Source organism: Parabacteroides timonensis, assembly GCF_900128505.1.
In the GTDB taxonomy this organism is placed as follows: Bacteria; Bacteroidota; Bacteroidia; order Bacteroidales; family Tannerellaceae; genus Parabacteroides; species Parabacteroides timonensis.
Window position 1 is genome coordinate 3,381,930 of the sequence record NZ_LT669941.1, and the last position, 115,343, is coordinate 3,497,272.

Annotated in this window: 82 protein-coding genes and 2 pseudogenes (2 of these 84 cut by a window edge); 36 read left to right on the top strand and 48 right to left on the bottom strand. The window is 43.0% G+C overall.

Going from position 1 to position 115,343, the window contains the following annotated elements:
- From BQ7394_RS21260 to pyrH, 3 genes and pseudogenes are all read right to left on the bottom strand, one after another.
- On the bottom strand, positions 1-2,278 hold the 5' portion of the coding sequence (locus tag BQ7394_RS21260; RefSeq protein ID WP_075559243.1) for a substrate-binding domain-containing protein. 434 nt of this gene lie to the left of the window's left edge; only the first 2,278 of its 2,712 coding nucleotides appear in the window; the start codon lies at positions 2,276-2,278; the stop codon falls past the left edge of the window.
- A gap of 43 nt (positions 2,279-2,321) precedes the next feature.
- A pseudogene (locus tag BQ7394_RS21265) lies at positions 2,322-3,940 on the bottom strand (glycoside hydrolase family 172 protein).
- 186 nt (positions 3,941-4,126) lie between these two features.
- The gene (pyrH, locus tag BQ7394_RS21275) at positions 4,127-4,837 is read right to left on the bottom strand and encodes a UMP kinase (RefSeq protein ID WP_075559245.1); all 711 of its coding nucleotides are present in this window, start codon (positions 4,835-4,837) and stop codon (positions 4,127-4,129) included.
- 378 nt (positions 4,838-5,215) lie between these two features.
- Between pyrH and BQ7394_RS21280 the strand changes: the two genes are divergently transcribed.
- Entirely contained in the window at positions 5,216-5,440 is a 225-nt protein-coding gene (locus BQ7394_RS21280) for a hypothetical protein (RefSeq protein WP_075559246.1), read from the top strand.
- Between the two features lie 232 nt (positions 5,441-5,672).
- On the opposite strand, the gene BQ7394_RS21285 is transcribed toward BQ7394_RS21280, so the two are convergent.
- From BQ7394_RS21285 to BQ7394_RS21305, 5 genes are all read right to left on the bottom strand, one after another.
- Entirely contained in the window at positions 5,673-9,686 is a 4,014-nt protein-coding gene (locus tag BQ7394_RS21285) for a DUF6383 domain-containing protein (RefSeq protein ID WP_075559247.1), read from the bottom strand.
- Between the two features lie 911 nt (positions 9,687-10,597).
- Positions 10,598-11,458 carry an endonuclease/exonuclease/phosphatase family protein gene (locus tag BQ7394_RS21290; RefSeq protein ID WP_075560153.1) on the bottom strand — a complete coding sequence of 287 codons (861 nt, stop codon included), beginning with the start codon at positions 11,456-11,458 and terminating at the stop codon, positions 10,598-10,600.
- An 11-nt stretch (positions 11,459-11,469) separates the two neighbouring features.
- Positions 11,470-12,231 (bottom strand): biotin--[acetyl-CoA-carboxylase] ligase, encoded by a 762-nt coding sequence (locus tag BQ7394_RS21295; protein WP_075559248.1) that lies wholly within the window; start codon positions 12,229-12,231, stop codon positions 11,470-11,472.
- Positions 12,224-12,577: an MmcQ/YjbR family DNA-binding protein gene (locus BQ7394_RS21300; protein WP_075559249.1), complete on the bottom strand. Its 354-nt coding sequence runs from the start codon at positions 12,575-12,577 to the stop codon at positions 12,224-12,226. Before BQ7394_RS21300 ends, BQ7394_RS21295 begins: the two co-directional genes overlap by 8 nt.
- 16 nt (positions 12,578-12,593) lie before the next feature.
- Entirely contained in the window at positions 12,594-12,959 is a 366-nt protein-coding gene (locus tag BQ7394_RS21305; RefSeq protein WP_075559250.1) for a YraN family protein, read from the bottom strand.
- A 68-nt stretch (positions 12,960-13,027) separates the two neighbouring features.
- On the opposite strand from BQ7394_RS21305, the gene BQ7394_RS21310 reads away from it, so the two are divergent.
- A complete protein-coding gene (locus tag BQ7394_RS21310; protein WP_075559251.1) occupies positions 13,028-13,255 on the top strand; it encodes a hypothetical protein in 228 nt (75 codons plus the stop codon).
- The gene (locus BQ7394_RS21315; RefSeq protein ID WP_075559252.1) at positions 13,252-13,692 is read left to right on the top strand and encodes a nucleoside deaminase; all 441 of its coding nucleotides are present in this window, start codon (positions 13,252-13,254) and stop codon (positions 13,690-13,692) included. The genes BQ7394_RS21310 and BQ7394_RS21315 overlap by 4 nt, the downstream gene beginning before the upstream one ends.
- Before the next feature lie 46 nt (positions 13,693-13,738).
- On the opposite strand, the gene BQ7394_RS21320 is transcribed toward BQ7394_RS21315, so the two are convergent.
- The 5 genes from BQ7394_RS21320 to BQ7394_RS21340 all read right to left on the bottom strand — a co-directional run bounded on the left by BQ7394_RS21320 (position 13,739) and on the right by BQ7394_RS21340 (position 19,484).
- Positions 13,739-14,005 (bottom strand): DUF4834 family protein, encoded by a 267-nt coding sequence (locus BQ7394_RS21320; RefSeq protein WP_075559253.1) that lies wholly within the window; start codon positions 14,003-14,005, stop codon positions 13,739-13,741.
- A 54-nt stretch (positions 14,006-14,059) separates the two neighbouring features.
- Entirely contained in the window at positions 14,060-14,755 is a 696-nt protein-coding gene (gene pssA / locus BQ7394_RS21325; RefSeq protein WP_075559254.1) for a CDP-diacylglycerol--serine O-phosphatidyltransferase, read from the bottom strand.
- Between the two features lie 22 nt (positions 14,756-14,777).
- Positions 14,778-15,452 (bottom strand): phosphatidylserine decarboxylase family protein, encoded by a 675-nt coding sequence (locus BQ7394_RS21330; RefSeq protein WP_075559255.1) that lies wholly within the window; start codon positions 15,450-15,452, stop codon positions 14,778-14,780.
- Between the two features lie 398 nt (positions 15,453-15,850).
- Positions 15,851-19,114 carry a UvrD-helicase domain-containing protein gene (locus BQ7394_RS21335; RefSeq protein ID WP_075559256.1) on the bottom strand — a complete coding sequence of 1,088 codons (3,264 nt, stop codon included), beginning with the start codon at positions 19,112-19,114 and terminating at the stop codon, positions 15,851-15,853.
- Between the two features lie 25 nt (positions 19,115-19,139).
- On the bottom strand, positions 19,140-19,484 hold the full coding sequence (locus BQ7394_RS21340; protein ID WP_075559257.1) for a translation initiation factor: 345 nt from the start codon (positions 19,482-19,484) through the stop codon (positions 19,140-19,142).
- 130 nt (positions 19,485-19,614) lie between these two features.
- Here BQ7394_RS21340 and BQ7394_RS21345 point away from each other — a divergent pair, with 130 nt between their 5' ends.
- Positions 19,615-21,525, top strand: coding sequence for a sensor histidine kinase (locus BQ7394_RS21345; RefSeq protein WP_075559258.1), 1,911 nt, complete (start codon positions 19,615-19,617; stop codon positions 21,523-21,525).
- Here the strand turns inward: BQ7394_RS21345 and ispF are convergent.
- From ispF to BQ7394_RS21410, 13 genes are all read right to left on the bottom strand, one after another.
- The gene (gene ispF / locus BQ7394_RS21350) at positions 21,503-21,979 is read right to left on the bottom strand and encodes a 2-C-methyl-D-erythritol 2,4-cyclodiphosphate synthase (RefSeq protein WP_075559259.1); all 477 of its coding nucleotides are present in this window, start codon (positions 21,977-21,979) and stop codon (positions 21,503-21,505) included. The two genes, BQ7394_RS21345 and ispF, sit on opposite strands and share 23 nt — an antisense overlap.
- Before the next feature lie 6 nt (positions 21,980-21,985).
- The gene (gene porV / locus BQ7394_RS21355; RefSeq protein WP_075559260.1) at positions 21,986-23,191 is read right to left on the bottom strand and encodes a type IX secretion system outer membrane channel protein PorV; all 1,206 of its coding nucleotides are present in this window, start codon (positions 23,189-23,191) and stop codon (positions 21,986-21,988) included.
- 72 nt (positions 23,192-23,263) lie between these two features.
- Positions 23,264-26,650, bottom strand: a complete 3,387-nt coding sequence (gene porU, locus BQ7394_RS21360; protein WP_075559261.1) for a type IX secretion system sortase PorU — start codon at positions 26,648-26,650, stop codon at positions 23,264-23,266.
- A gap of 69 nt (positions 26,651-26,719) precedes the next feature.
- Entirely contained in the window at positions 26,720-27,334 is a 615-nt protein-coding gene (locus tag BQ7394_RS21365) for a fumarylacetoacetate hydrolase family protein (protein WP_075559262.1), read from the bottom strand.
- 1 nt (position 27,335) lies between these two features.
- Positions 27,336-27,986 carry a redox-sensing transcriptional repressor Rex gene (locus BQ7394_RS21370; RefSeq protein ID WP_075559263.1) on the bottom strand — a complete coding sequence of 217 codons (651 nt, stop codon included), beginning with the start codon at positions 27,984-27,986 and terminating at the stop codon, positions 27,336-27,338.
- 252 nt (positions 27,987-28,238) lie between these two features.
- Entirely contained in the window at positions 28,239-29,234 is a 996-nt protein-coding gene (locus tag BQ7394_RS21375; RefSeq protein ID WP_235848792.1) for a glycoside hydrolase family 43 protein, read from the bottom strand.
- A 33-nt stretch (positions 29,235-29,267) separates the two neighbouring features.
- A complete protein-coding gene (locus tag BQ7394_RS21380) occupies positions 29,268-30,329 on the bottom strand; it encodes a family 43 glycosylhydrolase (RefSeq protein WP_075560155.1) in 1,062 nt (353 codons plus the stop codon).
- Between the two features lie 168 nt (positions 30,330-30,497).
- Positions 30,498-32,339: a RagB/SusD family nutrient uptake outer membrane protein gene (locus BQ7394_RS21385; RefSeq protein ID WP_075559264.1), complete on the bottom strand. Its 1,842-nt coding sequence runs from the start codon at positions 32,337-32,339 to the stop codon at positions 30,498-30,500.
- An 18-nt stretch (positions 32,340-32,357) separates the two neighbouring features.
- Entirely contained in the window at positions 32,358-35,927 is a 3,570-nt protein-coding gene (locus tag BQ7394_RS21390; protein ID WP_210436538.1) for a SusC/RagA family TonB-linked outer membrane protein, read from the bottom strand.
- A 167-nt stretch (positions 35,928-36,094) separates the two neighbouring features.
- Complete coding sequence (locus BQ7394_RS21395; protein ID WP_075559265.1) at positions 36,095-37,120, bottom strand: FecR family protein; 1,026 nt, start codon at positions 37,118-37,120, stop codon at positions 36,095-36,097.
- A gap of 184 nt (positions 37,121-37,304) precedes the next feature.
- On the bottom strand, positions 37,305-37,886 hold the full coding sequence (locus BQ7394_RS21400) for an RNA polymerase sigma-70 factor (protein ID WP_075559266.1): 582 nt from the start codon (positions 37,884-37,886) through the stop codon (positions 37,305-37,307).
- A gap of 241 nt (positions 37,887-38,127) precedes the next feature.
- Positions 38,128-39,582, bottom strand: coding sequence for an aminoacyl-histidine dipeptidase (locus tag BQ7394_RS21405; RefSeq protein ID WP_075559267.1), 1,455 nt, complete (start codon positions 39,580-39,582; stop codon positions 38,128-38,130).
- 144 nt (positions 39,583-39,726) lie between these two features.
- Positions 39,727-40,740 (bottom strand): lysylphosphatidylglycerol synthase transmembrane domain-containing protein, encoded by a 1,014-nt coding sequence (locus BQ7394_RS21410; protein WP_075559268.1) that lies wholly within the window; start codon positions 40,738-40,740, stop codon positions 39,727-39,729.
- Between the two features lie 95 nt (positions 40,741-40,835).
- Between BQ7394_RS21410 and rsmA the strand changes: the two genes are divergently transcribed.
- From rsmA to BQ7394_RS21455, 9 genes are all read left to right on the top strand, one after another.
- The gene (gene rsmA / locus BQ7394_RS21415) at positions 40,836-41,639 is read left to right on the top strand and encodes a 16S rRNA (adenine(1518)-N(6)/adenine(1519)-N(6))-dimethyltransferase RsmA (protein ID WP_075559269.1); all 804 of its coding nucleotides are present in this window, start codon (positions 40,836-40,838) and stop codon (positions 41,637-41,639) included.
- A 21-nt stretch (positions 41,640-41,660) separates the two neighbouring features.
- Positions 41,661-43,367: a phosphoethanolamine transferase gene (locus BQ7394_RS21420; RefSeq protein WP_075559270.1), complete on the top strand. Its 1,707-nt coding sequence runs from the start codon at positions 41,661-41,663 to the stop codon at positions 43,365-43,367.
- Positions 43,364-44,710, top strand: coding sequence for a magnesium transporter (mgtE, locus tag BQ7394_RS21425; RefSeq protein ID WP_075559271.1), 1,347 nt, complete (start codon positions 43,364-43,366; stop codon positions 44,708-44,710). Before BQ7394_RS21420 ends, mgtE begins: the two co-directional genes overlap by 4 nt.
- A 120-nt stretch (positions 44,711-44,830) precedes the next feature.
- A complete protein-coding gene (locus tag BQ7394_RS21430; protein ID WP_075559272.1) occupies positions 44,831-45,181 on the top strand; it encodes a CidA/LrgA family protein in 351 nt (116 codons plus the stop codon).
- On the top strand, positions 45,174-45,872 hold the full coding sequence (locus tag BQ7394_RS21435; protein WP_075559273.1) for an LrgB family protein: 699 nt from the start codon (positions 45,174-45,176) through the stop codon (positions 45,870-45,872). Before BQ7394_RS21430 ends, BQ7394_RS21435 begins: the two co-directional genes overlap by 8 nt.
- A gap of 169 nt (positions 45,873-46,041) precedes the next feature.
- The gene (gene efp, locus BQ7394_RS21440) at positions 46,042-46,608 is read left to right on the top strand and encodes an elongation factor P (protein ID WP_075559274.1); all 567 of its coding nucleotides are present in this window, start codon (positions 46,042-46,044) and stop codon (positions 46,606-46,608) included.
- A 68-nt stretch (positions 46,609-46,676) separates the two neighbouring features.
- On the top strand, positions 46,677-47,363 hold the full coding sequence (gene radC, locus BQ7394_RS21445) for a RadC family protein (protein ID WP_075559275.1): 687 nt from the start codon (positions 46,677-46,679) through the stop codon (positions 47,361-47,363).
- A gap of 71 nt (positions 47,364-47,434) precedes the next feature.
- Positions 47,435-47,752: an SUF system Fe-S cluster assembly protein gene (locus BQ7394_RS21450; protein ID WP_075559276.1), complete on the top strand. Its 318-nt coding sequence runs from the start codon at positions 47,435-47,437 to the stop codon at positions 47,750-47,752.
- Complete coding sequence (locus BQ7394_RS21455; protein ID WP_075559277.1) at positions 47,749-48,525, top strand: UDP-2,3-diacylglucosamine diphosphatase; 777 nt, start codon at positions 47,749-47,751, stop codon at positions 48,523-48,525. The genes BQ7394_RS21450 and BQ7394_RS21455 overlap by 4 nt, the downstream gene beginning before the upstream one ends.
- A gap of 99 nt (positions 48,526-48,624) precedes the next feature.
- On the opposite strand, the gene BQ7394_RS21460 is transcribed toward BQ7394_RS21455, so the two are convergent.
- The 4 genes from BQ7394_RS21460 to folP all read right to left on the bottom strand — a co-directional run bounded on the left by BQ7394_RS21460 (position 48,625) and on the right by folP (position 52,644).
- Complete coding sequence (locus BQ7394_RS21460) at positions 48,625-49,824, bottom strand: acetate/propionate family kinase (protein ID WP_075559278.1); 1,200 nt, start codon at positions 49,822-49,824, stop codon at positions 48,625-48,627.
- Positions 49,825-49,848: 24 nt separating this feature from the next.
- On the bottom strand, positions 49,849-50,865 hold the full coding sequence (gene pta / locus BQ7394_RS21465) for a phosphate acetyltransferase (protein ID WP_075559279.1): 1,017 nt from the start codon (positions 50,863-50,865) through the stop codon (positions 49,849-49,851).
- A gap of 128 nt (positions 50,866-50,993) precedes the next feature.
- A complete protein-coding gene (cdaA, locus tag BQ7394_RS21470; protein WP_075559280.1) occupies positions 50,994-51,779 on the bottom strand; it encodes a diadenylate cyclase CdaA in 786 nt (261 codons plus the stop codon).
- 4 nt (positions 51,780-51,783) lie between these two features.
- Positions 51,784-52,644 (bottom strand): dihydropteroate synthase, encoded by an 861-nt coding sequence (gene folP / locus BQ7394_RS21475; RefSeq protein WP_075560157.1) that lies wholly within the window; start codon positions 52,642-52,644, stop codon positions 51,784-51,786.
- A 118-nt stretch (positions 52,645-52,762) separates the two neighbouring features.
- Here folP and BQ7394_RS21480 point away from each other — a divergent pair, with 118 nt between their 5' ends.
- Positions 52,763-54,046: a UDP-N-acetylmuramoyl-tripeptide--D-alanyl-D-alanine ligase gene (locus BQ7394_RS21480; protein WP_075559281.1), complete on the top strand. Its 1,284-nt coding sequence runs from the start codon at positions 52,763-52,765 to the stop codon at positions 54,044-54,046.
- Positions 54,047-54,172: 126 nt separating this feature from the next.
- On the opposite strand, the gene BQ7394_RS21485 is transcribed toward BQ7394_RS21480, so the two are convergent.
- The 4 genes from BQ7394_RS21485 to BQ7394_RS21500 form a co-directional block, all read right to left on the bottom strand.
- A complete protein-coding gene (locus tag BQ7394_RS21485; RefSeq protein ID WP_075559282.1) occupies positions 54,173-54,640 on the bottom strand; it encodes a hypothetical protein in 468 nt (155 codons plus the stop codon).
- 224 nt (positions 54,641-54,864) lie between these two features.
- Positions 54,865-58,920 (bottom strand): DUF6383 domain-containing protein, encoded by a 4,056-nt coding sequence (locus BQ7394_RS21490; RefSeq protein WP_075559283.1) that lies wholly within the window; start codon positions 58,918-58,920, stop codon positions 54,865-54,867.
- Between the two features lie 726 nt (positions 58,921-59,646).
- A complete protein-coding gene (locus tag BQ7394_RS21495; protein WP_075559284.1) occupies positions 59,647-61,959 on the bottom strand; it encodes a DUF2339 domain-containing protein in 2,313 nt (770 codons plus the stop codon).
- A 45-nt stretch (positions 61,960-62,004) separates the two neighbouring features.
- The gene (locus BQ7394_RS21500) at positions 62,005-62,970 is read right to left on the bottom strand and encodes a hypothetical protein (RefSeq protein WP_075559285.1); all 966 of its coding nucleotides are present in this window, start codon (positions 62,968-62,970) and stop codon (positions 62,005-62,007) included.
- Positions 62,971-63,080: 110 nt separating this feature from the next.
- Between BQ7394_RS21500 and BQ7394_RS21505 the strand changes: the two genes are divergently transcribed.
- Entirely contained in the window at positions 63,081-63,980 is a 900-nt protein-coding gene (locus tag BQ7394_RS21505) for a PfkB family carbohydrate kinase (RefSeq protein ID WP_075559286.1), read from the top strand.
- Positions 63,981-64,335: 355 nt separating this feature from the next.
- On the opposite strand, the gene BQ7394_RS21510 is transcribed toward BQ7394_RS21505, so the two are convergent.
- Complete coding sequence (locus BQ7394_RS21510; protein WP_075560158.1) at positions 64,336-65,550, bottom strand: MFS transporter; 1,215 nt, start codon at positions 65,548-65,550, stop codon at positions 64,336-64,338.
- Between the two features lie 201 nt (positions 65,551-65,751).
- Here BQ7394_RS21510 and BQ7394_RS21515 point away from each other — a divergent pair, with 201 nt between their 5' ends.
- The 6 genes from BQ7394_RS21515 (at position 65,752) to BQ7394_RS21540 (ending at position 74,441) form a co-directional block, all read left to right on the top strand.
- On the top strand, positions 65,752-66,321 hold the full coding sequence (locus BQ7394_RS21515) for an RNA polymerase sigma-70 factor (protein WP_075559287.1): 570 nt from the start codon (positions 65,752-65,754) through the stop codon (positions 66,319-66,321).
- 95 nt (positions 66,322-66,416) lie between these two features.
- Positions 66,417-67,358 (top strand): FecR family protein, encoded by a 942-nt coding sequence (locus BQ7394_RS21520; RefSeq protein ID WP_075560159.1) that lies wholly within the window; start codon positions 66,417-66,419, stop codon positions 67,356-67,358.
- Positions 67,359-67,565: 207 nt separating this feature from the next.
- Positions 67,566-70,877 (top strand): TonB-dependent receptor, encoded by a 3,312-nt coding sequence (locus BQ7394_RS21525; protein WP_235848794.1) that lies wholly within the window; start codon positions 67,566-67,568, stop codon positions 70,875-70,877.
- A 13-nt stretch (positions 70,878-70,890) separates the two neighbouring features.
- On the top strand, positions 70,891-72,372 hold the full coding sequence (locus BQ7394_RS21530; RefSeq protein ID WP_075559288.1) for a RagB/SusD family nutrient uptake outer membrane protein: 1,482 nt from the start codon (positions 70,891-70,893) through the stop codon (positions 72,370-72,372).
- A gap of 1 nt (position 72,373) precedes the next feature.
- On the top strand, positions 72,374-73,753 hold the full coding sequence (locus tag BQ7394_RS21535) for an FAD-dependent oxidoreductase (protein ID WP_075560161.1): 1,380 nt from the start codon (positions 72,374-72,376) through the stop codon (positions 73,751-73,753).
- A gap of 136 nt (positions 73,754-73,889) precedes the next feature.
- A complete protein-coding gene (locus BQ7394_RS21540; protein ID WP_075559289.1) occupies positions 73,890-74,441 on the top strand; it encodes a DUF4840 domain-containing protein in 552 nt (183 codons plus the stop codon).
- A 77-nt stretch (positions 74,442-74,518) separates the two neighbouring features.
- On the opposite strand, the gene BQ7394_RS21545 is transcribed toward BQ7394_RS21540, so the two are convergent.
- A complete protein-coding gene (locus BQ7394_RS21545; protein WP_235848795.1) occupies positions 74,519-75,475 on the bottom strand; it encodes a Fic family protein in 957 nt (318 codons plus the stop codon).
- 127 nt (positions 75,476-75,602) lie between these two features.
- Positions 75,603-78,389: an excinuclease ABC subunit UvrA gene (uvrA, locus tag BQ7394_RS21550; protein ID WP_075559291.1), complete on the bottom strand. Its 2,787-nt coding sequence runs from the start codon at positions 78,387-78,389 to the stop codon at positions 75,603-75,605.
- A 101-nt stretch (positions 78,390-78,490) separates the two neighbouring features.
- Between uvrA and BQ7394_RS21555 the strand changes: the two genes are divergently transcribed.
- The 5 genes from BQ7394_RS21555 (at position 78,491) to BQ7394_RS21575 (ending at position 83,955) form a co-directional block, all read left to right on the top strand.
- Positions 78,491-80,020, top strand: a complete 1,530-nt coding sequence (locus tag BQ7394_RS21555; RefSeq protein WP_075559292.1) for a glycoside hydrolase family 10-like protein — start codon at positions 78,491-78,493, stop codon at positions 80,018-80,020.
- Between the two features lie 14 nt (positions 80,021-80,034).
- Positions 80,035-80,892, top strand: coding sequence for an AraC family transcriptional regulator (locus tag BQ7394_RS21560; RefSeq protein WP_075559293.1), 858 nt, complete (start codon positions 80,035-80,037; stop codon positions 80,890-80,892).
- 123 nt (positions 80,893-81,015) lie between these two features.
- The gene (locus tag BQ7394_RS21565; RefSeq protein WP_075559294.1) at positions 81,016-81,930 is read left to right on the top strand and encodes a DUF5119 domain-containing protein; all 915 of its coding nucleotides are present in this window, start codon (positions 81,016-81,018) and stop codon (positions 81,928-81,930) included.
- 47 nt (positions 81,931-81,977) lie between these two features.
- Positions 81,978-82,967 (top strand): fimbrillin family protein, encoded by a 990-nt coding sequence (locus tag BQ7394_RS21570; protein WP_075559295.1) that lies wholly within the window; start codon positions 81,978-81,980, stop codon positions 82,965-82,967.
- Positions 82,968-83,055: 88 nt separating this feature from the next.
- Entirely contained in the window at positions 83,056-83,955 is a 900-nt protein-coding gene (locus tag BQ7394_RS21575) for a fimbrillin family protein (protein WP_075559296.1), read from the top strand.
- Positions 83,956-84,940: 985 nt separating this feature from the next.
- Here BQ7394_RS21575 and BQ7394_RS21580 read toward each other — a convergent pair.
- Positions 84,941-85,465 (bottom strand): DUF3868 domain-containing protein, encoded by a 525-nt coding sequence (locus BQ7394_RS21580; protein WP_075559297.1) that lies wholly within the window; start codon positions 85,463-85,465, stop codon positions 84,941-84,943.
- 7 nt (positions 85,466-85,472) lie between these two features.
- Entirely contained in the window at positions 85,473-86,036 is a 564-nt protein-coding gene (locus BQ7394_RS21585) for a DUF3575 domain-containing protein (protein ID WP_075559298.1), read from the bottom strand.
- A 145-nt stretch (positions 86,037-86,181) separates the two neighbouring features.
- Between BQ7394_RS21585 and BQ7394_RS21590 the strand changes: the two genes are divergently transcribed.
- Positions 86,182-87,315, top strand: a complete 1,134-nt coding sequence (locus tag BQ7394_RS21590; protein ID WP_235848797.1) for a clostripain-related cysteine peptidase — start codon at positions 86,182-86,184, stop codon at positions 87,313-87,315.
- 82 nt (positions 87,316-87,397) lie between these two features.
- On the opposite strand, the gene BQ7394_RS21595 is transcribed toward BQ7394_RS21590, so the two are convergent.
- Positions 87,398-89,839 carry a lamin tail domain-containing protein gene (locus tag BQ7394_RS21595; protein WP_075559299.1) on the bottom strand — a complete coding sequence of 814 codons (2,442 nt, stop codon included), beginning with the start codon at positions 89,837-89,839 and terminating at the stop codon, positions 87,398-87,400.
- Positions 89,840-89,969: 130 nt separating this feature from the next.
- Here BQ7394_RS21595 and BQ7394_RS21600 point away from each other — a divergent pair, with 130 nt between their 5' ends.
- Positions 89,970-90,980, top strand: a complete 1,011-nt coding sequence (locus tag BQ7394_RS21600) for an aspartate-semialdehyde dehydrogenase (RefSeq protein ID WP_075559300.1) — start codon at positions 89,970-89,972, stop codon at positions 90,978-90,980.
- A 453-nt stretch (positions 90,981-91,433) separates the two neighbouring features.
- Here BQ7394_RS21600 and BQ7394_RS25595 read toward each other — a convergent pair whose 3' ends face one another.
- The 5 genes from BQ7394_RS25595 to BQ7394_RS21625 all read right to left on the bottom strand — a co-directional run bounded on the left by BQ7394_RS25595 (position 91,434) and on the right by BQ7394_RS21625 (position 100,938).
- Positions 91,434-95,414, bottom strand: a complete 3,981-nt coding sequence (locus BQ7394_RS25595) for a DUF6383 domain-containing protein (protein WP_075559301.1) — start codon at positions 95,412-95,414, stop codon at positions 91,434-91,436.
- Positions 95,415-96,380: 966 nt separating this feature from the next.
- Complete coding sequence (locus tag BQ7394_RS21610; RefSeq protein ID WP_075559302.1) at positions 96,381-97,568, bottom strand: phosphoribosylaminoimidazolecarboxamide formyltransferase; 1,188 nt, start codon at positions 97,566-97,568, stop codon at positions 96,381-96,383.
- 20 nt (positions 97,569-97,588) lie between these two features.
- Positions 97,589-98,476, bottom strand: coding sequence for an SDR family oxidoreductase (locus BQ7394_RS21615; RefSeq protein ID WP_210436554.1), 888 nt, complete (start codon positions 98,474-98,476; stop codon positions 97,589-97,591).
- Positions 98,473-99,696 carry a DcaP family trimeric outer membrane transporter gene (locus BQ7394_RS21620; RefSeq protein WP_075559304.1) on the bottom strand — a complete coding sequence of 408 codons (1,224 nt, stop codon included), beginning with the start codon at positions 99,694-99,696 and terminating at the stop codon, positions 98,473-98,475. Before BQ7394_RS21620 ends, BQ7394_RS21615 begins: the two co-directional genes overlap by 4 nt.
- A 15-nt stretch (positions 99,697-99,711) precedes the next feature.
- Positions 99,712-100,938 carry a hypothetical protein gene (locus BQ7394_RS21625; protein WP_075559305.1) on the bottom strand — a complete coding sequence of 409 codons (1,227 nt, stop codon included), beginning with the start codon at positions 100,936-100,938 and terminating at the stop codon, positions 99,712-99,714.
- Positions 100,939-101,094: 156 nt separating this feature from the next.
- Between BQ7394_RS21625 and BQ7394_RS21630 the strand changes: the two genes are divergently transcribed.
- Positions 101,095-102,459, top strand: a complete 1,365-nt coding sequence (locus tag BQ7394_RS21630; RefSeq protein WP_075559306.1) for a TrpB-like pyridoxal phosphate-dependent enzyme — start codon at positions 101,095-101,097, stop codon at positions 102,457-102,459.
- A gap of 106 nt (positions 102,460-102,565) precedes the next feature.
- Here the strand turns inward: BQ7394_RS21630 and BQ7394_RS21635 are convergent, their stop codons facing one another.
- Positions 102,566-102,976, bottom strand: a complete 411-nt coding sequence (locus BQ7394_RS21635) for a DUF3836 domain-containing protein (protein ID WP_075560163.1) — start codon at positions 102,974-102,976, stop codon at positions 102,566-102,568.
- Between the two features lie 367 nt (positions 102,977-103,343).
- Between BQ7394_RS21635 and BQ7394_RS21640 the strand changes: the two genes are divergently transcribed.
- The 7 genes and pseudogenes from BQ7394_RS21640 (at position 103,344) to BQ7394_RS21670 (ending at position 114,430) form a co-directional block, all read left to right on the top strand.
- Positions 103,344-104,552, top strand: coding sequence for a hexokinase family protein (locus BQ7394_RS21640; RefSeq protein ID WP_075559307.1), 1,209 nt, complete (start codon positions 103,344-103,346; stop codon positions 104,550-104,552).
- A 171-nt stretch (positions 104,553-104,723) separates the two neighbouring features.
- On the top strand, positions 104,724-105,599 hold the full coding sequence (locus BQ7394_RS21645; protein ID WP_075560164.1) for an AraC family transcriptional regulator: 876 nt from the start codon (positions 104,724-104,726) through the stop codon (positions 105,597-105,599).
- Positions 105,600-105,626: 27 nt separating this feature from the next.
- Positions 105,627-106,013 (top strand): annotated as a pseudogene (locus BQ7394_RS26345) (hypothetical protein); the annotation flags it as partial.
- Between the two features lie 580 nt (positions 106,014-106,593).
- Positions 106,594-109,644 (top strand): SusC/RagA family TonB-linked outer membrane protein, encoded by a 3,051-nt coding sequence (locus BQ7394_RS21655; RefSeq protein WP_075559308.1) that lies wholly within the window; start codon positions 106,594-106,596, stop codon positions 109,642-109,644.
- A 19-nt stretch (positions 109,645-109,663) separates the two neighbouring features.
- Positions 109,664-111,316, top strand: coding sequence for a RagB/SusD family nutrient uptake outer membrane protein (locus tag BQ7394_RS21660; protein ID WP_075559309.1), 1,653 nt, complete (start codon positions 109,664-109,666; stop codon positions 111,314-111,316).
- 71 nt (positions 111,317-111,387) lie between these two features.
- Positions 111,388-113,190 carry an aryl-sulfate sulfotransferase gene (locus BQ7394_RS21665; protein WP_075559310.1) on the top strand — a complete coding sequence of 601 codons (1,803 nt, stop codon included), beginning with the start codon at positions 111,388-111,390 and terminating at the stop codon, positions 113,188-113,190.
- A 61-nt stretch (positions 113,191-113,251) separates the two neighbouring features.
- Positions 113,252-114,430, top strand: coding sequence for a glycoside hydrolase family 130 protein (locus BQ7394_RS21670; RefSeq protein WP_075559311.1), 1,179 nt, complete (start codon positions 113,252-113,254; stop codon positions 114,428-114,430).
- Between the two features lie 67 nt (positions 114,431-114,497).
- On the opposite strand, the gene BQ7394_RS21675 is transcribed toward BQ7394_RS21670, so the two are convergent.
- Entirely contained in the window at positions 114,498-115,169 is a 672-nt protein-coding gene (locus tag BQ7394_RS21675) for a DUF2461 domain-containing protein (protein ID WP_075559312.1), read from the bottom strand.
- A 40-nt stretch (positions 115,170-115,209) separates the two neighbouring features.
- Positions 115,210-115,343 carry the 3' end of a sialate O-acetylesterase gene (locus BQ7394_RS21680; RefSeq protein WP_075559313.1) on the bottom strand. It continues 1,276 nt past the right edge of the window, so only the last 134 of its 1,410 coding nucleotides appear in the window; its start codon lies off the right edge, out of view — the gene reads right to left on this strand; it ends in the stop codon at positions 115,210-115,212.

Here is a 115,343-nt window from a genome sequence, read left to right on the forward strand (position 1 = left end):
TGATACGGAAAGGCTTCTGGATATATTCATCCGCACCTCCTGATAATCCGAAGTTACGTTGACGTTCGTCGGAAAGAGCGGTCAACAAAACAATCGGGATATGGCTGGTCGATAGATTTGTCTTGATATGACGGCACAGATCGAAACCGTTCATTTCAGGCATCATCACATCACTCAATACCAACGATACATCTTCGGTTGCCAAAACTTCCAACGCCTCTTTTCCGTTAGCAGCAAGCAATATATCGAAATTATCCAGCAACTCCTCTTTCAGGTATGTTCTCACCTCTTCATCATCTTCCGTGATCAGGATGGTATATGGATATTTGACTGACAACAATTCTTTTTCGGTAGAGTCATCCAATTGGGAAGCATCATAAGCCAACGGGGAAATAGGCAGTTCAGTAACATAACCATCCGTAAAATGCTCTTTTCCTTTCAACAATGTCAGGGTAAAAACCGTCTTTACTCCCAGAGTGCTCTCTACCGCGATCGTTCCATGATGCATATCGACATATTCTTTCACCAGATGAAGTCCTATTCCGGTTCCGTTGGAAGCATTTTCCGTATAAAAACGGGTAAAAAGATAAGGTATATTCTCAGGAAGAATACCCCGACCACTATCTTCTACCAAGACCTGTATTTTATTATCTACCTCAACCAGGCTTATATGAACCGTCCCATTTTCAGGAGTAAACTTAAATGCGTTGGATAGCAGGTTGACCAGAACCTTCTCCATCATCACCGGATCGAACCACAGCATACATTCCTTCAACTCTGAAGTAAAAGTGAAATTAATATGCCGTACGGTAGCCATACTTTCAAAATAAGATTTGATCTCACGGATGAAAGCAATAAGATCCGTATTACGTATCTTCAACTTCTCCTGCTTATTCTCCACCTTCCGAAAATCAAGTATCTGGTTGATGACACGTAACAGATGATCCGCATTCTTCTGCATCAATTGCAGGTCGCGCAAATACGGGGAATCATGCATCAACTTCAATAACTTATCCAAAGGACCGAGGATCAGAGTCAGCGGAGTACGAACCTCATGCGAAATATTCGTAAAGAATTGTAGCTTTTGTGCTGTCACTTCTTTTATCTCGGCGTTCAACTGGATAAGCTTTTCGCGTTGTTCTTCTTCCTTCCGGTTGATCTCACGCAGTTCGTGATTGGTCTTCTTCAACTTAAAGTTAATCAGGAAGGTATAGATAGAAAGAAGCACAAAACCGATCATCAGGACGGAAATGATCAGGAAAGAGTCTTGCAGAAAATTAAAACGGTTGAGCAACGTATCGAGGTTCGTACGTTGTTGTTCGATCCTTTTCTGGTAATTCAGGAGACGGGCGGATTGTATTAAGAGAGTTCGTGCACTGATCTTATCGATCTCCCCGGTTTGCAAAGGGATATACTTTTGAACCGACTCTCCATTAATGATTTTCATAGCAGTACGTATCACCTGTTCACCACCGGTAGGATAAAGGAAAGAAGCATTGATACGCCCGTCGGCCACAGCTTCAAGTCCGGCTCCTGCCACTGCATCCACTCCGATAATCGGTAGTTTTTCCGCCCATTCCGGAGCCTTTTCTATGAAATACTCGCGGGCGGCAATAGCCATCATATCATTATGGGAATAAACAAAATCTACCTTGAACGGCCATTCTAACCGTTTCAAACGTACTTTTGCCGTATCATACACCCATTCTCCTTCTACTTTACGGAAACTTAAGTCAGACCGTTTCACCAAAGCATCTATAAAACCCTGATGGCGTTCCTGCGCTGGCGACGAACTCGATAAACCCCATATTTCCAAGATAGAAGCCGAAGGAGGAAGATACCTGGCAGCATAACTACCGGCAGCATATCCGATCGTATAATTATCGGCACCGACGAATGTCGTATACAAATCCGTATTGACTTTCCTGTCGGTGATAATAGTTGGAATACCGGCCTTGTACGCCTCTTCGGCAACTTCCGTGATCGGGTTCGATTGAAAAGGGGAGATAATCAATACATCCACCTTGTCGTTTATCAATTCTTTTATCTGACGGATCTGTGTATCGTTATTGCTGTTCGCATCCTTGACGATTATTTCAATATTGTCATAGTTGGAAGCTTCAATCTGCATTTCTTTTACCATCGCCTGCCGCCAGGCATCGTCGAGCATACATTGCGAGACACCGATTATATACTTCTTTTCTTTTTCCAAGGTATTACAACTTATTACCAATAAAGAAAAGAAAGACAATAACAAAAAGCATTTTACATGTCTCATGATACTACGGATAGGTTAAAACTCCAAGACAAAGATAGGAAAATTATTCAGGAAGCACGTAGCCGGTAACCTCTTCCAAACCGGAGGTATTTACAGCCTCGGAATCGTAATTGCCATACCAATATATCGTTGTAGCATAATCAACCTCTCCTTTCACCCAACTCAACATTTCTATATCGAACCTGAAACTTTTCGTAAAAGGAATAGCATCCAGGTTACGGGTCCTGAAGAAAGCATTATATCCGGCAGAACTTTCCTGGTCTGCTCGCGGAGCCCCTCCGAACGGAGTCTGGAAAGGTACGACGGGAGCCCATGAGCTATTGTAATAATCTTCCGTACCGGTACCGAAATGGGAGGGGAACGTATCGTCGTCCACCCAGATCTTTTCGTCGCCTTCCCCATACCAGGCAGGAGAATAATTATACAACGACAACAGATCGCCCCTGTAAACACCTCTGCCTTTTATCGTTGCAAAGTTCCATTCCATACATTGCGAGTCATTATCATATTCATTGCTGATCGGAATACCTTGCTCTTGTCGCCATGAAGCATGGAAGTAGAGCGAACGGTCGTCCCATTTCCAGCTATCGACCTGTGCATTTACAGAAGCATGTATAGCCTCATCCGAGTAGTTGATAAGAGTTATTTTCGCTTCTTTCCGATAAGGCATCGGCCAACGGCTCGTAACGGTTCCCTTCCCATCGGCTGATAAATACCAGCTTTCTACATAAGGAGCACCGACACCACCTGCCGAAAAATCGCTGAGAGGAACCCACACCATCGGTTTATCGTCAAACTCAATTTGGAGAATAATCCGACGCATAACAGCAGCATACGTATCTGCATTCGGAACATCTATCCTAACAGCTAAATTCCTGATAGCCTGGTTACCCTGAGGTAATCCGGTAACAGCCAATGACTGCCCGGAGGACACCTGGCCGGAAGCAGAAATCGTTTGCCCTGCTTTATAAACCGGAGGAGCAAGCAGGGCTCGATCTACCTGAGGATCTTATCCTGAATAGCCTTTGCCTTTTCTGCGGAGAAGGTTTCCACCACCACATCCTGCGGATATTTTCTATAATTTATCTGATAGTATTTGGGAGTCGGCTCCACACCGTCCGGATATTCGAAAGTAACCTTACAGCCTTTTGCATAAGGTATCGGAAGAAACAACGTATTCCCTCCTTTGCCATCAGGCGTGTAACTGGTATGAGGTTGCAGCAATCCTCTACCCAACGGTACATCGATACGCATTAAATCGTAAGCGGGAATCGACCACTGCGCCTCTGTTGCCCCGTCGAAGTAAAAACGCATCGTCCCACTCTTATTTATCGTTGTCAGCCAGATCCGTGTAATAACTCCGGGGCCTTTCTCGTCAAAAAGGACATTTTCTATCCGGTTGTTGATCGTGTCGGTCCTGACAATACCGAAGCCATCATTATTGGCAAACCAGAAGGCAGAGTCCGGATGAACGGAACGTCTGTCGTAACTGCTTACCTGATGAGTCGTATAATAGGGAGACGGCACACGCGCCACTTCTTCGCCCGAGACCATTTCATCCAACAAAGTAGACAATGAAACCGGCTGAATCTCCTGCTTACAGGAAATGGACAGGAATAAAAAACCAAGGCATACCAATGCCAGACAGGATTGTTTTTTCATGTATTATCTTCAGATTTATTTTTACATTGACTTAAAGTACAAAAATAGAATAATATCCTCTGAGAAGGCTATCACAAATGTCATAAACTCGATAACAATTGTACCATACCTCACATCCGCATATAAAAAAACCTCTTTCTCCATAACGAAGAAAGAGGCCAATTGTCTGTTAAACAGAATAAAGAACTAGTTATGTACCAATGTTCCGATATTTTCCCCGCTCATCACCTTTTTCAGGTTACCATTGGTATCCATATCGAAGACAATGATCGGCAGGTTATTTTCTTTACACATGGTAGTTGCCGTCAGATCCATTACCTTCAGGCCACGAGTGTATATTTCATCATAAGTGATATCAGCGAATTTGGTTGCCGTAGGATCTTTCTCCGGATCGGCCGTATAGATACCATCTACGCGGGTACCTTTCAGCATCACATCGGCTTCGATCTCGATCCCTCTCAGGGAAGAACCGGTATCGGTAGTAAAGAACGGATTACCTGTACCGCCGGACATGATTACGACATTGCCTTGTTCCAATAGTTCGATGGCACGCCATTTATTATAAAACTCACCGATCGGTTCCATACGAATGGCAGTCAGCACCTTTGCCTTCACGCCTTGTGCAACCAGCGCAGAACTCAATGCAAGGCTATTGATAACCGTTGCCAGCATTCCCATCTGGTCTCCCTTCACCCGGTCGAATCCTTTGGATGCACCGCTCAGACCACGAAAGATATTACCGCCACCGATCACAATTCCGATCTGTACACCCATTTCGGCAATTTCCTTGATTTGTGTTGCATACTCGTTCAGACGAACTTCGTCGATACCGTATTGTTTCCCTCCCATCAGCGACTCACCGCTTAGTTTCAGAAGAATTCGTTTGTATTGTGCCATCTTGTTGTTTTTTGATTTCTAATTGTTCTTCTGCAAAAATACAGTATTTCAATCAGCAAACAATATCAGTAAGGGATTATTCCGGCATTATTTAATAAAAGCGTATAGCAAATGTAACAGGTTTGTAACACGACCACTCTACTTTTGTTCCTGAAATGAAACACACACTTTATTCCTTATTTTGAAACACTAAGAATATCAACCAAACCTTCTTCCTAACTTTAGCGTTTCCCCTCGTCTTTCAGCGGAAAGAGATGGGGAAACGTTGTTTTTAAGTTCTCTTGCTTCTTTTTTACTATTACATCCGAAACAATCTATCCCGCCGTTCTGTTTCATATACAAAAGAAACCAAGTAGAATCATTTAAAAGTAAAGAGTTATGAAGAATGTATTAATCGGTATTGCAGCCGGTATAGCAATCGGCTATGTGCTTCGCAAAATGGAAGACGACGGCAAATTCAAATGTATTCATGATGACATGAGTGAATTGGCTGACAGAACTAAAAAGAAATTCAAAGATGCAGTCGACAAAGGTATCAATCAGGCCGAATATGTTGCCGACCGCGTGGAGCATCTTGCCGAGAAAGCAAAGCAAAATAAATAAAGAGTCTGCACCAACCAACGAAACCCCGATAGATTATTCTACCGGGGTTTGTTTTTTATCTGTGTTCCCTCTTCACAGAGATACCGACAGATGAACTTTATTTTATTACTTTAGTATTAATACGGCTACTTGTTCGCCCATCGCGGGGTAATTGGTTGAAGTATAGACGCTGCAAGCAACGTCTATACCTGACAACCGCGTAGCGGTAATTTTAGAATTATTTCATTATTTCTTATTTAACGATTGCTTTAACAGCAGCTTCGCCTTCGATAGCAACTACAACTACACCAGCAGGAGCAGCGATTTCTGCATTGTCAGAAGAAAGAACTGTGTTAGCAATAGCCTGACCTAAGATGTTGCTGATTGTAACAGTCTTACCTGCAGCACCCTTGATAGTCACTTTACCGTTACCGGCAACTACAGAAACTTCACCAGCAGTGATAGCATCGTTAGATGTTGCTACTTCTTCAGTCGGTTCGATGTTGAAGATTTCAGTATCGAGGATAGCTTCGTTGTAGTTTGCAGCTTTTGCAATTACAGGAACACCATTCTGGATCTTAATCCAACCACCCTTACCATCTGTAGGAATAGGTTTGTCACCAACTGATTCAATCAGGAAGTCACAAGCAGGTTTATCATCAACCAGACGCAATGCGAATACTGCATTCTTGATACCATATTCGTGAGCAGCATTGATAGAATCACCCTTAGTGTTCTTGCTAGGATCAGCATCCAAAGTCCATGTAGACATATTGTGCTTGTTGTCACCCAGGAAGATAGAGTCTGAAGCAACTGCATATTCAGCCAGGTTCATATCTTTACCGTGACGCATTACGATCAAAGTATCACCGATATGTTTTGCCCATGTGAATGACAGGCGAGTATACTTTTCATTCCAGATATAATCCTTACCGTTAGCAGCCAACTGTACAGAATCCTGTGCATTAACTAAATAACGACCGATCTTATAACCCTGAGAAGGAACTTTGTGACCGCAATCTCCGTGGTTAGCGATATATTCATCTGTATTATGTTCTGGATTATCAGGACACAACATACCAGCAGGAACTTCTGTTACGTCTACAGCAAACATATACTGAGGCATCTTAGTCTCATTACGTACATAAGCAGTATCAACATACAGAGCTGACAGTTTATTGTCACCCTTACCTTCTACGCCCAGGAAGTTGATTCCTTTATCTTTAGAATAAATGCTGTGAGCATCTTCATACAGATATTCTTTAGCTGTGCTGTTTACTCTGTAGATCTTAGCATACTTGTTAACATCCATATCTTTCAGACCATCTTCAGGATTAGAAACACCCAGACGACGATACAGAGGAGTTGTACTTTCTTTCAAAGCGAATGTAGCAACACGTTCTTCGCTGCACTGACCTTCGATAGAGAACTTCATAGATGCATCACGTACACCTACACGAGTCGGATCTTCTTTCTTATTTGCACTAATCAATGCATAATAGCAAGTAGTATCACCTTCTTCTGAGATCAACTGGTTGTTTTCTTTCAGATAGAATTCAGCAGCCTTTGATTTATCAGCAGAGATAGCATATGTATTTTCGTTATTCGGATCTTCAACAACAAACTTGTTATTATTACCCAGTTTAGAGCTATCATATACACGGATACGATATGCTTTCTTATACAACTGAGGTGCAACAGAACCTACATAACCATACTTAACATCATAAAGCGGTTTAACTGTATCCAATTCAACTGTTACTTTTTCACCTTTCAGGTCTACATAAACAGTTGTATCAACAGCTGTTGTATTTACATTTACAAAATTACCAACCTGGATACCATTGAAATAGTCCATATTGAAAGCAATCTTTGACAATGCATCTTCAGTTACAGAAGCATAACCCAGATATTTGTTTGTAAGAATACCAGCAAGCGGTTTCTTAACTTCAGCCTTAACCCAAGCCAAAGTATCTGTAGAAACATAGCCAAACATACCTACCTGCGCAAAGATCTGGCTTGCGTCAGCACCTTTATACAACTGAACATTTTTTACACTCTTTGCAGGGAATTCACGGTTGTAAATGTTTACAGTCTGTTCACCCGGCAAACCAGGGTTCTGTTCAACAACCCACTGCGTACGTGGCATATGGCCGAAGTCCTGAGCCTGTCCATAAAGCTGAGATTGTTCTTCAGAAGCATATTCCAAATTAGTGCCACAGAAGTCTGCAACCAAATATTTACCATTCTGAACTTTCTTCACGTTAGAAGCCAAGTTGAAGAAATAAACACCTGAAGGTAAAGTTGTCTTCGCATATTTAGAAGAACCATTGATAGTAATCTTTGTATTAATAGTAGAAACAGGATTGTTATCTACAGATGTATATTCAGAGCTACCAACTGTTACTTCACGGTGATTATCAGCCAAAACTGCAATTTTGATTAGGTTCTGTTCGAATGGCAAGTTACTTGCAGTAATAGGAACAAGTGTTCCATTGTTGTTTGTTTCTTTTGCAGCTTCATTAGCTCTCCACATGCCAAGATCTGTCGGATTATCTACCGTATTCATCATAGACCAATATGGAGTTTTATCAGCTTTCTTAGCAAAACCCGCAGTACGAATAACAATAGAATCAGATGCTGGATACCATACAAACTGGAAATTGAAACGTCCATTAAGATCCAAACGAGTACGATCTAATGCTTCATTATTTGGATGAACATTCTTGTCTACAAATTTTTTGATAGCAAATGCAAGATGTTTGTCACCGGCTTTACTTGTTAAGAAAGAAGTATCAACAGCTAAATAAGTAGGATCTTCATTCTGTTTATCACTGTTAGCACATAAAGAGACCCAACCCTTAGCATTTGAATTCTTCACAAATGTAGATTTCGCATCAGCTTCTGCTTTATCTAAAACTTCCTTAGTATCAGTTTTTGCTTTGGTATATTCTTTCAATTTATCAGCATAGCCTTCATTGGCTTTTACCATTGCTTCTACTGTTGCAACAGCATGAGCAAAACCTTGCACAGCTTTAGATTTACCATATTCAACACCAGGGAAATTATAAACCAAAGTGTTAACCGCTGCCTGAACACTTGCTAAAACATCAGTCAAGGTTTCGTCATTAACTTTATCAAGTCCCGTTACATTGCCTGTTGTACCAGCTGTTTTAACCTGAGCCAAAGTAGTTTTGTTTACTTTTTCAGCAATTTCATCTTTTGTTGCATTATCAACATTTGTGACTTGACTTCCAATACCTAAATAAGCAGCCCATACAGCAGCATGATAGGTATCATAGTCATCATCCGTATCCATCACAGCTTTTATAGCTGTAGCAAATGCTTCAATTGCAGCTTTTTCCTTATAGTCGAATTCGGCTGTTCCCAAAGTTACATACTTAGTTGTAAGTTCTGCATCTGCGTCCGGATAAGCTGCATATCCAGATTTACCAGCTACTGTATAATTAGCAGGGAAACCTACCGGTTCAACAGCTTTATATTCTTGTTTAGTAAACAAGTTTATTGCAGCAGGATTACCACCTTCAACATCTTTATCGAATGTCAATTTCAATTTTCCAGTTTCTGTATTAGCCCAAAGCATAGAGTTCAGATCATCTACACCTAAAACAATTGCCTGAGGATCAACAGGAACAATTTTTAATTGGCTATTTGACAGGCTTGCCACAGGATTATTCAATGCATATTTCAATGCATATACACTAGAGCTTCCTTTTACCAAAGTAACAACTGAGTCATTCTTCGCCCCAAATACAGAGGTTAATGCAACTTCTTTAGTAGTGAGATTTCCAAAACCTTTTACAGGATCCGGAGCATCATGCCATTTCCACAAAGCCACATCTCCACCAATGTTTGTAGCATCAGCAGAAGTATTTAATGCTTTTAAAGCAGTAGACGGATCAACAGCCAAAGCTGTTCTCGTTCCCAAGTTAACAAATGCATAACGATAACCATCTGTAGCGTTACCCTGTACATCAATAGTCCATAAAGTGAAACGAGCATCCACTACATTGTCTGTAGCCACAGCCTGTAGTTGATAGGCAGCACCATTGTTTATCGGAACCATAGCTATCACTTCTTTAGCAGTAGCAGTCTTCAACTGATAATAAGTACCAGCTTTAATTGCCTGTGCATAAGTAGGTGTTGCTGGAGCAACATACTTAGCATAGCTAGGAGCAGCATTTACAGTTCCAACACTTGTCGCCAGCAGGACGCCGGCTACCAAAGTAGAAAACTTTTTGTTCATAAATCTAAATTTTAATATTAATAATAGTGTTAATGAAATAGTTCTTGTTCAATCATTTACATACTCTAGTCCAATTCGAGTGACTAGAAAAAACGACCGTTTATTCTAGTCATGCTTTTGAGGGGGATGTCTGTTCGTAGTCAAAACATAGAATTTCGTACTTGTTTTGCTATTCTATTGATAAGAAAGGAGATACTAATGATATTTTTCTTTGAAAAAGGATTGTGATTTCAAAAGTTATAAGTACTTTTGTTGACGAGAATAAACGGTCGTTTTTTCTAGTCAGTCATAATAAGACATTCTTCTCTTATTTTTCATAGCATTTAATGCAATAAATCACTCCTAGAAATATAGCTATTATATATATTAATGTACGCGCGTACCTTTTATAAATATAATTTTCTTTCAATTTGGCGTCAAAGGCGCCCTTACACCCATAACAAACTATATATCTACACTTTACAGATGACGCCACCTTTAAATCCAGCGTCACCCACTACTTTTTGGAGCTCTTTTTCAGATCATCGGCATAATTAAAGATTTTCATCAGGAAGACTAAGCCTAAAGTATACGACAATTTATGGGATTTGTCCGCTATTTTAAATATGTAAGGCGGTGGATACAGATATGCAAGGCAAGCCTTTCAAAAAAGCAAGGCTTGCCTTACATATTTGTAAAGTATATATTACTTATTTAAAGTACAGGAGAAAAATATTTAATCATGCTGAATATGAGGTTTAAAGATAGTGATGAAATTGCTTAACTGTAACGCTGATATTTTAAATAGGGTAAAAAAAGAAAGGTGACGCCGTACTGTTGGTACGGCGTCACCTTCATAAGTATTTATATTCAACGGATACAGTCCATATTTACAGCCATTGACGCCATAAATACAAAAAAGAATCTTCCGGCTATTCTTTCGGAATAAACATACTGATGCCAACCGGGTAATGATCGGAAAGGTAATCGTTATCGGGGCCGTTATAGATTTGAGCATCTACACAGTTAGGGCGAAGGCTATCGGTAACAAAGATAAAATCGATCCGTTCCTGCTGACGACGCAAGGCTTCTCCTTTCGGAGAACTGGCCAGGATACGGGTCGGGAATGAATAACGCTGACTATCGGGGGTAAACATATAGCAGATATCATGCAATGATGCAGCCATAAAAGTCGATATAACTGCATAATTCTCCAGATGCTCGTCTGTCCAGGAAGCATCGAAAGGAGAATGGGCATTCATATCACCCATCAACAAGCAACTGGTCAGCTGGTTACTATGTATATAGTTTACAATATTATCCGCTTCCTGTTTACGTTTCAGACGATCGGAAGGATTTAGGTGCGTTACCAGAAAGTCCATGTCGAGCACTTTACAATGTAACAAGCCATGTCCGTATCCATCTATTTTCCGGTCGATTACCTTGATAGGCGTTTTGGAAGTAAGACCGACCGGATAACCGTTCTCCTTCACGATAGCGGCATACGGGTGACCATATCCGGCAGCCAGTTCTTTCAACTTAGCTTCGGTGAAGCCACAAAGTTCGTTCAGTGCCAATACATCGGGCGATTGCTCTTTTACCCAGGCGGTGAAACGGGCGATACGATCCTGATCGGTGCCGTTGCTGAAGCCATCCATAATGTTGTAAGAAATGATCTTTATCTTCTGACGATCGGTACGCCAGTCTCGTTCATAAGTCTGGGCTTCCAATATCGGAGATATAAACATGGATAACAGAAACAAGAGGAATACACTTTTTAATAATCGCTTCATTGCCATAGTATTTAGATTGAATTATTGTCGACTACCGATACTTCCTTAAACGCATACCGCCTCACTTCCCCGTCATTCAGTTCGAGGATCAGATGACCGGTCGGCTCTATGCCCTGGATACGTGCCTGGAAAACTCCCTGCTCATCACGGTACGGATAAAAGCCCTCTCCACGATAAAGGGCAGCCATATAGCTATTCCGTATCTCTTCCTCCTTCTCCAGGATCAGGCCGAGATAACGGTCGTAAAGACGTTTCAGGAAACTGTTCAACAGTTCTTCCCGGTCATATTCCCGACCGGTGATCTGGAACAATGAAACCGGATTGGGAGCATTACTCAGGAACTCCCGCTGGTTTATATTGATACCGATACCGATCACTGAACAATAGAGCGAATGCCCCGTCAGGTCGTTCTCTATCAGCATGCCGCATATCTTCCGGTCTTTCCAGTAGATATCATTCGGCCATTTCACCGTTACATCGTCGATATACTGATCAAGCGTCTCTTTTACGCTGAGCGCAGCTATCTGGGAAATCAGGAACTGACGGTTGGCCGGAAGGAAATCCGGATAAAAGATTACACTGAACATCAAGTTTTTACCCTCTTCCGACTCCCATGAGTTGCCTACCTGTCCACGTCCGGCTGTCTGAAACTCGGTAACAACGACGCTTCCTTCCGGTAGCGATTCTTTACCTACCAGCCCACGGAGATAGTTATTCGTAGAGCTCGTTTCGTTCAGGCGGATAAAGCGCGGCGTTTCGTTTTCTTCATTCATCGTATGTTTCCCTTATCTTTTTTGGCAGTTTGGCTATTACTTCACGATAGGAATGATGAATCCAACGGCAGACCTCTTCGGCCGGCATATCGCGTTCCAGATAAACACCGTTCCAATACTTTTTATGGAAATGATAAGCCGGTTCCACTGCGGTATAACGTTCACGCAGTTCTTCCGTATAATCAGTACTGCATTTCAAAGCGATATATGGTTCTTCCGCATCTAATGCCAGAAGAGCAAACATCTTGTTCTCCACCTTAAAGACCAGAGAGACATCGTCAAACGGAAAACTTTCCGTAACGTTTCTCAACGACAGGCAATATTCGCGGGCTTCTTCTATATTCATACTTTTCTTTGTTTTATTATCTGCAAGGAGCGTAGAAAGCATCATCCAGATGTTCGATCTTATAGCCTTCCCGGCCCTTTATGAGCGTTATAATATCGAAGCGAACCGGATAGTCGAGATCGAAATAACGGACATAAGCATCTGCTGCGGCTACGATCCGCCTTATTTTCTTATCGTCGACAGCCTCTTCGGGCGAGATAAGAAAGTCTTCCGAACGGGTCTTTACCTCGACGACGATTATCTCGCTGTCTTTCAGGGCAACAATATCCAATTCGTAATGATGCCAGTGCCAGTTCGAATGCAGAACCGTATAGCCCTGATGAATCAAAAAGTCGCGTGCTGCAGCTTCCCCGTCTTTTCCTAAGTCGTTTCCTTCAGCCATCTTATTAATTTGCACAAATATACTGTTTTTCTTTTTTATTTGCGCTTTCGCTTGTACATTTGCACATTATGGCACAGAAACGGAAATATTCAGCTCCACAACCCAACCGTCCGCGGGTATATAAGGTTACTTTTATGCTTAATGAAGAAGAGCAGAAGGCTGTCGACCGCTATCTGGCCAGATATAACATAGAAAACAAATCCCGGTGGTATCGGGAAACCATCCTTTCACACATACTCAAGACGCTGGAAGAGGACTATCCTACGCTCTTCAAGGAAAACGAAATGAGACGATGAATCCATTTAACGACGAATATTTTATGAAACAGGCCCTGGTGGAAGCACGTGCTGCCGCGGCCGAAGGGGAAGTGCCCGTAGGGGCGGTAGTTGTATGTAACAACCAGATCATTGCCCGTGCCCATAACCAGACGGAACGGTTGAACGATCCGACGGCTCATGCGGAAATGCTTGCAATTACTGCTGCCGTAGGTGTATTGGGAGCGAAATACCTGACCGGTTGCAGCTTGTATGTGACAGTAGAACCTTGTATCATGTGTGCAGGAGCAATCGGCTGGTCACAACTAAGTACGATTGTATACGGTGCCAGCGACGAAAAGAGAGGATACCAGGAATATGCCCCGAAAGCATTCCATCCGAAGGCCGTTGTAAAAAGGGGAGTGATGGAAAAGGAATGTGCGGAAGAGATGCAGAAATTCTTCCGGCAAAGAAGATAAAAACAAAAATCCCACGTCAAAAGCGCGGGATACTGTTTGCATATAACTATTTTACCTCTTCGAAGTCGACATACTCGCCTTCGTCTTTGGCAAAGATCTTCTTACGGTTTGCAGAAGCATAATCATCCTCAGCAGCATGCGAGTGCTGTTGCCCGCCAGAGTAACTGCTTGTCTGACGACGTTGCTCTCCCTTCTTTCCGCTGCTGCTTCCACTACCGAACAACATATTTTTAAATGTGCGCAGAATAGAGAAGCCCATCAGAAAAACTAACAGGATGAAGAAGAAAAACATTACAAACAAAAACTTAAACATAATATTCGTTACTTAGTTGGTTTATAAGAGAAACACATAGACCAAACCTCTTGTTTAGTGTCTTTTGTTAAAAATAGACAAGAGGATATAGAGAAGAATCGTTCCGGCTATACCAAGCATACCGAAGAAGGCAACGAACAAGACTGCACAAACGACTAAGATATAGCGTCTTTCATTACCTTTCCAGCCAACCGACTTGATCTTTAACGAGAACATGGGAATCTCAGACACAAGCAATAAAGAGGTAGCCAACGCCACCACCAATGTAATCACAATGAACAGGACATTATTAGCCTGGCTCAAAGGAGACAATGAATATCCGACCGAGGCCCAGAACAACGCATGTGCCGGAACCGGCATACCGATAAAGGAAGTTGTCTGCCGTTCGTCGATATTAAATTTGGCCAGACGCAAACCCGAGAAAGCCGGGATCACAAAAGCCAGGTAAGGGATGTAACGTCCTATCTCTCCCAATGGAAGACAGGCCTGGCTCAGCATCCAGAATACGATCATCCCGGGAGCAACACCAAAGCTAACCATATCCGAAAGGGAGTCGAGCTCTTTCCCCATCGGGGAATAAGCTTTCAGCAAACGGGCGGCAAACCCGTCCAGGAAGTCGAACACGGCAGCGATAATGATCCATATAGCTGCCCACAGCAGATTTCCCTGCAACGCCATTACACTGGCTATACAGCCGGAAATAAGACTCAAACAAGTAATTGAGTTAGGAATATGTTTTCTGATATTCATTGTTTCGTATATTTTCAGGACCTTATTCGCACGGGCATTTGCTCAAACGTGCAATCGGAGTCTGATTACCGGTAACCTTCTGATCCATCTCGATCAGAACTTCAGTCCCGACAGGTAAATAGACATCTACACGCGACCCGAATTTGATAAAACCCATTTGTTCATCAACATGACATTTCTCTCCTACCTTCGCATAGGTAACAATGCGTCGTGCAAGTGCACCTGCAATCTGGCGGGCTAATACATCCGTTCCATTCTTGGTAGTGATAACAACAGCAGAACGCTCGTTTTCGGTACTGCTCTTGGGCAGATAGGCAGCCATGAACCGTCCGTTATTATGAGAAACATGTTTCACTGTCCCGTTTACCGGAAACCAGTTGGCATGTACATTGAACACAGACATAAAGATAGATATCTGCAAACACTTCCGGTGAAGGATCTCATTCTCCATCACCTCTTCAATGGCAACGATCGTACCATCGGCAGGGGCAATCACCAGTCCTTCGGAGTCGTAAGGGAACCTACGGAACGGACTACGGAAAAAATTCAGTACCAATAGAAAGAGAATGGTCGATACCGATGCAACAGAATAGAACAACGCCTCCTTGCTGATGGTATGGTATATTGCGACATTCACGATAAACAACACCGTAAATAACGTAAGTAGTAGACCTGTTCCTTCTTTATGTACTTTCATTCTTTTCCTAAAACTGCATTTTTATTACAATCTGCAAAAGTATTCATTTTTGTGGAATAACAAAACAATTCAGTTGACAATTGACAGATGACAGTTGACAGATAAATGAATTGTAACATAATTACGAACAAATATCTGCATTTATCATCTGAAAAAGGTTTCACCTTTTGACAGTTTTGAATGTAGTGTCGTTGGTAGGGGCGGTTCGCGAACCGCCCTTACAGGTGCCGTCATAATGGAACAGGCAGGTTCGACCGTAGGGGCAGGTTCCAAACCTGCCCGTTGTGACAATGATTACATCCTGTTGATATTGGGCGGGTTTGGAACCCACCCCTACGAGGTCGGTTATTTAGGTTCACCTTTTTCTAATTCCGAACGCGAAGCCCAATTGTCAATTATCAATTGTCAATTAACAAAATCCTGCCCTGTTCAACATACCAGAGAAAACCTTCCACTTTTGTGTAGCCCATCTGGCGGATCAGCTTCATATAATTCTTTACCTGGCTATGGTGTCTCTTATCCTGGATATCCCCGAACTTATAGTCGACCACCACCACTTTATCGGCCGTGATCATTACCCGGTCAGGACGTTTCGACAGTCCTTTTCCGAAAAGGATATCCACTTCATTGAGTACACGGGCTGTTCCGTCATACCAGGGAAGGACTTCCGTTGTTTTGAGCAATTCCTCTAAACGGAGAATCAATGTTTCAGCTTCACTTTTATTGATCACTCCGGCCAGACGGTAACTCTCTACGGCCGATCCTATATCTGCACATGTCCGTATCTGACTCAACACTTCATGCATCAACGCGCCATGTTTCCGTTTCTCATTATCAAAGAAAAAGCCTTTTCCATGCAAACGGAGTTGAAGGCGGTCGTCGGGAGAGATGGAGTTGATACGGATCATTTCTACTTCTTCCGGGGATGAGTCGTCCGTCTTTGCAACTGACGGATGCCACCAGCTTCCTAGTTCAAAAAGTCCGGCTTTTGTATCGAAAGAGGGGGACAAAGGTATTAAAGACTCTCCTTGCTTGGTATCCGTTACTTTCCAGTGCAATGCACCCCAAAGCGCATCGGCGACAGACGATATCTTCTCAACCTCTCCAGTCTCTTCTTTTATCTTCTTAGGACGCGGGGCAAAGACGATCAGTTCTTCTTTCGAGCGTGTAAAGGCCACATACAAAGTATTCAGGTTATCGATAAAGGCGTGCAACCGTTCACGGAAATAGTCTTCTGCAAAGATGGTATTCCCCAACGACTGGCTGTAACGCACCGGAACCAAATGTAAGCGATCGAACGGTTTTGTATCCGGCTTGCACCAAAGGATAACGGGTTTCGACGGTTTATGGTCGATCTCCCAATCGCCGAAAGGTATGACAACGACCTTAAAGCCCAACCCTTTCGATTTATGGACGGTAAGGATACGGATCGCATTCTGTGCGTCGGGCGTGGCAATCGTCTTACGATAGCCTGCATCATCCCACCATTTCAGGAAACGGCTCAGGTCGGCACTTTCTTTTTGGGTATATTCGGATACCATATCAAGAAAAGCCTGTACAAAGACTTGTTCATTATCCTGGAAGTGACCGGAGAAAAGCCGGAAGAGTCCTTCCGATATTTCATACAACGACTGGCGGGAAAGCGCTTGCAGTTCGGAAGCGATCTCCGACGGGAAAGCCAGTCCGGTCGTTTCTACGGAACAGATATCCGGACAGTCCGTTGCTGCCGGTTCATCCTTTAATATCCGGTAAGAATACAAGGCTGTTTGTTCGTTGATCTTGTCTTCGGGGTTCTTCAGATAGCGCAACAGGGCGATCATAAACCTTACGGCAGGCGATCCGCTGACAAACAGGGCTTCATCGGAGATAATATCATAATTATAACGGTCGGAAGGGTTTTCTTCTTTGTAGGAAAGTAACTTATCTGCCACCATAGCTCCCTCCATATTGGTCCGCACCAGGATTGCTATATCCTTCAATGCATAACCGTTGTCCTGTAACTGTTCAACGACCTGGGGCAAGCGGTCGAGTGCTTCTTCTTTCCAGTCCTTCTCCTCATCACCCGACAAGAATTCGATTCTGACATGTCCGTCCTTCTGCTGAAAAGGAGGGGGCACCTGTTGGTAACTCTTATCATAAGCAGACATGATCTTGGTAAGGAAAGAGGCGCGTTGCTTTTCACTCAGCGAAGAAGTCAACAGCGTTTCATTATACACTGTCTGCAACAGGGCAGGAATAGAAGTAAAGAAAGTGTTATTGAACTCCACGATATTCCGGCAACTACGCCAGTTCTCCTTCAGTGTTTCTTCCGTTACTTCTTCGGCGGAGAAATCGGTTTGTACCTGTTCGTCCAATAGTTTCCAGTCGGAGTTACGGAAACGGTAGATACTCTGCTTCACGTCACCTACGATCAGGTTGGCCCGGTCGTGTGCCAGGCTTTCTTCTATCAACGGACGGAAATTGTTCCATTGCATGCCGCTGGTATCCTGAAACTCGTCGATCATATAATGATCTACATGCGTACCGGTTTTCTCGTAGATAAACGGGGCATTACTTCCACCGATCACTTTGTTTAGCAATTCGGTGGTATCGGCGATCAGCATGACATTCTTTTCCTCACGGTAAGAGGCTATCTGACGGGAGACATCGGTCAGAATCCCGAGGGTATAGTAATAACGGACTATTTCGCGGGCCGTATTATAGGCCGTCAGGTTGGAGAATAAAGCGACTATATTCTTGATGCAGTCATTCAACCCGTCTTCGAAAGCACATCCGATGATCTGGCGGGCACCCTGCGGAGTGGTCTTGGTGAAACACCCCTCCAGGTTATCGGCCAGGCTGATAAACGTAGCGGAAGGATCTTTCATTTCTCCCCGTTCGAGCCGCTCGAGCAAGGTAAGCGGGGAACGACTGCCTCCTTTAAAGTCAGTCGTACGGAGGGCATATTTATTGAGTATCTGCAAGCCCCTTTCACCCAAACGTTTGGCCTCGGCTTCTACCGAACGGATAATGCCGAACAATTCATTCTTATAGTTCTCCAGTGCTTCCTTATCCTGGATATCTTTGGCGACTTCATCACTGGAAGCCTTATAGCTTTCTTTAAAGACTTCACGACTCAAAGACATGATATCTTTGCGCAGGTTCCATTCGCCTCCGTTCTCGATCTTATCTTCGGCAAAACGGAGCAACCAGCCCAGGAGTTCTTTACTTTCGGGCTTCTCCAGATCGGCCAATAGATTATCGATCGCGGAAGTCAACACCAGTTCCTGATCCATCTCGATACCGTAACCGCCCTGCAAACCGATCTCGCGGGTAAAAGCGCGCATGGTCTGCTGGAAGAACCGGTCGATCGTACTGATATTGAAAGAGGAGTAATCGTGAAGAATATCTCTTAATATCTTGCCTGCCTGTTTACGAACCTGCTCTTCCGTCAGCGAATAAGCAGACTTCAAGGAACCGACATAATCGGACTTCCGGCCGGACGAGAGATTATACAACTCCTCCACGATACGGCCTTTCATCTCATCGGTTGCCTTATTGGTAAATGTCACGGCCAGGATACGGCGATACGCACCCGTACCGGTGAATAACAAATTCAGATATTCACCCGTCAGCTTGTGGGTTTTACCTGCCCCGGCAGAGGCTCTGTAGACAGTCAGCATAGTTTTATTATTTAGATGGCAGGGCTTATATAATCCTACTTTTTGTATAACCTTCTTTTTGAAGTATCTCAAGCACCTTCTGACGAAGATCTCCCTGTACGATGATCTCTCCATCCTTGGCGGAACCACCCACACCGCATTTTACTTTCAGGAACTTGCCTAAAGCCTCCAGGTCGTCTGTCGTTCCACGAAATCCGGTAATCAACGTAACAGCTTTTCCACCCCGGTTGCGTTTATCCAGAGATATACGCAATTGTTGTTTTTCTTTGGGTTGCGTATCTTCTTCCGCCTCGTCTCCCGTATTATATTGAAAGTCCGGGTTTGTCGAATACATGACTCCCAAACGATCTTTCCAGTCATTATTTTTCATAATTCATTCTTTTATCCGGTTCAAAACTACAAATTAACAGCGGGATAAGCAAAATAACGGGACAGAATGCATACCTTTGTCCTACAAGCTCTGAATTTCATAATTACTCGGCTTTAACAATCATGCATATATGAAAAAGACAATCTTCATATTCTTCCTGCTGTTATTTACGAACAGGATCTTGTATGCCCAAATGCAAGACAAGGATAACTACATCCTGATCCTACACTCCATCAACTTTAATGAAACCTGGACACAAGAGACGTATGAAACCATCCGGGATACCTTTTCAAAAGATGGCCTGATGGTAGAAGGGGAAGAATTACAGATACCTGCCATGAGAAATATTACAGAAGTTTACGACAAAATAGCTGAATTAAAAGATAAATATCCACTACCTCCCAAGGCGATCGTATGCATAGGCGATCCTGCATGGCTGATCTGCCGACCTCTGTTCGACAACGAATGGAAAGAGGTTCCGGCTGTTATTTGCTACTCACGTAAATTATCCCCATCGAAGATAGAATACTTACTTCAGAGGGACATCCAGGACACAAAGAATATGGTTCCCACCGAAGAGCTCATTAAGAAATATAATGTAACTACCATAACACAACCGCTTTATACAGAAGAAACCATACAACTCATAAAACAACTTCAGCCCGAATTAAAAAAGATCGTATTTATTCGCGACGAACGTTATATCAGTATCTGTGCAGAGCAAGAGCTTTCCGATACAATGAAAACTCATTTCCCTGATTTACAACTGGGAATACTCTCCAGCCCGTCCATCTTAACCGAAACATTGCTGGAAACACTTTCTATTTATGGCAAAGAAACCGGAATAATCTATTACTCATGGTTCCTTTCAAAGGAAAACGGTGAAAACCAGTATCTAAGGGATAACGTTCAAAAAATAATAAACAGCTTTTCCAATTCCCCGATTTATATACTAACAGACCTGAATCCAGAATCGGGGAATTTTGCCGGCGGACATTATATATCTGTAAAGGATTTCAGCACGTCTGTCGTATCGACCATCAGTCTTATACTGGATGGGAAACCAGCCCGGGATATTCATTCTCATATTGGAGGGTCTCCACAGACATATCTCAATTACCAGCATCTGTTCAGGAATGGTATTCCCCCTGTCCGTTTCCCTCAGAATGCAGTTTACTACCAGCAGCCTCCTACTTTCTTTCAAAAATATCAGATACACTTTATTAGTGCCCTTGCAATCATCGGCCTGCTGAGTATGATCGCAGTACTACGCTTTCGTCTTTATATGCAAAAGTTAAAACAGGATGAAGAGCGCCGGGAAAAAGAAAAAGCAGAAGAGGCCAACCGCCTGAAATCGGCGTTCCTGGCAAATATGAGTCACGAGATCCGTACTCCCTTGAATGCTATTGTCGGTTTCTCCAATCTTATCGCTCACTCCGAAAGCCCGGAAGATGCACTCGAGTTCTGTAAGATCATCGAGACAAACAACGAATTGCTACTGCAACTGATCAACGATATTCTCGACCTGTCAAAGATCGAAGCAGGACAACTAGAGTTCAGCTTTTCAAACATCGATGTATCTTCTCTCTTCTCGATGCTGGCACAGACACACCAGACACGGACAAAAGAAGGGGTTACACTGGAATGCATCCTCCCGGAAAAGCCCTGTTTTATCCATTCGGAAAAGATCCGGTTAACGCAGGTCATGACCAACTTTCTGACCAATGCCTGCAAATTCACCTTCGAAGGTTCTATCCGTATGGGGTACGAGGAAATCGAGGGAGGATTACGCTTTTACGTATCCGATACAGGGAAAGGAATTGCCCGGGAAAACATTCCACATGTATTCGAGCGCTTTGCTAAATTCGACTTGTTTATCCAGGGAACCGGATTAGGATTATCAATCTGTCAGACAATCGTAAATCGCCTGAACGGGGAGATAGGTGTAGAATCGGAAGAAGGGAAAGGCACTACTTTCTGGTTTACCATTCCCTGCGAAGTTCATCATGAGGAATATATCACTTCTGTATCAGAACAGTAGCATAGGCCGCAATACCCTCCTGACGACCTGTAAAGCCGAGTTTTTCTGTCGTTGTTGCTTTTATGGAAATATCCTCCTCGTCCACTTGCATTACTTCGGCCAGTGTCTGCTTCATGGCAGGAATATGAGGGTTCAGCTTCGGACGTTCTGCCGCAATAGTCGCATCGATATTACCCAGTTCGTAACCAGCATCACGCAACAGCTTCATGGTGTCGCGCAATAAGATCTTGCTGTCTATATTCTTATATTCTCCGGCTGTATCCGGAAAATGATAACCGATATCACGCATATTCGCTGCACCCAGCAGTGCATCACAAATAGCATGTATCAACACATCGGCATCACTATGGCCTAACAGACCTAATGTATGTTCAATACGTATGCCTCCCATCCACAGTTCGCGATCGGGAACCAATGCATGCACGTCATACCCAAATCCTACCCGTATCTTCATAGCTGTTTATCTGAACAAGTTTTTGATTCCGTCCATATCGAACGACAAGGTAAAACGCAACGTCTGGTCTAACGGGTTACTCTGAACCGTACTTACCAGGTAAGCTGCATCCAACTGGAATACACTCATACGGAAACCGGCTCCAACAGAGAAATACTGACGATTACCTTTGTTGGCATTCTCATAGAAATAACCTCCACGCAGGAAAAACTGATCGTTATAGCTATATTCAGCACCGATCGAAACCATCACTTCCTGCAATTCGCCTTTGAAACCATCGGGTGAGTCTCCAAAAGATTTGAAGATACCGGAGATACCGGATACATCATTATATTCCAGTTTCTTTTTATCATATTCCGCACGCTCTTCGTCAGTTGCTCCCTCAGTCAGATAAGGTAAACTAGGCACCAAGTACTTACTCAAATCAAGATATAAACCAATCCGGTTAAAATCATCGATCGGATAAAGCAAACCTGTTCCCAAACGAAGAGTTGTAGGTAAAAACTCATTAGTATTACCACCATTATAAGATATTTTGGTACCGATATTAGACACATTAAACCCTAAGCTCCACAAAGCCTCTGCCTGCCCCAGAACCACATACTTTTCCAGGTAACCGGCAATATCGGCTGCGAAAGCATTACCGGGAACGCGATGTTCATCCTGCGCATCCTGTCCCATATCCGAACGAATATAACGCATAGCTACGGCCATAGAATAAGATTCGGACAATTTACGGCTGTAACTGACGTCGAATGCCATTTCATAAGGACTTACCGTATAACCGCCGCTTCCATCCGAACTGGTTTCATTACCAGTATTAATATCACCTAAAGAGAAATAACGCAGGGAAGCACCGATTGCCTGCAAATCACTATCACCGATCTTATAATAACCGGAAAGATTAGCCAAAGCCACGTCATTAACCAATTTGCGCAACCAGGGAGTATATGACAAAGACACACCAGCCTTGCTGTACATAAAAGCATACTTGGCTGGGTTCCAGTATTGTGAGTTTATATCCGGAGTAGTAGACGCTCCATTATCCCCCATCGCACCGGCACGAGCATCGGGAGCAATAGAAAGAGAAGGTACTGCTGTATTGACCGGAGCAAATTTGCTTTTTCCATTATCTTCCGCCCACGTAGTAAATACGGTCAGTAAACTGAATACGACTATAAGTGTTGTACTAATTCTTGAATTCTTTATCATACTATATTCCTGTTAAATACGCGGCAAGTAACAAACCTACCTTACGAACATATAAACTGATTTTGTTTTACTTTATTGTGCGAGGATTATTAATTTCTTTGCTTCCGTCGCCTCCTTAGACCCGCCGGAACTGATCGCTGCACGATATATATAAACGCCGGGACGAAGCCGTCCTCCCCTGTTATTGGTCAGATCCCACGTCACCGTATACGATTTAAAGAGTTCGGACGAACCTGTTTCTTCATGTCTCCACTGCAAGCGCCCAACCATATCGTACACCATAATCCCGACGGTCAACTGACTTTCCGGACGGTTATGGAACAGATGGAATGTCACTTGCTCACGAGCCGGGACCGGAGTTGCCGACAGCTCCAGCAGATAGGGTTTCAAACCTTCCACAACCTCGAATTCAAATTCCTGTGTCGTCGAGTTATTCTGTATATCCCAGACCTTAAACTCCGCCTTATGCATTCCCGGAGTCAATGCCGGGATCAGGAACTTGACAATTCCCTCTCCTTCGCTTCCCGCTACCAGTTCATAGTAACTATTCAGATTATAACTTAGAGCCGGATTACCATCGATGATCAACATCATGTCATGTCCGATACTGCTACCTGTTATATTCACACCACTCTTATCCCAAAGACGGGCTACAAAGAAGGGGGTAGTATTGACCTGTCCGCCACTCACAAAAGTCGAGTCATTCAGATAAAGTGTACGTATTTCCGGACCATCCTTATCGTCATCCGCATTATCGTCCGTTCCCCCGACACGATAATTCAAATAGGCACCCTGGGCTTCTATTTTACTCGTTTCATCCGATGCATAAAGATTCATCTTTCCGAATTCATTCGAATAAGAGATATCCTTCGGAACGGTAAATGTGAAACTAAACTTTCCCGAACGAACGGAGTCGTTACCTATAAAAAGTATGTTCGAGTAATCCGTATATTTGAAAGTTTTACCTGTATTGTTATTGTCCAATGTTTCATAAGAGACACGGCTATCCAGAACTGTCGGATTCAACAGGCCGGAGAAATCGGTTGCCACATTCCCATCCGGGTTCAGTACCTCGCCTTCGACGGTTATTTTTTGCAATGCCTTAAAAGTAACAGGTTCGCTGGTTACAGGTTCCCCGTTTATCGCCGTCACATTCATGCGATATTCCGGATAACACAACTTCATAGCGGGGTCACCGATCAAAGCAAATCCCAATTTATAACGAGTGGAACCCAATGCGCGTTTAGTCGCTTTCATCACTTCCCCCAGGGTCAACCGGCGTCCGTTCTTTTTCTCAAACAAATTACGGATCAAGTTATCGTTAATTGAGAAGTTTGGACTGGAATAAGCTACACGGGTAGTAGTGAACAATCCGATACCGCCACTCACCTTATTCAAGAAAACCTGCTCACCGGCAGAAGTTACCGGAGCATCGAAACGACAAAAATCGCAGGTCGCAGTAATCCAGATCGGCAAACGGGGATAAGTCGATTTGGTAATATCACTTTCCGTCAGCACTTGTTCATCACTCCAGGAAACAGTATTACCATGCCCTGTATAATTGATCAACAACTGACCGCTCTTAAGCAATTTCTGTATATCTGTCTTCACTGCCGGATAAGTACTCAAACCTCCCGAAATATCTTTTTTATAAGAATCGAAATAAATCTTATTCACCATGAACTCCGGATGGCTGGTGTTTATATACTCGCCCAGTTGGTCAGCCTGTTCAGCATGTTGTATCATATAACTATCGGCATTGTTACCGTCGTCAGCGACAAAGCAGACATTATTTTTCCATGATCCGGTCTCATTATTATCCATATAATTGATCACCTTGTTGACCATATTGGTCGCCTCGGTCACAGTCCGGACAGGAAAACGGCCGATACCGATATCGATCTTCGAAGCTATCAGACCTTTTCCATTATTACTATCGTCAAGAAAACCGAAGTAATCGTCTATCACATACGATTTATCATCCAACGATTCATCCGTCTGGTAAGTCAACAGCATATTACTTGTCGTTACATTTTGCCAGCTAGACGTTAAAAAACGATTATCGAACGCACCGTCACCAAAAAGAAGAAGATATTTGGGAGCATCGCTTTCGGAAGTTTGCCGATCGTAAAACATCTTCATGAAACGACGATAAGCCGTAGCATCCGGTGTTCCACTGGAGAATTCGTTGTAGATCACTTCCGGGGTAACTACCTGAACCGTCAGCCCGTCACGGTCGCGGTGAGCTTCCGCCAAACGTTCAGCTTGGCTCGTTAATCCCGGCTGTGCAATAATGATCATATCCGTTTGCGGTAAAGCGTGCAGGTCCTGATTCGTTACATCACCTACAACTTTAGGAGACGGGAGTGACTGATTCCGTTGCACCAAGGCAAACTCCCTCAATGTTCCTCCCGGAATAGAGAAAGATAATTCGCTTCCACTCAGTTCTGTCTCCATCCGTTTCGGATTCACGGCATCCGTTACATCAAAAACCAATGTATTCGCATTGGCATTCTGAATAACAAAACGAGAAGGATTCCCGACAGAAGCCAGACTACGGAAAAACGTACAGGCACCATAGGGTTGCAACTCCCGTTTCATTTGCAAACGAATATAATCGAGGTAGACATTTTTATGGCCATATTGCCCGTATCTTACATTGACTTTGACATTCGCACTTTTATCACCTTTCCAGTCGGCCACTTCATACGCCAGGTTCGCTTTGGTATATTCATCGCTGGAAGAACTGTAACTAATCGTCCTCGAGATCAGTTCACTGCCATTCACACTCAGGGTTACATTTCCGGTACCGCTGATAGGCTTTGCGATAAAGCGGAGAGTTACTTTACCGTCGTCGTTGGTGATTCCTGTTATGTTGTTAAATGAAAAATCCCTCGACAGGGTCATATCCATTGCTTCTCCGAACAACTCACGTCCGGAGTTATTAACAGAGACCAGATCTTTTTCATGCAACCGGTAATCATCAAAAGTCGTCACTTTCAAAGAAGCACCCGCAGCCGAAGCGACAGATTCCATTTCTTTTGTAGCGGTAGCATCCGTCAGAAAATAATACCCATACTGAGAGTAAGGATTATTGACATGGACAAAACACTGGTTAACGGTATCATAACTCCATTTCACCACGCCACGTCCGTAGAACAAAAGATAATCATCGCCACGCCAGGTGGCTACCGCCGGAACATCATCGATATAAGGATTAGAGAAATCTTCATCCAGTATCCAGCCTCCATATCCATGTACGGAAACTTTTGTCGGATCGGAAAATCCCATCGAACGTAAATCGGCATAGGAGAGTTTATAGATACCGTCTTCTTCCACCTGTATTTTCACCCATTTACCGGATGACAAAACGGACTTGGCAGCATAAATACTTCCATCGGCCCGGACAGAAGAAAGAAAACAGATACTTATTATTAATGTATATAGTATTCGTAACATAATCCTTTTTTAGTTGACAGTGATAGTTGACACGTGACAGTTAAAGTCATCCACAACTGCTTCTGCCAACTATTTTACGTAAAAATCAAGCAACTTACGTTCGCCGATATATCCCTGCAAATGGTCATCGATCTTCACAGGTCCCACTCCCGCCGGAGTTCCTGTAAATATCAGATCTCCTATCTTGAGGGTAAAAAAACGACTAACATAAGCGATAACCTTGTCTACCGGGAAAAGCATATCCGAAGTATTTCCCTCCTGCACCTTCTGTCCGTTTATATCCAGATGAAACGGGATACGGTTCACATCCCCCAGTTTATCCAATGGCACAAACGTCCCGATCACAGCCGAATTATCAAATGCTTTACTGATCTCCCAAGGTAATCCCTTCGCACGCAGTTCTTTTTGCAGGTCACGGGCGGTAAAATCGATGCCGACTGTAACTTCATTATAATAACGATGTGCAAAACGTTCGGCGATATTCTTACCCAGCCGGTCTATCTTTACAACAATCTCGGTTTCGTAATGTATCTCCGACGAAAAATCAGGGATAAAGAACGGCTTCCCGTCTTTCAACAGGGAGGAATCGGACTTCATAAAGATAGTAGGTTCCGATAATTCTAACGAATGATGCAGCTCTTTATTGTGTTCTGCATAATTCATTCCTACTGCTATGATCTTCATTTCAGTGATTTATTGAGTTCAAACGATTAAACATGACAGCCAGATGGGCATACATGGAAGTATTCTGTACGACAATGTGTTCCGGCACACGGATACGGAACGGGGTAAAGTTCCACAGGGCTTTGATCCCTCCGGCAATGATCTGCTCGGTAACCTCCTGTGCCTTATCTACCGGAACCGTGATCACACCGATCGTTGCACCGTATTCTTTTTGTTTGGTAGGGAAATCATCCAGGTGAAAAACCGGGATCCCATTGATCACGGAACCTGCCAGTTCCCGGCGTACATCGAAACCGGCTACAATCTCGAGTCCATACTGGTTCAATCCTGAGTCTTGCAGCAGGGCAGCTCCCAAACTACCTACACCAAATAAAAAAGCCTTATGCTGTGCAGTAAAACCTAAAAAGTCTTCCAACACATCCACAAGGGTACAAATCTCATAACCAACCCTGGTCTTTCCGGAAATATTTACAAAAGAGAGATCTTTTGCCACCTGACTGGGGTCTACATTAATCTCTTTTGCGATCTGGGTAGATGATACAAACGTCTCTCCCTTACCTTTCAAGAGCTTTAGGAAGGCAAGATACCAGGGCAGTCTCCGGAGGGTAGGCTCCGGTATTTTCCAGGCTTGTTTCATTTCATCGTTGGCCATTATCTTTATACTTATTAATGCAGCACACAAAAGTACAATTTTGTTCCTAAACATAGGCAAAAGCTATCATTTTTTGTTCCAAAACATGAATTAAACTCTTATCGGCTATTTTCAATAAACAAAAAGCTCCGGTAATATACATTACCAGAGCTTACTTTGCCTGTCTTCATTCTTCACAAAGCTCGAACAGAAAACTTTATCAGATTATTTCCATTTACCTTTTTAACATGTAATATTTTTGATCATCCTCTCTTATTTTTCTGCTGGCAGTTTATCGACGACCATAGGCCGGATAAGATTTCCTCCTAACGAAACGACTCCGTTTTTGAGAGACATATCAACAACATACGAATTACGGGGATGTATTTCCGTCTCGCTCTTATGAGCATGGAAGACATAACGCATTTTGCCGTCTTTATCAATGAAAGGAGCACCATGACCAACACCAACCAACCCTTCATAATTATGCAAAATAGGGTTTCCTTCATATTTCTTCCATGGACCGAACGGAGAATCAGAGATAGCAAAACCTACTGCGTAATCCTGGCTCGTATAGCCATTCGCCGAATACACTAAATAATAAACACCGTTTTGCTTAAAGACAGAAGGGCCTTCCACCACTTTTGGCAGAATCAATTCCCACGGTTCCTCGGCTTTGAAACATTGCGTCAATGTCTCTTCTTTTATCTCTTTCAAGTTTTCTTTCAACTCTGCACACCAAATAACATTACCATCATTGAAACGAACAAAATAGAGATAGGCTTTACCGTCTTCATCGAAAAAGACCGAAGTATCGATACCCTTTTCTTCACGAATCGGCTTATATTCGTCTTGTTTAAACGGGCCTAAAGGAGAATCAGACGTAGCAACACAGATATGTTCTTCAGAAGAATAAAACATATAGAACTTTTTCTCTTTTTCCACATAATAAACTTCCGGGGCCCAAAACATAGACTCACCATAAGAGTTCGTATTACTGAGAGACAAAGCGGAAGCACGTTCCCAAAACTCGAGATCCTTGGAATAATACACATCGAATCCGGTTCCAACATTTGTCCCGTATATATAATAAAGACCGTCATGAACCAGAATATACGGGTCTGCCAAAGGAACCGTCGTCGAAAGGACGGTTATCGGATTTTCTTCCTCCGGCGGTATCTGATTCTTTTTATCCCCCTCCCCATCATTGCAATTCATACATACGAAAAGAGGAAGCGATAACAACAATAAAATCCATTTCTTTTTCATCGACTAAATATATAATAAGGTTAAACACTCACATTATTCAATTACCGGACGGAATGCTCCGTTAGAAGGTTCTTGCTTCTCTACATAAGGCCATCCCTCCTCATCCCACAAAACACGATCCAGTAACACCTGTCGCTGTGCATCCAGCCGTTCCAGCTCGAAAGCATGATAGAGCATCCAGGTGTTCTTTTCATCGTCTTCCAGGAGAATGGAATTATGTCCGGTCCCAACAAAACGATCATTTTTCCGGAGCACGACTTCATGCTTATTATCCAACATCTTCTCTCCTTGCCTATTGACATACGGACCGGACAGTTCTTTCGAACGAGCAACAACCGTAGTGTAGGTACTGTTCTTACCCTCACAACAAGAGCCTATAGAGCCGAACAGATAATAATATCCGTCGCGCTTCCAAAGATTAATACCCTCATAGGCACTTCCGGCAATCTGTCGCTTGGTATCGAACTTCGGAGTGATTTGTAAATCGTCCGTCACATCAAGCTCCATTATATAAATGCCGAAAAAGCTACCCCAAAGCATATAATATTTGCCACCTTCCTCATAGAAGAACTGATCGATTGAATTCTCCACATTAACCTCACGACTGTCGAACACTTTCCCCTTCACTTCAAAAGGTCCTTCAGGAGAATCCGAAACAGCATAACCGACCGTGCTGACCCAATGGTTTCCCCATTGTGCCAACGAATAGAACAAGACATATTTGCCTTTGATATAACGGATCTCAGGTGCCCAAATAGCAGCATGCACATTATCCTTATTGTCCTTGTTACCGGCAAGAAAATCCGGACGTGTCTTATCGTTAAAGGCTACACCGACTTCCTCCCACTCGACCATATCTTTTGAGCGGAAAATCGGCAAATTACGAATATCTTCAGTTGCATACAGATAATAAAAACCATCTGCCGTACGGATAGCAGTCGGATCCGGTAGCGATATCTTTATCACCGGATTATGATAGGCAAGCTGCGAATCATCAACTTCCGGAATCGGCTGTTTCTCCGGGTTTTTAGAATTGTCACCTCCACCACAAGCAACCAAAAACAGAAGGCCTGAAAACACTATTGAATCTTTCACTTTCATTACAAAATAATTTTACTCGGTTTTATGGATAACCCGACAGTCCTTTCAAGGATCGTCAGAGACTTCCTCCAACAATTAGTGACTATTGGAGGAATCTACCGCCGACTTCAGATGGAGTCGACGGCACTTCCTATGACACAAAATGTGAATAATAGAACAATATCACTCCCAACCCGTATTCTGTATAATATTCGGATTCATCTGGATTTCATTGTAAGGGATCGGATACAACCAATACTGATCACCACCCCAGGCATAGTGGTAAGTAGCCTGTCCCCAAACCTGGCGCAAACCGTTCACTACCTGCGTACCGCCATCGTCATAAGTAAAGAATTTTCTTTCCTTCCAGATCTTCCAACGAAGTTCATCGAAGTAAATCAAATCTTCACCGAGCAATTCCCAGTAACGTTCATTACGGATACGTTCACGCATATCATCTTGTCCGGTAACAGTTGTTGCAGTGTTAGAATTGAGCAACTGGGCACCGGCACGAGCACGTACTTGATTCACGACTGTAACAGCTTCAGTCGTTTTTCCCTGTTCGTTCAAAGCTTCTGCTAAATTCAGCAGCACATCAGCATAACGAATCTTAGGCATATCGATCCCGGTACCCTTTTGACTTCCTTCACTGGTTCCTTCCGTTACAAATTTACGATTCAGATAATAGAACATTGCCTGTGTATCAGTTTGCAAATCGTTCGGTTCACGTGTAACCGTACCATCCGCATTCGTCGTTTCAATCCAGGTACTACGATACGGATAACGGTTCGTAAAATAATTGTCGGAACCGCCCGTACCTCCCAGATACTTCGCATACGGTGTAATGACACTCATTTCCAGACGCGGGTCACGGTTGTCATAAGCTTTACGGATACGAGCCTCATTACCATTCGGCAGATAGTAGTCCATGTTGGCACCTTGCTCTTTAGCATTAGTAATTTCAACTTCCGTCAAATTATCACGCAAGAAAAAGACACGACGTTCGTTGACCGTCAGTTTGTAATAATCAGGAATCACTTCTTCCCAATCAAATTTGCTTCCGTCAGCAGTTTCATAGGTATCGACGAAATCCGGATTCACCAGATAGTTGTTCCACATAGCCCCATATGTACACCGATTCCCGAAACCACGGTTCTTAGAGTTCCAATATCCATCTTCCTCTATACACTGGACAGAAAAGATCATCTCGTCGCACTGTTCGTTGACTTCTTTAAATAATTTTTTGTAAGCATCAGTACCATCAGTAAATAACTTGTAACCGCAGTCACCGACCTTCTTAAAGTCGGCTTCAGCAGCTGACCAATTTTCCAGCCACAAATAGATCTTGCCCCTAAGCGCATAGGCGGCACCTTTCGTGATGTGACCATAGTCTGAATCACCACTGTTGTATTTGTTAGGTAAATTAGACTCATTAATACAATCCGTCAAATCACCAACCAATTGATTCCAGATTTCAACCATGGACAAACGGCTTCCTTTGGCCTCATCAATATCTTTAATAGGATCAGTATAGTAAGGCACACCACCAAACAACAAGTTCAATTCATAGTACCAATAACACCGGAGGAATTTGGCTTCGGCAACAAGACGTGCTTTTTTTGCTTCAGTAATTCCTTCTACATTCGGTATATTGGCGATCACATCGTTACAGCGGATGATGAATTTATAATTGTCATGCCAAATCCAACTTGGACCGTCGCCTGAAGTAGTCTGATTACCAAACAACATACCGAAATTACGCCAGTTGGCATCGCGATCCATAGTCATGGAGAAACAATCAAACCACATATTATAATTATCATTATATAAATGGTTCAGCCCATTGTAAAGACCGGTAACAGTTTGTTCTGCCATCGTGGCATCAGCCCAAACTTCTCCCTCGCTCGGCTGGTTCTTCGGAGTCAAATCCATATCCACACAACCCGTAAGGAACAAACCTGACAAAACAGAAATAGATAGAAGTTTTGTCGCGTTTCTTATAATCCCAAATTTATTCTTGTTCATAACTTTTCCACAATTTAATTAGAATGTCACATTAACACCAACTGTATACTGGCGAATCGGCAGATAACCGTCACCACTCATACGTTCCGGATCAGATCCTTCGAATTTTGTAATCGTCAGTAAGTTTTCACCAGACAGATAGACACGCGCATTCTGGATAAATGCAACCTTCATCCAATCTTTCGGGAAGGTGTAACCGATCGTTAGGTTTTTCAGCTTCATATAGTTTCCATTCTGCAGATGCCAAGAGCTCGTAGCACTAGCCTGTCCACTATTCTGATACCCCACAAGACGCGGTGTTTGAGAATAGATATTCGTACGTGGATCGCCAGGATTTTCAGGATCGTAGAAATAATGGTCATAAGCTACGTCATAACCAATACCATATCCGTGTGTGATACTAACGCTATTCTGAGTCTGTTTGTAATAATCGATCTTAAATCCTGCTGCACCAGCCCAGTTCATCGAAAGGTCAAAGCCTTTCCATGTCATACTTGCCTGCAAGCCGAAGTAGTATTTCGGAGTACTGGAAACACCCTGAAATTCCCGATCATCATCATTACCGTAGATGCCATCTCCATTATAATCGGCATAGATCATATCACCATACCATATCTTATCTTTACCGATCGACTGGTTCGGATAGAATTTATAACCGGCATCAAACATCGCCTGTAACCAATTCATATCCCCTTCTGTACGAATCATACCATCTTTCGGACCACCGTTGATGTTGACAGATCCATCCGTATTGAAATAAGAGCCGTTACCTTTGTATGGATTCATCATGTAAAATTCATTCATCTGATGTCCTTCCACAATCAACGTAGAAGAACCATTAGCTACCGTTCCTACATTCTGATACCATGTCTTATTGCCATTTTCGTCTGTACGCCATTCACGGATCAGTTCACCTTTATATTTCGTTACCTCATTCTTGTTGTAAGTAAAATTGGCAGAAACCGAGTAGGCGAAATCTCCGACATGATCATTCCAGCCTAACGAGAACTCAATACCCTTGTTGTTTACATCGGCCAAATTCTGAAGCGGAGAGGTAAATTGGTTCAAGGATTCAGGTAGTGTCGGACGATACAAGATTCCGGTCGTATTCTTGTTATAAACTTCGACCGTTCCGTTCAAACGATTATTCAACATACCAAAGTCAAGACCAATATTGGTAACAGCAGTCTCTTCCCATTCCAAACTGTAGTTGGAGAAAGTCGTCATAGCCAAACCATTGGATTTATTATTGTTGAACGCATAGTTATAACCAGATCCATAAAGAGCCTGCCATTCGTAGTTGCCGATAGAGTTGTTTCCTAACTTACCCCAAGATCCACGCAACTTTAAATTACTCAACCAGTCTACATCCTCCATAAATTTCTCTTCAGAGATACGCCAACCGGCAGAAAAAGAAGGGAACAGCCCCCAACGAGAGTCAGGAGAAAAACGGGAAGATCCGTCATAACGCATATTCACTTCAAACAGATAACGGTTATCGAACCCATAATTGACACGGCCGAACCAGGAACGGGAAGAATATTCATAAGAAGAACCTTTGATGTAATACGGATCTGTCATGGCATTAAAATCCGTCAAAGAGATACTTGACATACCTTCCTTGCAAATGTCCACTTCGTCACCCCAATAACGAGCCTCTTCATAACCAGCCAAAGCACTTATATCGTGTTTTCCATAAATATGTCCCCAACTCAGCAACATATTTGTCTTCCAGTTCTTTTCCCGTTTCTGCCAATCATATACTTTATAAGTAGACATATCTGTCGATGTCGGAGGCGTATTCAATGTCATCGAGCGATTGAAACTATATTGTTCTTTATAGTCAGACGGTTGCCATCTATGATGGTTCGTAAACTGATCATAATACAAATTAGCTGTGAATTTGAAATCTTTCAGGAACTTCACTTCCAGATACGGATTGACGAAATATTTATTCTGCTTGTAGTAACCATAAGAGTTACTCATATTCAGCAATGGGTTACCGGCTTGTCCATCTTCCTCATTGGTTTCGATTCCACCATATTTACCATTATAATAAGGATAGACGCCCGGAGTCACCTTCTGCATGTTCAACCCCCACATATCGCTCAAATTATTACGATCCTGATCGGCATTATATCCCCAGGCGCGCATTCCGACAGTCAGAAAGTCAGTCACTTTAGACTCGACATCACTACGCAGATAGTATTTTTTAACACCAGATTCAATAACCAAACCCGGATTATTCAGATAAGTACCGGAAATGGCATAGTTAGTACGCTTTTCTGCACCTGTCAAGCTGATGGTATGTTCCTGCATCCATTTCGGATCATAGATTACATCATACCAATCTGTGCTAGGGTGTGTAACATAATTCGGAATTCCGGCAGCATTCGTTGCATTCGGATTCCTGGCAGCTTCGCGCCATTCATCGATCGTCGACTGTGAGAATTTGACTGCTTGATTCGTATTAGTATAACCTTCGTTGACAAATTCCATATAGTCCGCATAATCAGTCACCTGGCGAATTAATTTGGCCGGAGTCTGATAAGAGAACTTACCGGAATAGGTTACGTTGATTTTACCATCCGTTCCCCGCTTAGTTGTGATCAAGATAACACCATTGGCGCCCCTGTTACCATAAATAGCACAAGACGCAGCGTCCTTCAAGATGGAAATTGAGGCCACATCATTCGGGTTCACCTCATTGAGTCCCATTTCCATACCATCCACCAAAATCAGCGGACCGGCATCATTCATTGTACCTGTACCACGAATCAACACAGAAACACCTTCTGCATTCGGTTGGCTACTGGTGTTCATCACATTCACACCGGCTGCCATACCTGATAAAGAAGCAGCGATCGTGGTAACCGGACGGGCCAACTTTTCATCCGAGAAGTTAAGACTGGCTACAGATCCAGTCAAATTCACCTTCTTCTGGGCGGCATAACCCACAACTACAACCTCTTCAATAGCCTGTGTGTCATCTCTCAAAACTACATCGAAAGAATTTTTATTGCCCATTGTGATCTCCTGAGCAATGTAACCGATATAAGAAATTGAAAGAACTGAATTGGCTGTAACACCATCCAAAACAAACTTTCCGTCCAAATCGGTAATCGTACCGTTAGTCGTCCCCTTCACCGATACATTCGCACCGATAACCGGATCCCCCTTGGTATCTCGCACAATTCCTGTGATAGTTTTTCCCTGCTGGGAAATACCAGCCTCCCTAGCTGTTATAATAATATTTTTATTAGATATCTTAAAACTACAATTCGGTAGAATTGTAGTTAGTATATCAGATATACTAAGATTTTCGGCATTCAAAGTGAGGCGTTTGTCTACATCAATAATATCGTCATTGTAATAGAACGTAAACTCACTACGATTTTCAATTCCTTTCAAAATTTCTTTGATTGTCGAATTTTCCATATTGAGACTAATCCGCACAGTCTGTGAATAAGACTCTTCAGCGGAAAGCCCGCATAACATAACGGTTAACATTATCAAGACTAATTTTATTATCCTGACTTCTTTTTGATAAAAAGAATCCAACAAATCCTTTCGGTTGAAATAACTCATATTTTACTTAGATTTTCAGTTAAACTTTATCGTCGAACATTCAATATAGGACGATAGGTTAATTAATTTTCAACAGATGGACCTAACCAACATACATCTGTTTCCTTTCTTTAGCGATAACATTCTTTTTATATTCCCATAAGCAGTACATTTTAAAAGTTAGACATCTATTTTTTCGGTATTATATATACTTTCTTTCCTCTTATTTCATACTTTATCGGAGCAATGAGACTCATTGCTTCCATGACCTCTTCAATACTCTCGTTCCGGATCGTAAAAGAAAGACGGATAGAAGCAGCGAACTTCTCCGGACATTCGATATCCATATTATAGCGGCCTTCCATACTGATCAAAATATCGGATAGATAATCTTTATCAAATACCAAACGATCTTTAATCCAATCGGCATATAAAGCAGCTTTCGCATCTTCAACAGAAGAGACCCGATCTATTTTTCGGTACTCAAATAACTCGTTCGGTTTCAGATAAACCGGTTCTTCTATAGTCTTTCCCGAAATTTTTACACTACCGTTTAATAATGCGGTTCGCACAAATTCACCGGAAGAGTAGCTATTTACATTAAAGCTAGTACCCAGTACCTCTACATCTATCTCTCCGGCTTGTACGATAAAAGGCTTTTTCGCATCTTTCGCAACTTCGAAATAGGCTTCACCTTCCAAAGTAACCAACCGCCTGTCGCCGGCAAATTGATCCGGATAAGTCAGTCTGGTTTCTGAGTTCAGCCAAACAACCGATCCGTCCGGTAGTGTAAACTGTCCTTTGCTTCCTTCTGCCGTTATCAGTTGATTTTGTACTGTGAAATCATCAGCCGAATGTTTCCTCCAACTGCCAATGCCATAGCCTATCCCCAATAAAAGCAATAATACAGCAACACCTCGTGTCCAACGTAAAACGAGCGATAAAGATTTTCGCTTTGCATGCGATGCTTTTTCTATTTGTTCCTGCGCCTGTAAAATCCGTTTTTTCAATTTCTCTAAAGCGATATCTACCTCCAACTCGTTGCCGGCTGCCACATTACAGGATAACCATAGGTCGCGGATTGCGGTGAAATCATTCCGATTACTATCTGCTTGTTTCAGCCATTGAAGCAGCAATTTCTTCTCTTCCAATTCTGCCGAACCGTCTAAATAGCGTATTATAATTTCGTTTATATCGTTTGTATTTTCTTTCATTATAAATTCTTTATATTAGTAATACAAAAAAGGGAGATTTTACCCTACCCCCCTTCTGAAAAATTTTATCCGGATAAAAGAAAAATCAGCTAGTATACGTAATTCGACAAGCCGTTTTCACCTGTTTCATGCTTATGAAACAGGCACTTTACTATAAAAAAAATTTGTTCCGGTACAAAACTGCTTAACGAGAACACATAAAGGCCAGTATCAATAATGGGAATAAATCTTTACGGACAAGATGCTCTTTTAAACCGTAAAGAGCTTTGCTTATCTGCTTTTCAACGGCTTTTATACTAATACCCAATTGCTCTGCGATCTCACGATTTTTCAATCCATAGCTCCGGCTTAGCATAAATATTTTATGGCATTGAGGGGGAAGAGTGTTTATATAAGACATAATTTCTTCTTCAAGTTCTTTCAATAATAAACTCTGCTCAGAATTTTGCATATAGGAAGATACATACTGATCCAAAATATCCGTTTCCCTTTCTGAGTCCAAAGAACATACATTCTGGTGTTTTTTATTCAGCGCATTCAGGGAGTGTGTATAAACAGCTCTGAAAAGATAGGACTTTACAACGACATCCTCAAAACGGATACTTTCACGTCGTTGCCAAAGTTCAAAAAAGACATCCTGTACGATATCTTCAGACAAGTCCTTGTCATTCACAAAACGGAAAGCATACGCCTGTAACGGCTTATAAAAGCGTTTAAACAAAGTTTCCAACGCCATAAAATCTTGAACATATCCTTCTGACGACATGAATTTACAGCTTTATAGAAGACAAAAATAATGATATTTCTTATTTACCACTGGTAGAAAGATAAGAAATATTAAAATATCTACAAGTGACAAAGATTGTTTGCAGTACAAAATGATATGAATACTATTTTGAGAAAACAAAAGAAGCTGCCTGTAAATAAACCGTATCCCAAAAGTTAGACAAAAAACTTTTGGGATACAACTTAAAAAGGAAACTTCTTTAAGTATTATCTTAATTAGATCAAATTCTTTCCAGCGTAGCAACAATGAAATCCCACACCTTCTGCACAGACGGAATATTCACCCGTTCGTCCGGAGAATGGGGATATTCCAGATCCGGACCGATAGAGATCATATCCATAGTAGGATAAGACTCCTGGATAATACCACATTCCAGACCGGCATGCATCACTTTTACCGACGGTTTTTTACCGAACAACTCTTCATAAGTCTGTGATGCGACCTTTAAAAGTGGTGAATCGATATTCGGCTGCCAACCGCCATAAGCACCGCCATATTCTACTTTCGCTCCTGCCAGAGAGAATACACTTTCCAGGCTGGAACATACGGAAGCCTTACGACTTTCGGAAGAACTGCGTACCAATATCTTTATCTCGATCAGTTCATTGGAAGATCTCACTATTGCCAGGTTAGACGATGATTCTACTGTACCCGGGAAATCAGACAACATACTGATCACGCCATTCTGACACCCTTCTATTGCATTGATCAGATCGTCCTGTATCTCTTCCGGTATCAATGTCGCAGGCAGATCGGTCATATCGGCTACGAAGCTGATGTTATTCTCAATACCTTTATATTCTTCACGGAACATATCCTGATAGTCAGCCACCAGTTCCCACAATGATTCCACATTATCACCGGGAATCGTCACCACGGCAAACGCTTCACGCGGAATCGCATTACGAAGCGAGCCACCTTCGATCGAAGATAAACGGGCACCGTAATCACAAACCGCCTCTTTCAGGAAACGGAACATCAATTTATTGGCATTGGCACGTCCCAGATGAATATCCACCCCGGAATGACCGCCTTTCAAACCTGTCAGGCTCAGCTTAACAGCAACATCGCCTTCAGGAATATACGTATCTTCTTTAAACTGCACGGAGATGTTCAGGTCTGCCCCGCCAGCACAACCGACGAATAGTTCACCTTCTTCCTCCGAGTCACAGTTAATCAATGTTTCACCTTTCAGGAAACCGGGCTTCAATCCGAAAGCACCGTCCATCCCTTCCTCTTCGTCTATGGTGAAAAGGGCTTCGATCGGACCATGCTTGATCGTTGTATCGGAAAGTACAGCCATAGCAAAGGAAGCGCCGATACCGTTATCGGCACCTAGAGTGGTTTCACGGGCTGTCACCCAGTCGCCATCTATGTAAGCATCGATCGGATCAGTAAGGAAATCATGCTTTATGGAAGAATTTTTCTGGGGAACCATATCAAGGTGCGATTGCAGGATAACGGTTTTATGTCCTTCCATCCCTGAGGTTGCAGGTTTACGGATCAGAACGTTTCCAACTTCATCCCGCAAGGTTTCCAATCCCAATCCTTTACCAAAAGCTTCTACATAACGGGTAACTGCTTCCATATGTCCTGTAGGACGAGGGATTTGTGTGAGGTCATAGAAATAACCCCAGACATGCTGCGGAGAAAGATTCTTGATTTCTGCTGACATAGTTTCTTCTAAGTTGACAGTTGACAAGTGACAGTTGACAGATAAATGCCAAGAGAGACATTGACAACCAGATTAATAAATAATATATAGTAACAAACTTATTCCCAAAAGGATTACCGCACGGAGTTTTTTAACTGTCAACTATTATTTGTCAACTGCCAACTCCACCTTATTATCCCTGTTGGTAAGCGGCAATGCCACAATACCGAACAGACCACATATCACCGTCCAGGCAGTCTGAACCGTGTGAACCACAAGGGCGAAAGCAGCAGCATCATTTTCATTGACGCCAAAACATACCAGCGTTGCGATTACCATAAAATGCCATGCGCCGATACCGGCCTGCACAGGGACAGCTACACCGATACTACTCATGGTAAAAGCAATCAGTCCGACAGTTATCCCCAGGTCGCGTGTAAAGTCGAAAGCATAGAATGTGATATAGAAATAACAGAAATAACCACCCCAAATCAACAACGTCTGCAATAGGAAACGTCCTTTCTGCTTGAGTAACCATATACTCTTCATTCCATCCCACACATTCAGTAACAAAGACTTTGCTTTCTGAACCAGCGTAAAGTTACTCATATATTTGAAAACAAACCAAATTCCGCCAACTAAAATTACAGCCCCCACATAAATCCATATAGAATCGAACATGGTACGGAAGCCGTCCAGCAACGCCGGATTCCTGGCGAAGAAGCTGACAAAGAAGTCGAAATTAAAGATAAAGATCAATAAAGTGATCGATCCGACCACGATCGTATCGCTTACGCGGTCTATCAGGAGAGTCCCCAACAGCTTGGTAAAAGGGATCTTATCATATTTGGTAATAATACCGCAACGCCAAACTTCACCTACACGGGGAAGCACCATGTTTACCGCATAGTTTCCTAAAACAGCATAGATTATATTGCTCATTTTAAAACGCTCGCCCAACGACGAAATAAGCAACCCCCAGCGAAGCCCGCGAACCACATTGGCAAACAGACCGAACAATAAAGAGACCAGGATGATATCATATCTCACACCCTCGCGGATTACTCTCCATATCTCGGTAACATCCATATTACTATACAAGAACCAAAGCAGCAAACAGCCAAAAGCTAAGGGTAGAAATATCTTGACAAACGTTTGTAGTATACTTTTAAAATTCATTCTACGTAGGATACTTTAAATTATTTGTTGTATTTTTGTGCACCCGCAAAGATAAGCATTATATTTTAATACGAATACTTTACATCAAAAACCGGATGAGATTAGTTAAACCGAAAAAAGCTTTAGGACAACACTTCCTGAAGGATTTACATATCGCTCAGCGTATAGCCGATACACTTAGCGACTACAAGGATTTACCTGTTTTGGAGATCGGTCCGGGGATGGGCGTACTAACGCAATATCTGCTGGAAGCCGGTCACGACCTGACTGTGGTGGAGCTGGATATGGAATCGGTAGATTACCTCGAACAGAACTTCCCTGCCCTCGAAAGACGTATCCTGGCTGAAGATTTCCTGCGGCTGGATCTTTCAAAGCTATTTCCCGGTCAGTTCTGCGTCATTGGTAATTATCCATATAATATATCCAGCCAGATATTCTTCAAGGTACTCGATTTCAAAGAGCATGTACCTTGTTGCTCCGGCATGATACAAAAAGAAGTGGCCGAACGACTGGCGGCCGGCCCCGGCAGTAAGACATACGGTATATTAAGCGTATTGCTGCAAGCCTGGTACACGGTAGAATATCTTTTCACGGTGAGCGAAACCGTATTCGACCCGCCTCCAAAAGTGAAAAGTGCCGTGATCCGGATGATCAGAAACGACCGAAAAGAGCTCGGTTGTGATGAGAAATTATTCAAGACAGTCGTCAAGACCTCTTTCAACCAACGACGAAAAACGCTCCGCAATTCGATGAAGCCGTTGTTGGGAAAAGATTGTCCGGATTATGCCTTGCCTATTTTCGATAAACGGCCTGAACAATTATCAGTCGAGCAATTCGTTGAATTAACATTAATCACCAACAAGTGGTTGCAACAAACGGGGACAATACAGAAAGAATAAAAACAGCACAAAAAACAACACATGAAACCAATAGGAAAAATAATCCGGGCGCTATTTCCATCTAACAATTACGGATGGATATTCCTGTTGTTTTTCCTGCTTCTTTTGCCAAACTTTGTGGTGATGTTCCGATCGAGCGACCTGGCCGGCGATATAATGAAGCAAATTGCCTATCTGTTTTTTTCCTGCCTGATATTGTTCGTTCCGGCCTTATTGTTCAAAGCAAAAACATATTTCACGTTATCGAGCATATTCCTGTTATTCAGTCCGATCGAGATCGGACATGTTCTACTCAATAAAATGCCGATATCCATCGGATTGATGTCGGCCATCCTGAATACGAACAACCAGGAAGCCTTTGAGCTTATCTACTCATTGAAGGGATATGTCATCCTCTTCCTTCTGATCCTCATCCTCTATTACTGGATATTATTTACTAAGATAGAAAACAAACCGATACTTTCAGGACAGGGAAAGATTCTTGTATTCAGCCTGTTCACCCTTTTCAATATCGCTTTATGGCTGATGATGTGGAAGATGTCGGATTATACCGACGGGGCGATCTACCGCTTGCGTGCCGCCAACTCGAACTTCAGCATGAAATATAAAAAGGTCTACCCCTGCGACCTGATCGCTGCTACTGCCGAAGTAATAGGTATGGAACGTGAAATCGGGGAAATGCAGGAACAGCTGAAAGACTTCTCCTTCGAGGCCGAACGGGAGGATACGATACCGGGTAAAGAGATCTACGTACTGGTGATCGGAGAATCCAGCCGCTACGGCAACTATGCGTTAAACGGATACAACCGACCTACTACCCCGTTGCTCGATAAACAGGAAAACCTGGTGTCTTACAGTAAGGTGCTCACGACATCCAATCTGACCAACATAGCTATCCAGCAAATACTGACCCGGGCAACACCCGACAAGCCGGATATAGCTTACAAAGAAAAAGCACTGCCCGAGGCCTTTATAGAATGTGGTTTCAACACGGCATGGCTGGCCAGCCAGTCGTCGAGCGACCGTTTTGTAAAACGTATTACGGCCGATATGGACTACACGTTCTTCTCCACCACCGATTTTGACTCTGCCGATAATTACGACGGAAAACTATTGCCCCACCTCGACTCAGTGTTGAGCCTGGACAAGCAAAGGCAACTGATCGTCATCCATACATTGGGTAGCCATTTCCGTTATAATGCCCGGTATCCGGAATCTTTTTGCCGTTTCACACCTTCACTGCACGAGAATACTGGGTACGACGTAGTCAGCCCTTCAAACAAGGAAGTACTGGTCAACAGCTACGACAATAGTATCTGTTACACCGACTATGTATTGAACGAGATCATCCGGAAGGTGGACGACCAAAAGGCCGTCAGTGCTGTTGTCTACCTGTCCGACCATGCTGAAAATCTCTACGACGACGCACGCAACCTGGCAGTGCACGGCAATACGGAACCGTCTATTTACGAGTTGCATATTCCGTTATTTATATGGACTTCCACCGCCTACCGGACCGTTCGCCCGGAGAAAGCGGAAGCAATAGAAAATCATAAAGAGAAAAAAGTAAGCACATCCAATCTGTTCCATTCATTCCTCGACATTGCAGGCATACGCTACGACGGCAATAACAAGGAACAAAGCTTTGCTTCGCCGGAATTCAGAGAAGACAGTGTATGGTATATACTAACACCGGACAAACGTCTGATTAAGAAAAGTGACTTATGATTGAACTGACGAAAGACTATATCGAAAATCTGAAAAGTATCATTTCCGAAAAAGATGATGCCAAAGCACAAGCGATGCTCCATGACCTGTATCCGGCTGATATTGCCGAGTTATACCAGGAACTGAATCTGCAGGAAGCAATCTATCTGTATCTGTTGATGGATGGTGACAAAGCGGCTGACGTTTTGATGGAGTTGGACGAAGAAGACCGTCATAAGTTACTGAAAGAACTACCCAACGAGCTGATCGCCAAACGCTTCGTCGACAACATGGAAACCGACGATGCTGTAGACCTGATGCGTGAGCTGGATGAAGATACGCAGGAAGAGATCCTTTCGCATATCGAAGACGTGGAACAGGCGGGTGACATCGTCGACCTGCTGAAATACGACGAAGACACCGCCGGTGGTTTGATGGGTACGGAAATGATCGTGGTCAACGAGAATTGGAGTATGCCCCAGTGTATCGAAGAGATGCGTAAGCAAGCCGAAGACATGGACGAGATCTATTATGTTTATGTAATAGACGACGACGAACGCCTAAAGGGGGTTCTCCCTCTTCAACGGCTGATCACCAACCCTTCCGTTTCCAAGATCAAGCATGTCATGAAGAAAGAACCGATCTCGGTACGTGATAGCGACAGTATCGAAGAAGTAGCCGAAACGATCGAGAAGTACGACCTGGTGGCTTTGCCGGTAGTAGACAGTATCGGACGCCTTGTCGGACGTATCACGATCGACGACGTAATGGATGAAGTTCGCGAACAACATGAACGTGACTACCAGTTGGCATCCGGTATCTCGCAAGACGTGGAAACTTCAGATAACGTATTTACCCAGACGGCCGCCCGCCTTCCTTGGTTATTGATCGGTATGATTGGCGGACTGGCTAACTCGGTGATCCTCGGTGGTTTCGAAGGGAACCTGGCAAGCAATCCGAAGATGGCGTTATTTATCCCATTGATCGGTGGAACAGGAGGAAATGTCGGTATACAATCGTCTGCTATCGTGGTACAAGGCCTGGCCAACAACTCTTTGAAGCAGGATAATATTCTCCCGCAGATATTAAAGGAAGGCATCGTTGCACTTATCAATGCCAGCATTATCAGTCTGGTCGTATTTGTTTACAATTTCTTTATGCTGGGAGACAAAGGTATCACAGCCTCGGTTTCATTGAGTTTGTTTTCCGTCGTCATGTTTGCCAGTATTTTCGGCACTCTGGTCCCGATGACACTCGACCGCCTGAAAATAGATCCGGCATTGGCTACCGGCCCGTTTATCACAATCACCAACGACATCATCGGCATGATGATTTATATGTTTATATCTTCGGCGTTAACATAAAAACGAAGTCTGGTCGAGCACCCAGTTTGTTACACAGATTTATGTTAAATCGATATGTTGTAGAACATATTTGATACAAAGCTGTTATCTTTGCAGAGTCTATTAAAACAGCAAAGAGATATGCTAAAACAAGCATTTTACATTCTGTTCTTCTATTTTACCGGAGAATTCATCAGCTCCTTTATCGATGGCTTCATCCCCGGAAGCGTGATCGGTATGATATTATTATTCCTGGCATTGGCTTTCAAACTGGTAAAACCTGCAAATGTTAAGAAACTGTCGACCATACTGACAGAAAACATGGGATTGTTTTTCCTTCCGGCAGGTGTCGGACTTATGACTTCGCTGGGTGTTATATCGCAATATTGGGCAGTCATTCTTACCGCATCCGTTGTCAGCACCATTTTAGTAATTGCCAGTGTCGCACTTATCCAGCAAAAACTAGGCAAGGAGGGCGGAAGTAATGAATAATCTGGTACAATCGGAAATATTTGCACTCACATTGGTAATCGGTACTTACCTGGCTGCACTGGCCTTATATAAGAAAACCCGTATCAGCCTTTTGCATCCGTTACTGACCTCCATCCTCGTTATTATTGTCGTTCTGAAGACAATGGGTATAGAGTATGAGTCTTTTCAAAAAGGCAGTCATCTGATCCATTTCATGCTGGGTCCGTCGGTTGTTGCATTGGGATTCGTACTCTATGAACAGATGCAGTATCTGAAAGGGAATGTAATCTCTATCCTTACCTCGGTATTCGTCGGGGCAATAGTCGGGATTGTAAGCGTTATCGTGATAGGTGACCTTATGGGAGCCGACCAGGCATTGATCGCCACTCTCCAACCCAAATCCGTAACGACTCCTATTGCTATGGGTATTGCCGAAAAGGCCGGAGGAATACCTTCACTAACGGCTGTCATCGTAGTTGCAGTAGGTATATTCGGCAGTATCGTAGGCCCATTCGTCATGAAAGTGTTAGGAATAGAGAGTCGAATTGCCAAAGGTCTGGCCTTGGGAGCATCCTCGCATGGCGTAGGAACTTCAGTCGCTATACAGATCGGAGCTATTGAAGGAGCGCTGAGCGGATTAGCCATCGGACTGATGGGAATCATGACTGCTATTCTGGTTCCCGTGATCAGTTTTATCATTTCCCTGTTTTAGGAAATTCTTCCTCCGGATACCATTCACGTATCATATCAGACTGATTTGCAACTCTTTTCTAAACAAAAAGAATGCTACATGTTGGTATTTTAAGAGGAAAACACTACTTTTGTACCCGGAAATGACCGAAGACAACTCAAAAAATCATTATAAATAAAAAATATATCGTATGATCAATTCACAAGACATTAAAAACGGAACGTGTATCCGCCTGGACGGGAAATTGTATTTCTGCGTTGAATTTCTTCACGTAAAACCAGGAAAAGGAAACACTTTCATGCGTACCAAACTGAAAGATGTAGTAAAAGGTGGTATCCTTGATCGCCGTTTCAATATCGATGAAAAACTGGAAGACGTACGCGTAGAACGTCGTCCTCATCAATATACATACAGAGAAGGCGAACATTATCATTTCATGAATCAGGAAACTTATGAAGATGTAATCATCGACAAGGCCCTCATCAACGGTGTTGATTATATGAAAGAAGAAGAGATCGTTGATGTAGTTTCTGACGCTTCTACAGATACAGTTCTTTTCGCCGACCTGCCTGCTAAGGTTCAATTGAAAATCACTTACACAGAACCGGGTGTAAAGGGCGATACTGCTACTAATACATTGAAACCTGCTACAGTTGAAACAGGTGCAGAAGTTCGTGTTCCGTTATTCATCAATGAAGGTGAAATTATCGAAGTAAACACAGCGGACGGTTCCTATTGCGGACGTGTTCGTTCATAATATTTGACGTTTATAAGGGATGATACGGTGTATCGTCCCTTATTTTTTTCTTACCAAAATACATCGCTATGAAAATAAAAGAATGGGCAGAGGAAGACCGCCCACGTGAAAAAATGCTACTCAAAGGTGTTACATCCCTCAGTGATGCCGAACTCCTGGCCATCCTCATCGGTTCAGGCAACAGCAGTGAAACGGCTGTCCAACTTTCACAACGTATCCTCAACAGCGTAGACAACAACCTGAATGCATTAGGCAAACAGGCGATCCATGACCTGGTCTCCGGATTCAAGGGAATCGGTGAAGCCAAAGCAATTACCATTTGTGCAGCCCTTGAGATAGGGAAACGGCGTAACCTGTCCGATCCTATACTGCGCAACAGCATCCGGAGCAGTATCGATGCCTACAAACTCTTCCATCCGTTATTATGCGACTTACCATACGAAGAATTATGGGTTGCACTGACCAACCGTGCCGGGAAAGTGATCAGAAAACACAGGATCAGCCAGGGTGGGACGGGAGAAACGTCTGCCGACCTCCGCATCATACTCAAAACAGCGATCAATGCACTGGCCTCGGGGATTATCCTTTGTCATAATCATCCGTCCGGGAACACACATCCCAGTTCGCAGGACGATATCCTGACCAGACGTTTGGAAAAAGCGTCAGACTTGTTGGAGATAAAGCTGACAGACCATATCATCATTGCCGACGGCAGCTACTTCAGCTATGCGGATGAAGGGAGACTGGGGTTGTAAAACATTTTCTCTTTTCTACGGTTTAGTATATAGAAGATATTAATGTATATTTGCATTCAAATTAAAAGAAGATGAACAACGAATTCCTCCAAACAGAAGAAGCGATTGTCGCCATGCTGAAGACTGTATACGACCCGGAGATTCCGGTCAACGTATTTGATCTCGGCCTGATATATAAAGTTGATGTAGACGACGAAAAGAACGTCCGTATAGATATGACCCTGACTGCCCCTAATTGCCCGGCAGCCGATTTCATCCTGGAAGATGTACGCATGAAAGTAGAATCGGTAGACGGTGTGAACAACGTGGAAGTCAACCTCGTGTTCGAACCGGAATGGGATAAAGAAATGATGTCGGAAGAAGCTAAACTGGAACTCGGTTTCTTATGAATCCTTCGCGGAAGAAAATATATTTTGCATCGGACGCCCACCTGGGCGCCCGCTTTCACAAAGACCCGCTGGCAGTCGAGAAAAAACTCGTTCGCTGGCTCGATAGCATCAAGGAAGATGCACTGGCAATCTATTTCCTGGGAGACATATTCGACTACTGGTATGAATATAAATATGTAGTACCCAAAGGTTTTACCCGTTTTCTAGGGAAACTCGCCGAACTGTCGGACAGCGGTGTAGAGATTCATATATTTATCGGCAACCACGATATCTGGATGTTCGATTATCTTCCTAATGAGATAGGAGCAACCATTCACCGGGATGTATTAACTGTCGACATACTAGGTAAACGTTTCTTCCTGGGGCACGGTGACGAAGTAGATTACCGTAGCAAAGCATTCCGTTTTATCCGCGCTCTTTTCCGCAATAAATTCTGTCAATGGTTGTATGCCGGCATTCATCCCCGTTGGACATTCGGTTTTGCTCTCCGCTGGTCGTTGAGCAGTCGCAAAAAAGGGCTGGAGAAGCACAAGACATGTGAATCTCCCGACTATCAAGGGGAAGAGCACGAATATATGGTTCTCTTTGCCAAAGAGTATCTGAAAACACATCCGGATATCAACTTCTTCATTTTCGGCCACCGTCACATCATGCTCGACCTAATGCTCTCACGTACTTCCCGCCTACTGATAGCCGGCGACTGGATGAGACTGTTCTCCTATATCGTATGGGACGGGGAAAACCTGTTCCTTGAACAGTTCGAAGCAGAATAACTTCACATAACGGCATAAAAAAAGACTGCTCCAACCGGTGTCGGAGCAGCCTAAACACTAATCCTGTGTTTTGTAAGCTGTGAGGACTAGTACTATTTATTATTTACCTAATATATCCATTGTATCGGAAGCAATCATATATTCTTCGTCGGTAGGAACAACGATAATTGTTACCTTACTGTCCGGAGTACTGATCACCATTTCTTCACCACGCATGCCTTCGTTCTTCTGAACGTCGATCTTCATACCCATGTATTCCATGTTTTCACATACAACACGACGGGTAGCCCACTGGTTTTCACCTACACCACCGGTCCATACCAGGATATCGCAACCACCCATGGCAGCAGCATAAGCACCAATGTATTTCTTGATACGGTAGTTATAAACATTCAGAGCCAGAATAGCACGTTTATCGCCTTCAGCAACAGCAGCTTCGATCTCACGCATATCGGAAGAGATACCAGAAAGCCCCTGAACACCGCTCTGTTTGTTGATCAGATCGGATAAGCCTTTCGCATCCAGTTTTTCTTTATCCATGATAAATGAAAGTGCACCTGCATCCACATCACCGCAACGGGTTCCCATCAGCAGACCTTCAACCGGAGTCAATCCCATGGAAGTATCTACGCTCTTACCGTTATTAACAGCAGCGATAGAACCACCGTTACCTACGTGAGCTGTGATGATCTTCTGTTCTTCGTAAGGAACACCCAGGATTTCGCAAGCACGTTTTGACACGTAGCGATGGCTTGTTCCGTGGAAACCGTAACGACGGATACCATATTTCTTATACAAGGAATAAGGCAGCCCGTACATATAAGCATAATCCGGCATTGTCTGGTGGAAAGCAGTATCGAATACCCCCACCTGACGAATACCCGGGATCAATGCGCTCATGGCACGGATACCTTTCAGGTTTGGTGGGTTATGCAGCGGTGCCAGGTCGATACACTCAACCATTTTACCAATCACTTCCGGAGTAATTTCCACACTTCCGCTGAATGCTTCACCACCGTGTACTACACGATGACCTACAGCGTCAATTTCGTTAAACGACTTGATACAGCCGTATTTTTCATCTGTCAGTACGCTCAGGATAAACTCAATAGCCGCATTGTGTTCCGGCAATTCTTTATCCAGAATAACCTTCTTACCGTCCGGCTGAGTGAATTTCAGGAAAGAACCCGGCAGACCCAGTTTCTCCACCCCCCCCTGTGCAAGTACTTCATGTGTGTCCATATTGAACAACTTGTACTTTACAGACGAACTTCCGCAATTTAAAACTAATATCTTCATATCTTTTTGTTGTGTCTTTTTTCTTTATTTTTTGGCAGCTTTCAAACCGATCGACTGATTGCTTGCAATAGCAACCATCTTATAGATATCGTCTACTGAGCAACCACGGGAAAGATCGTTCACCGGAGCAGCCATACCCTGAAGGATCGGACCTACGGCCTCTGCATCACCCAGACGCTGAACCAGCTTATAAGCGATATTTCCAACTTCCAATGTAGGGAATACGAGTACGTTAGCCTTACCTGCAACTTCGCTGCCCGGAGCCTTCAATGAAGCAACCGATTCTACCAGAGCTGCATCAGACTGTAACTCACCATCGATCTTCAGTTCCGGTGCCATTTCTTTAGCCAGACGAGTAGCTTCAACTACTTTGTCTACCATTTCGTGAGAAGCACTTCCTTTCGTAGAGAAGCTCAACATAGCCACACGAGGTTCTACACCTACGATATCGCGAGCTGTTGCAGCAGTAGCCACAGCAATACTAGCCAGTTCGGGAGCAGTCGGATTCGGCATCACAGCACAGTCGGCAAATACAAGGAGACCATCTTTTCCATATTCCGGTTTCTTTGTAAACATAAGGAATGCACCCGATACACAACTCATGCCCGGAGCTGTCTTAACGATCTGCAAAGCAGGACGAAGCACATTACCTGTCGTATTCTGTGCACCGGCAATTTCGCCATCGGCATCACCAGCCTTGATCATCAGGCAAGCCAGGAACAAAGGATCTTCAACAAGGACAGCAGCCTTTTCAGGTGTCATACCTTTTTTCTGACGCAATTGGAAAAGCAGATCTGCATAAGCAGCTTTCTTTTCATGATCTTTAGGGTCAACAATAGTAGCCTGTCCGATGTGGTTCAGACCGTAATTAGCTGCCAAAGAGGAAATCTCTGCCGGATTTCCAATCAGAATGATGTCGGCAACTCCATCGGCCAGTAAACGGTCGGCGGCTTTCAATGTTCTTTCTTCTGTTCCTTCGGGAAGAACAATACGCTGCTTGTCAGCTTTAGCGCGTGCAATAATCTCTTGCATTAAGTCCATAGCGGAAGATATTTTTTATAGTATTTAGTAATTGCTACTGTTTGCGGCTACAAAAGTAGACAAAATGCAACATAGAGTTTGCAAAAAGCACAAACTATTTGCAACCAGAGCTGTCACTTTCAGAACATTTAACAGTAATTCACGACTTCTCGCCCTCCGGAAAGGATTTGTTGCAGATCTTCGGCTGAAATATTGATCTCCAGCTTACCATTATGGGCTACAGATATTTTACCACGTTCTTCCGATACAATAATTATCAACGCATCAGTCTCAAGAGACATTCCCAATGCGGAACGGTGCCGCAACCCCAAATCTTTCGGCAGACTGGCATTCTGGGCAACCGGAAGGATACAGCCTGCGGCCTTGATACGCCCATCGGCAATGATCATAGCGCCATCATGCAAAGGGCTGTTCTTAAAGAAAATATTTTCGATCAGGCGGGCATTGACATCAGCGTTGAACATCTCTCCCGTATGCTCATAGACCGAGAGATCGACATCCTGCTGGATCACGATCAGGGCACCGGTCTTTTTACGGGCCATATTCATACAGGCTAATACTACGGGAGCGACAAATTTCCCTTCACGTTCATTGTTCGTATCCCTTTTTGAAAAGAGCTTTCCCAGGAACTTCCATCCCCGATGGGACCCTAACGCCATCAGGAAACGGCGGATCTCATCCTGAAACAGAATAACCAATACTACAAAACCGACACTGATAAACTTATCCAGTATAGCCCCCATCAAACGCATTTCCAACACCTGCGAAACAAGAATCCATACTATAATAAACGAAACTACCCCACTAAAGATGGCCAGCGTACCCGAACTTTTCATCAGTTTGTATGTCTGGTAAAGAAAAAAGGCTACCAGCAGTACATCGATCAGGTCTTTTATTCCGAAATGCATCCACATAATATTAACAGTTGACAGTTGATAGTTGACAGTTGACAGTTTTTAAAACAAGTTTGACGGCTTCGACAGCGGCTTTTACATCATGAACCCGGAGAATATCAGCACCGTTCATCAGTGCCAGCGTGTTCAATACCGTAGTACCGTTCAGGCTATCGGCCGGTGTTCCTCCAAGGAAACGGTAGATCATACTTTTACGGGATATCCCCACCAGGAGAGGAAGTTCGAACAATCCGAATTCCTGCAGATGATTCATCAGAAAGTAGTTCTGATCGACGGTCTTACTGAAGCCAAAGCCGGGATCAAGAATAATATCGTTCACGCCCAGCAAACGCAGTTCACGAACTTTCGTAGCGAAATACAACATGATCTCCTCCATCATATCCGTATAACCGGTATATTGTTGCATTGTTTGGGGAGTCCCCCGCATATGCATCATTATATAAGGTACATTCAGATCGGCTACTGTCGCAAACATGTTTTTATCCAGTTCGCCGCCGGATATATCATTTATGATGGCGACGCCATATTCCTCCACACATTTACGGGCTACATCAGCACGAAAAGTATCCACCGATACCACAGCTTCCGGATAATGCGTATTCAATATCTTCAACGCAAACGCCAGGCGCTCCATTTCTTCTTCCGGGGAAACCTCAGCAGCATCGGGCCGGGAAGAATACCCGCCGATATCGATAATCTCTCCGCCTTCCGAGAGAATTGCCTGTATCCGGTCATTGATAGCTGCTTCATTCTGTTTACGGCTGTCGGCATAGAAAGAGTCGGGGGTTACATTCAAAATACCCATCACGACAGGAGTCGCCAACGACAAGAGTGTACCCTTAATATTGAGCGTTTTATCTAACATTTCGATCCATATTTCCAGCAAAGATACACGATTCTCATTTAAATATTCATTCTTCATTCCTCATTCTTCATTTAATTGTTACTTTTGCTCACCAATAATAAGCAAATGAAAAAAAGCTATGAGTATATCAGAACTGTATGAATTGTTTATACACAATCCGAAAATAACAACAGACAGCCGCAATTGCCCAAGGGGATCTATCTTCTTCGCCCTGAAAGGTGAAAGGTTCGACGGGAACCAATATGCGGAAAAGGCTTTAGCTACCGGTTGCTCCTACGCGGTAATCGATAATCCGGATTATGTCATTGGGGAGCGTACCATTTTGGTCGATAATGTATTGACAACTTTGCAGCAACTGGCTTGTCGTCACCGGAAAATGCTGGGTATTCCTGTTATCGGAATTACCGGAACAAACGGAAAAACCACTACCAAAGAACTATTGGCTGCTGTATTATCGACCAAATTTAACCTGCTTTATACCGAAGGAAACTTCAACAATCATATCGGCGTCCCACTCACCTTGCTTCGCCTGACCCACGACCATGAAATGGCGGTGATAGAAATGGGGGCCAGCCATCCGGGAGATATCAAGGAGCTGGTAGAGATCGCATTACCCAACTACGGGATCATTACAAATGTAGGTCGTGCGCATCTGGAAGGCTTCGGCTCGTTTGAGGGAGTAGTCAAGACCAAAGGAGAGTTATACGACTATATCCGCCGTACCAAAGGCAAGATATTTATTAAGAAAGAGAATAAAGACCTGCAGGAGATTGCCAAAGGAATCGAACAGATCACTTACGGGAACGATGATAGTTCTTTCGCATCAGGCCACATCATCAGTTGTAACCCATACCTTACTTTCGACTGGAAACAGCAGGGCAAGATACATACGGTTGAAACGCATCTGATAGGCGGATATAACCTCGACAATGTATTGACAGCCGTAGCCGTGGGCCGTTATTTCAAGATTCCGGCAGAACGTATCAGCCGGGCTATTGCGGCATACGAACCGACCAACAACCGTTCGCAATTGAAGAAAACAGAACATAATACTTTACTGATCGACGCATACAATGCTAACCCGAGCAGTATGAAGGTGGCTATCGAGAACTTCACTTCCATGCCTGTATCCCCTAAAGCCGTTATTCTGGGAGACATGCGTGAACTGGGCCCGACAAGCGACGAATTGCATGCCGAAGTAATAGCCGAAGTAAAAGCAGGTAAGTTCGATAAGGTATTCCTTTGCGGGGAACATTTCCGGAAAGCGGGCAAAGAGTTTACCACTTATGCAACAACAGAAGAACTGATCGATGCATTAAAAGCCAACCCGTTAAAAGGGTTTCACATCCTGATCAAAGGATCGCATGGGATGGCGTTGGAGAAAACGGTAGAGTTTTTATAACGTAACAAAGATCAGACGTTCTTCTTATACTTTTTATTCGCTCCTGACAGCAGCACAAGGCTACTTGTCAGGAGAACGAACAATATTCTGTATCCTACCACAGCCTACCAACCGGCAACGTTTCGTCTACCGTCCTATTAGCATAGTGAATAATAAAGCAAATACAAAATAGGCAACATAACTACCGGCAGAAACAGCCAATGAAACCAGCAATTGTTTTATAAAAGATTTTTCCCGACGCATATAATTGTAGGTGAATGTAGCTCCCACGATGCCGAATAAAGCACCGAGCAGGCCACCTGTCAATATCAATAAAACAGGAAGACCTCCCACAATATACTCACGGGTGGATAAACGTTCCTCCAGATCTATCTTTTTTCCACGGAAGGTAACTACATGAACGAAATCGAAACCATAGACGATCTTCATCTCTTCTTGTTCACCTTCGGTATTTGTAACATAGTACTTCGGATTAAAAGCTCCCTTCCTTACTATTTCCCTGCCATCCTGAAACAAATGTATTTTAAACATTCCGTACACCAACTTTAGCTCACCTTGTACCCCTTCTATTTTAAAAGTAACTTCCTTTGCCATGTTTTTATTTTATTAGAATTAAGTTTAGAAACACAAATATACAAGAAAGCCCCGGAAATTGGAACTTCCGGGGCCTTTTTTGTGTCTGTTTTTCTCCTTCGCAGGAGTACTGGCAGATGAACTTTATTTTATTACTTTAGTATTAAACTATCACCTTTTCCCCCTCGCGGGATACTTGACCCTAAGATCGCGTGATAGAATTTTATTTCAATTTAAATGTATTCTTATTTTACAATTGCCTTTACAGCAGCTTCACCTTCAACAGCTACAACAACTACACCTTGAGGAGCAGCGATTTCTGCATTGTCGGAAGAAAGAACTGTGTTAGCGATAGTCTGACCAAGGATATTGCTGATAGCAACTGTCTTGCCCTGAGCACCCTTGATAGTTACATAACCTTCGCCGGCAATTACACTTACTGAAGATGCGTTGATATTTTCGTTAGCAACAGGAGCTTCAGTTGTCTTAGAAATATTGAAGATAGCTGCATCAGCAATCTTATCTGTCAATACAGGTACACCATTCAAGATGCGAACGAAAGCACCACCTACAGTTTCCATATAGAAGCTCTTAGTATCCTGATCTTTGATTCTCAGAGCGAATGTAGCCTTGTTAGGAGTGTTATTTTTAACTATCAGTGAATCATTCTTATGTTGTTTTGTACCAACAAACTTAGAGCTGGAGATAATGATAGTATCAGCAATGTGAGTTGCAGGAACAAATGCCAAACGATAAGCGCCGTCGTACAAGCTCGGGTGAGTCTTAACGCCTGCAGGCACAGAGTCTGACAATGATACCAGATAATCAGCTGTGCGGTAAGCATCAGTTGCTTTTCTATGACTCGGGTCAGTACAGTTCGGGTTCTTATCCGGGCAATCAATGATTGTACCGGCTTCCTGATAAGACTGACGCAGACCGATCATATACTGAGGCATATAGTTGTCTTCACGATCAACATAAGCTGTATCAATGAATAGAGCAGCTTCACTCTGTGTTGCAGCAGCATTATAAATACCTAAGAAATTCAAGCTATCTTTAGCAACTTCGTTACCATTGTTAGCTACGATATTTACAGAGTTTTCATACAGGAAGCGGGTCGGCTCATTTTCCATGAAGATCTTAGCAGAATCAACACCGTTCAGCATCAAACCATCGTCAGCCTTTGTTACACCCAGTTCGCGGTAAACATTCAGGTTGGTCTGTTCGATTGTGAAGTAGTCGTTCTTTTCAGAGATCAAAGAAGAAGATTCTACGATCGGCTGTTTCGGCTGTGGGTTAACAGTCATCTTAGCCCAAGTAGCAGCTGTCTTTGTATCAATCATCATATACTGACCTTCAGCAACAGCTTTAAAGTAGAATGCTGCTTTGCTTTCAGCTTCCTTGCTATCAGATCTTGTAATGCTAAATACGTTATCATTAGAATTGTTGTAGATATAGTATTTGTTACCATCAGCATCTGTCATATAAACATGATATTTAGCACGTTTCATATCTTCAAAACCAACAACTTCAAGACCATAAGGCAGTTTGCTGTCTTTTACTGTTTCCAAATACCAAACTACAGCGTCTTCACCTAATACTACTACGCTGTCTTTCTTAGACTGCATATACAGAGCATTCAGATAAGGAGAAGCAGAAGATATCTTGAAAGTACGATTGATCAAACTGTTGTCTTCACCAGCATAGAAGTAACCGTTGTAATCGTAAGCAACTTTATCTTCTGTTTCAAACTTCAAGCCAGAACGATCAACAGCGATCAGTTTCAAGGTATCAGTACCATTTGTATATGTATCAGCGATAGCCTTACCATCTTCGTCTTTTACTACGAATACCGGACCTACATATTCAACAGCAGCTGTTTCACGGTTTACAATCTGATAGTAACCGTCTGTTGCACCCTTAACAATAGCCCACTGAGTTGCAGGGTTGTAAGTGCTTGTATCAGCAGAAGCTACAATAGCCATGCTACCATCCTCATCACTGTAAGAAGCTACATTAAACTTGTCAGTATTCTTCGGATCAACCTCATTCTTAATCTGCCAGAAGTACAGGTTATTAGTTGCGATAACAGCATCACCAGCCATTGTTGCGTACGGCTGCATCAAAGGTAATGTGTAACCGTTGATAGTGCCGTCATCTTCTTTTTTAGTAGGATCTAGTGCACCATCATTAACAACAGTCAGAACCATACCTTTACCAAGTTTACGAAGGACTACCTGACCATTATTAGCAGACTCTGTTGTTAAAGCTGTTGTTCCATTAGTAAAATATTTACCAGCAACTGAAACAGGTTGTTCTATAGCTTCTGCATACTTAACTGCATCAAACGCAACTGCATAATCTGTAACAGCTGCAGCATTTGCTGTATTATTTGTTTTAACAGCTTCAATCAATGCTGAATTTTCATCTACAGTAGTAAAGGTATAATCACTTCCATATACACCACCTAAATTAATAAATTTATTATATGCAGCATCCAAAGCATTTAATGCACCGCGCAAAGTTGTATTTTCCGCAGCTACTGCCAATACAGCATCTTTCAACTCGTCATATCCAACAATAGGGGTTGCTTGACCATCTACTTTTGTTTGAGCAGGACACTCAAAATCAGCAAACAGAACTGTGTAAGCTTGAACATCAGTGTGAGTAGCTGCGTCATCCACTGCTGTAATCAGAGTCTGACCAGTACTAGTTCCACCAGTATTCCAAGTACCATTTGCATCAAACTTTGCAGCAGCAAAAGTAATAGCAGCATCTGTGTTATTTTCAGCAGCCTTAGTCAAGAAAGCCTGATAAGCTGCGTCCAAGTTAGCAATCTCTGTATCGGCACCGTTACCCTGAGCTTTAGTCTTAGCCGCATCATAACCAGCAATAGCAGAAACAGTTCCTGGAGTCACAGTTTGAGCCGATTGCTTTAAATCACTAAAAGCGTCAACATAACTAGTTATTGCAGCGACTGTAGGAGTATTAAGATCTTTTACAGCATCAATTAAAGCAGCATTATCTGTTTTAAATTCAACCTCAGCATTTGTAGAATTGGATGCTGCAATGAAAGACTCATAAGCAGTATTCAATGCATTAACAGCATCTTTCAAGTCCTTGTTTGCTGCAGTTGCCATAATAGCAGCAGTATATAAATCTGTATAACCATCAATATCAGTCAAAACACTAACCATCTCAGTACCAGACACATTCAAAGGTTTAGGAACAACTGTTGTATTCAGAACCAAAGAGTCATTTCCATAGTAATACACACCTGAAAATTCAGCAGAAACAGAGGCACGTTTAATATTACTTCCTTTTGCAGAATTTACGGTGCCTGTAAATGCACCTGCAATATAATCAACTTCGCCAACTTTTCCAGCTGCATATTTATCATTAGGTACTGTATCAGCTACCAATGCAAAATATTTATTGGCATCATCCTGATAAATCGTATCAACCTGCAAATATTTCTTCTTGTCGATCTGAATATAACCTTTTCCATCTTTTGTTTTTGTCATGTCATTTGTAAAACCTTTCACAGTCTCACCATTCCACAAAGCAAAAGTATTAGCAGCAGAGGTATATTCAACAGCTTCCCACTTTTTAGCAGCAGTTAAAACGTTTGTTTCGTTAGAAGAAACGTCTTTTCCATTGTTGAAATACAATTTACCACCATTACCCGGCAAAGCCATAACATCATTGAAAGCTTTAGCTGTCAATGTGATGTAGTCATTCGGTAAAGTAATAGTAAATGCTGTTCCGGTCAAAGTTCCTGGTAAACCCTGTTTTGCAGCTAACTTCAAATTAGCATCCAAATAGAAAGTAGAGTCCTTACCTGCCGTTGCATTAGGAACATAAGCATACAAATGACCATTTGCATCAACAGACCATTCTTTGTTACCTGTTGCATCGATCTTAGCAACAGCAGTTGATGCACCTTTGTTATTTGTCTGCAACTTGATAGCCAAATACTCACCAGTTTGTTTGTTTACAAAACGATAAGACAGAGCTGCACTTGTTTCTGCAGGTTTAATAACTTCAACACGCCATAATGTGTTGAACAAATCTTTGAAAGTCTTTCCTTCTTGGAAAGCATTGTTTTGAATAATGCTATTCAGATCAACCTTACTCAGAACGCCATTGTTTCCAATTGCAAGAGCAGAAGTACCCTCTGTTCCTAATTTAACATAGTCCCCAGCTTTAGCTTCTGTTGGCATTCCTGCCGCCTGTGCGCTAAAAGAGAACCCACCCGCCAGCAGGACGCTGGCAACAAGCGTAGAAAACTTTTTGTTCATAATTCTAAATTTAATATTAATACTAATGTTAATGAAAACTTCTTTGTACACGTTCTATAGCTGAAATGACTAGCTAAAACGTTCCTTTTTTCTAGTCATTCTTTCCGGGTTCGTGGTCAGAACGCCCTATTTCGTACAAACTTTGCTATTCGGTTGATAAGAAAGCATATAGAGATGGAAAATATTTTTACGAAATGATTGCAGAAACGAAACTTATGTCTAAATTTGTAGACTAGAAAAAAGGAACGTTTTCTCTAGTCATTCCGATTCGTTCGTAATACCCTTCATAAAAGTCATTTAAATCACTTTTCTTTATATATAATGTACCCGCGTACATCTTATATATGTATTTTTTCGACATCTCATTTCCAGCACCTTACGAACACCTGATTTACCGATTTTCAAACCATCCCCGAAATTTGCCTGAAAAGCAGGTTATTTTCCCCCTTTCCAGCCATCTGCCGGCTACTACTACGGAGGCAGTTTAAACGATCCGGCATCTGCCGGCAATCACCTGCGGGGTAAAGGGGAATACATGCCGAACTAATCTTTGTTCGACACAGGTCAAACAGCTGTTCGACGAGTGTCAGACAGCTGTCCCATACGGGTCGAACAGCTGTCCCACACCCGTCAAACAAAGATTAAGTGAGGAGTCAGCAAGAATAGGAAGCACGTAAAGGAGATCAGAAGGAAGGAGAACAACAACAACACAAAGGCAATTGGTACTTACTCCTTTGCCGATGGATTTTCATCGTTATCCATAAACAACACCTTCTTCAGCTTCTGATACAGGAAGGACAGGACAAGCAGGATAACCCCCAGCATGATAAAGACAATGATCTTTCCGACCGTAGGCAACAACCACAAATCGACAATAACCAGCTTCAGAAGGACAACGCCAAAGACTGCCAGGCTAATCATACGCAGAATCTTAAGATGCAAACGCATACCAAACGACATTTGAATAAAGCCCGCAATACTCAGGGAAATGGAAAGGGCTGCACTCGATTCATTCTGTAAACCGGAAAGATACAATATATTATGCACAGCAACTGCCCATAGTATAGTTGAAGCAATTGCAATAAACGAAGTCATCAGGTTCGCCCTTTTCTGACGAAAATCGAAAGAACGGTAATACCATTTTCCAAGAAGAAACAGATGGATTACTACAATAACGAGGGACATCCACTGCAAAATAAACAGGGAAGAATCACCATACTCGTTGGCAACCCGCGAAAGCAGGATAAACAAACAGCCGGAAAGCCCCGTTGCCACCGCATAAACGACAGAGAATCGCTCCATCGAAAAACGCTTCCTCAACCCAATCAACAGTAATAACAGGGTAAAGCCTGTAAAGGCCAGACAAGAACAACAACTCAACGGCCAGTACGCTATATTACGGTAGAAATCTACAATAAACGAAAGATATACCACACCACAGGCTACCAGTAACGAAATCACACTAAAAGGAATATATTTCAGGCTCACCGCTCCGGCAAACAGTTCTTTCTCCCGTTCCATCAACCAGGCAAACAAGCCAAAGGCCAACCCGGTAAAGATCCCGGTAGCAAAAGTGCCGTTCAGCAACAAAGGCTGAACAAGACCTTCCGATAAGGCATTCTCCACATCGATCAGGAAAGAAATGATTGTAAGGAAAAGAAGAGCTAAAGCAAAATACTCATAAACAGTCTGCCGGAACTTTGTGAAAAACCACAGGACAGCAACCATTTCGGTAGCCCAAAGCAGCGTGATGAAACTACCTTCCAACTGGATAGGTATGCTTATCGAAATAAAGGTCAGAAACATACCTGTCAATGCGGTAAACAGATAACCAGTATCCGACTTTCTCCGACGTATGGCAAAAGCAAGGCATACGTTAACCAAAGCAATAAACAAGGTGAATGCACCTTTGATATTATAAGGCAACTGCAACTCATGGAGATACCATAAAGCAAAATAAAGATAGATGAAATTATTCAATACAACAATCATCATCAGCGGCTGATTCGCTTTCTTATTATCCGTACGCAACACAGAAACGACAGGCAGCAGGAATATCAGATAAAACAAGGTGGAGAAAAGCAACAAATGGATCAATTGTCCGCTTCCGGCAATATCCAGATCGGCCACCAGTGAATATCCCAGCATGATCACATAAGTAGCCACAAAGCCGATAACAGGTAACTCTCCCCATTTCTTATACAACGACAAACCGAACATACCCAGATTCAAAATTGTCAGATAAATAAACAGAACCAGGTAGTTTCCCATCCCGTTACTGACCAGGAAAGGAGCGATAAAGCCACCCACCAGACCTATAATAGCCAGTTCGCGCCGGTTGTAAACCACCGAAAGCAAGGACATCAACACCGTCAGTACCACCAATATAACAAACGCAACAGTCTGGCTGAACAAACCGTAATAATGATAAGCCATCGCCACCGTTACATAAAAAATGGCAAAAGCGCCACCCGCCAGCAGGGAACTGAATGTGCGATAGGTGTTCTTCAGCCTTTGCGACACCACCAGCAAGCCGCCGCCGACCACAAAGCCCAGAATCGTGCGGAATACTTCATTTATCCAATCCTTATCGATCGCATATTTAACGAACAATCCCATACCGACCACAAGGACAAGGATACCTATCTTTCCGAATAAATTCTCTCCGATGTATTTCTCGTAATCGACTTTCTTTTTCTCTTTGACGAGGCCGAACGGCTGAATCAGGGGTTGGATTTCTACTTCGTCCGGCTTTTCTTCCGGATAATGCTCAACCGGCTTTTCCACAAAAACCGTAACAGATTCTTCTGCAACATTTTGTACAGGTTCTTCTATTACCACCTCTTTCGGAATATCCTCCGTTATGATAGTCGTACTTGTCCCCGATTGCCGCTTTATCTCTTCCAACTGAGATTCCACATACTTCTTCAGACTATAAATATCTTTCCGGAGAGCATCTGCATGAGCATTCATCTTGCTTATATGAGAATATAGGCTGACCCACACGACAACGATCAGTACGACTAGTAGAAATTCCATAACGTTATATTTAAAGATCGCAACTAAGATACGGATTTATTTGGATTACAGGCAATCGATGATCGCCCTTTGCTTTTCAAAAAATAAGATACGCTGTTTCTCTCCACTGACAGAGATCATCGTCGATGACCTCAATAGCGCCTGCATCCAGTTATAAAAGATCTCATACGCCTTCCCGTCCAAGGACACAACCGAATTCAGGATAAAAGCACGGATCATACTGATACGCAGGTTCTTGGTTTCCAGATAACTGTAACTGGCATCAAAATTAATATTGGATATATAGAGCTGGATCGGATTGCCAGTCTCGCTATATGTTCCCCTCGAAGCAAGAATCTCCAACTTATTAAGAAAATGTTGTAACTCTTGTTTTATCAAACAGACATCCTCTGTGCCGATCAACCGGATACTGCTGTAATACTGGAGGTCATTTACCATATACTGGAAGATCAAAGGGTCCCACACATAAGTTGTATTCTTTATATGTTTGGACTCGGTAGCTGTTACGCGCTGAACCGCCAATAATTTCTCTGCCGATTCAATATCCCGGAAATGGATAGTCCTGTCCGAATGGCCATACTGGTTATACCACTTGAACAAATAAAAACGGGTGATATGTGTATAATCAAGCAGAAAAATAGCAGGCAGAACATTCATACATTCCACATTACAGGAGGCCGGATCTTCCCGTGCTTCCTTCAGCCGTTCGTTATACAGTCCCCACATCCTATAATCGTCTTCAATCGGATCGACGTACTCCACCAGACTCAACTGGTAAGGACGGCTTTTAGCCGAGTTTGTTCCGGCCAGATTATCCAACGAAATTCCTAATTTATTGGAGATCGCCGCAATTTCCGCGAAGGAGAAAGCCACATCGCCCCTCATGCGACGATAAACAGCCTCTCTCTCCAGGCGCAGTAATTCAACCAATGTATTAGTTAAGGTTGCTTTGTGCGGTATCTTCTCTCTGATTGCGCCAATGAATTTTTCGTGAATCAGGTTTTTACTCATAACAACAATTTTAATGATCGTCAGTAGACAAAAATAATAAAAATAAAGATACGGTTCCTATCCGTTGCAATTTTGACTACTTTTGTACGTATTTACAAATAATCAATAATATGCATGATCTTTGCTGTATAGGGCACATCACGTTAGACAAGATAGTGACCCCTAAAAATACCGTACACATGGCGGGAGGAACCGCATTTTACTTCTCGCATGCGATCAAACATTTCAACGATATAGATTACACATTGATAACCGCACTTGCCGAATCTGAAATGAAGGAGGTCGACAGACTGCGGTCTGAAGGAATCGACGTCGCGGTAATGCCCAGTAAACATTCCGTTTATTTTGAAAACATCTATGGTGAGAATCAGGATAACCGTACACAACGGGTGTTGGCTAAAGCCGATCCTTTCACCATCGATTACCTGAAAGAGGTGGAAGCCAAAATATTCCACCTGGGTAGCTTGTTGGCGGACGACTTTTCATTGGATGTAGTAAAATACATGGCCAACAAAGGGTTTGTCTCGGCCGACTCACAAGGTTATCTACGGGAAGTAAGGGATAAAAATGTATACGCTACCGACTGGGTCGGGAAAGAGGAAGCACTGAAATATATCCATTTCCTAAAAGCCAATGAACTTGAGATGGTGGCACTGACCGGATACTCTGATGTTGCCAGTGCAGCTAAGCAGTTATATGCTTGGGGAGTAAAAGAGGTGTTGATCACTTTAGGCAGCCTGGGATCTGTTATTTATGACGGACAGGCATTCCACAAGATACCGGCCTATAAGCCGAGGGAAGTTGTCGATGCCACCGGCTGTGGCGACACTTACATGACCGGCTACCTGTATCAACGTGCCAAAGGTGCCGGGATAGAAGAAGCAGGATGTTTCGCAGCGGCCATGTCGACTATTAAGATCGAAGCATCAGGCCCTTTCAGCGGAACCAAGGAAGATGTCATCCGTTGCATGGAGACGGCGGAACAACGTTTTCCAGAGATTCAAATTTAGCAAGATAGAGTCTTTTTTATGAGGCTCCGCCTCATGCCGCAGGCTCTCTTTTGCCGTTTGCTTCAGCAAACGGATATCTAAAAGCTCCGGCTTTGCCGGATTCCTCTGTGGGTTTTAACCCCTTTCATATAAGAAAGAAGCCCCGTTAATATAGGGGCTTAAGCCCACAAAGGAAGAGGCTTTGCCTCCTGTCTTTTATATCCGTCGGTTAAAAACCGACGGCAAAAGAGAGCCTACGGCACAAGGCTATGCCTTGTAATGAAAGATAGCTCACATCTGATAATAACTGTCTACTGTCACTTGTCAACTGTCAACTGTCAACTTCAGAAATGTTTCATTTCTGACAAACACTGAATCATTTAAAAGCTTTACTGAACGTAGTCATCAACAAGATACATAAACCTAAAAGACCTACCACCATATAGGCATATTCCATATTGAATGCCTGCGAAATAGCACCAATAAGTAGCGGAGCGATCAGTGAGCCTATAAAACTTATACTCGACAAGAGAGTCAGAGCAATGCCGACCGGTGTTTTGGACTTTGCACCGACCAGGCTATAAATTGTAGGCACCATACTGGAAATACCCAATCCTACCAACATGAAACCGAAAGAGTTTACGATCACCTTCAATACCATCGAATCAAAAGAACTTCCCAGTAGGGCCGATATAAAGAATCCAAGAAAAATAAAAGCACCGGACAACTGCAATACCCGCTGTTTACCTAATATCCGGTACGCATAATTAGCCAGAAAACGTCCTACGGTCATCATCACCATAAATACCAGGAATCCGATCTGTAACGATTTCGGCACCTGCAATACCGACTCAAAGTACACCCCGCTCCAGTCAAACATCGCACTTTCCACGATCAACGCAAATAAACCGACCAAACCGAGTTTAACAAGCAGCATCTCCGGACGTTTGATATATTGCCATTTCTCCGACTTATCTTCTTTTACAATTTCCTCCTCGGCTTTCACCTGCTCCGTATCTTCCTGCAAGTAACTCCGGCTAAGCATCGTTATAAGAAGGATTATCACGGCAATCATCGTAAAATGCCAGAAAGGAGTAATGCCGGAAACGATCATAATAAAACCAATCAGGGCTCCCAGACAGGCTGCCAGACTCCATCCTCCGTGAAAAGAAGCCATGATCGTCCGCCCATAAAGACGTTCGATCCCGATCCCCTGCGTATTCAGCGAGATATCGCATAAATTCCAGAATACGCCAAAGGAGAAAAGACATGCTCCCAACATATAGATATTCACGGCAGACCCGATAGCAAACAGGGAAATGGCATATCCCATAATACTCACCTGCACCATGATACGGCTTCCCAGTTTAGACACCAGGTAACCCGCCAATGGAATAGCTATGAATTTTCCAACCGGGATCATAAACAACACCATTCCCCAATAGAGCGCATCATTGACCGTGAATAGTTCTTTAATATCGGGAATACGACTCGCCCAACTGGAGAAACAAAGTCCCTGGGCAAGAAAAAAGGAAAGAACAGCATAACGTATATGTTCCTTCGGATAAGTAGCGAGGTTATTAAGATTCATTTTGTCAAATGTTTTGAACAAATAAAAATAGGTATATTTTCTTTATTCCGGTAATCTTTCCGAGAAAAAACAATAAACCTGTTATCAATCCCCTCTAAAGCCCGGTTGGTTAAAAAATTATTTTATTGGAAGAAAATCAAGGTGTGAGATAGGAAAAATCAGATTTATGCATATCTTTATCACCAATTTGATCATACATTTATGAAAGGCGAATCCGAGATACATTCTTTCAATCAGCTATTTACTGATTATAAAAGTCGTTTTGTCCACTTTGCCAATACATACGTAGGCGATAATATGATTGCAGAAGATATTGCAATCGAAAGCCTGATGTATTATTGGGAAAACAGGAAAAAGATTGCGACTGACTCCAATGTGCCGGCTTATATCCTTACTATCATCAAACATAAATGTTTAAATTACCTTCAACGTCTGCGTACACGTGAAGAAATTGTCGAGTATTTAAAGAACTGCGATGTTTGGGAATTAAATCTGCGGATTGCAACCCTTGAAGCCTGCAATCCGGAAAAGCTGTTTTCCGACGAATTACAGTCTCTGGTAGAAAAAGCCTTAAAAACGTTACCAGAACAGACCCGCGACATCTTTATCCGCAGTCGCTATAATAATCAAAGCCACAAAGAAATAGCAGAAGCATTGGGTATCTCGACGAAAAGTGTTGAATTCCATATCACTAAAGCTTTAAAAATCCTACGCATAACATTGAAGGATTATTTCCCTCTACTGGCTTTCTTGCCAAGATTTTTAAACTAAGCCTCTTTCCTGATAAAAAACTTTTTTGAAAAAAGTGCCGTTTTCCGTTAGGGATGTTTTTTCCTTATTTGCTATATAAGCAGAAACGGAAAAAAATGGAAAAAGAAACACTATATAAGTTTTTTGACGGAAAAGCTTCCCGGGAAGAAAAAGAATCGATCCGTATATGGCTGGAAGCTTCAAAGGAAAACGAACAGGAGCTATTCAGTGAACGTGAGTTTTTCGACGCAATGATTCTGTCGGGACATACCGAAAAGACTGCGAAAGAAAAGAAATCCCGTCCTTTCTATCTGACAGCAATGTTGGAAATAGTAAAAATAGCTGCCATATTAGCCATAGCGATTACCTGTGGTATTTATTCTTATAAATCAGAAATAAAAAAGATCTGCCAGGCAATGAATACAATCACTGTTCCTGCCGGTCAACGCGTAAACCTAACCTTACCCGACGGGACAAATGTCTGGCTGAACGCCTGCTCGGAAATGAAATATCCCGCAGCATTCACCGGAGATAAAAGAGAGATCTCACTGAACGGAGAAGCTTATTTTGAAGTTACCCATAACGCGGATAAACCATTCATTGTACAAACAAATAAATGTAACATAGAAGTATTAGGTACAAAATTCAATGTAGAAGCATATAACGACTCGAAAGACTTTTGTACTTCCTTACTCGAAGGTTCCGTCAAGATCGTCGAGAGAGAGAAACCGTCCGACAACCTGATATTAACACCCAATCAGCAAGCTACTCTGGTAAACGGACATTTGTCATTGGAACCCATTGCCGATTTCGATCTTTTCCGTTGGAAAGAAGGGCTTATATGCTTTAGAAATATGCATTTCCAGGAATTAATGACCCGCTTTGAAAAATGTTATGGTATACATATTATTATAGAGAATCCCAACCTGGCCGATTATGTTTGCAGCGGCAAATTCCGCATATCCGATGGGATAGATAAAGCTTTGAGCATCTTACAAAAAGATGCCCAATATACATTTATACGGAACAAAGATGATTCGGCTATTTATATAAAATGATGTTTAACCCTAAAATAGAGAGCCTATGTAAAATAGAAAGTTAACCTTTAATTAGAATGCCGACAAGTGTGGGGACACTTACCGGCATAGAATTAACACAATTATCTAACTGTATTAATAAACTTGATTTCCAAAGATATGAATAAAAAATCTTTGTCGGTGTCTTATTCTGCAAAAAGACCTCGATGTAAACAATTTTTTAGAGTCATGAAAATAACCACTTTGTTATTATTCGTGTTCATGTTCTGCCTGTATGCAGAAAATTCCAGTTCCCAGAATGTTAACGTTACTATCAAAAGAAGTAATACCGAATTGGAAAACGTACTGAACGAGATTGAAAAGCAAACCGATTATCTGTTCATTTATAACAAACACGTAAATGTAAACAGAAAAGTATCTGTTAACCTGAAAAAAGCATCTCTGGATGATGTATTAGCTAATCTGTTCGAAGGTACGGACGTGAAATACTCCATCGACGGATCGTATATCGTATTGTCTCCCAGCGGAACGACAACCGCTATACCTTTATCGGCACAACAAAGTAAAACAATCAGCGGAGTCGTTACGGATAGTAACGGTGAACCTGTTATAGGAGCTAACGTCGTCGAGAAAACTTCAAGATCAGTGGGGACAGTGACTGATGCCGATGGTAAATTCACTTTAAACCTGGACCGTCCTTCCGGCACATTAGTCGTATCTTATATCGGCTATTTGACAAAAGAAGTACCGGTAGGCAACCAGTCTTTCCTGAAAATAATTCTATCGGATGATACCCAGAACCTGGATGAAGTAGTTGTTATCGGCTATGGTTCCGTGAAGAAAAGCGACCTGACAGGAGCCGTCGGCTCTATCCAGGTGGATAAAATGCAAGGGATCAGTATCAAATCGGTAGATCAGATGTTACAGGGACGTACATCGGGACTGTATATGGTACAGAATTCCGGGATGCCGGGCGCCAGTTCAACAGTACGTATCCGTGGTGGCAACTCTATTTCCGGAGGAAACGAGCCTTTGTATATCATCGATGGTATGCCGGTTTACCCAAGTGCCAGTTCGAGCCAAACAGCATTAAGCCCTTTAAACTCTATTCCTACATCAGATATTGAATCGATTGAAGTTTTAAAGGATGCCTCTTCCACAGCAATCTATGGTTCACGCGGTGCCAATGGTGTAATTATCGTAACGACAAAGAAAGGTAAGAGCGGTAAAACATCTGTTGCCTTCGACGCTTACTGGGGTATCCAGAATATCTATAAAAAATATGATCTGCTGGATTCCCGTTCATTTGAACAACTAGCCAATGAAGCTTTGGTCAATTCAGGAGGTGACGCAATTTATGATGAAAGCCTGAATCCGGCAACAACCGACTGGCAGAAACTGACGTCCAACGATAATGCACTGACACAAAATTACCAGTTGAGTATCTCCGGAGGAAATGAAAAGACAACTTTCCTGACATCTTTCAATTATTTTGACCAGGAAGGCGTCATCAAGTCTACTGAAATGAAGAAATATGCTTTCAGGGCAAATATCGATCACAAAATATCTTCGACTATCAATCTAGGATTGAGTCTGACAATGACGAAAGTAGACAACAACCGTGTTGGTAACTCGGTCTTGGAAACACGCCTGACAACACCTCCGAATTTACCTGTCAACCAGGCAGACGGTAGCTATACCTTTAGTGATGACAACGGTATTATCACGTTCGACAATCCGGTTGCCATAATCAATGAAAAGGTGGATTGGAATGCTAATTTCCGCACACTGAATAATGCATTTGTCGAATGGAATATTATTAAAGGTTTGAAGTTCAAATCTTCGATTGGTATCGACATCGATTACACAACAAATAAATACTATAATCCCCGCTCAGTTTATTCCGGTAGCCAGAAAGGAGGAGAAGCAAAGAAAACCTCCAACAATACGTACACCTGGATCAACGAGAACATACTGACTTATAATAATACATGGGGGATGCATTCATTCACCGGATTAGTCGGTTATACCCAGCAATCTTCCAGCTACGACGGTTTTAATGCCGGTGCTTATGGCTTTTTGAACGATAACTTACAAATGAATAATTTAGGATCCGGTACAACTTATTCCGCACCCGGCTCGAGTGTTACAAAATGGGCTTTGAACTCCTATCTGGCACGTATTAACTATACATTGAATAATAAATATTTGTTCACCGCCTCCATCCGTGCCGACGGTTCCTCCCGTTTCGGTAAAGATAACCGTTGGGGATACTTCCCGTCTGCAGCCTTTGCATGGAGAGCTTCGGAAGAGTCGTTCATTAAGAATCTGAACGTGTTCAGTAATTTAAAGCCGAGAATCAGTTTTGGTATAACAGGAAACCAGGACGGAATCGGAACTTATCCATCATACGCCTTATTAGGGTCAACCGGTTATGTAAGCGATGGTCAAAAAGTGACGGGCTACTATCCGTCACAGGTAGCCAACACGAACCTTAAATGGGAAACCACTTCGCAGTTCGATGCTGGTATCGATCTTGGCTTTTTCAATAACCGCTTGACGGTTACGGTCGACGGCTATTACAAAAAGACACACGACCTATTATTGAAAGTCAAAATCCCCGGATCTTCCGGCTTCTCTTCCGGTTTGAAAAATATCGGAGAAGTGGAAAACAAAGGTTTTGAACTATCCATCAATGCAACTCCGGTAGAAGGTGCCTTTACCTGGAATACAAGTTTAAATCTTACTTACAACAAAAACAAAGTGTTGGACCTGGGAGATGTCTCTTTCATCTATCCGGACCAGCCCGGACAGGATGACACAGGGACACACCTGGGACGTATCGTACAGGTAGGACAGCCTCTGGGAACATTCTATGGATATGTATATGACGGGCTGTTCAATGAATCGGATGATATCAAAGGATCTGCCCAGCCTACAGCCAAACCGGGAGACATCCGCTTTAAGGATATCAGCGGGCCGGATGGTGTTCCGGATGGCATAATCAACGACCTCGACCGTACCATTATCGGTTGTGCCCAGCCGAAGGTATTCGGAGGTTTCAATAATACATTCTCCTATAAGAACTTCGACTTAAATGTAAACACGATTTTCACTATTGGGAATGATGTGTATAATGGAACAAGAGTCGTAATGGAAAACATGCAGGGGGCAACTAATATGTTTGCTACAACAATGGATAGATGGACTCCTACAAATCAGAATGCAGCTTTTCCACGCCCTCTCCGATCGAAGGCTGTCTTGCGTGTATCCGACCAATATGTAGAAAACGGCTCTTACTGGCGTTTCCAGAATATCACATTAGGATATACAGTACCGACAGAATTTCTGGGCTTCACGAAGTATATAACCGACTTGCGTGTTTATGCTTCTTTACAGAACTTCTTTACGATCACAAGCTATTCCGGTGATAATCCGGAAGTAAGTAAATACGGTCAGGATAACCTTGGAGCCGGGTATGATGCCTTTTCATATCCATTTGCTAAATCAGTATTGTTTGGTTTGAATATAAAATTCTAATTGAGTCTAAGTTATGAAAAAGATAACATTTATAATCGTGAGCTCAATCTTGATGAGTTCCTGTACAGATATGGATCTGATCCCGGAATCCAATCTTAGTCCCGAAAACTTCTTCAAATCGGAAGAAGACGCGACTGCAGCCGTATATGGTGCTTATTCGGTTTTTACGGATAACGACATTTACAATCAGTTCTGGGAAGTGTTGCAAAGCCAGGGTACGGACGATAGTGAATGGGGCGGCGGCCGTACCACTACCAATCTGGATAAAAATGCATTGGATAAGTTTGAGTTTGACGGAAATACGAATTTGGTTTATTCCGTCTGGATCAAACATTATGTAGCAGTCAACCGTTCCAATTTCGCGATAGAGAACATTTCGAATATGGGAAGCGACCTGATCAAAGAAGAGGTGAGAAGCAGGCTTGTCGGAGAAGCTAAATTCCTGCGGGCTTTAGCTTACTTCAACTTAGTCCGCGTATATGGAGGTGTCCCTCTGGTATTACAACAGACGACAAAACTGGACGGATTGGAAGTGGCAAGAAATACAACCGACCAATGTTATGAGCAGATCATAAAAGACTTACAGGAAGCCAAATCTGTTTTACCTTCCGTCGGTCAACTGCCTAGCGGTTATTTAGGACGTGCCACAAAAGGTTCCGCAGCCGCCTTGCTGGCTAAAGTCTATTTAACCCGTGAGGACTATCAGAATGTAGTGAAAGAGACAGAGGAAGTAATGCAAATGGGATATAAACTCTGGGAAAACTACGCTGATAACTTTGATGTTGAAAAAGAAAACGGACAAGAGTCTATTTTCGAAATTCAGTATAAACGGAATACACCGGGAGTGATAGGCAGTAATTACAACGGTTTTTACCGTCCTCCCTTTGTCAATATAAACGGCTGGGTAGGATACGGAGATAACCCTGTGACACCCGATCACTATAACTGTTATGAAGAAGGAGACCTACGGCGGGATATAAACGTTCGCCTTTACACCAAAGAAGAATATCCGAATATGTCTTCTAATTACGAATTTCCATGTTACGTGAACAAATTCCAGGATCCATCCCCACTAGCCGTAAGATCCCAGGGAGGAGAAAATAATTATCCGCTACTGCGTTACTCGGATGTTTATCTGATGCGTGCTGAAGCTTTAAACGCCATCAACCCATCTGATGCAGAGGCATATAATTGTCTGAATGTAGTACGCCGGCGAGCTTTTGGGCTTAACATGAATGAAACTTCGTCTATCGACATCAAGACAGGATTAAGTAAGGAGGATTTCCTGAATACTATTCTTCTGGAGCGTCGCAGAGAGTTTGCCTTCGAAGGACATCGTCGCTTTGACCTCTTGCGCACACATAAACTAAAAGAAGCGATGATGAAACAAAATCCCGTTATCGGAGCTGTAATAGAAGAAAAACATTATTTGTTGCCTATACCTGTCACCGAATTGGATGCGAATAAATTACTGGAACAAAATCCTGGATGGTAATATGAAAAGAAGAAATTTTATCAAAAACATTAGTTCTTTAGGCCTGGCCTCTGTAGCAAGCGTAACACCCTTTGCTGCTGAAAATCCTACCGGCAGTTATTCACCGGATAAATCGAAGATACCGGTTTACGATGATTGGGATGTGATAGTTGTCGGAGGAGGACCTTCGGGATGTGCTGCGGCTACGGCCGCGGCACGCGAAGGTGCCAAAACATTATTAATAGAAGGAACAGGTGCTTTGGGGGGAATGGGAACCTCCGGCTTACTAAATGCCTGGTGCCCTTTTTCTGATGGTGAGAAGATTATCTATAAAGGTATTGCGGAGAAAGTCTTTACCGAATCGAAAAAAGGAGTGCCCCATATCCATTACGATAATTGGGTTCCGATAAACGGTGAATACCTGAAGGTAGTATACGATGATTTGGTGACCTCCGCCGGTGTATCAGTCCTGTTTTTCTCTACAATGGCAGCCGTCGAAATGAAACGGAAAGGAGTGGTCGACGCAATAGTTGTTGCCAACAAAGCCGGATTGTCCACTTATAAAGCAAAGGTGTTTATCGATTGTACGGGTGATGGGGACCTGGCTGCCTGGGCCGGAGCGGGTTTCGTAATGGGAGACGACAGCGGTTCCGTGCAGGAAGGTACTTTATGCTTCACCGTATCGAATGTCGATCCATATGCATTTTCTATAATAGGGAATGTCCATACCAGCCGGCAAAACAGTCCGATCCATTCGATCTACGGTAATCCGAAGTATCCGTTGGTAAAAGATAAACACATGAATGACAAACTGATCGGCCCCGGATTCCTGGGATTCAATGCCGGACATGTGACAGTAAACAGTACCGATCCGGCATCGTTGACAGAAGCTATGATGAAAGGACGTAAACTGGCACGACAGTTACATGAAGGGTTGGTTGAATTCGAACCTAAATCGTTTGCATCATCGTTTCTGGCAGGTACTGCTAATTTAATGGGGATACGGGAAAGCCGCCGGATAAAATGTGACTATACATTTACATTGGAAGATTGGCTGGAACGCCGGGAATTTAACGATAGTATCGGACGTAACTGTTATTATATCGATGTTCATAAACAGGATGCAACAGTCTATCCCCGTTATAAAAAAGGAGAATCCCATGGAATACCGTTCAGTTGCCTTACCCCTATGGATCTAAAAAATGTAATGGTTGCCGGACGTTGTATTTCGACGGACTCATATGCACATGGCAGCTTACGCGTTATGCCGCCATCCTTAGTGACCGGGGAAGCCGTCGGTATTGCTGCCGGGCAGATCTATACATCCAAATCTCCGGATGTCCATAATGTGGATATCAAACAATTAAGAAAACGTTTACAGGAAGTAGGTCAGCTGATATAATCACAAGAATATACTTTGCAGGGAAATACTGGTCCTCGAATGGATACTTAAAAAATTTGATTCGATGCAGCCTTTTGCCAACTTCTTTCATCTTATTAGTCGTACATAATTTATTAACACTAAAAAAATAAGAACGATGAAAAAGACGTTGAAATGGTCACTTGTGATGATGCTAGCAGTATTTGGTTTAACTTTTGCTTCTTGTAGTGATGATGACGATGAAACCCCAACAGTACCGACAGTAGAAGAAGTTGTTGGAGATTACAGTGGTAAAATGACTTATGCAATGGCTAAAGCTACTGCAGAAGAAGGAACAGCATTAGATTTGACAGTAAAGAATGACTCTGTTACTTTTGAAAAATTCCCTTATGACGCATTAGTAAAGGCTATCGTTGGTGAAGAAAACGCTGATCCTATTATCGGAATGATCGGATCATTAAAATACAAAATCAACTATACAGCAACGTTGAATGCTGCTAAAGATTCAGTTGTAATGACTCTAAAACCGGAGCCATTAACTATCGCTGCTGCTGGTGTTGTCGTTACAATTGAAGCTAAGACTGCATCTTATGCTATTGACAAGAAGATTTTGAAATTCGACCTAAATGCAGCAAATGTAACAGTAGGCGGACAGAATTTCCCGAATTGGACTCCAATCAATCTGTCATTCGACATGACAAAGAAGTAATTCAGAAATATTACAACCTATATAAAGAAAGGAGAATGTTCTCGAGATGAGACATTCTCCTTTTGTTGTTCTATACCTTATATATATGTATAACGTGTCAGGCTTTTCTCCCCTTCTTTCCGCAGCAAATGATTATCGACAGCATCCTTCAAATCGCGACTGGCAGTAGAGGTGGACAGTTCTTTAAAATATCTCAGATAGTCTTTACGGGTAAAAGATCGATCTGTGATATAGTCCTTAAATAAAGCAATCCTGTCGCTACCTGAAATAGTTATATTTTGCGATTGTAGCAACTCTTCCAGCGATTCTTCTAAAATCCGGAGCATAAACTCTATAAAAACAGTGGATGCTCCCTGGCTATCAGCCACAGCCAACATTCGATAATATTCTTCTTGATTTTCTTTAATAAGAGATTCCACAGGCAGATATTCGAACACAGAATTATATTTCGTCAGAATAACGCTTTGCCACAAACGCCCCATCCTGCCATTACCGTCTAGAAACGGATGGATAAATTCAAACTCATAGTGAAAGACACAACTCTTTATAAGCAAAATTTCGTCTTCATCGGACAGATAATCAAACAGGTCATTCAATAGCGATTTGACAAGGGTGCCCGAAGGAGCTACATGTGCCAATTGCTCACCTTTCATTATACCAACAGAGCGACTCCTTAAATTACCGGCATTTTCAACCAAACCATTCATCAACATCCGGTGAGCATTACACAAAGACTCTATATTGAAAGGATCGAATAAATGCATATTCTCATAAGTTCGGATCGCATTTTTCACCTCGGTAATATCTTTCAATGGAGCTATCACACGTTTATTATCCAATAATGCCGTCACCTGATCGAGCGTCAAAGTATTTCCTTCAATGACCAGGGACGAATGAATCGTCCTTATCCTGTTCTTTTTCCTCAATTCAGTGGGTGGCCTATGCAGACAGGCCGCTTTTATTTCACCAAGTTTTTCTGAAATAGAAGCAGTTTTTGCCAATATGTAAGGAGTTATATTATAAGGAGGTTTCATGCTGGTAGTATCATTTGATAGTATCAAAGGTAATAAATATATTCAAATGAGCACAAAAAATCCTCTGCCGGAATATTAATTAACATTCAACAGCAGAGGATTCTGACACTAAAAGCCGTTCATAGCTCTATAATTTTTCTTTTAAATACTTTCCTGTATACGATTCCGGACACATAGCCACTTCCTCCGGTGTTCCGGCACAAACCAGATAACCTCCGGCATTACCGCCTTCCGGACCTAAGTCTACCAGATAGTCGGCACATTTGATCACGTCCATGTTATGCTCGATGATCACAACCGTATGTCCTTTATCGATCAAGGCATTAAATGCTTTCAATAATGTTTTTATATCGTGGAAGTGCAGTCCGGTGGTCGGTTCGTCGAATACGAACAAGGTCGGTTGCTGCTTTTCCTGTCCCAGGTAATAAGCCAGTTTCACACGCTGGTTCTCACCGCCGGATAACGTAGAAGACGTTTGTCCCAGTTTGATATAACCCAGACCGACATCCTGCAACGGTTTCAGCTTCTTGACAATCTTCTTTTCCTGTGAGCCGGGATACTGTTCGAAGAATTCGATCGCCTGGTTCACCGTCATTTCCAACATATCATAGATGTTTGCCCCATGATATTCCACATCGAGCACATCCTGTTTGAAACGTTTGCCGTGGCAGGTTTCGCACTCGAGCGTGATATCCGCCATAAACTGCATCTCGACAGTGATCCGGCCGTCCCCCTTGCACTCTTCACAGCGTCCTCCTTCTTTATTAAAAGAGAAGTATGCAGATGTATAACCCATTTGCTTGGCCAAAGGTTGTTCGCCGAACAACTTACGGATCTCGTCGTAAGCCCCGATATAGGTCACGGGATTGGAACGGGAGCTCTTACCGATCGAATTCTGGTCGACAAACTCGATACCCTGGATCAGATTCATATCCCCGCTCAATCCGGAGCAATCCACCATCAGGCGGGCGGCTTCATCCAGGTAATGTTTCACCCCTTCAAAAAAGATATCACGGACAAGCGAACTCTTACCGGAACCGCTGACACCCGTTACCACCGTCATCACATTCAATGGAAACTTCACATCGATCCCTTTCAGGTTATTCTTACGGGCCCCTTTTACCTCTATATAATTATTCCATAAACGACGGAAAGAAGGAACTTCGATCTTATCCTCACCGGTCAGGTAACGGACAGTATAACTGTTACTACTGGTCTGCAGGTTGTTTACATCCCCCTGATAGACCACTTCACCACCCAGACGGCCGGCTTTCGGGCCAATATCGATAATATAATCGGCTGCCCGGATAATATCTTCATCATGTTCAACCACAACGACCGTATTCCCCAGCGACTGCAACAGCCGCAGTACCTTCACAAGCAAATCGGTATCCCGCGAATGCAGACCGATACTCGGTTCATCCAATATATATAAAGAACCTACCAGGCTGCTACCCAAAGAAGTGGCCAGGTTGATACGCTGGCTTTCACCACCGGAAAGAGAAGCCGACAGACGGTCGAGCGACAAATACCCCAGCCCGACATCCAACAGGAACTGCAGGCGGTTCATGATCTCCGTCAGCAGACGCTTGGCTACGGCAGCATCCGTTTCATCCAGTTGCAGGTTATCGAAGAATGCTTTAGCATCCGTGATAGGCAAAGTCACCAGTTCGGCAATATTCTTCCCGCCTACCTTTACATACAAGGCTTCCGGTTTCAGACGGGCACCTTTGCAGGACGGACAGGTCGTTTTACCCCGGTAACGGGCCTGCATCACCCGGTACTGTATCTTATATAAGTTTTCTTCTACGAATTTAAAGAAGTCGTCGATGCCGTGCAGTCCCCTGGCTCCATGCCACAAGAGGTCTTTCTCCTTTTGTGTCAGGTCGTAATACGGACGGTGGATCGGGAAGTTGTATTTTTCACTCTTGGCGATGAACTCCTTCAACCATTCTCCCATCACTTCACCCTTCCAGCAGACTACCGCCCCCTGATAGACCGACAGACTTTTATCTGGTACCACCAGATTCTCATCTATCCCGAGCACCTTACCGAATCCTTCGCAGACCGGACAAGCCCCTAACGGATTATTGAAGCTGAACATCATATCCGTCGGTTCGATAAAGGTAATACCATCCGCTTCGAACTTCTTGGAGTATTCCTTCACGACCGTACCTTCAGCCGCATAGATACGGATGATACAAGTATCGTGTCCTTCGAAAAAAGCAGTCTCCGCCGAGTCGGCCAAACGGCTTTTCAACGTCTTATCGTCCGAAACGGTCAGACGGTCTACCAACAGTTCGATAGACGGAGAAGCCAATAACGACTCGTCAGCCATCACTTCCGCCATACGGTAAGCCGTATCGTCGATCGACAAACGGGTATACCCTTCCTTCTGCAGGATCTCCAGTTGTTCCTTCATATTTCGTCCCTCGGGCAACACCACCGGGGCGAATACGGCAAAACGGGTTCCGTCCGGGTAAGACAATACCTCTTTGACGATATCTTTTACCTGGTGCTTCTTCACCTCCAACCCGGAAACAGGCGAGATCGTCTTTCCGATACGGGCGTAAAGCAGTCGCAGGTATTCATAAATTTCCGTGGATGTACCCACCGTCGAACGGGGATTACGGGTATTCACCTTCTGTTCGATCGCGATAGCAGGCGGAATTCCTTTAATATAGTCACACTCCGGTTTGCTCATACGTCCCAGGAACTGGCGGGCATAAGCCGAAAGGCTTTCCACATACCGGCGCTGACCTTCGGCGTATAAGGTATCAAAAGCGAGCGAAGACTTTCCACTGCCGGATAATCCGGTGATGACGACCAATTTGTCGCGTGGGATCTCTACATCAATGTTCTTCAGGTTATTGACACGAGCCCCCTTGATAAATATAGAATTATTTTCAGACATAAATCTTTCCCTAATAAAGGATACAAAAATAGCAAAAAGAAATGTATCTTTGCCACAAGAATCGATAATGTGTTACAATAATCCCAAACCAACGAAAATTCATGAAGATCCAATATATCCGCCTGTTGCTGGCCATACTCCTATGTGCCGTAACGTCTTGTTCGACAACCAAACAGATATCAACTCAAAAAACAGAAGGAAAAGATAAACGGGAATTCAGGGGAGCCTGGATACAAACCGCATTTCAGGGGGAATACAAGGATATGACTCCCACCCAACTCCGCAAAGACTTCGTCCGCAAACTCAACTATCTGCAGGCTTGCGGTATCAATGCCATCATTTTCCAGGTACGCCCGGAAGCCGACGCTTTTTATAAATCGGATATCGAACCCTGGAGCCGCTTCTATACAGGCGAACAGGGCGTAGCACCGGCCGGCAACTTCGATGTGATGGCCTTCCTTATTGAAGAGTGCCACAAACGGAACATGGAATTTCATGCCTGGCTCAACCCTTACCGGGCAAGCACGGCCGGAAATACCCGCTTCGCAGATTCGCATATCTATCACAAACACCCGGAGTGGTTCGTTACCTATAATAAACAGATCCTGTTCGACCCGGGACTGCCCGACAGCCGCCAGTTCATCTGTAAAGTGGTACGCGATATCGTAAGCCGTTACGACGTAGACGCCATCCATATGGACGACTACTTCTATCCCTATCCCGCAGCAGGAATGCCTTTCCCCGACGACGACAGTTTCCGGAAATACGGCCTGAACAAAGGATACACCTCCGCCCAACGGGGCGACTGGCGCCGTGAGAACGTAAACACGCTGATCCGCGAACTGAAACGGACCATCCTGCTTACCAAACCCTGGGTGCGTTTCGGCATCAGCCCCTTCGGTATCTACCGGAATAAGAAAAGTACACCCGACGGCTCAGGCAGCAACACCAACGGCCTGCAAAACTACGACGACCTCTACGCCGATGTACTCCACTGGGTGAAAGAAGGTTGGATCGACTACAACATGCCACAGATATACTGGGAAATCGGCCACCCGGCAGCTGACTATATCACCCTGATCCAATGGTGGAACAAGAATGCGACACCCGAAGGTACACATCTTTATATAGGTCAGGACGTAGCCCGCACGATGAAAGCCGACCAGCTGACCCGCAAAATGCTTTACGAACGTTCGCTCTCGAAAGTAAAAGGCAATTGTTTCTGGCCTGCCAACGAGATCCTATGGAACAACAAAGGCGTAGCCGACAGCCTGAAAAGAAACTATCATCGTTACCCGGCCCTGATCCCGGCTTATAGCCAGATGCATAACCGCGCCCCGAAGGAAGTGAAAAAGCTGAAAGCGGAATGGACAGCCGAGGGTTATAAACTGCACTGGCAAGCCGAACAAAGCCCTACTAATCCGGAACTTGCTTCTTATTTTGTAGTTTACCGTTTCGAGAATAAAGAACCGGTCGACCTGAGCAACCCGGCCAAAATCGTAAAAATAACCCGGGAGGCAAGTTATTTAATGCCTTATAACAATGGAAAGCAAAAATATCACTATATTGTGACCGCTGTCGATCGTTTTCACAACGAAAGTTCAGGCAAGAGTAAAAAGGTTAAGTTATAAGACTTTAGGGCAATATGTTCTCACAAGATCTGAGGTATACCAAATTCACGGATTGTGCCTCCTGTCCCGAATACAGGAAGCAGATCTTTAAATATCGTTCTTATCCGAAGGGGATGATGATCCCCCAGGAAAAATGCATGCAGAATACACTCTATTTTCTGCTGAAAGGAACCGTTGAAGTAAACAGTGAAGAACATCCCCACACTATCATTAGTGACGGCCAGTTCATCCTGCAACCGATCGGCTCGAAAGTGGAGTTCAAAGTCCTCGAAGCCGTAGAATGTATCCTGTATCTGTTCGAACGTCCGATCAACGTCTGCAACGAGCGTTTCAACAAAGGAGCAAGCATAGCCGAGACTTCCCGCCGAGAGGCCATCGTGATGGAAATGTGTCCGCCGTTGCGCTATTTCGTGGAAGGAGTAAGAATGTACCTGAACGACGACCTGTTGTGTGCCGGCTTCCTGCAGGCCAAACGGACAGAGTTGGTCTACCTGCTTAACTGCTACTATACATTAAAAGATCTTGCTGCGTTCTACTCACCGATCTACCGTTACAGCAAAAGCTTCCGTTACTTCGTTATGCAAAATTATATGAAGGCAAAGGATGTGGAAGCCTTCGCCCAATTGGGAGGGTACAGCACGCCAACCTTCCGCCGCCTGTTTAAAGAAACATTCGGTGAACCGGCCTACCAGTGGATGCTGAAAAAGAAATGTGAAGACATCCAGAACGACCTAACCACCACCGAAATGTCCATTTCCGAGATCAGTTATAAATACGGTTTCGAGTCGCTGTCCAACTTTTCCCACTTCTGCCGGACTAATTTTGGCCAGTCACCCCGTTCAATGCGTACGATAAAAAGAGAAAACCAGTAAAAATCAACGGTTCTTGTACTTTTTACAACTTATTGAATAGAAAAAGCAATATTTTGCCTGTTTTTTCCCGATATATTTGCGTCATCAAAGAACATTAATTGATATTCAACGCATATTTAAAGGATGAATACTAAAGAGGTAGGTTGCTCATGTGGAATAGTAGTCTGTATATTTTTGATCATAACATGTTTCATAAAATGCAGTTCGAAAGATGAGTCAGAAGAGACATCCTACGGTTTTATTTCGTATTCGTTGAAATGGGAACAGGCCATGAGCGGCTACAAAAATCCCCAGAAATTACGTTATTGCTTTTATCCCCAGGAAAAGGGTGCCATGACACAGATCGAAGGTGATGCCGACGGTTTGCATTTCACCCTGCCACCGGATAAATACCGTTTACTGATCTTCAACTGCGATGCAGATAACATTCAGTTCCGCAATATGGAGTCATTCGAAACGGCAGAAGCATACATCCCGGAGACCAAAGCATCCGGAAGCGTAACATCATCGGGACGTACTCCTTTATACGGGATAGCCATCAATGATCTGGAAGTGGAGGCCAACGAAGGCGCACAGAACAAACGTGAGTTTAGTCCGACTCCATTGATCCGCGAAGTAACGCTCGACATAAAAATCGACGGTATGGAACATATAAAAGACTGTAAAGGAGCGTTATCAGGCGTACCGTCGGCTTTCAGCTTAAGCAAGCTAGAGATCGTACCGGATAAAACAACCACGGTTAACTTTGAAGCCACTCCCTCAAAGGAAGGAGTAAAAGCAAACATCATGATACTAGGAACCGCCCCCAAACATGGAGAACCCCCTCCCGCACCCCCCAAAAATGAGGTAAAGCTGGATTTCACCCTCACTGACGGCAGTACCTCTTCCACCACCCTCGATTTGGGAGAGTCGATAGGCACAACGGAAGGCAACAACGTAAATGTCGACGTATCCGTAACGGTAGAAAAGACCGCTTCCTTCACTGTAAAGATCAACAAGTGGGAAGTATCTGCCGGCGACAACATGGTCATTGAATAAAACACTAGTAAAACAAATAAAGTGCAAACAATTTAAATTTGATAAGTATGAAAACATTAGTATTAAGTATGATTTCAATTGCTGCAACTCTTGCAGCAATGACCGCTTGTACAAGCGAGAGTGACCCGATAGATGAAACTCAGAAGGATCAAAAGGTGGAGATAAAGTTAGGAGCAGGCGTGCTAAATGTTGAAACCAGGGCTGCAGACCCGACCGACAGTAATGATAAGACGAAATTCGCACCTAATACCCAAATTCAACTTTTTAGATGGGATATTGAAGGCACAACTCCTGGCACATTAAATTGGAATGAAGCTATTAATAAAACCGCGACTGTTACTGCAAGTGGTGTTACATTAGATAAAGATCAACTATATTATGCAAACAATGGAAAGAATGCTTATTTCTTAGGCTTCTATCCCATAATTGATGGCAGTTCCATAACATATAGCGATGGAAAAGTTACATTTACTGGAATAGACGGAAAAACAGACATATTAAGCGCTCAACTTATAGATGCAGGAAACAAAACGACATCAGCAGCAAGTGCAAATATAGAATTCAAACACATGCTTTCACAAATAGTAGTTAAATTAACCGGAAATGACATAGCACAAAGTACTTTTGGCAAAATAACAAGTGTAAAATTAAAAAATATTCCTAAAAATCTCAGTTTAACATTAGGAGATAAAACGACTGCACCTTCTATAGCTGCAGCAACAGAAGATGGGGCACAAGACCTCGATCTATATTCTGGTGTTGGCGTTGATCTATCTTCTGGTGGAGAAACTTATTCAGCGATGATTGTTCCCGAATTAGGTTCTGCAGGAAAAAAACTTTCTATTGAAATACAAACAACAAAATACAATGATGAAAATGGTAATACATTAACAGTCGATATAGACAATATTGAAAATGGAACCAAACCAGGAACCACCAATAATATCAATTTAACATTTAAGGATAAAATAACTATTACAACTACTATTGTAGACTGGAATCCAACAACTGATATTGATAAGGATATAGAAAATTAATTGATAATATAATAAGGGACAGATTTATTAAAATAAGAAAATACTCTGTCCCTTAATTATTCAAGATAAACATATAGTCCTTCATAAAATGAGAATCAAATATATATTGATTGTAATTTCAATAATTAATTGTAGCTGTAACAATAATATTACACAAAAATATCAACAAGAAGTTGAAATATATTTTTGTGCTAAAATTAATTATGCATTTGAAAGTAAAGCAGCGATTGATGCAAATCTATTCCCCGATTATTCTGTTATAGGAATATTTGGCTGGGGACACACAAAAGAACCCCCCACAAACTTTGTTATTCGTAAAGATTTAAACAATAATCAATATACTAGTTTTATAAATAGTAACGAATTCATTAGTGATACACATGCTCATTACCCTGTCAACCCCGACACCTTACTCAATTTTTATGCTTATTACCCTTATACCGAAGCGGCCACAGCCACTCCGTTAAGTATACCTTTCGACTTGAAGAAACAAGACGACATCATGTGGGCTACCCCAGTCTTGAACAAAGATAAAACAACAGCCGATCAGAAAGTAAATCTCTCTTTCAACCATATCCTCTCCGCCATCACGCTTAAATTCAAAATGGCAGGCGATACCAAAGAATACATGGTTCTGCAAAGCGTTTCGATGGAAAACTATCCATCGACAGTCCAACTGAATGTACAGACCGGACAACTCAGCGCAAATACAGCCAGTACTCCCTTTGCCTTCGTAGAAGGTAAAAACCAGGCTATTACCTCGACAGAAGTAACGATCGTTACCGATTATCTTCTTTATCCGGTAGAGAAACCAGTATTCATCGTCAGAATGAGCGACAAAGATTACCGTATCGAATCAAAAAAAGCCCTTGAAAAAGGGAAGAAACAAACTTACACCTTCACCATCCAGGCATCAGACATAACTTTGTCGGGCAGCATTAACCCTTGGGTAGATGGCGGAACTAGCAACGAAACGGTTTACTTCTAAACGATTATTTTTATCCATTTAGGATTCACCCAAAGATAAAACCATTCAAGACCTGTATAGTACACCGTCATGTTTTACCCGGCTAGAATGCCTCAATCATTGTCAGATTTGAGTCTATTCGTGTCATTGTCTTCAACAAGGCTTTGCCTTGTGTCATAGGCTTTCTTTTGCCGTCTGCTTCAGCTGACGGACTAATAATCAGGAGGCAAAGCCTCTTCCTATGTGGGCTTAAGCCCCTTTAAAAACAGGGACTACCATTATATGTCTAAAGGGGTTAAAACCCACAGAAGAATCCGGCAAAGCCGGAGCATTTAATCTATCCGTCGGTTAAAAACCGACGGCAAAAGAGAGCCTGCGGCATGAGGCTTCGCCTCATAAAAGACTCAAATATTGCTCCTATTTGAAGCTCACCTTTTTCTATCATTGACATACTAGCAAATTTGAGCAATATACCCTTCAACCCTTCACCTTTCATACTCGCCCTTTGATTATTGGAGATTATAGGTGAACGGACAAGGTGAACAGTTTGGTTAAAAGGTGAATGGTTGCCCCTAAACCGTTCACCTTCTTATAAAAGATTTATCCGGTAATTCAAAACTACCTCTTCACACAGTCTCTTTTATTATCAAACCTACTAGAAACTAACTCTTTAGTCATGACTTACAACTCCGTGAACCAGCATCGTCAAGCTTTGCGACCAAGGCCGTTAAGCTTTGCGACGTCGCTCATCAAGCTTAACGACGGTGGTCGTTAAGCAAAAAGATTATGACATCCGGCTTAGTCAGTCCAGACTTTCCACCTAGTGAGTAATTACATACGTGCTAAGGAAGAAGAGTCCCCAAAAGACAGAGGTGAACAGTTTAGGCCAACCGTTCACCCTTTTACAAAACCATTCACCCCGACCATTCACCAACCACGCCTTAACAATCAATATATAAACACAAACAGGTGAATGGTGAACGGTTGAATACAGTTTTACTATGTATTATTCAGCCATCTGGATATAAAAATGATCGGTCAGGACATTCGTATAAGTCTGAACCGGAACATCGTCATAATTATTCAACTCACCTATAAGAATCAGTTCAGCCTCCTCCATCCATGGCTGGAAAGGGATCACTTTCTTATAGTTGACTTCCTGCAATAAGGACGGATTACTTTTCAGGACTACATAAGCCCCTCCGTCAGCCACCTGTTTTCCCTCAAATGCGATGGTACGCTCATACATCTTTTGCTTGTTCGCCCCATTGATGCGGACAGGTGCAAAGCGGAACGAATGATTGCCGTTACGCAATACCGGAGTCAATACCAGCGTCTGATAACGTCCTACCGACAAACCACTCAGCAATAGATTCATATCCAGTTTCAACTGGCCATTCTCTACTTCAGCCTTGTTTTGCTTGATATTGACGAAACCATTGTAAACAGTAGCTTGCGTCTGCGACAGCAACCGGACAGGACACACCTGCATGATCAAAAAGAAAAAGAATATGTAGAATGAAGTTTTCATTGTTCGCTTATTTAATGATATAAGTAATACTTACGCCTAGTTTCGTCGGCCCGAAATAGTTATTACGGTACTTTGCAGAAGAACCGTCTTCGGTAGTCGGGTAAGCCGATTTATCGTACTCGAAATGTATAAAGCCGACACCTGCCGAAAACTCAATATTCCAGTGCGGAGAAAGATACAACTGATAACCGTAAGAAACACCGCCTCCATATCCGTTACCGTCGTAAGCATAGTCTTTTTTCATCACCGACAGGAAGTTGGAATTGGAAATATCATAATCCATGTAGATACCATGCACGCCAAAGAAATGTCCGTTAAACTTTTCATGCAGCCAGTAACGCCCTTCGGGTTGTATCATCCAATGTTTCCACGATTTATCGCTGACAATATCCCATCCGTTATAATTTCCGGAGATATCCAACGACCAGTGTTTGTTGAAAGCCACCTCAACACCCAGATTCGCCGTAGCTGTTGCATCATACAACACGTTCGACTTTACAGCCACTACCTGTGCCTTTACCCCCATCCCGACACATAAAGATGTCAGGAATATCAACAAGAGTTTGTTCATACTAGTTCTATTTAATCATTGATTCTCAATTAATTTCAGCTTACAAATATAAATAAAAAGAATGTCCCGATAGATAGAAATGATATTAATTTCATGCGTGGATTAAAATTATCCGTACCTTTGTAAGAAATAGTGTTACTAGTATATGATGAAGACTAAGTATTTTATATATATCCTACTTATCATCCTTGCATTCGGGAGTTGTACGAAGGAGGAGTTTAAGGAAGATGGGCCAAAACGGACTGTGTTGATGTATGTTGTTGCCAGCAATTTAGGATCGAATATCAACAAGAATATTGAAGATATGATCTCTGTCGCTACCCCAAAGAATCTGAATGGAGGAAATCTGATCGTTTACTATTCTAAGAGTGATAAAAGTGCGGAGCTTTATCAGATCAAAGAAGGCACGAATGGTATCGTAACCAAGCATCATATTGAAGATTATACTAACCAAAGTGCGATCGATCCGGAAGTGATGAAAAGCATAATCAGCAGGGTTGCAACTGATTTTCCGGCAGACAGCTACGGCATGATCTTTTCCAGCCATGGCACTTCCTGGTTACCTTCCAATTACAAGACGATGCTTAGGTCATTCGGAGAAGAGGCCGGCTATAACATGGAAATATATGAGTTGGCCGAAGGTATACCCGATGAATATCATTTTGACTTCCTGCTTTTCGATGTTTGCAGTATGGGAGGTGTCGAATGTGTGTACGAGTTAAAAGATAAAGCAGATTATATCGTGGCATCACCAGCAGAAGTTCTTGCTGCAGGATTCCCTTACAAGGAAGTACTTCCTTATTTATTTGAGACAAAAGCGAATCTCGACGGAGTGGCAAAAGGTTTTTACGAACACTACAAGAATAATGGAAATCCTTTTGGCTGTATTGCCGTAACGAAAACAAGCGAGTTGAATGATCTCGCCGCCATCACCAAGGAGATTATTACTGCTAAGGGAGGGGAAGAAGGTACTTATTCATTACCTTATTCGGATATACAGACATTATCCTACTTACCCAGCGCACCGACAAGGCTGTATGATTTGAGCGACCTTATAAAACATCTGGCTACGGACGAACAGTTTACCCGTTTCACGGATTGTATGGACAAAGCTGTAACAAGCAGGTACAGTACCGATTATATTTATTGCTCAAAAGGCGGAGATACGAAAGTCAACACTTTCTCCGGATTATCTATCTATCCATTACAGAAGAATTTGACTCAGTTGAATGACTGGTACAGAAATAATACACAATGGTATAAGGCGGTTTATCAATAAACCGCCTTTACTTTTTAAAGACTCAATGCTGCCTCCCGTATCTTTCGGCTAATAAAATTTTAACCGGTCATTAATATTATCGTCATTTTGCCAGAAACACTTTCTTATAAGTCTTCATTTGTCCACTAACATGATACAGTTCCACATAAAAGATATAAACACCTGTTGGCAACTTCCTTCCTGCGGACGACGAACCGTCCCAGGTAAGCTGTCCGGAAAGGCCCAATAGTTCATGGTTGGCAATTTCAGCTACACGCTGTCCGGCCGTATTGAAGACAAAGGCGCGGCAATTGTATCCCGGTTGATCCAGATAATAAGTTATCGAATAATGGTTCGAGCCGGGAACCCATTCCGGAGCTTCTACTCCGGTCGGCTGATCCGGTTCATCCGAATTGGGTATCTTCGACTGGGAGTTTTGATAACCGGGAGTTCCATAACCGGCAGTAGCAGACGCAGAAGTCCAGTTTGCTGCCGATTGTGTTTCAGCTTCGGAATCAATTCGTTCAAGAGCTACGCCTTTTTGGTCTTTTATGGAGGAAGCATGCCATTTGGAGGAATAGGCGACTTCATCGATCACTGTTTCATCCTTTGTACGGAATAATACAAGTGTAGAAGATGTATTTGCCAATATAGGAAGTTTGGGGATTTCAAACAAAGACAAGGGAGACAGGATCGTATAGAAATCGGTGACACCCGATTTGTTTTTAGTCAACAGCACATAACCATCCGGTTCAATCATTGAAGTAACAGACGATAAAGGATAACGGGTATTCAATGTGCCGTCAGCCTTACGGACAGCTACTGATAAGCCGGATAGCGGCAAAGAGCGATCAGAACGGTTATACAATTCTATATATTCACTGCCACCGGCAAAAGGATTCGGCAGAAGTTCGTTAATAATAAATTCAGACGGTTCAACTATAACGGAAGAATCATCTTCAGAATCATCCGGTTTATCCGGATCGTCAGGATCTTCTGAATGATCGGGCTTGTCGGGATCATCCGGTTCCACAGGTTTTTCCGGCTCGGTCGGTTCTTCTTCTTTACCGGACGAATTAACGGAGCCAGGCGTCCCGCCACGAGGATCGGAAGACAGATGCCAGTCACCGGAGGCGGAACGCTCCCACGATTTGGCAGGCTTTGCCTTATCGTATGTAACATCATCAATTACATTTCCCGAACCGTCCAATAACTGCAATTGTTTCCCCGCATTAGCCAAAGCCGAAGGGAAATTCTCCAACGGCACTTCCAATGCCGAAGGATCGACCTTTATATCCCGACCGGAACGATAGAGTACGGCATATCCTCCCGACGGCAGTTCAAACGTTTCTATCGGTTTAGCCTTTCCTCCGTATGAAAACTGCCAGCCCGAAAGCGTGATACGATCGACTGTCGCATTATGCAATTCCACATATTCCGTTTCCGGTAGCTCCTTCAAACCTTTCGGATCCGCCATTATTTCATTGATAAGGATAGAACCGGGAGCCGCTGTTCCTTTTTCATCATCTTTACCATTATCGCCATCCCCTTCTTCATTCCCCCCATCATCTTCTAACGTAAAATCCTCAGAGAAAATTTCCAATTCATTCCCTTCCAGATCGGTAAGACCACTGTAGGATATAGTATAATCCGTCCCCGGAACCATCTCTTTCGGGTATGAGGTATTCACAATGGTCTTCAATTCCTCATCCGCATACATGACCTTGTCAGCTTTACCTATTTCCGATATAGCAAAGCGGGCATTGGTAATATTAACCGGCAAATCGAACGTAAACCGAAGCTCCGACAAACTCGGAATATCAATGGATTGCAATTGCGGAACACCACCGGCAGGAGGTAATGGCTCTTCCGGCTTCGGATCGACAGGTGTTTCATCCGGAATCGTATCGGTAGGAGTAATCCGTGGAGAGACTTGGAGATTGTCTATCGCAAAATGTCGGTAACGGGTCTTCGTATATTCGATATTAAGGATAAACGGACCTTCTTCAACCGGATTCTTCACCGGATAAGAATCAGTCGTTCCTTCCAGCCGGAAGCAGGTATCCTCCTCTCTACGGGAATATAAAGTCCACACACGATTATCCTCCAGAGTCACCTTTATACGAAGAAAGATGGGTCCCTCGGTCAACCCGCTTTCTTTCAAAGAGAAAAGTGCCTGCTTCTTATTCGTCCGAAGACTGATCTTTTTTGCGCCGTCATGTCCTATCTGTACATAATAATAGGTGCCGTCACCCTCTGTATACAAATACAGACGAAGATAGTTACTTTCACTCGGGATTTCCTCCAGGCGCACATCAAACTCCCACTGCATAGTCGGAGCATAAGGTATGACACAGTTCAGACCGACTTTTCCGGGTTCTCCCTCCGCACCGTTCAGCCGCAACCAACCAGCCTCATCAATGATAAACTTATCACGATGTCCATTCCATCCGGCATCTATTTCCGGCCCATCAAACGTTTCTGTGAACTGTGCAAATGCACAAACAGGAAGTAATACAAGGAGAAAAAGAATAAATTGTTTCATAGCTATATAGTTTTGTTATAAAATTATCTATCTTTGCGCACTAATAGTTTACAACTATACGCGCGCCTTGATTTTGGATGCGGTAAAGTTATAACATTTTTTTTATATTACAATTTAATTAGTGCTCAAAATGAAAGTAGCAATTGTTGGTGTGAGTGGAGCGGTAGGACAAGAATTCCTGCGCGTACTCGACGAAAGAAACTTCCCGATGGATGAGCTTGTGCTTTTTGGCTCATCGCGTAGTGCCGGACGTGTTTATGACTTCCGTGGTAAACAGTACACCGTTAAGGAGCTTAAGCATAACGACGACTTTAAGGGAATCGATGTTGCTTTTGTTTCGGCCGGTGGCGGTACATCTGTCGAATTTGCAGAAACCATTACAAAACATGGTACTGTAATGATCGACAACTCCAGCGCATTCCGTATGGATAACGATGTACCTTTGGTAGTTCCTGAAGTGAACCCGGAAGATGCACTGAATCGTCCTCGCGGTATCATTGCCAATCCGAACTGTACTACCATCCAGATGGTCGTTGCATTGAAGGCAATCGAAAAAGTATCGCACATTAAGCGTGTACAGGTAGCCACTTATCAGGCAGCCAGCGGTGCAGGTGCAACTGCAATGGCCGAACTGATCAAGCAGTACGAACAACTCTTGAAGGGCGAAGAACCTACAGTAGAAAAATTCGCTTATCAGCTGGCATACAACGTGATCCCTCACGTAGACGTATTCACTGAAAACGGTTATACAAAAGAAGAAATGAAGATGTATAACGAAACACGTAAGATCATGCACTCCGATATCGAAGTGAGCGCAACCTGTGTTCGTGTTCCAGTTATGCGTGCTCATAGCGAAGCAACCTGGATCGAAACAGAACGTCCGATCAGCGTAGAAGAAGCTCGCAAGGCTTTTGCAGAGGGTGAAGGTATAATCCTGCAGGACGATCCGGCAAACAAAGACTATCCGATGCCTTTGTTCGTAGCCGACAAAGAACCGGTTTACGTAGGCCGTATCCGCAAGGACATCAGCAACCCGAACGGCTTGACATTCTGGACCGTTAGCGACCAGATCAAGAAAGGCGCTGCCCTGAATGCTGTTCAGATCGCTGAATATTTGCTTAAAGTAAAGAACATAGGATAACAATTTTGTAATCTTTCTATATAAAAGGGACGGTCTGTTGGAGGCCGTCCCTTTTGTTTTAAAAGTGGTGAATTCGCCGGATTGTCTTCTATAAAAGATAAAATGAGGGCTGTTTTATCTTTTATAATCGATAAAATAAGCCTGTTCAATAAAATATTTTGGTGATTTAACAACACACTATTCCATCCGGAGTGATCCGACAATGGAAGTCCTGATCCTACACGAATTACTCATATATAATACAAAAAGCTCCGATAACCCTAGTCATCGGAGCTAATTTTGTATCTGTGTCCTCTCTTCGCAGAGATACTGACAGATGAACTTTATTTTATTACTTTAGTATTAATATCTACCGCCTGTTCCCCCATCGCGGGTTACTTTGTAAGGGCGGTTCACGAACCGCCCCTACGCACGGTAAACAATTTAGAATTTTATTTTCAATTTGTAAATTGCTTATTTTACGATTGCTTTTATAGCAGCTTCGCCTTCAACAGCCACTACTACGATACCTGCCGGAGCAGAGATAGTAACTTCGTTAGAAGAAGCAACAGTGTTAGCAACCTGCTGTCCAAGTACGTTAGTGATCACTACGTTCTTGCCTTCAGCACCCTTAACAACTACAGCACCGTTAGTAGCAACTACAGATACTTCAGATGTAGCATCGATAGATTCGTTAGCAACAGGTTTCTGATCTACACCTTCTGAGATTGTAAATACGTCACCTTTATCAAAATCGTCAACAACTACTAAAGAACCGTTGATCCATTTCAAGTAACCATCATTAGAAAGATCTGCCGGAGTTTCAGCATAATGTTCTGCGAAATCAGCAGCTGTTTTGTAATGACCGTTACCTCCCAGATATCTCTTCCACTGAGTCTGGATTTTGAATGTCGTAGCAGATTCGTCTACATAACGGAATGCAAACTTAGCTACATTGAAGTCCGGAGTATCCATGCCTAACTTGATAGTATCGTTATCAGCTTTCACGATATACAATGTATCGTTTGTATGGAAACCAGAAACGAATGACAACTTAGCGTAATCTTCACCAGCTTCATTTCTGTCGATATACGGATTAACGTGGATATTATTGCTACCCCAAACGTTAGCTGTGTCGATCAAGTTAACCAGGAAGTCACCGTAAACTGTATCGATCTGGTTAGACTCAGTTGCCGGATGGCTCGGATTGTTGCAGTTTTCTTTGTGATAACCGTAAGACTGTCTTACAGCCAACAGATACTGATAGCAAGTATTTGCATCCAGACCTTCGCCACGATCGATATAAGCTGTGTCTGCGAAGATAGCTGCATTCATCTTGCTGAACTTCGGATCATTAATGTTTTCGATATTCAGGAAGCTAGTTGTATCTTTTACGATAGTAGTTGCATCTTTGCTGAACTGTTCGTACACCATTTCATCTTTATTGTCTGCACGAGCCAATGTGATCGTGTCACCCCATACATGGTTAGTGATCTTGTGATATTCAGGAGCTTCATACTTTTCAATAACCATGATTGAGTTATCGTCAGTTTCATACATACCCATGTTGATCAATTCACCAAAACCGTCTACTTCACTGTTGGCTACACGTACTTTGGATGAGTTAGCATAGCTATAGTCTTCAACAGTTGTTTCTCCTAACTGAATGATGTTATAAGTACCATCCGGCTGCATCTTCAAAGCGAAGTCTTCACCTTGTGCTTTAGTATAACCGTTCTTAGTATCTTCTTTACCCAAGACATAGAAATCAAATCCACTAGCTCTGTAACCGATATACTCGTTATTGCTTCTGTTCTTGAACTGATATTTCAAGATATTCAGAACTGCTTTCTTATCATCCTTGCCAGCTGCAGCAACAAGACCTGTACCATCTTCATTTACCTTAGCGAAGTGTCTTTCGATCTTCAATGTATCCGGTATGATGTTATTGTCTTTAGTTGTTTCTGCAAATTCGATATTCCAAAGTACAGCTGCACCTTCTTTGTCTGTAACAACGCCCAGTTTGTGAGAATCGCCATGGTTTTCTGCAAAGTAAACGTTATTGTTACCTGCGATAGCATGTTTCTGTCCCATGTAGAACTTATTGTTACGCAGATAGTTTGCAGTCAGACCAGACAGATAACCGTCGAATTCAGTTGCTTCCCATTCGCTGAATTTCAGTTTATCACCCTTAGTCAAAGGCATATTATCATCAACACCTTCTACAATATATTCGTTCGGTACGATAGCACCAGCTTCATTGATATATTTACGAAGAATGATATCAGTGATTACTTCTCCACTTTCACGGTTCATCAAAGAGAACTGAGTCAAAGAGTTTTCTGCGTCAGCAACTGGGGCAATGAACCACTGTGCTTCGGGGAATGTATCTCTTACGCTGGAAGCCGGAACGAATTCTGCGTCTCCATCCAACATAGCCAATGCACCACCTACTTTATATCTGTTATCTTTTGCATAATCTTCTCCTTTTTCTGTAACTTCTTTAGCAGTCAAAGCAAAGTCGATATTCCAGTATTTGCCCAACATACCTTCAACAGATACGTTTACGATGTTAGACAGTTCAAGAACGATAGTCGGATATTTTTCATCAGTTGCGATAGCTCCTTTAGTTGCAGTCAAAACATATTTGTCTTCACCCAACTTCATAACAAACAGTTCTTTTGTTGTTGTTCCATCGCTTACAGAAGCTTTATCAACAACCTTAGCATCTACACCTGCATAACGAGTGAAAGTAAATTCAGTCAGATAATTCTTCCATTCGTCAGCATCCTCTGATTGCAGGTCTTTATCGATCAAATAGAATTTGTCACCTCTACCCTGATCACCAACGTTTTCAATATCCCAGTCGTTAGCACCATTCTTCAAAGCAACATATTTGTCACCGTTTAACAAACGGTATTTACCAGCTGATACTTTTTCAGCTTTCAACTTGCCATTGAATGCATCCATTCCTTCGATTTCAGCATCGTCCTGAGAGATTGTCATACCGAAGCCTTCACCAAGCAGAGCGTTCAAAGCAGCAGCAGACATTGTAACTTTCGGTGATTTGTAGATACCGAAAGAAACAGCATCATCATTACCTGCAACTCCAAGATCTTCATTCAGATACTGTCCTTTTTCTTTAGCTAAAAGCATACCTCCATTGTAAGCATTACTTGCGATGAAATCGATTACACCATTCAAGTCAGCCACCAGACCGGTCTTTTTGTTCTTAAACTGGTATCTTGTTAAACCGTTTGCCGATGTATCTACAATTTTCCACAGATAAGCATCCAAAGCGTCGGTACCGTTTTTTGCAGCGTCATCATAAGCGATAGAAGAAGAAGGATCATCAACAGTTACAGTACCATCGTCGTTGCCTTTCCATGCTTTATCTGCAGCACCTGCGATAAAGTAATACTCATCTTTTGAGAAAGAAGTTTGCAAAGCCAAAGATTGACCACCATCACTGTTCACTTGTGCTGTGATTTTATCAGCTGCAACCGGAGCTAAAGCAGAAACAGAAACTGTTTTAATAACACCGTCATTTACTTTTAACGTTGCTTCATCAACTGTAGCTTTTACACCTGCATCTGCCAGCTTCCAAGTACCAGCTGCACCTGGCTGACCAGCCTCGAAACTCAAGAACTTAGCAGTAGCTTTAGCACGTTCTTTGGCTACAGACACCAACTTTCCACTTGCATCCAATTTCCAGGAATAAGCAGCAGTAGCCTCAGCTTTTTCCGCTGTTTTAACTGCGTCACCGTCTACATACAGGTATTTGTTATTAGTATCCTGCAGGTAGAAAGAGGCAGTTACAGTACCTTCCTTAGCCTTTTCCAAGAAGATATTCAAGTTATTCACTTTACCATCTTTATCCACTGTCACTTCTCCTAAACCAGGAAATACATCATCGGCTCCGTAAACTCCGAAAACGATAGTGGAAGGGGAACCAGCCTGTGCAACAACTTCAGGCAACGAAGCAGCATTAAGTTTTAAGCAAGGATCGGTCAGTGCTTTCACACCGTCATTACTTCCAAAGTCATCTTTATTAGCTAACTTCAAGTTACCATTATTCAAAGTAAACTCAGCCTTTGTAATAGGAGCCGAAATAGCACCAACTTCAGTCAAGGCACATGCCACACTGGATCCAGTATTACTCAACGTCAAATAGCTGTCAGTCCCACCTACATTTACTTTCAAGTAATACACACCAGCTTCATCAGCATCCTCCAACACCCATTGCGTTTCACTTCCGTCAATTTCAGTATCATCAGAAGTTTGGCCGTTAGCACCCAGAAGACCATTCAAGCCCAGACCACCCGAAGCGATCTCTGTACCAATAAAATAGGAACCAGCAACAGGCTGCGTCAGTCCGACCACCTTAGCGTCCAGCGTTGTCCAAGCCCCGGCTGCCAGGATAGCAGCCACAAGAGTAGAAAACTTTTTGTTCATAATTCTAAAATTTAGTATTAATAATAGTGTTAATGAAATAATTCGTTCTTCTTATAAAAAGCTGCCACCTCTATGGGATGACTAGCTAAAACGTTCCTTTTTTCTAGTCATTTCTATCGGGTTTGTAATAAAAAAAGCATATTTGGTACTTACTTTGCTATTCAATTGATAAGAAAGAACATAGGATGAGAAAAAAAACTTCAAAAAGGATTGTAGATTTAAAAGTTATGTCTAATTTTGTTGACTAGAAAAAAGGAACGTTAAAATTAGTCATACCAAAAAACGGCTCTTTTATTAATCTTCAACCCCTCTAAGCAATTATTCCATTTAATATCTATTGTCTATAAAGATATAATTAATGTACGCACGTACATTATTATAAAGATTTTAGCATTTTGGCGTCACCTTTCACCCAGCAGAAGTATTACATTATATATCAACATATTACACGATGACGCCGCCACCAATTTCGGCGTCACCTACTTTCACTGATAAAAACGAAAAAACACCTAAACAGGTCTATTCCCATAAGTACACAAATATTAAAGTTCTATGTATCAACATATAATAGTCAACCATACAAGTTCTAAGGATTCTCCTCCTATGATTTATTTATTTAACGGATTGTATACAAATATGTAAGGCTATGCTTACAAATATGTAACCCATGCCTTACATATTTGTAGAGCATAGGTTACATTTATAAATATCGGATGAAAACACCTTAATTGTCCTATCCTACGACCTTATATATCATAGGATAGCACCTTTAAGTTAATAGCATAAGATTAAAGAAGCAAGGTTACAGTACGATTCGAATATATGTACTCAAAAAAAATGAAAAGGGTGACGCCGGGAATAAACCCAGCGTCACCCTTTCAGGCTTTTATTATCAAGGGGCAATTGCGATATCACTCAAGGTGAAGCCGCAATTGCCAACATTTTGTAGAGAAGAGAAGTCTCCAATCAATGATGGAACAACCGCACTCCGGTAAATGCCATCGTTATGCCATACTTGTCGCAAGTATCGATCACATGGTCGTCACGGACCGAGCCGCCTGCCTGTGCAATATATTCCACACCACTCTTATGTGCACGTTCGATATTGTCGCCGAACGGGAAGAAGGCATCCGAGCCCAAAGCCACACCATTCATGGTATCCAGCCATGCACGCTTTTCTTCGCGGGTCAGGACTTCCGGTTTTTCGGTGAAGAACAGTTGCCATACGCCATCTGCCAGTACATCTTCATGGTCGTCGCTGATGTAGACATCAATGGTGTTATCACGGTCTGCACGACGGATCTTTTCAACCCAAGGCAGGTTCATTACCTTCGGATGCTGGCGGAGGAACCAGATATCAGCCTTGTTTCCTGCCAGGCGGGTACAATGGATACGGCTTTGCTGACCGGCACCGATACCGATCGCCTGTCCGTCCTTGGCATAACAAACGGAGTTACTCTGTGTATATTTCAAAGTGATAAGGGCAATGATCAGATCGCGTTTAGCATCTTCTGAGAAATTCTTGCTCTTTGTCGGGATATTGGTCAACAGGCTTTCATCCAGCTTGATCTCGTTACGTCCCTGTTCGAAAGTGATGCCGAAGACATCCTTGTGTTCGATCGGAGCCGGTGTATAAGCCGGATCGATTTTGATAACGTTGTAAGTACCTTTCCGTTTGTTCTTCAGGATCTCCAGAGCTTCCGGCGTATAGTCGGGAGCAATGACGCCATCGGATACTTCACGGTTGATCAGGCGGGCTGTCGCTTCATCGCAAGTATCGCTCAAAGCGATAAAGTCACCATAAGAAGACATGCGGTCTGCACCACGGGCACGGGCATAAGCGGTTGCCAGAGGAGTCAGAGGAAGATCGTCTACAAAGTAGATTTTCTTCAACGTATCGCTCATCTCGATTCCAACAGCGGCACCGGCCGGGCTGACGTGTTTGAAAGAAGCGGCAGCGGGAAGTCCTGTAGCCTCTTTCAGTTCTTTCACCAATTGCCAGCTATTGAAGGCATCCATGAAATTGATGTATCCGGGACGACCGTTCAATACCTCGATAGGCAATTCCCCCTGCTGCATGAAAATGCGCGACGGCTTCTGGTTGGGGTTGCAGCCGTACTTCAGTTCTAAAGAGTTTTTGTTTTCTGTGCTCATATTGCTTGTTATATAGGATTCTATTTCATTTCTGCCATTCCTTCTTCCAGGGAATGGGGCGTGTAGCCTAGTTCGCGACCAGCCTTGTCGATACTCAGTCCGCTGAAACGGGGACGCGGGGTGGCTTCGTTCATTTCTTCCGTAGTGACCGGAATGATCAACGAACGGTCCAATTGGAAATAATCGGCTACACGGTAGGCAATATCGGCTATTGACAGGCATTCGCCGCCACAAATATGCCAGGTTCCGTTCAGAGAGGTGTGCATAAGTTTCTCCACACCGTCGGCAATATCTTGTACCCAGGTCGGTGTACGATACTGATCGGAAACGGCACGTATCTCCTGACCGGCTTGCAGACGGTTCTTCACCAGTTGCAGGATGTTACCGTGCTGTCCCGGCAATGCCTTGCCGTAAACAACGACCACGCGTACATTCGCATAATTACTGCAATTAGCAGCAACAGCCAATTCACCCTGGTATTTGGATATGCCATAATAGTTCACAGGAGCCGGGGTATCCGTTTCCGTATATAATCCGTTCTTCTTTCCGTCGAAGACGAAATCAGTAGACAGATGGATGAAACGGCTGCCAGTCCTCTCACAGCAACGGGCTATATTCTCTACTGCCAGCACATTGGCGGCGTAGGCTTCTTCATGATGTGATTCACAATAATCGGGGACGGACAAGGCGGAAGCGTTGATTACGACAGCCGGACGAACATCAGTAATCAGCCGGTCGATGGCCGGATGGTTATCTATATCTGCCTGGACGAACCGGTAATTATCTCCCGGCAAAATATCCTTATGCAAGGAACAGCCTGTCAGTTCATACTTTCCCTGCCGGGACAGGTGCTGCAAGATTCGTCTGCCAGTAAAGCCGTTCGCTCCAATTATCAGTGTTTTCATCAGAACATATACATTAATACACCTAATACACGGTGATTGGTTATCGAATGCGTATCGCGGATACGTCCGTCAGCCAATGCACGGTCACCATACCAGGCGAGGGACGGACTGTATTCCAAACCTACTTTCCAGTGAGGCAGGACATACGACATCTGCAAATTAGTAGTAAATACCTGGTCCACATCCAGTCCGACACCATAAGTCGGTCCGACAATATCCTTGCCTGCACCCAGGTTCTTCAGATAACCGACAAACAGACCCGGTTGCCATTTCTTACCGTAGACTACATTCAACCAGGTCATCGAGTGGCGGTAAGGCGTATATTCCTGTTCGCCCGTACGCTTGTCGATGCTGCTTACGCCATAACCACCCAGCATGCAAAGGTGCGCCAGGTTGGAGCCCAACAATGTCTTGGCAGATATCTTCCAGTTTTCATTGGTATAGCGGGCGTGAGCTTCGAAAGAGACAGAAGTAACCCGTTCCTTTACCTTATATACATTATCTCCCACCGTAGATTTGACACGCGGTGCGATAGAAAGGATATCGGCTCCTACACCGGCCATCCAGTTATCTTTCTTATAATCCACACCGAAATAAAATTCCGGCACGCAACCGTTCTTTATATATTCTTCGCTCTTTCCGTTCGGTCCGGTAGACAAATACTGCAACTGCCAGATCGCCGCTCCGGTCAGGCTCCATCCCTGATCCGTATAACGGTAACGCAACATCGGGTTACGGCTGAAAGGTTGAAAAGGGGCTCCCGTAGAGAGATTCAGCATTTGCGGAAAGATATCCCCGAACAACGGATGCCAGGTCTGACCGATCAACACGGCTGATTTTCCCCAATCGAGATTCACATAGGCATGTCGCACACGAATCATCGCAAAGTTACTTCCGGAACCACGGAAATCGACTTCCAGTTTGGCAGTCGTCTTTGCTTTCCCGACATTCGGTCCTGCCACATCTATCCCCAAACGGGAATAAAGCAGATAGAAACTACCGTTAGCCGTAGCATTCAAGTCATTGCCGTCGGCATCCGGTTCGACATCTTTCGGATAGAGATGGAACAAACCGTCCACGATCTCCGAATTGGCACGCGAGTTGTAAAACAAGTCACCACGCACCTGTCCGTAAAATTTGTACGAAAAATTCTTTTTCTGTGCATAACCGGATGTTGCCATCAACAGTCCGGTCAATAAAAACATACCTAGCTTCGTTTTCATTTAAAAGCGTTCAAATTAGAAATAATACATAACCAATCCCAATATGCGGTGATTGGTTACGGCGTGGGTGTTTCCCACTTTGCCATTCTTCTGGTCGATCGTACCGTACCAGGCTGTTGCCGGAGAATATTCCAGACCGATCTGCCAGTGAGGCAAATTATATGATAAATTCACATTTACAGTCAATAACTGGTCGATGTTCAGTCCCATACCGTAGACCGTTTTCGATGCGGTCAGTTCGTCGTCCGTACCGAGATTCTTGGTGTATCCCATGAAAAGACCCGTTTTCCATTTCGTTCCATAGGTAAAATTCGCCCAGGTCGTCGAATGACGGAAAGGAGTGTATTCCTGTTCACCGGTCTTCGGATCGACAGAGCTGATACCATAACCTCCGATCAGAGCCGTCTGGTCCAAACAGGAAGCCATCAGGCTTTTGGCTGCAAAGGTATAATTACGTCCGGTATATTTCAAGTGAGCTTCATAGGAATATGTTGTCATTCGCTCATTTACCTTATAAACTTTGTCATTTATCTCCGATGTCGTACGGGGTTTCAGGGAAATCAGATGGATACCCGCTCCTGCCAGCCAGCCGTTATCGGAAGTATAGTCCGCTCCGACATAAAATTCCGGTACGCAGCTATTCTTTATATAATCCTCGCTCATACCTTTCGGACCGCTCGATGTATATTGCAGCTGCCAGATAGCAGAAGCCGTGAGCTTCACCTTGCCGGCTTTATACTGATAACGGATTTGCGGGCTGCGGTTGAACGGTTGGAAAGGCGCTCCCGTAGAAAGATTCAGCATATCCGGAAAAACGGAGCCGAACAACGGATGCCAGGTATGACCGATCAATACATTACTCTTTTCCCAATCCAGCGCAACCCATGCCTGACGGATACGGAGCATGGTCGTACTGGAAGAAAAGCCTCCAAAGTCCGTCTCCAGGCAGGCGGAAGTCCTTGCAGAACCGACATTCGGACCGGTCACACTGATTCCCAATCGGGAAGTAAATGTATAGAAACTGCCGTTGGGTGTCGCGTTCAGGTCTTTCCCGTCAGCATCCGGTTGTTCATCAAGCGGGAAAAGGTAGAAGTTTCCGTCTACCGGAGCCATATTCGCACGCGTGTTGTAAAACAAGTCACCACGCACAAATCCATAAAACTTGTAAGTGAAGTTTTTCTTCTGGGCAGTTGCGGAAAACAAAGTCAGTGCACTTACCAGTAGCAGAGTCAGTTTTTTCATTGTTGTCGTTTGTTATCTATTTGTCTAATTTGAAGGCACAAAGGTATATATTTTTGTTTATTCAATTTGAAGAACGAAATATTATTTGTTACTTTGCTTCCAAGTTGTAAGCCTTAAAGGCCAAATTGATTAATAATGTAAACTACATAAAGAATTATGAGTACTAAAAAGTTTTTATTGGAGGAGAAAGACATACCCACAGCCTGGTATAATATTGTGGCTGATATGAAGAACAAACCACTTCCTATTTTGAATCCGCAGACTAAGCAACCGATGAAAGAAGAGGATCTCTATCCCCTGTTTTCCAAAGCTGCTTCCCATCAGGAAATGAATACGACCGATGCCTGGATCGAAATACCGGAAGAAGTTCGCGAATTATATAAGGTATGGCGTCCCACTCCGCTGGTTCGTGCTTACGGACTGGAGAAGATGCTGGATACTCCTGCACATATTTACTTTAAGAACGAAAGTGTCAGCCCGATCGGTTCACACAAGCTGAACTCTGCTATCGCACAGGCTTACTATTGTAAACAGGAAGGTGTTACTAATATCACTACTGAAACAGGTGCCGGACAATGGGGTGCCGCCCTTTCTTATGCTGCCAAGGCTTTCGGCCTGGAACTGGCTGTTTATATGGTAAAGGTCAGCTATCACCAGAAACCTTACCGTCGTTCGATCATGCAGACTTTCGGCGCACAAGTGATCGCTTCACCGAGTATGAGTACGAAAGCCGGCCGTAAGATCCTGACCGACCATCCTAACTATCAGGGTAGTCTGGGTACTGCTATCTCGGAAGCCGTAGAGTTGGCTATGCAGGTGCCTAACTGTAAATATACATTGGGTAGTGTTTTGAATCACGTGATGTTGCACCAGACAGTGATTGGCCTGGAAGCTGAAAAGCAGATGGAAATGGCAGGCGAATATCCGGATGTGGTGATCGGTTGCTTCGGTGGCGGTTCAAACTTCTCCGGTATCACTTTCCCGTTCCTGCGTCATAAACTGACAGAAGGTAAAGATATTCGTGTGATCGCTGCAGAACCCGCATCCTGTCCGAAACTGACACGCGGACAGTTCCAGTATGACTTCGGAGACGAGGCCGGATATACTCCGCTGATCCCGATGTTCACGTTGGGACATAACTTTGCTCCTGCCAATATCCATGCAGGCGGTCTGCGTTATCATGGTGCAGGCTCGATCGTCAGCCAGTTGATGAAAGACGGACTGATGAATGCTGCGGACGTAAAACAGTTGGATACATTCAAAGCGGCAACGATGTTTGCCCAGGCAGAAGGAATCATCCCGGCTCCGGAATCCTCTCACGCTATTGCTGTTGCCATCCGCGAAGCAGAAGAAGCGAAGAAAGAAGGAAAGGCACGTACGATCCTGTTCAACTTGTCCGGTCACGGTCTGATCGATATGGCGGCTTACGACCAGTATCTGGCAGGCGACCTGACCAATTATGAAGTAACAGACGAAGATGTTGCCAAGAATCTGGAAGAATTAGAAAAGATTATCGGATAACCCGATAATCTTTCACAAAATAAAAGTGGCGCTAATAACAGGGACTCACGTCTTTTGTTATTCGCGCCACTTTCGTGTGTGTCTATGAAATGTTTTAAAATAGGTATTATGAGAATATATCCTCATAACTGGCTGCAGGTACAACCATTTCTTGTGTATTCAAACTAAAATCTTTTTTCTTTTTGTTCCACATTCCGTATACGGAATTGATTTCACCTTTTTCCTCGTTATACTGATAAGAAATCAGATAATAAGGATCCCAAGTTTCTTTTGACTGATTCCAGCGATACGCTTTCTTTTCAGCGACCTTACCGTTATCATTGTAGGTGAATTCATATTTCACCTGTTTGTTCAAAAGCCCTTCCTCATGTAAGAAGATAACTTTCGATACGATTTTACCATTCTCCTCTTTTGTATCATAAAGATAGTTTCTTGGAGATGCAGCACTCATTGCCAGACTACAAACGAACAAAACAACCAATGCCAAAATTTCTTTTTTCAAGATTGAAGCTTTCATAAATATATTACTTATAAGATTTACTTTCAAATTGCGTGCAAATGAACACAGTTTTCCGGTATCAACCAAATATTTTCTGACATTTTGATAGCAAAAACAATATATTTAACTATTTTAAACCATCACAAAACATTGCCCCCAACAAGCTCAACTTACAATTTATAACAAATCCAACTTGTTACTTCAAAACAGAGTCTTTTTTAGTACTATTTCTCTTAAAAAGAGCGCAAAATCCACTGCGCAACTTACGAATTGACACAAAGAGTTTTTTGTACATCATCTACATTTTTTAGAACTAAATAATGCCCTCCGTTTGTTATTTATAAATAAAGAAAGGATATTAGTATCCGAATTAAATCAGTATATCATGGAGAGGAACATTTTTAAACTAGAACAAGGGCAATTGAAAGAAATAGCCCTTTCATTGCAAAAGAAAGTGGAAGAAGGTCTGGCAGAAGACAATGCAGAAATACAATGTCTCCCAACATTTATTACTCCCAGGAGTAAAGGTATAAACGGAAAAGCACTGGTCCTCGACCTGGGCGGAACCAATTATAGGGTGGCAACTGTCAATTTCTCAAACGATAAAACAACCATTCATCCGGAAAACGGGTGGAAAAAAGATTTATCCGTTATGAAAACTCCCGGTTTCACCCGTGATAAATTATTTAAAGAACTGGCCGATCCGATCGGAGAAATCAAACGGGATGAAGAAATGCCGATCGGTTATTGCTTCTCCTATGCAGCCGAATCGCTTCCCGACGGTGATGCCCGGTTACTACATTGGACCAAAGGGGTTAATATAAAGGATATGATCGGACAACCTGTAGGGAGGCCTTTACTCAACTACCTGAATGAAAGGAACAACGTCAAGTTCACCGGCATAAAGGTGCTTAATGACACAGTAGCCAGTCTGTTTGCCGGTCTTACCGACAGCAGTTATGATGCTTATATCGGACTGATTGTCGGAACGGGAACTAATATGGCGACTTTTATCCCGGCAGAAAAAATAACCAAATTACCTCCTTCCTGTCCGGTCAAAGGGCTTATCCCTGTTAATCTGGAATCGGGCAACTTCAATCCGCCTTTCCTGACGACTGTAGACGATATGGTCGATGCCTGTTCCGACAGCCGGGGAAGCCAGCGTTTTGAAAAAGCAGTCTCGGGCATGTATCTGGGAGAAATACTTAAAGCGGCCTTCCCGTTGGAAGAATTCGAAGAGAAATTCGATGCACAGAAACTGACAACGATTATGAACTATCCGGATATCCACAAAGAAAAATATGTAGAGGTAGCTCACTGGATCTATAACCGGTCGGCACAACTGGTAGCCGCATCCCTCGCCGGATTGATCAAATTGCTTACATCTTATAATAAAGAGACCAAAAAGATCTGTCTGGTAGCCGAAGGCAGCCTCTTCTGGAGTAAGAACCGGAAAGACAAAGATTATAATATCCTGGTAATGGAAAAATTACAGGAACTTCTGAATGAATTCGGACTGGGTGATGTAAAAGTTCATATCAACCAGATGAATAATGCCAATCTCATCGGAACAGGTATTGCAGCATTATCCTGAACATATCTTCAGAAGTTTACTGTCGAAAATTGTCGACAGGCTTGCTGACAAAAATAAGCAAGCTTGTTGACAATTATGAACCGGAAAAATAAATTTATTCCGAATTCATTCCTCAGATTTAATTCAATCGACTATCTTTGCTTTCAACACACTAGTTTTAATACGATATCTATGATAACAGAAGTTTTCAGAGAGAAGTCACCTTTATCTAATAAAGATAGTTTTATTTTGTTTGAACGCACAAAATCTTCTTTCACTTTTCCAATCCATGTCCATAACGTTTGGGAGTTGAACTTTGTGGAACATGCAGTTGGTGCACGACGCATCGTAGGTGATTCGGATGAGATTATCGGAGAGAAAGATCTGGTCCTTGTCACCAGTACGGAATTGAAACACGCCTGGCTAAACGGGAATTGCCGCTCGAACGACATCCATGAAATCACGATCCAATTTCATCCCACTCTTTTCAGCAGTCCGGCTTTTCAGAAAAAACAGTTCGATTCGATCACAAAGATGCTGACGAAAGCGGAACGAGGACTGGCCTTTGGATCAGCAGAAATCAATCGTATACTTCCCATTCTACGGATGATCCCGACAGAAAGAGGCTTCTATTCGGTCATGAAGTTCTTCATTCTCCTCCACGAACTGTCACTCTCGGAAGACGCACGTATTTTGTCCAAAAGCACATCACCTGAATATACAGAAAGCGACTATCAGATGAAAAAGATCCTCGACTACCTCAACAAGAACCTGTCGAACCCCATCACGATAGACGAACTGGCCCAATACATGGGCATGAGCCTGTCCACACTCTCCCGTTTCCTCAAAAAGAACACCAACCATAACTTCACCGACTTCCTGCAGGAACACCGGATCAATACCGTCGTCCGCGAACTGAATAGTAACGACAAGGAATGTATCATGGATATTGCTTCCCGCTGTGGCTTTGTCAGTCAGTCCTATTTCTACAAGCTTTTCAAAAAGTACAAAGGCGTAACCCCGCAGGAGTATCGCGAGAATTATCAACGGATGCAGGTGATTGTTTGATTGAAAACAGTCTCATTTCATCTTTGTACATGGATAGAACGAACCAATACAATAGGTATTCGTTCTAAGGCAGGTCGTTACGGTGGTACATACGCACATCGGTACAGGCAAGCATTATTTATGCCAATGAAGCTGATGTACTGAATGTAGCAATGTTTGGTATGACAGCAAAACAATGGAGAGATACTAATCCCGAACTGAAGGGAAATATCCGCGATTATGCTACAATCAATGAACTTATCTGTTTGTCGAATATGGAAAATCTAAATGCAGTATTTATCTATCGAACAGAATATGACACAAAGAGAACGTCTTGTTAAGCTAAACCAAATAGCCATCCACCAAATGAGTATATTGGCAAGTGGAAATAATCATCCCTATCGCCACAATCGCCCAATGATAGATACCATATAATAACCGCTCCAGCCACTTGACTGTATAGAGCAATCATATTTGACCTCATAGTGCACTATGAGGTCAATCAATGCATTGATTGACAAAGATTTAATCAAACAAGAACCCCCAACAAGCCAAAAACATATATTTACATATATTTTGCTTATATTTCTTAATTAAATACGTCAACACCAAATGTAACGTTAATTTATGTATCCAAAAAAGTTATTTCTACCCCCTTTCTTTTATAAATTTGACAGAAATGCGCAATAATTTGACGGAATAGGACACTTCTGCCTTTATTCCATTCCCTACTTTTGTGATAAAGAAAAACACAATAAAGCCCAATTATTATGAAGACATATCAAATATTAACCTTAGGATCGATATCTGGCCCGTACTTGTCCAAAGCATATACAGGACATGGAGTAACCGACGAACAATCGAAGAGTCTACTTACATACTTATCCACTATAAATACTAACATCATCCTATTAGAATAAAATACATCTGCTATCCTCAGCTGTGAAAATTCTCCAAAGGATAACAGAACCCTTATTGAATCAACAGACAATTTTAATCATTTAAATATTTAATTATGAACAGAAAACTAGCTTTTTCTCTATTACTAGGAGCCTTTGCAGTATCCAGTTGGGCACAGCAGGCAGTTACCGTAAAAGGTACGGTAAAAGACGCGGAGAATAATCCGGTCATCGGAGCTACCGTTGTCGTTAAAGGAACCACACAAGGTACGACAACTGATATTGATGGTAATTACTCCATCAGTGTTGCACCAGGACAAGTTCTTGAATTTTCATACGTTGGTATGCAAGCTTCGTCCGTTACAGTTGGTAACAAGAATGTGATTAATATCACAATGGCTGATGGCGAACAACTAGATGAGGTGGTGGTTATCGGTTATGGTACAGTTAAGAAAAGTCATTTGAGCGGTGCTGTCGCTTCTGTTTCTAACAAGGATTTAATGGCAGATGTAGCACGTAGCGCTTCCAGTGCTTTGCAAGGTAAGATTGCAGGTGTTAATGTCTCCAGTGTAGGCGGCCAGCCGGGTTCCGGTATGAACATCAACATTCGTGGCGTAGGGTCTGTGAATAATACAAACGAACCTCTCGTTGTAATTGACGGTGTATATGGTGATATTAATATGGTTGACCCAGCCATTATTCAATCTATAGAAGTATTGAAAGATGCATCAGCAGCTGCCATCTACGGTTCGCGCGCAGCCAACGGTGTAGTATTGATTACAACCAAAGGTGGTCTTAAAAATAGCAAGGCAAAACTTTCTGCCAATGTCTATACAGGTTTCCAAACTATTACCAAGAAACTAGACGTAATGAATGCCGATCAATGGGTTGGATTCATGATGGATAATTATTATGCGGAAGGTTCTGCTCCCGATGCCGTGAAGAATTGGCAAGGCGGCCCAGGAACAAACTGGCAAGATGAAGTATTCCATACAGCTCCTGTAACTAAAGCATCTGTTTCATTGAGCGGAGGTGCTGAAAATTCAACGTACAGCGTGACTGGAGGTTATCTGAACCAGAAAGGTGTATTACGTACTACTGGTTACGAAGCTTTCAATTTGCATGCTAAAAACACATTCTCTTTCTTTAATAACCATCTACGCATGGGATCATCAATAATGATGAAGTTCTACAATAAGGATTATGATGACTTTACCGTTACAGATGCACTGAGACAAAACCCGCTCATCCCTGTTTATGATTCAGCAAACAAAGTAGATGGATTTGGCGGTATCACGAACAGTGGATTCAAGAACATGTCTAACCCATTGGGCTATCTGTATGTCAATGACTACGAACGTCACGGTTCAGACCTTTTAATCAATGCCTGGGCAGAAGTAGATTTATTCCTCGAAGGTCTGAAGTACAAAATCAACGCAGGTGTCAACCGCAGCGATTATAGCGATTCCAAGTGGAATGGTAGATACGACTGGGGCGATCTGGGAAGTAGCAGCAACGCCAAATTAAGTGAAAACACCTACAAATCTGATTCCTGGTTGCTGGAACATACATTGCACTATGATCGTACATTTGGTCAACATGACCTTTCTGCAATGGTTGGTTATTCCGCACAGGATTTCAATTCACGTTCCGTTTCTGCATATCGCGAAGGATTTGCACCGGGTGCACCTCATACCCTTGATGCTGCTCCTACCACCGGCATGACCAACTCGGGCAGTAAGCAGTCCAATTCATTGGTATCATTGTTCGGACGTGTGATGTATAACTATGCAGGTCGTTACATGATGTCTGCCTCTGTACGTCGTGACGGATCTTCCCGTTTCGCAGACGGCCACCGCTACGGATGGTTCCCTTCTATTTCCGCTGCATGGAACATCGCAAGAGAAAGTTTCTTTGAGAACTGGACAGAAACGATGAACAACTTTAAAGTACGTGCCAGCTACGGTGTATTGGGTAACCAGGAAATCGGTAACTACAGAACACAAGCAGGTTTGGTAACAGGTATGAACTACATTCTAGGAACCGGATCTTGGCAAGGTGCCATTACCAATGCAAGTTGGGTTTCTCCACAGAATCTGACTTGGGAAAAATCTAAAACTTGGGATATTGGTGCAGATTTAGGATTCTTCAATGATAAATTGAGTGTAACAGCCGACTACTATGTAAAACGTACGGAAGACATCCTATTGTCTATCAACATGGCCGGTAATGGTGGTTTGAAAGGTTCTCCAACAATGAACGCCGGTACTGTAGAAAATAAAGGTTTTGAAATAGCCATAACCCATCGTAACACGGTAGGCGATGTGTACTATTTCGTAGGTGTGAATGCTTCTACCCAAAGTAACGAACTAAAAGAAATCACCATCGGTCAGGTACAAGATTATGCAGGTTATAATCCGCAAGGAGAAGGTGTTATTACTCGAGCCAAAGTGGGTTATCCTATTGGTGGTTTCTGGTTAACAAAAACAGATGGCTTATTCCAAAGTCCTGAAGAAGTATTGGCACATAAAGACAATAATGGTGCCGTACTTCAACCGAGTGCTGAACCGGGAGATATACGTTTCATTGACAACAACAACGACGGACAAATTTCAGATGCCGACCGTCAATATTGTGGTTCACCTTTCCCGAAATTCAATTTAGGTCTCAACATGGGAGGTGCATGGAAAGGCTTTGATTTGAATCTCTTCTTTGACGGTTCTTTCGGTCAGAAGATTTACAACTATACCCGTGCCCGTATGGAGTCGACTCAAGAACTCAACAACTATTCAGTAAGAGTACTCGATTCATGGACACCCGAAAATACAGATACGGATATGCCACGATTCTCTAAAGAAGATAAAATGAACTACAGCCGCTGGACAGATCGTTGGTTGGAAAATGGAGACTTCTTCCGCTTGAAGACTTTGGAATTTGGTTATACATTGCCTAGTACATTAACAAAGAAAATCAATGTAAACAAACTCCGTTTCTATACTACGATGGATAATCTCTTTACCATTACCGGCTATAAGGGATATTCACCAGACTTAGGTGCTAATGACGCTGCAAACGGTGGTGGTGAAGGTATCATGACTAGTGGTTGCGACCATGGACGTTATCCGTCAGCACGTACTATCTCTTTCGGTGTACAACTTGATTTCTAATCTTTTAAAGTAAACAAACATGAAAAAGAATATATTGAATTTAACGATAGCATCTTTACTTGCAGTGTCATTCTCTGCATGTAACGAGGCGGATTTCTTGAACAAAACAAATCCCAACACGCCCACAGATGAAGGTTTTTGGGACTACCCTGAAAATGTAAATCAGGCATTATGTACCATCTATGCGCCTATCCGAAATCAATCTGAAGGTTATTATGGCGCACATACGCATTATCTGACTATGACTAGTCGTGGAGATGATGTATTTCTGATTCCCAACGAAGACGGTGACATCAAGTTCTATGCAACCTTTAGCAATACTTCTAACATGGATCCGGGTATTTGGGGAGATATGTACAAAGGAATACAGCGCGCCAATATGGTTATTAGCAATTTGGAAGCAGAAGGCAACGAATGGGCAGATCCCGAATTGAAACAACAATACCTGTCTGAAGCCTACGGTATGCGCGGTATGTATTACTTCCTTTTGGCAAGCAATTATGGAGCTGTTCCTATTCACTTGACTCCGGTACAAAACCCGGAAGACACTTACATTGCCTCTTCTCCGGAAGCTGAAGTGTGGAAGCGTGTGGAAGATGACTTTATTGAGGCTGCCAAATATTTGCCGGTAGAACGCGATGCAAAAGAAATACAGCGTATCAGTAAAGGTATGGCACTAGCTTATTTGGGAAAAGCGTATGTATTCCAGAAAAAATATCCTGAAGCAAAAGAAATATTAGGACAATTGCTGCAATCGCCCTACAACTATGACCTGGTGGAAGATCCATTAGAAAACTTCCATCAAGACCATAAATTCAATAAAGAATCGATTTATGAGATTGATTATGTAAATGAATTAGGTGGTACAGGTACATGGGGAGGTGACGATACCAATGCCAGTATGGGTATGAATCTCCCGACCTATTTGGGTCCGGAAGGAACAGGTGCTTGGTTTAAGATGTCTCCGGCTTCAGAAGCATTACGCGAATTTATCAAAGAACCTCGTCCGGAAGGATCAGACAGTAAGTATGACAAGCGTATGTATGCTACTTTCTACTTCAACCAGAATGAAGTAGGCGACAACAAACCTTATGATAATCCTTATGGCATGACCTTTGCTGAATTATGGGATACTCCGAGCAAAGGAAAGTTAAGCAGAGACCCGGAAAATGCTTACATGAAACATCCGAAAGCTGATAATGGTGTTCAATTCCAGGCATTAGGTAAGAAATATACCAATTTCTTCGGTGAAAACAATGATGCCATGTATACACCGTCTAGCCGTAACAACAGTTTGCGCGTATTCCGTTTTGCAGAAGTATTGTTGCTTCATGCAGAAGCCTGCGCCATGACGAACGACATTGCCGGTGCCAATGCAGACTTGCAGCGTATTCGCGACCGTGCCGGATTGGCATCTAAGGATTTCAGCGGCATGTCACAGGCTGAAGTTATGAAGGAAATCGAACATCAGAATTTCTTGGAGTTCTGTATGGAAGGTCATCGTTTCTACGACTTGAGACGCTATTATACAGCAGCTGAAGTGAAACAACATTTCATTGATTGCGGCAAGGTAGGCGGTGCAAACTTCTCGGAAAAACATTTCTACTATCCTATCGGCGAAGGAGAAATGAACAATAATCCGCAGATCGAACAGAATCCGTTGTGGAAATAAACTGATACAAAAGAATCCTGTCCGCACAATGCTTACAGCGGACAGGATTCCTTTCCTAATACACTATCGATATGAATGAAATAAGACACTACCTATCCTTCGGGATGGCAATACTCTGTGGAGGTTTGATCTGTTCTTGCGAAAAAGAAGAGCAAAGCTACAATGAAGTATACACATCAATAGATGCTTGCATCAAACAAAACAACATACTCCTGAATGTGGAGCAGGAAACAGACAACACCTATTTCTTTTTTGATGGAGATACTGTCTCTATCCCTACAAACACCATCGCATCCATAAATACGGAAGCAACCGCTTGGAAAACAACATTGACAGGCACAGATGGCACAACAATTATCATACCGACTTTAGGCAATTCGTTAAATCTGTCTAAAGAAAGCATAAAGGTGAATCCTACGGGATACGCCCCTTGCAGTATGCAGCTTACTGTTCCCTTTCCGGTAGAGGGAAGACTAAAAGTCTGCGTAAAAGGCAAACATGGCTCACAAGGCGATTTGTCGTACCTTTTCTCTAAATTTGGATATAATCATCAAGAATATATACATGGTTTATACCGTGACTCAAACAATACGGTAGATGTTTCTTTCGCCAATAAAGAAGGAAAAGTATTATTGACAGAAACAATAGAAGTCGAGACTACTCCCCCCGAAGATTTAGTTCCCGATTTCTTTTCTTCCCGCCAAACAGTTGTAAGCAAACCGGAACAGATGGAGCCGGGCGTTACGATTGTGAACGACCAGGGAGGAGGAGAATATGATGCCCACCGGGCTTATATGTTGGATAGCGACGGAGAAGTACGTTGGTATCTTTGGTTGCGTAATCATCCGAAGTTGAATATCACAGCACATTGCGGATTCAAGCGTTTGGCCAATGGTAACTTTTTAGGTGGAGATGCCCGGAAAGGGAATCTGTTCGAGTTTGATATGGTAGGTAATTTGGTGAAAGAATGGGATATTGCAACGAAAGGATATACCTTTCATCATGATGTGATAGAAATGCCGAATGGTAATCTTTTAGCAACTGTCACCAAAGCCGGAAGTCTGAATTCTGAAGGCACTTACACCCGTTTCGACTACGTGATAGAAGTAAACCGCGAAACCGGAAATATTGTAACCGAATGGGATTTGAAAAAAAGTCTGAATCCGGCACGAGATGCTTTGATGAGTAAACAAGATATAGAAGATTTTAAACATAACTGGGCACACTCCAACGCCGTTGCATATTCACAGGAAGACGATTGCATCCTGGTTTCTAACCGCTATCAAGGATTAGTGAAATTAACACGAGACAATCGACTAGTCTGGTTTCTCACCCCACACCGTGGAGCAGAAAAAAACAGAAGTGCCTTGTTAATGCCTTTAGATGCCAACAGGAATCCGATTACAGACAAAGATGTAATAGACGGGAAAACTGCTCATGAAGATTTTGAATGGATTTGGGGAGCACATTGCCCGGTTCTTCTTGACAACGGGCATGTACTCATCTTCGACAACGGATATCACCGCCATCACGAAGAGATAGATCTTTATAGCCAGGTAGGATATAGCCGCGCTGTGGAATATGTAATCAACGAGAAGCAGAAGACGATACAGCAAGTATGGGAATATGGACATAAGGAACAGGGACGCAGATGTTATTCCGTTGCACTTTCTTCTGTGCAATATCTTCCACAAACCAAGCATGTACTATTTGGTCCAGGTGTCGGTACTCCCAATGTAAATGGAGCCGGAGGAAAAATAATAGAAGTGGATTACGATACTAAGGAAGTTGTCTACGAAGTACATATTTCCCGACCGGATTATTTAGTATTCCATCGAGTAGAGCGTATCTCCCTCTACCCTGAGAACCTCTAAAAACAAATATACATTGAATGCCGGACACCGGCTAGTTACATTGACAAATAAAAAATGATATATGGAAACCAGTTTCTTACATACGATCGAAAAGTTACAGATGCAACATCAAACACTTCTTGCCGAAGAAAATAAACCTTTGGAAATACCCGGCAGCATTGCTACACGTTATAAAAACCCCGTCGTAACCGCAGCGCATATTCCCCTGGAATGGCGTTACGACCTCAACCCGGCAACCAATCCGTATTGCCTGGAGCGTATCGGGGCGAATGCTTGTATGAACTCCGGAGCGATTAAGTGGAACGGGAAATATCTGCTGATGGTCCGTGTGGAAGGCTGGGACCGCAAATCGTTCTTTGCCATTGCCGAGAGTCCGAATGGGGTGGACAACTTCCGGTTCTGGGAACGGCCGGTCAACCTGCCGGATATCGATCCGGAAGAAACAAACGTATATGACATGCGCCTGACCGCACATGAAGACGGTTGGATATACGGTATCTTTTGCAGCGAGCGCCATGATCCGACTGCCGCTCCGGGTGACTTGTCATCGGCCGTGGCAAAAGCAGGGATTGTCCGTACAAAAGACTTGATCGACTGGGAAAGGCTACCGGACCTGAAATCAAAAAGCCAGCAGCGCAATGTAGTCCTTCATCCGGAATTTGTCGATGGGAAGTATGCATTATATACCCGTCCGCAGGATGGCTTTATCGATGCCGGCAGTGGCGGAGGTATCGGCTGGGCACTCATCGAGGATATTACACACGCAGAAGTTCTCTCTGAACAAATAATTGATAAACGCTACTATCATACAATCAAGGAGGTCAAGAACGGGGAAGGTCCGCATCCCATCAAAACTCCGCAGGGCTGGTTACACCTCGCCCACGGGGTCAGGGCATGCGCTGCAGGACTACGTTATGTACTTTATCTGTACATGACGTCCCTCGACGACCCGACAAAGGTTATCGCACAGCCCGGCGGCTACTTCCTCGCACCTGTCGGGGAAGAACGCATCGGGGATGTCTCGAACGTTTTATTTACCAATGGATGGATTGCAGACGAAGATGGAAAAGTATTTATCTACTACGCATCCTGCGACACCCGCATGCATGTAGCAGTATCGACAATAGACGTTTTGGTCGATTACTGCATGAACACTCCGGAAGACGGTCTTCGGTCGGCCGCTTCTGTTGCCCGGATAAATGAACTGATTGATAAAAATAAAAAGTACAAAGGGGTATGATTTAAGGCAATAATGTGAAAAGAGTCTGAAGCCGGAATGTGTTACACAAGGCTTCAGGCTCTTTATTTTATACCCGCCCCAGAAATTCGTCAACCGTATAATTCAGGAAGTTATTAAACGGGAGTAACTGTTCGAAATGCTTGATTGCCTGGTCCATCCAATCTTCCGTCATAAAGAATTCGTCCGGTTTAACGGTAGCAAAACAGTAATCCTTGTGTCGCATGATCTCACTATATTTGAAATCCGTCGGATAACCGGCCGGCATACGTTTCAACACTTCGCCCTCCATTACCGGAAAAGCCTCTTTAAAAGACGGATTTTCAATGATACCTACAAACTCGTCGATATGATCGTAAATATCCTGACGAAGCATCTTCAACAGTTTGGGAGGAGGACACCATACACCACCCGATAGCATACAATTACCCGGCTCCAGATGAATATAATATCCACCCCGTTCACTGGCACGTCCACCTTGCGCCATATAAGCGGCAAAATGAATTTTATAAGGGGTCTTATCCGGAGAAAAACGCAAATCCCGGTAGATACGGAACTGGCAGTCTTTCGCTTCCAGCCCGGCCACCTGCGGATCGAACAGGGCGATCCGGTTGATCAGTTGCTGTACCTCATCGAGAAACCCTTTATGCAATACATCGTAGCGGTCTTTATTTGCCTGAAACCACTCCCGGTTATTGTTCTGGCTTAATTCCTTCAGGAATTGTATAATTTCTGTATTCATAAATATCTGTTTGTTTTACAGGCAAAGATACAGAATAATATCATTCATTATCCCAGTTTCTGTCCGTACGGAACGGAGCAACCGGTAAACCTTCCTTACCGAACAAGTTTCCAATAGTTGCATCATCAAAACAATAATGAACTGCAACCGGCTTCTTCACACGCGGGGAAGTTA

What these genes read in the sequence shown, in the direction of transcription:
- BQ7394_RS21405 (WP_075559267.1), bottom strand. Translation starts at nt 39,582, where the DNA reads ATGTCAGCAGAAATCAAGAATCTTTCTCCGCAGCATGTCTGGGGTTAT.
- BQ7394_RS21635 (WP_075560163.1), bottom strand. Translation starts at nt 102,976, where the DNA reads ATGAAAGCTTCAATCTTGAAAAAAGAAATTTTGGCATTGGTTGTTTTG.
- BQ7394_RS21655 (WP_075559308.1), top strand. Translation starts at nt 106,594, where the DNA reads ATGAACAGAAAACTAGCTTTTTCTCTATTACTAGGAGCCTTTGCAGTA.
- BQ7394_RS21555 (WP_075559292.1), top strand. Translation starts at nt 78,491, where the DNA reads ATGAAGATCCAATATATCCGCCTGTTGCTGGCCATACTCCTATGTGCC.
- BQ7394_RS21595 (WP_075559299.1), bottom strand. Translation starts at nt 89,839, where the DNA reads ATGAAACAATTTATTCTTTTTCTCCTTGTATTACTTCCTGTTTGTGCA.
- BQ7394_RS21340 (WP_075559257.1), bottom strand. Translation starts at nt 19,484, where the DNA reads ATGAAAAATAATGACTGGAAAGATCGTTTGGGAGTCATGTATTCGACA.
- pssA (WP_075559254.1), bottom strand. Translation starts at nt 14,755, where the DNA reads ATGAATATCAGAAAACATATTCCTAACTCAATTACTTGTTTGAGTCTT.
- BQ7394_RS21505 (WP_075559286.1), top strand. Translation starts at nt 63,081, where the DNA reads ATGCATGATCTTTGCTGTATAGGGCACATCACGTTAGACAAGATAGTG.
- BQ7394_RS21315 (WP_075559252.1), top strand. Translation starts at nt 13,252, where the DNA reads ATGAATCCATTTAACGACGAATATTTTATGAAACAGGCCCTGGTGGAA.
- efp (WP_075559274.1), top strand. Translation starts at nt 46,042, where the DNA reads ATGATCAATTCACAAGACATTAAAAACGGAACGTGTATCCGCCTGGAC.
- BQ7394_RS21645 (WP_075560164.1), top strand. Translation starts at nt 104,724, where the DNA reads ATGATAACAGAAGTTTTCAGAGAGAAGTCACCTTTATCTAATAAAGAT.
- BQ7394_RS21640 (WP_075559307.1), top strand. Translation starts at nt 103,344, where the DNA reads ATGGAGAGGAACATTTTTAAACTAGAACAAGGGCAATTGAAAGAAATA.
- BQ7394_RS21570 (WP_075559295.1), top strand. Translation starts at nt 81,978, where the DNA reads ATGAAAACATTAGTATTAAGTATGATTTCAATTGCTGCAACTCTTGCA.
- BQ7394_RS21335 (WP_075559256.1), bottom strand. Translation starts at nt 19,114, where the DNA reads ATGCTGACTGTCTACAGAGCCTCTGCCGGGGCAGGTAAAACCCACAAG.
- BQ7394_RS21450 (WP_075559276.1), top strand. Translation starts at nt 47,435, where the DNA reads ATGAACAACGAATTCCTCCAAACAGAAGAAGCGATTGTCGCCATGCTG.
- BQ7394_RS21395 (WP_075559265.1), bottom strand. Translation starts at nt 37,120, where the DNA reads ATGAAAGAAAATACAAACGATATAAACGAAATTATAATACGCTATTTA.
- porU (WP_075559261.1), bottom strand. Translation starts at nt 26,650, where the DNA reads ATGTTACGAATACTATATACATTAATAATAAGTATCTGTTTTCTTTCT.
- BQ7394_RS21575 (WP_075559296.1), top strand. Translation starts at nt 83,056, where the DNA reads ATGAGAATCAAATATATATTGATTGTAATTTCAATAATTAATTGTAGC.
- BQ7394_RS21485 (WP_075559282.1), bottom strand. Translation starts at nt 54,640, where the DNA reads ATGGCAAAGGAAGTTACTTTTAAAATAGAAGGGGTACAAGGTGAGCTA.
- ispF (WP_075559259.1), bottom strand. Translation starts at nt 21,979, where the DNA reads ATGAAGATACGGGTAGGATTTGGGTATGACGTGCATGCATTGGTTCCC.
- BQ7394_RS21410 (WP_075559268.1), bottom strand. Translation starts at nt 40,740, where the DNA reads ATGAATTTTAAAAGTATACTACAAACGTTTGTCAAGATATTTCTACCC.
- BQ7394_RS21375 (WP_235848792.1), bottom strand. Translation starts at nt 29,234, where the DNA reads ATGAAAAAGAAATGGATTTTATTGTTGTTATCGCTTCCTCTTTTCGTA.
- BQ7394_RS21400 (WP_075559266.1), bottom strand. Translation starts at nt 37,886, where the DNA reads ATGTCGTCAGAAGGATATGTTCAAGATTTTATGGCGTTGGAAACTTTG.
- BQ7394_RS21630 (WP_075559306.1), top strand. Translation starts at nt 101,095, where the DNA reads ATGAGTACTAAAAAGTTTTTATTGGAGGAGAAAGACATACCCACAGCC.
- BQ7394_RS21290 (WP_075560153.1), bottom strand. Translation starts at nt 11,458, where the DNA reads ATGAAGCGATTATTAAAAAGTGTATTCCTCTTGTTTCTGTTATCCATG.
- BQ7394_RS21500 (WP_075559285.1), bottom strand. Translation starts at nt 62,970, where the DNA reads ATGAGTAAAAACCTGATTCACGAAAAATTCATTGGCGCAATCAGAGAG.
- BQ7394_RS21625 (WP_075559305.1), bottom strand. Translation starts at nt 100,938, where the DNA reads ATGAAAAAACTGACTCTGCTACTGGTAAGTGCACTGACTTTGTTTTCC.
- BQ7394_RS21660 (WP_075559309.1), top strand. Translation starts at nt 109,664, where the DNA reads ATGAAAAAGAATATATTGAATTTAACGATAGCATCTTTACTTGCAGTG.
- BQ7394_RS21365 (WP_075559262.1), bottom strand. Translation starts at nt 27,334, where the DNA reads ATGAAGATCATAGCAGTAGGAATGAATTATGCAGAACACAATAAAGAG.
- BQ7394_RS21385 (WP_075559264.1), bottom strand. Translation starts at nt 32,339, where the DNA reads ATGAACAAGAATAAATTTGGGATTATAAGAAACGCGACAAAACTTCTA.
- BQ7394_RS21480 (WP_075559281.1), top strand. Translation starts at nt 52,763, where the DNA reads ATGAGTATATCAGAACTGTATGAATTGTTTATACACAATCCGAAAATA.
- BQ7394_RS21370 (WP_075559263.1), bottom strand. Translation starts at nt 27,986, where the DNA reads ATGGCCAACGATGAAATGAAACAAGCCTGGAAAATACCGGAGCCTACC.
- BQ7394_RS21585 (WP_075559298.1), bottom strand. Translation starts at nt 86,036, where the DNA reads ATGAACAAACTCTTGTTGATATTCCTGACATCTTTATGTGTCGGGATG.
- BQ7394_RS21300 (WP_075559249.1), bottom strand. Translation starts at nt 12,577, where the DNA reads ATGAATATAGAAGAAGCCCGCGAATATTGCCTGTCGTTGAGAAACGTT.
- pyrH (WP_075559245.1), bottom strand. Translation starts at nt 4,837, where the DNA reads ATGGCACAATACAAACGAATTCTTCTGAAACTAAGCGGTGAGTCGCTG.
- BQ7394_RS21520 (WP_075560159.1), top strand. Translation starts at nt 66,417, where the DNA reads ATGGAAAAAGAAACACTATATAAGTTTTTTGACGGAAAAGCTTCCCGG.
- BQ7394_RS21580 (WP_075559297.1), bottom strand. Translation starts at nt 85,465, where the DNA reads ATGAAAACTTCATTCTACATATTCTTTTTCTTTTTGATCATGCAGGTG.
- BQ7394_RS21670 (WP_075559311.1), top strand. Translation starts at nt 113,252, where the DNA reads ATGGAAACCAGTTTCTTACATACGATCGAAAAGTTACAGATGCAACAT.
- BQ7394_RS21525 (WP_235848794.1), top strand. Translation starts at nt 67,566, where the DNA reads ATGAAAATAACCACTTTGTTATTATTCGTGTTCATGTTCTGCCTGTAT.
- BQ7394_RS21430 (WP_075559272.1), top strand. Translation starts at nt 44,831, where the DNA reads ATGCTAAAACAAGCATTTTACATTCTGTTCTTCTATTTTACCGGAGAA.
- BQ7394_RS21490 (WP_075559283.1), bottom strand. Translation starts at nt 58,920, where the DNA reads ATGAACAAAAAGTTTTCTACGCTTGTTGCCAGCGTCCTGCTGGCGGGT.
- BQ7394_RS21295 (WP_075559248.1), bottom strand. Translation starts at nt 12,231, where the DNA reads ATGAATGAAGAAAACGAAACGCCGCGCTTTATCCGCCTGAACGAAACG.
- BQ7394_RS21600 (WP_075559300.1), top strand. Translation starts at nt 89,970, where the DNA reads ATGAAAGTAGCAATTGTTGGTGTGAGTGGAGCGGTAGGACAAGAATTC.
- BQ7394_RS21495 (WP_075559284.1), bottom strand. Translation starts at nt 61,959, where the DNA reads ATGGAATTTCTACTAGTCGTACTGATCGTTGTCGTGTGGGTCAGCCTA.
- BQ7394_RS21515 (WP_075559287.1), top strand. Translation starts at nt 65,752, where the DNA reads ATGAAAGGCGAATCCGAGATACATTCTTTCAATCAGCTATTTACTGAT.
- BQ7394_RS21320 (WP_075559253.1), bottom strand. Translation starts at nt 14,005, where the DNA reads ATGTTTAAGTTTTTGTTTGTAATGTTTTTCTTCTTCATCCTGTTAGTT.
- BQ7394_RS21455 (WP_075559277.1), top strand. Translation starts at nt 47,749, where the DNA reads ATGAATCCTTCGCGGAAGAAAATATATTTTGCATCGGACGCCCACCTG.
- BQ7394_RS21565 (WP_075559294.1), top strand. Translation starts at nt 81,016, where the DNA reads ATGAATACTAAAGAGGTAGGTTGCTCATGTGGAATAGTAGTCTGTATA.
- BQ7394_RS21305 (WP_075559250.1), bottom strand. Translation starts at nt 12,959, where the DNA reads ATGGCTGAAGGAAACGACTTAGGAAAAGACGGGGAAGCTGCAGCACGC.
- BQ7394_RS21620 (WP_075559304.1), bottom strand. Translation starts at nt 99,696, where the DNA reads ATGAAAACGAAGCTAGGTATGTTTTTATTGACCGGACTGTTGATGGCA.
- BQ7394_RS21665 (WP_075559310.1), top strand. Translation starts at nt 111,388, where the DNA reads ATGAATGAAATAAGACACTACCTATCCTTCGGGATGGCAATACTCTGT.
- pta (WP_075559279.1), bottom strand. Translation starts at nt 50,865, where the DNA reads ATGGACTTAATGCAAGAGATTATTGCACGCGCTAAAGCTGACAAGCAG.
- BQ7394_RS21535 (WP_075560161.1), top strand. Translation starts at nt 72,374, where the DNA reads ATGAAAAGAAGAAATTTTATCAAAAACATTAGTTCTTTAGGCCTGGCC.
- mgtE (WP_075559271.1), top strand. Translation starts at nt 43,364, where the DNA reads ATGATTGAACTGACGAAAGACTATATCGAAAATCTGAAAAGTATCATT.
- BQ7394_RS21285 (WP_075559247.1), bottom strand. Translation starts at nt 9,686, where the DNA reads ATGAACAAAAAGTTTTCTACTTTGGTAGCCGGCGTCCTGCTGGCGACA.
- BQ7394_RS21310 (WP_075559251.1), top strand. Translation starts at nt 13,028, where the DNA reads ATGGCACAGAAACGGAAATATTCAGCTCCACAACCCAACCGTCCGCGG.
- BQ7394_RS25595 (WP_075559301.1), bottom strand. Translation starts at nt 95,414, where the DNA reads ATGAACAAAAAGTTTTCTACTCTTGTGGCTGCTATCCTGGCAGCCGGG.
- folP (WP_075560157.1), bottom strand. Translation starts at nt 52,644, where the DNA reads ATGTTAGATAAAACGCTCAATATTAAGGGTACACTCTTGTCGTTGGCG.
- radC (WP_075559275.1), top strand. Translation starts at nt 46,677, where the DNA reads ATGAAAATAAAAGAATGGGCAGAGGAAGACCGCCCACGTGAAAAAATG.
- BQ7394_RS21390 (WP_210436538.1), bottom strand. Translation starts at nt 35,927, where the DNA reads ATGAGTTATTTCAACCGAAAGGATTTGTTGGATTCTTTTTATCAAAAA.
- BQ7394_RS21545 (WP_235848795.1), bottom strand. Translation starts at nt 75,475, where the DNA reads ATGAAACCTCCTTATAATATAACTCCTTACATATTGGCAAAAACTGCT.
- BQ7394_RS21510 (WP_075560158.1), bottom strand. Translation starts at nt 65,550, where the DNA reads ATGAATCTTAATAACCTCGCTACTTATCCGAAGGAACATATACGTTAT.
- rsmA (WP_075559269.1), top strand. Translation starts at nt 40,836, where the DNA reads ATGAGATTAGTTAAACCGAAAAAAGCTTTAGGACAACACTTCCTGAAG.
- BQ7394_RS21345 (WP_075559258.1), top strand. Translation starts at nt 19,615, where the DNA reads ATGAAAAAGACAATCTTCATATTCTTCCTGCTGTTATTTACGAACAGG.
- BQ7394_RS21560 (WP_075559293.1), top strand. Translation starts at nt 80,035, where the DNA reads ATGTTCTCACAAGATCTGAGGTATACCAAATTCACGGATTGTGCCTCC.
- BQ7394_RS21435 (WP_075559273.1), top strand. Translation starts at nt 45,174, where the DNA reads ATGAATAATCTGGTACAATCGGAAATATTTGCACTCACATTGGTAATC.
- BQ7394_RS21530 (WP_075559288.1), top strand. Translation starts at nt 70,891, where the DNA reads ATGAAAAAGATAACATTTATAATCGTGAGCTCAATCTTGATGAGTTCC.
- BQ7394_RS21675 (WP_075559312.1), bottom strand. Translation starts at nt 115,169, where the DNA reads ATGAATACAGAAATTATACAATTCCTGAAGGAATTAAGCCAGAACAAT.
- BQ7394_RS21280 (WP_075559246.1), top strand. Translation starts at nt 5,216, where the DNA reads ATGAAGAATGTATTAATCGGTATTGCAGCCGGTATAGCAATCGGCTAT.
- uvrA (WP_075559291.1), bottom strand. Translation starts at nt 78,389, where the DNA reads ATGTCTGAAAATAATTCTATATTTATCAAGGGGGCTCGTGTCAATAAC.
- BQ7394_RS21610 (WP_075559302.1), bottom strand. Translation starts at nt 97,568, where the DNA reads ATGAGCACAGAAAACAAAAACTCTTTAGAACTGAAGTACGGCTGCAAC.
- BQ7394_RS21330 (WP_075559255.1), bottom strand. Translation starts at nt 15,452, where the DNA reads ATGAAAGTACATAAAGAAGGAACAGGTCTACTACTTACGTTATTTACG.
- BQ7394_RS21460 (WP_075559278.1), bottom strand. Translation starts at nt 49,824, where the DNA reads ATGAAGATATTAGTTTTAAATTGCGGAAGTTCGTCTGTAAAGTACAAG.
- BQ7394_RS21420 (WP_075559270.1), top strand. Translation starts at nt 41,661, where the DNA reads ATGAAACCAATAGGAAAAATAATCCGGGCGCTATTTCCATCTAACAAT.
- porV (WP_075559260.1), bottom strand. Translation starts at nt 23,191, where the DNA reads ATGATAAAGAATTCAAGAATTAGTACAACACTTATAGTCGTATTCAGT.
- cdaA (WP_075559280.1), bottom strand. Translation starts at nt 51,779, where the DNA reads ATGTGGATGCATTTCGGAATAAAAGACCTGATCGATGTACTGCTGGTA.
- BQ7394_RS21540 (WP_075559289.1), top strand. Translation starts at nt 73,890, where the DNA reads ATGAAAAAGACGTTGAAATGGTCACTTGTGATGATGCTAGCAGTATTT.
- BQ7394_RS21590 (WP_235848797.1), top strand. Translation starts at nt 86,182, where the DNA reads ATGATGAAGACTAAGTATTTTATATATATCCTACTTATCATCCTTGCA.